The organism is Pseudoalteromonas haloplanktis ATCC 14393 (genome assembly GCF_000238355.1).
GTDB lineage: Bacteria > Pseudomonadota > Gammaproteobacteria > Enterobacterales > Alteromonadaceae > Pseudoalteromonas > Pseudoalteromonas haloplanktis.
Genome location: NZ_AHCA01000005.1, coordinates 173015 through 288357, shown reverse-complemented (window position 1 = coordinate 288357; position 115343 = coordinate 173015). Strand labels below are relative to the sequence as shown.

103 protein-coding genes and 4 pseudogenes (1 of these 107 cut by a window edge) are annotated in these 115343 nt (G+C 40.5%); 45 read left to right on the top strand and 62 right to left on the bottom strand.

Features of this window, described 5'->3' with window-relative positions; translation table 11 throughout:
- Positions 1-1091, bottom strand: the 5' portion of a protein-coding gene (gene guaA / locus PHAL_RS0111925; protein WP_016708642.1) for a glutamine-hydrolyzing GMP synthase. 487 nt of this gene lie to the left of the window's left edge; only the first 1091 of its 1578 coding nucleotides appear in the window; it begins with the start codon at positions 1089-1091; its stop codon lies beyond the left edge, outside the window.
- A gap of 104 nt (positions 1092-1195) precedes the next feature.
- Positions 1196-2665, bottom strand: a complete 1470-nt coding sequence (gene guaB / locus PHAL_RS0111920; protein WP_016708641.1) for an IMP dehydrogenase — start codon at positions 2663-2665, stop codon at positions 1196-1198.
- A 135-nt stretch (positions 2666-2800) separates the two neighbouring features.
- On the opposite strand from guaB, the gene xseA reads away from it, so the two are divergent.
- Positions 2801-4135 carry an exodeoxyribonuclease VII large subunit gene (gene xseA / locus PHAL_RS0111915; RefSeq protein ID WP_016708640.1) on the top strand — a complete coding sequence of 445 codons (1335 nt, stop codon included), beginning with the start codon at positions 2801-2803 and terminating at the stop codon, positions 4133-4135.
- Between the two features lie 21 nt (positions 4136-4156).
- Here the strand turns inward: xseA and PHAL_RS0111910 are convergent, their stop codons facing one another.
- Together PHAL_RS0111910 and cysE are read right to left on the bottom strand one after the other, a co-directional pair.
- Positions 4157-4843, bottom strand: a complete 687-nt coding sequence (locus PHAL_RS0111910) for a hypothetical protein (protein WP_016708639.1) — start codon at positions 4841-4843, stop codon at positions 4157-4159.
- Between the two features lie 82 nt (positions 4844-4925).
- Positions 4926-5744, bottom strand: a complete 819-nt coding sequence (cysE, locus tag PHAL_RS0111905) for a serine O-acetyltransferase (RefSeq protein WP_016708638.1) — start codon at positions 5742-5744, stop codon at positions 4926-4928.
- Between the two features lie 339 nt (positions 5745-6083).
- Here cysE and PHAL_RS0111900 point away from each other — a divergent pair, with 339 nt between their 5' ends.
- Both PHAL_RS0111900 and PHAL_RS0111895 read left to right on the top strand, forming a co-directional pair.
- Positions 6084-6476: a hypothetical protein gene (locus tag PHAL_RS0111900; protein ID WP_016708637.1), complete on the top strand. Its 393-nt coding sequence runs from the start codon at positions 6084-6086 to the stop codon at positions 6474-6476.
- A gap of 2 nt (positions 6477-6478) precedes the next feature.
- Positions 6479-6799, top strand: coding sequence for a helix-turn-helix domain-containing protein (locus PHAL_RS0111895; protein ID WP_016708636.1), 321 nt, complete (start codon positions 6479-6481; stop codon positions 6797-6799).
- 157 nt (positions 6800-6956) lie between these two features.
- On the opposite strand, the gene PHAL_RS0111885 is transcribed toward PHAL_RS0111895, so the two are convergent.
- Positions 6957-9842, bottom strand: coding sequence for a M16 family metallopeptidase (locus tag PHAL_RS0111885; protein WP_016708634.1), 2886 nt, complete (start codon positions 9840-9842; stop codon positions 6957-6959).
- Positions 9843-10100: 258 nt separating this feature from the next.
- On the opposite strand from PHAL_RS0111885, the gene PHAL_RS0111880 reads away from it, so the two are divergent.
- A complete protein-coding gene (locus tag PHAL_RS0111880; RefSeq protein ID WP_016708633.1) occupies positions 10101-11057 on the top strand; it encodes a methylenetetrahydrofolate reductase in 957 nt (318 codons plus the stop codon).
- A gap of 799 nt (positions 11058-11856) precedes the next feature.
- On the opposite strand, the gene brnA is transcribed toward PHAL_RS0111880, so the two are convergent.
- The 5 genes and pseudogenes from brnA to PHAL_RS24825 form a co-directional block, all read right to left on the bottom strand.
- Positions 11857-12102, bottom strand: a complete 246-nt coding sequence (gene brnA, locus PHAL_RS0111865) for a type II toxin-antitoxin system BrnA family antitoxin (RefSeq protein WP_016708631.1) — start codon at positions 12100-12102, stop codon at positions 11857-11859.
- Complete coding sequence (locus PHAL_RS0111860) at positions 12089-12355, bottom strand: BrnT family toxin (protein WP_016708630.1); 267 nt, start codon at positions 12353-12355, stop codon at positions 12089-12091. Before PHAL_RS0111860 ends, brnA begins: the two co-directional genes overlap by 14 nt.
- A gap of 587 nt (positions 12356-12942) precedes the next feature.
- A complete protein-coding gene (locus PHAL_RS0111855) occupies positions 12943-13614 on the bottom strand; it encodes a penicillin-insensitive murein endopeptidase (RefSeq protein WP_016708629.1) in 672 nt (223 codons plus the stop codon).
- Positions 13615-13727: 113 nt separating this feature from the next.
- Entirely contained in the window at positions 13728-14276 is a 549-nt protein-coding gene (locus PHAL_RS0111850) for a DUF998 domain-containing protein (protein WP_232321853.1), read from the bottom strand.
- Between the two features lie 237 nt (positions 14277-14513).
- Positions 14514-14647: pseudogene (locus PHAL_RS24825) on the bottom strand (transposase); the annotation flags it as partial.
- A gap of 118 nt (positions 14648-14765) precedes the next feature.
- Between PHAL_RS24825 and PHAL_RS23875 the strand changes: the two are divergent.
- Positions 14766-15039: pseudogene (locus tag PHAL_RS23875) on the top strand (group II intron reverse transcriptase/maturase); the annotation flags it as partial.
- Positions 15040-15099: 60 nt separating this feature from the next.
- On the opposite strand, the gene PHAL_RS0111840 reads toward PHAL_RS23875, so the two are convergent.
- The 3 genes and pseudogenes from PHAL_RS0111840 to PHAL_RS24820 all read right to left on the bottom strand — a co-directional run.
- Positions 15100-15597, bottom strand: coding sequence for a hypothetical protein (locus PHAL_RS0111840; protein WP_016708626.1), 498 nt, complete (start codon positions 15595-15597; stop codon positions 15100-15102).
- 251 nt (positions 15598-15848) lie between these two features.
- Positions 15849-16352, bottom strand: coding sequence for a DUF413 domain-containing protein (maoP, locus tag PHAL_RS23020; RefSeq protein ID WP_232321856.1), 504 nt, complete (start codon positions 16350-16352; stop codon positions 15849-15851).
- A gap of 212 nt (positions 16353-16564) precedes the next feature.
- A pseudogene (locus tag PHAL_RS24820) lies at positions 16565-16698 on the bottom strand (transposase); the annotation flags it as partial.
- Positions 16699-16733: 35 nt separating this feature from the next.
- Between PHAL_RS24820 and PHAL_RS24565 the strand changes: the two are divergent.
- Positions 16734-16823 carry a group II intron maturase-specific domain-containing protein gene (locus PHAL_RS24565; RefSeq protein ID WP_232321852.1) on the top strand — a complete coding sequence of 30 codons (90 nt, stop codon included), beginning with the start codon at positions 16734-16736 and terminating at the stop codon, positions 16821-16823.
- Positions 16824-17130: 307 nt separating this feature from the next.
- Here PHAL_RS24565 and PHAL_RS0111820 read toward each other — a convergent pair whose 3' ends face one another.
- From PHAL_RS0111820 to PHAL_RS0111785, 7 genes are all read right to left on the bottom strand, one after another.
- Positions 17131-17748, bottom strand: a complete 618-nt coding sequence (locus PHAL_RS0111820) for a DUF6630 family protein (RefSeq protein ID WP_016708622.1) — start codon at positions 17746-17748, stop codon at positions 17131-17133.
- A 134-nt stretch (positions 17749-17882) separates the two neighbouring features.
- Positions 17883-18131 carry a hypothetical protein gene (locus PHAL_RS23015; RefSeq protein WP_016708621.1) on the bottom strand — a complete coding sequence of 83 codons (249 nt, stop codon included), beginning with the start codon at positions 18129-18131 and terminating at the stop codon, positions 17883-17885.
- A 1180-nt stretch (positions 18132-19311) separates the two neighbouring features.
- A complete protein-coding gene (locus tag PHAL_RS0111805; protein ID WP_016708619.1) occupies positions 19312-19824 on the bottom strand; it encodes a hypothetical protein in 513 nt (170 codons plus the stop codon).
- A gap of 142 nt (positions 19825-19966) precedes the next feature.
- Complete coding sequence (locus PHAL_RS24125; protein ID WP_138973946.1) at positions 19967-20170, bottom strand: hypothetical protein; 204 nt, start codon at positions 20168-20170, stop codon at positions 19967-19969.
- Positions 20171-20469: 299 nt separating this feature from the next.
- The gene (locus PHAL_RS0111795) at positions 20470-21447 is read right to left on the bottom strand and encodes a sensor domain-containing diguanylate cyclase (RefSeq protein WP_016708617.1); all 978 of its coding nucleotides are present in this window, start codon (positions 21445-21447) and stop codon (positions 20470-20472) included.
- Between the two features lie 43 nt (positions 21448-21490).
- Complete coding sequence (locus tag PHAL_RS0111790; protein ID WP_016708616.1) at positions 21491-22735, bottom strand: DEAD/DEAH box helicase; 1245 nt, start codon at positions 22733-22735, stop codon at positions 21491-21493.
- 103 nt (positions 22736-22838) lie between these two features.
- Complete coding sequence (locus PHAL_RS0111785; protein WP_016708615.1) at positions 22839-23543, bottom strand: DUF3581 domain-containing protein; 705 nt, start codon at positions 23541-23543, stop codon at positions 22839-22841.
- A gap of 450 nt (positions 23544-23993) precedes the next feature.
- On the opposite strand from PHAL_RS0111785, the gene PHAL_RS0111780 reads away from it, so the two are divergent.
- The 3 genes from PHAL_RS0111780 to PHAL_RS0111770 are packed head-to-tail and all read left to right on the top strand — an operon-like array spanning position 23994 to position 26175.
- Entirely contained in the window at positions 23994-24266 is a 273-nt protein-coding gene (locus PHAL_RS0111780) for a hypothetical protein (RefSeq protein ID WP_138973945.1), read from the top strand.
- Positions 24266-24970: a response regulator transcription factor gene (locus PHAL_RS0111775; RefSeq protein WP_016708613.1), complete on the top strand. Its 705-nt coding sequence runs from the start codon at positions 24266-24268 to the stop codon at positions 24968-24970. Before PHAL_RS0111780 ends, PHAL_RS0111775 begins: the two co-directional genes overlap by 1 nt.
- An 8-nt stretch (positions 24971-24978) precedes the next feature.
- Positions 24979-26175, top strand: a complete 1197-nt coding sequence (locus PHAL_RS0111770; RefSeq protein WP_016708612.1) for a sensor histidine kinase — start codon at positions 24979-24981, stop codon at positions 26173-26175.
- An 88-nt stretch (positions 26176-26263) separates the two neighbouring features.
- Here the strand turns inward: PHAL_RS0111770 and PHAL_RS0111765 are convergent, their stop codons facing one another.
- From PHAL_RS0111765 to rplU, 5 genes are all read right to left on the bottom strand, one after another.
- The gene (locus PHAL_RS0111765) at positions 26264-26641 is read right to left on the bottom strand and encodes a DUF3718 domain-containing protein (protein WP_016708611.1); all 378 of its coding nucleotides are present in this window, start codon (positions 26639-26641) and stop codon (positions 26264-26266) included.
- 79 nt (positions 26642-26720) lie between these two features.
- Positions 26721-27212 carry a type 3 dihydrofolate reductase gene (folA, locus tag PHAL_RS0111760; protein ID WP_016708610.1) on the bottom strand — a complete coding sequence of 164 codons (492 nt, stop codon included), beginning with the start codon at positions 27210-27212 and terminating at the stop codon, positions 26721-26723.
- Between the two features lie 74 nt (positions 27213-27286).
- Positions 27287-28444, bottom strand: coding sequence for an Obg family GTPase CgtA (gene cgtA, locus PHAL_RS0111755; RefSeq protein WP_016708609.1), 1158 nt, complete (start codon positions 28442-28444; stop codon positions 27287-27289).
- 157 nt (positions 28445-28601) lie between these two features.
- Entirely contained in the window at positions 28602-28859 is a 258-nt protein-coding gene (gene rpmA, locus PHAL_RS0111750; protein WP_016708608.1) for a 50S ribosomal protein L27, read from the bottom strand.
- Between the two features lie 16 nt (positions 28860-28875).
- Positions 28876-29187, bottom strand: coding sequence for a 50S ribosomal protein L21 (gene rplU / locus PHAL_RS0111745; RefSeq protein WP_006794538.1), 312 nt, complete (start codon positions 29185-29187; stop codon positions 28876-28878).
- Positions 29188-29607: 420 nt separating this feature from the next.
- Here rplU and ispB point away from each other — a divergent pair, with 420 nt between their 5' ends.
- On the top strand, positions 29608-30579 hold the full coding sequence (gene ispB / locus PHAL_RS0111735) for an octaprenyl diphosphate synthase (protein ID WP_016708607.1): 972 nt from the start codon (positions 29608-29610) through the stop codon (positions 30577-30579).
- 98 nt (positions 30580-30677) lie between these two features.
- On the opposite strand, the gene mdh is transcribed toward ispB, so the two are convergent.
- Positions 30678-31613 carry a malate dehydrogenase gene (mdh, locus tag PHAL_RS0111730; protein WP_016708606.1) on the bottom strand — a complete coding sequence of 312 codons (936 nt, stop codon included), beginning with the start codon at positions 31611-31613 and terminating at the stop codon, positions 30678-30680.
- 225 nt (positions 31614-31838) lie between these two features.
- On the opposite strand from mdh, the gene argR reads away from it, so the two are divergent.
- The gene (argR, locus tag PHAL_RS0111725) at positions 31839-32306 is read left to right on the top strand and encodes a transcriptional regulator ArgR (RefSeq protein ID WP_016708605.1); all 468 of its coding nucleotides are present in this window, start codon (positions 31839-31841) and stop codon (positions 32304-32306) included.
- Here the strand turns inward: argR and PHAL_RS0111720 are convergent.
- Genes PHAL_RS0111720 through PHAL_RS0111705 form a run of 4 tightly spaced genes read right to left on the bottom strand, consistent with a single transcriptional unit; the run spans position 32303 to position 36948 of the window.
- On the bottom strand, positions 32303-33202 hold the full coding sequence (locus PHAL_RS0111720) for a Dyp-type peroxidase (protein ID WP_016708604.1): 900 nt from the start codon (positions 33200-33202) through the stop codon (positions 32303-32305). The two genes, argR and PHAL_RS0111720, sit on opposite strands and share 4 nt — an antisense overlap.
- Before the next feature lie 48 nt (positions 33203-33250).
- Complete coding sequence (locus PHAL_RS0111715) at positions 33251-34300, bottom strand: ABC transporter ATP-binding protein (protein WP_016708603.1); 1050 nt, start codon at positions 34298-34300, stop codon at positions 33251-33253.
- A gap of 12 nt (positions 34301-34312) precedes the next feature.
- Complete coding sequence (locus tag PHAL_RS0111710; RefSeq protein ID WP_016708602.1) at positions 34313-35944, bottom strand: ABC transporter permease; 1632 nt, start codon at positions 35942-35944, stop codon at positions 34313-34315.
- Positions 35944-36948 carry a Fe(3+) ABC transporter substrate-binding protein gene (locus tag PHAL_RS0111705; RefSeq protein WP_016708601.1) on the bottom strand — a complete coding sequence of 335 codons (1005 nt, stop codon included), beginning with the start codon at positions 36946-36948 and terminating at the stop codon, positions 35944-35946. The genes PHAL_RS0111710 and PHAL_RS0111705 overlap by 1 nt, the downstream gene beginning before the upstream one ends.
- An 849-nt stretch (positions 36949-37797) precedes the next feature.
- Between PHAL_RS0111705 and rluA the strand changes: the two genes are divergently transcribed.
- The gene (rluA, locus tag PHAL_RS0111695) at positions 37798-38451 is read left to right on the top strand and encodes a bifunctional tRNA pseudouridine(32) synthase/23S rRNA pseudouridine(746) synthase RluA (RefSeq protein WP_016708599.1); all 654 of its coding nucleotides are present in this window, start codon (positions 37798-37800) and stop codon (positions 38449-38451) included.
- 72 nt (positions 38452-38523) lie between these two features.
- On the top strand, positions 38524-39453 hold the full coding sequence (locus PHAL_RS0111690) for a DUF3530 family protein (protein WP_016708598.1): 930 nt from the start codon (positions 38524-38526) through the stop codon (positions 39451-39453).
- Here the strand turns inward: PHAL_RS0111690 and djlA are convergent.
- Genes djlA through PHAL_RS23010 form a run of 3 tightly spaced genes read right to left on the bottom strand, consistent with a single transcriptional unit; the run spans position 39436 to position 42000 of the window.
- Positions 39436-40308, bottom strand: coding sequence for a co-chaperone DjlA (gene djlA, locus PHAL_RS0111685; protein ID WP_016708597.1), 873 nt, complete (start codon positions 40306-40308; stop codon positions 39436-39438). The genes PHAL_RS0111690 and djlA overlap by 18 nt on opposite strands.
- Positions 40298-40996: an N-acetylmuramate alpha-1-phosphate uridylyltransferase MurU gene (gene murU / locus PHAL_RS0111680; RefSeq protein ID WP_016708596.1), complete on the bottom strand. Its 699-nt coding sequence runs from the start codon at positions 40994-40996 to the stop codon at positions 40298-40300. The genes djlA and murU overlap by 11 nt, the downstream gene beginning before the upstream one ends.
- On the bottom strand, positions 40996-42000 hold the full coding sequence (locus tag PHAL_RS23010) for an aminoglycoside phosphotransferase family protein (RefSeq protein WP_036980923.1): 1005 nt from the start codon (positions 41998-42000) through the stop codon (positions 40996-40998). Before PHAL_RS23010 ends, murU begins: the two co-directional genes overlap by 1 nt.
- Before the next feature lie 104 nt (positions 42001-42104).
- Here PHAL_RS23010 and lptD point away from each other — a divergent pair, with 104 nt between their 5' ends.
- The 8 genes from lptD to PHAL_RS0111635 all read left to right on the top strand — a co-directional run bounded on the left by lptD (position 42105) and on the right by PHAL_RS0111635 (position 51705).
- On the top strand, positions 42105-44348 hold the full coding sequence (gene lptD / locus PHAL_RS0111670; RefSeq protein WP_016708594.1) for an LPS assembly protein LptD: 2244 nt from the start codon (positions 42105-42107) through the stop codon (positions 44346-44348).
- Between the two features lie 36 nt (positions 44349-44384).
- The gene (gene surA, locus PHAL_RS0111665; protein ID WP_016708593.1) at positions 44385-45680 is read left to right on the top strand and encodes a peptidylprolyl isomerase SurA; all 1296 of its coding nucleotides are present in this window, start codon (positions 44385-44387) and stop codon (positions 45678-45680) included.
- Between the two features lie 3 nt (positions 45681-45683).
- A complete protein-coding gene (gene pdxA, locus PHAL_RS0111660) occupies positions 45684-46676 on the top strand; it encodes a 4-hydroxythreonine-4-phosphate dehydrogenase PdxA (RefSeq protein WP_016708592.1) in 993 nt (330 codons plus the stop codon).
- On the top strand, positions 46673-47479 hold the full coding sequence (rsmA, locus tag PHAL_RS0111655) for a 16S rRNA (adenine(1518)-N(6)/adenine(1519)-N(6))-dimethyltransferase RsmA (protein ID WP_016708591.1): 807 nt from the start codon (positions 46673-46675) through the stop codon (positions 47477-47479). The genes pdxA and rsmA overlap by 4 nt, the downstream gene beginning before the upstream one ends.
- On the top strand, positions 47463-47852 hold the full coding sequence (gene apaG / locus PHAL_RS0111650; protein ID WP_016708590.1) for a Co2+/Mg2+ efflux protein ApaG: 390 nt from the start codon (positions 47463-47465) through the stop codon (positions 47850-47852). Before rsmA ends, apaG begins: the two co-directional genes overlap by 17 nt.
- Positions 47853-48668 carry a symmetrical bis(5'-nucleosyl)-tetraphosphatase gene (locus PHAL_RS0111645; protein ID WP_016708589.1) on the top strand — a complete coding sequence of 272 codons (816 nt, stop codon included), beginning with the start codon at positions 47853-47855 and terminating at the stop codon, positions 48666-48668. It abuts the gene before it with no gap.
- Between the two features lie 130 nt (positions 48669-48798).
- Positions 48799-50814: a methyl-accepting chemotaxis protein gene (locus PHAL_RS0111640; protein ID WP_016708588.1), complete on the top strand. Its 2016-nt coding sequence runs from the start codon at positions 48799-48801 to the stop codon at positions 50812-50814.
- Between the two features lie 483 nt (positions 50815-51297).
- Positions 51298-51705 carry a DUF3019 domain-containing protein gene (locus PHAL_RS0111635; RefSeq protein ID WP_158217506.1) on the top strand — a complete coding sequence of 136 codons (408 nt, stop codon included), beginning with the start codon at positions 51298-51300 and terminating at the stop codon, positions 51703-51705.
- Between the two features lie 115 nt (positions 51706-51820).
- Here the strand turns inward: PHAL_RS0111635 and PHAL_RS23005 are convergent, their stop codons facing one another.
- The 6 genes from PHAL_RS23005 to proB form a co-directional block, all read right to left on the bottom strand.
- Positions 51821-52660 (bottom strand): MipA/OmpV family protein, encoded by an 840-nt coding sequence (locus PHAL_RS23005; protein WP_016708586.1) that lies wholly within the window; start codon positions 52658-52660, stop codon positions 51821-51823.
- 334 nt (positions 52661-52994) lie between these two features.
- On the bottom strand, positions 52995-58868 hold the full coding sequence (locus PHAL_RS24700) for a S8 family serine peptidase (protein WP_016708585.1): 5874 nt from the start codon (positions 58866-58868) through the stop codon (positions 52995-52997).
- A gap of 431 nt (positions 58869-59299) precedes the next feature.
- Positions 59300-60784 carry a glutamate--tRNA ligase gene (gene gltX, locus PHAL_RS0111620; protein WP_016708584.1) on the bottom strand — a complete coding sequence of 495 codons (1485 nt, stop codon included), beginning with the start codon at positions 60782-60784 and terminating at the stop codon, positions 59300-59302.
- Positions 60785-60867: 83 nt separating this feature from the next.
- Positions 60868-61227 (bottom strand): glutaredoxin family protein, encoded by a 360-nt coding sequence (locus tag PHAL_RS0111615; RefSeq protein ID WP_016708583.1) that lies wholly within the window; start codon positions 61225-61227, stop codon positions 60868-60870.
- Positions 61228-61295: 68 nt separating this feature from the next.
- Positions 61296-62270 carry a GGDEF domain-containing protein gene (locus tag PHAL_RS0111610; protein WP_016708582.1) on the bottom strand — a complete coding sequence of 325 codons (975 nt, stop codon included), beginning with the start codon at positions 62268-62270 and terminating at the stop codon, positions 61296-61298.
- A 68-nt stretch (positions 62271-62338) separates the two neighbouring features.
- Positions 62339-63442, bottom strand: coding sequence for a glutamate 5-kinase (gene proB / locus PHAL_RS0111605; protein ID WP_016708581.1), 1104 nt, complete (start codon positions 63440-63442; stop codon positions 62339-62341).
- A gap of 112 nt (positions 63443-63554) precedes the next feature.
- On the opposite strand from proB, the gene PHAL_RS0111600 reads away from it, so the two are divergent.
- On the top strand, positions 63555-64532 hold the full coding sequence (locus tag PHAL_RS0111600; RefSeq protein WP_016708580.1) for a DMT family transporter: 978 nt from the start codon (positions 63555-63557) through the stop codon (positions 64530-64532).
- Here the strand turns inward: PHAL_RS0111600 and PHAL_RS23860 are convergent.
- From PHAL_RS23860 to pdsO, 3 genes and pseudogenes are all read right to left on the bottom strand, one after another.
- A pseudogene (locus tag PHAL_RS23860) lies at positions 64532-64951 on the bottom strand (class GN sortase); the annotation flags it as partial. The gene PHAL_RS0111600 and the pseudogene PHAL_RS23860 sit on opposite strands and share 1 nt — an antisense overlap.
- A 62-nt stretch (positions 64952-65013) precedes the next feature.
- Positions 65014-67026: a marine proteobacterial sortase target protein gene (locus PHAL_RS0111590; protein ID WP_029216125.1), complete on the bottom strand. Its 2013-nt coding sequence runs from the start codon at positions 67024-67026 to the stop codon at positions 65014-65016.
- Between the two features lie 39 nt (positions 67027-67065).
- Positions 67066-67803, bottom strand: a complete 738-nt coding sequence (pdsO, locus tag PHAL_RS0111585; protein ID WP_016708577.1) for a sortase-associated OmpA-like protein PdsO — start codon at positions 67801-67803, stop codon at positions 67066-67068.
- Positions 67804-68030: 227 nt separating this feature from the next.
- Between pdsO and pdsR the strand changes: the two genes are divergently transcribed.
- The 4 genes from pdsR (at position 68031) to PHAL_RS0111565 (ending at position 71402) form a co-directional block, all read left to right on the top strand.
- Positions 68031-68720, top strand: coding sequence for a proteobacterial dedicated sortase system response regulator (gene pdsR / locus PHAL_RS0111580; RefSeq protein WP_016708576.1), 690 nt, complete (start codon positions 68031-68033; stop codon positions 68718-68720).
- Positions 68720-70852: a proteobacterial dedicated sortase system histidine kinase gene (gene pdsS / locus PHAL_RS0111575; RefSeq protein ID WP_016708575.1), complete on the top strand. Its 2133-nt coding sequence runs from the start codon at positions 68720-68722 to the stop codon at positions 70850-70852. Before pdsR ends, pdsS begins: the two co-directional genes overlap by 1 nt.
- Before the next feature lie 107 nt (positions 70853-70959).
- On the top strand, positions 70960-71118 hold the full coding sequence (locus PHAL_RS24250) for a hypothetical protein (protein WP_016708574.1): 159 nt from the start codon (positions 70960-70962) through the stop codon (positions 71116-71118).
- 50 nt (positions 71119-71168) lie between these two features.
- The gene (locus PHAL_RS0111565) at positions 71169-71402 is read left to right on the top strand and encodes a hypothetical protein (RefSeq protein WP_016708573.1); all 234 of its coding nucleotides are present in this window, start codon (positions 71169-71171) and stop codon (positions 71400-71402) included.
- 21 nt (positions 71403-71423) lie between these two features.
- Here the strand turns inward: PHAL_RS0111565 and PHAL_RS0111560 are convergent, their stop codons facing one another.
- The 4 genes from PHAL_RS0111560 to PHAL_RS0111545 are packed head-to-tail and all read right to left on the bottom strand — an operon-like array spanning position 71424 to position 75295.
- Entirely contained in the window at positions 71424-71924 is a 501-nt protein-coding gene (locus PHAL_RS0111560) for a DUF1543 domain-containing protein (protein ID WP_016708572.1), read from the bottom strand.
- An 8-nt stretch (positions 71925-71932) separates the two neighbouring features.
- Positions 71933-73282 carry a sigma 54-interacting transcriptional regulator gene (locus PHAL_RS0111555; protein WP_016708571.1) on the bottom strand — a complete coding sequence of 450 codons (1350 nt, stop codon included), beginning with the start codon at positions 73280-73282 and terminating at the stop codon, positions 71933-71935.
- A 2-nt stretch (positions 73283-73284) separates the two neighbouring features.
- The gene (locus tag PHAL_RS0111550; RefSeq protein ID WP_016708570.1) at positions 73285-73827 is read right to left on the bottom strand and encodes a hypothetical protein; all 543 of its coding nucleotides are present in this window, start codon (positions 73825-73827) and stop codon (positions 73285-73287) included.
- Position 73828: 1 nt separating this feature from the next.
- Entirely contained in the window at positions 73829-75295 is a 1467-nt protein-coding gene (locus PHAL_RS0111545) for a sensor histidine kinase (RefSeq protein ID WP_016708569.1), read from the bottom strand.
- Between the two features lie 318 nt (positions 75296-75613).
- Between PHAL_RS0111545 and PHAL_RS0111540 the strand changes: the two genes are divergently transcribed.
- The 4 genes from PHAL_RS0111540 to PHAL_RS0111525 all read left to right on the top strand — a co-directional run bounded on the left by PHAL_RS0111540 (position 75614) and on the right by PHAL_RS0111525 (position 76710).
- A complete protein-coding gene (locus tag PHAL_RS0111540) occupies positions 75614-75841 on the top strand; it encodes a cag pathogenicity island protein Cag25 (protein ID WP_016708568.1) in 228 nt (75 codons plus the stop codon).
- A 23-nt stretch (positions 75842-75864) separates the two neighbouring features.
- Positions 75865-76092 (top strand): hypothetical protein, encoded by a 228-nt coding sequence (locus PHAL_RS0111535; protein WP_016708567.1) that lies wholly within the window; start codon positions 75865-75867, stop codon positions 76090-76092.
- A 132-nt stretch (positions 76093-76224) separates the two neighbouring features.
- Positions 76225-76461 (top strand): EF-hand domain-containing protein, encoded by a 237-nt coding sequence (locus PHAL_RS0111530; protein ID WP_016708566.1) that lies wholly within the window; start codon positions 76225-76227, stop codon positions 76459-76461.
- A gap of 12 nt (positions 76462-76473) precedes the next feature.
- Positions 76474-76710, top strand: a complete 237-nt coding sequence (locus PHAL_RS0111525) for an EF-hand domain-containing protein (RefSeq protein WP_016708565.1) — start codon at positions 76474-76476, stop codon at positions 76708-76710.
- Between the two features lie 26 nt (positions 76711-76736).
- Here PHAL_RS0111525 and PHAL_RS0111520 read toward each other — a convergent pair whose 3' ends face one another.
- On the bottom strand, positions 76737-78368 hold the full coding sequence (locus PHAL_RS0111520; protein ID WP_016708564.1) for a methyl-accepting chemotaxis protein: 1632 nt from the start codon (positions 78366-78368) through the stop codon (positions 76737-76739).
- Positions 78369-78518: 150 nt separating this feature from the next.
- Between PHAL_RS0111520 and PHAL_RS0111515 the strand changes: the two genes are divergently transcribed.
- Positions 78519-80177, top strand: a complete 1659-nt coding sequence (locus tag PHAL_RS0111515) for an amidohydrolase (RefSeq protein ID WP_016708563.1) — start codon at positions 78519-78521, stop codon at positions 80175-80177.
- A gap of 19 nt (positions 80178-80196) precedes the next feature.
- Here PHAL_RS0111515 and PHAL_RS0111510 read toward each other — a convergent pair whose 3' ends face one another.
- Positions 80197-80421: a YgjV family protein gene (locus PHAL_RS0111510; protein WP_016708562.1), complete on the bottom strand. Its 225-nt coding sequence runs from the start codon at positions 80419-80421 to the stop codon at positions 80197-80199.
- Between the two features lie 269 nt (positions 80422-80690).
- Here PHAL_RS0111510 and PHAL_RS0111505 point away from each other — a divergent pair, with 269 nt between their 5' ends.
- The 3 genes from PHAL_RS0111505 (at position 80691) to PHAL_RS0111490 (ending at position 85915) form a co-directional block, all read left to right on the top strand.
- A complete protein-coding gene (locus PHAL_RS0111505; RefSeq protein ID WP_016708561.1) occupies positions 80691-81347 on the top strand; it encodes a Crp/Fnr family transcriptional regulator in 657 nt (218 codons plus the stop codon).
- 354 nt (positions 81348-81701) lie between these two features.
- Positions 81702-83615: a hypothetical protein gene (locus PHAL_RS0111495; protein WP_016708559.1), complete on the top strand. Its 1914-nt coding sequence runs from the start codon at positions 81702-81704 to the stop codon at positions 83613-83615.
- A gap of 155 nt (positions 83616-83770) precedes the next feature.
- A complete protein-coding gene (locus PHAL_RS0111490) occupies positions 83771-85915 on the top strand; it encodes a YjbH domain-containing protein (RefSeq protein ID WP_016708558.1) in 2145 nt (714 codons plus the stop codon).
- Positions 85916-86123: 208 nt separating this feature from the next.
- Here the strand turns inward: PHAL_RS0111490 and PHAL_RS0111485 are convergent, their stop codons facing one another.
- The gene (locus PHAL_RS0111485; RefSeq protein ID WP_016708557.1) at positions 86124-86690 is read right to left on the bottom strand and encodes a phosphoribosyltransferase; all 567 of its coding nucleotides are present in this window, start codon (positions 86688-86690) and stop codon (positions 86124-86126) included.
- A 192-nt stretch (positions 86691-86882) separates the two neighbouring features.
- Positions 86883-88178 (bottom strand): aminopeptidase PepB, encoded by a 1296-nt coding sequence (pepB, locus tag PHAL_RS0111480; RefSeq protein WP_016708556.1) that lies wholly within the window; start codon positions 88176-88178, stop codon positions 86883-86885.
- Positions 88179-88258: 80 nt separating this feature from the next.
- On the opposite strand from pepB, the gene sfsA reads away from it, so the two are divergent.
- Entirely contained in the window at positions 88259-88978 is a 720-nt protein-coding gene (gene sfsA / locus PHAL_RS0111475; protein WP_016708555.1) for a DNA/RNA nuclease SfsA, read from the top strand.
- Here sfsA and PHAL_RS0111470 read toward each other — a convergent pair.
- Positions 88968-91514: a penicillin acylase family protein gene (locus tag PHAL_RS0111470; RefSeq protein ID WP_016708554.1), complete on the bottom strand. Its 2547-nt coding sequence runs from the start codon at positions 91512-91514 to the stop codon at positions 88968-88970. The two genes, sfsA and PHAL_RS0111470, sit on opposite strands and share 11 nt — an antisense overlap.
- 144 nt (positions 91515-91658) lie before the next feature.
- Between PHAL_RS0111470 and PHAL_RS0111465 the strand changes: the two genes are divergently transcribed.
- The 10 genes from PHAL_RS0111465 (at position 91659) to mdoH (ending at position 102490) form a co-directional block, all read left to right on the top strand.
- Positions 91659-92660 carry an AraC family transcriptional regulator gene (locus PHAL_RS0111465; protein ID WP_016708553.1) on the top strand — a complete coding sequence of 334 codons (1002 nt, stop codon included), beginning with the start codon at positions 91659-91661 and terminating at the stop codon, positions 92658-92660.
- Between the two features lie 273 nt (positions 92661-92933).
- Complete coding sequence (gene dksA / locus PHAL_RS0111460) at positions 92934-93377, top strand: RNA polymerase-binding protein DksA (protein WP_016708552.1); 444 nt, start codon at positions 92934-92936, stop codon at positions 93375-93377.
- Positions 93378-93393: 16 nt separating this feature from the next.
- A complete protein-coding gene (gene gluQRS / locus PHAL_RS0111455) occupies positions 93394-94341 on the top strand; it encodes a tRNA glutamyl-Q(34) synthetase GluQRS (protein WP_016708551.1) in 948 nt (315 codons plus the stop codon).
- A 390-nt stretch (positions 94342-94731) separates the two neighbouring features.
- Positions 94732-96090: a polynucleotide adenylyltransferase PcnB gene (pcnB, locus tag PHAL_RS0111450; RefSeq protein ID WP_232321854.1), complete on the top strand. Its 1359-nt coding sequence runs from the start codon at positions 94732-94734 to the stop codon at positions 96088-96090.
- 2 nt (positions 96091-96092) lie between these two features.
- Entirely contained in the window at positions 96093-96578 is a 486-nt protein-coding gene (gene folK, locus PHAL_RS0111445) for a 2-amino-4-hydroxy-6-hydroxymethyldihydropteridine diphosphokinase (RefSeq protein ID WP_029216123.1), read from the top strand.
- Between the two features lie 31 nt (positions 96579-96609).
- Complete coding sequence (gene panB / locus PHAL_RS0111440; protein WP_016708547.1) at positions 96610-97404, top strand: 3-methyl-2-oxobutanoate hydroxymethyltransferase; 795 nt, start codon at positions 96610-96612, stop codon at positions 97402-97404.
- Positions 97404-98255 (top strand): pantoate--beta-alanine ligase, encoded by an 852-nt coding sequence (gene panC / locus PHAL_RS0111435; RefSeq protein WP_016708546.1) that lies wholly within the window; start codon positions 97404-97406, stop codon positions 98253-98255. Before panB ends, panC begins: the two co-directional genes overlap by 1 nt.
- A gap of 18 nt (positions 98256-98273) precedes the next feature.
- On the top strand, positions 98274-98513 hold the full coding sequence (locus tag PHAL_RS0111430) for a hypothetical protein (protein ID WP_016708545.1): 240 nt from the start codon (positions 98274-98276) through the stop codon (positions 98511-98513).
- A gap of 334 nt (positions 98514-98847) precedes the next feature.
- The gene (locus tag PHAL_RS0111425; protein ID WP_016708544.1) at positions 98848-100539 is read left to right on the top strand and encodes a glucan biosynthesis protein; all 1692 of its coding nucleotides are present in this window, start codon (positions 98848-98850) and stop codon (positions 100537-100539) included.
- Positions 100511-102490: a glucans biosynthesis glucosyltransferase MdoH gene (gene mdoH / locus PHAL_RS0111420; protein ID WP_016708543.1), complete on the top strand. Its 1980-nt coding sequence runs from the start codon at positions 100511-100513 to the stop codon at positions 102488-102490. The genes PHAL_RS0111425 and mdoH overlap by 29 nt, the downstream gene beginning before the upstream one ends.
- Positions 102491-102574: 84 nt before the next feature.
- Here the strand turns inward: mdoH and PHAL_RS0111415 are convergent, their stop codons facing one another.
- From PHAL_RS0111415 to PHAL_RS0111365, 11 genes are all read right to left on the bottom strand, one after another.
- On the bottom strand, positions 102575-103543 hold the full coding sequence (locus PHAL_RS0111415; RefSeq protein WP_016708542.1) for a PstS family phosphate ABC transporter substrate-binding protein: 969 nt from the start codon (positions 103541-103543) through the stop codon (positions 102575-102577).
- Positions 103544-103641: 98 nt separating this feature from the next.
- Positions 103642-104964: a phosphate regulon sensor histidine kinase PhoR gene (gene phoR, locus PHAL_RS0111410; RefSeq protein WP_016708541.1), complete on the bottom strand. Its 1323-nt coding sequence runs from the start codon at positions 104962-104964 to the stop codon at positions 103642-103644.
- Positions 104965-105008: 44 nt separating this feature from the next.
- Positions 105009-105698, bottom strand: coding sequence for a phosphate regulon transcriptional regulator PhoB (phoB, locus tag PHAL_RS0111405; RefSeq protein WP_016708540.1), 690 nt, complete (start codon positions 105696-105698; stop codon positions 105009-105011).
- Positions 105699-106362: 664 nt separating this feature from the next.
- The gene (fba, locus tag PHAL_RS0111400) at positions 106363-107427 is read right to left on the bottom strand and encodes a class II fructose-bisphosphate aldolase (RefSeq protein ID WP_016708539.1); all 1065 of its coding nucleotides are present in this window, start codon (positions 107425-107427) and stop codon (positions 106363-106365) included.
- Between the two features lie 213 nt (positions 107428-107640).
- Positions 107641-108816, bottom strand: a complete 1176-nt coding sequence (locus PHAL_RS0111395) for a phosphoglycerate kinase (protein WP_016708538.1) — start codon at positions 108814-108816, stop codon at positions 107641-107643.
- A gap of 68 nt (positions 108817-108884) precedes the next feature.
- Positions 108885-109901 carry an erythrose-4-phosphate dehydrogenase gene (epd, locus tag PHAL_RS0111390; RefSeq protein ID WP_016708537.1) on the bottom strand — a complete coding sequence of 339 codons (1017 nt, stop codon included), beginning with the start codon at positions 109899-109901 and terminating at the stop codon, positions 108885-108887.
- Positions 109902-110162: 261 nt separating this feature from the next.
- Complete coding sequence (locus PHAL_RS0111385) at positions 110163-110423, bottom strand: hypothetical protein (protein ID WP_016708536.1); 261 nt, start codon at positions 110421-110423, stop codon at positions 110163-110165.
- A gap of 186 nt (positions 110424-110609) precedes the next feature.
- The gene (locus PHAL_RS0111380) at positions 110610-111233 is read right to left on the bottom strand and encodes a 3'-5' exonuclease (RefSeq protein WP_016708534.1); all 624 of its coding nucleotides are present in this window, start codon (positions 111231-111233) and stop codon (positions 110610-110612) included.
- A 35-nt stretch (positions 111234-111268) separates the two neighbouring features.
- A complete protein-coding gene (locus PHAL_RS0111375) occupies positions 111269-113107 on the bottom strand; it encodes a DUF294 nucleotidyltransferase-like domain-containing protein (protein ID WP_016708532.1) in 1839 nt (612 codons plus the stop codon).
- Between the two features lie 119 nt (positions 113108-113226).
- The gene (locus PHAL_RS0111370) at positions 113227-114951 is read right to left on the bottom strand and encodes a sodium:solute symporter family protein (RefSeq protein WP_016708531.1); all 1725 of its coding nucleotides are present in this window, start codon (positions 114949-114951) and stop codon (positions 113227-113229) included.
- Positions 114952-114962: 11 nt separating this feature from the next.
- Positions 114963-115226 carry a DUF4212 domain-containing protein gene (locus tag PHAL_RS0111365; RefSeq protein ID WP_004586074.1) on the bottom strand — a complete coding sequence of 88 codons (264 nt, stop codon included), beginning with the start codon at positions 115224-115226 and terminating at the stop codon, positions 114963-114965.
- Between the last annotated feature and the right edge of the window lie 117 nt (positions 115227-115343).

Genomic DNA, 115343 nt, shown 5'->3' with positions numbered 1-115343 from the left:
AATCCACCTACATTGTGGTGAGATTTAATCACATGCGCTTTGCCTGTCGCTGATGCCGCTGATTCAATTACGTCTGGGTAGATAGTACCTTGACCTAACCACTTCGCATTTTTAAGCTTTTTAGCTTGCTCATCAAATACGTTGATAAAGGTGTGACCGATAGCTTTGCGCTTATCTTCTGGATCTGATTTACCAGCAAGATCAGCTAAAAATTGCTCTTCAGCATCGACTTTAACAATATTAAGGCCAAACTTGTTACCAAACATGTCCATCACTTGCTGACCTTCGTTTAAACGAAGTAAACCGTTATCAACAAATACACAAGTTAGACGCTCACCAATAGCACGGTGAATAAGCATAGCTACAACTGATGAATCAACACCACCTGATAAGCCTAAAATGACTTCGTCTTCACCTACAGTGTCTTTAATACGCTCAATCGCGTCATCAATGATTTTTGCAGGTGTCCATAACTTTTCACAACCACAAATATCAATTGCAAAACGCTCTAATAAGCGTTGACCTTGATGCGTGTGCGTTACTTCTGGGTGGAACTGTACGCCGTAAAAACGCTTTTCTTCGTTAGACATTGCCGCATGCGGGCAAGTAGACGTTTTAGCTGTGGTTTTAAACGTAGCTGGAATTTCCATTACTTTATCACCATGGCTCATCCATACATCAAGTACGCCATTGCCACCATCAGTAATATGATCTTCAATTGCATCAAATAATGCACAGTTGCCTACTTTTTCAACCTGCGCGTAACCAAACTCTTTTTTATCAGAGCTGTGAACGCTGCCGCCTAGTTGCGTTGCCATTGTTTGCATGCCGTAGCAAATACCAAGTACTGGTACGCCAGCATTAAATACATACTCAGGGGCACGTGGGCTGTTTTCTAAGGTTGTTGACTCTGGGCCACCAGATAGAATGATACCTTGTGGGTTGAACTCACGGATTTGTTCTTCCGTTACGTCCCATGCCCACAGCTCACAGTAAACACCAATTTCACGCACACGGCGGGCGATCAATTGCGTGTATTGCGAACCAAAGTCTAAAATAAGAATTCGTGAATCGTGAATGTCTTTGCTCATTGAGGATCTCGTTAGTCAAGAACTGGCACTCAGAGTATCTGAATGACTAAAAATAAATAAGGGCTAGCAAATGCTAGCCCAGTAATTTCAATACGTTATATTGATTAACCTAAACGGTAGTTAGGTGCTTCTTTAGTGATTTGTACATCGTGAACATGTGATTCACCCATACCAGCTGAAGTAACACGAACAAACTGAGGTTTGGTGTTTAATTCTTCAATCGTTGCACAACCAGTTAAGCCCATTGCGCTGCGTAGGCCGCCCACTTGTTGGTGAATGATAGTCGCGATTGGGCCTTTATAAGCCACACGACCTTCAATACCTTCTGGTACAAGTTTGTCTGCTTGGTTAGATTTTTGGAAGTAACGATCTGATGAACCTTCTTTTTGGTTCATCGCACCAAGGCTCCCCATACCACGGTATGATTTGTAGTAACGACCTTGATAAAGCTCAACTTCACCCGGCGCTTCTTCAGTACCTGCTAGCATTGAACCAACCATTACGCATGATGCACCAGCAACCAATGCTTTTACGATATCACCCGAGAAACGAATACCACCGTCGGCGATAACTGGAATGTCACGGCCTTTTAAGCCTTCAACAGCATCAGAAATAGCTGTAATTTGCGGTACGCCGCAACCAGTAACAATACGCGTAGTGCAGATTGAACCAGGACCGATACCTACTTTAACGGCATCAACACCGGCATCAGCAAGAGCAATCGCACCTTCAGCAGTTGCAACGTTACCCGCTACAATTTGTAAATCTGGGTATGCTTGGCGAGTTGCTGCAACACGGTCAATAACACCTTGTGAATGACCATGTGAAGTATCAATAAGTAACACATCAACGCCCGCTTCAACAAGTGCAGCGATACGTTCATCAGTACCTGGACCGACACCCACTGCCGCACCTACACGTAGACGACCTTGGTCATCTTTACAGGCGTGAGGTTTGTCTTGTGCTTTTTGGTAATCTTTTACCGTGATCATGCCTTTTAATTTAAATGCATCATCAACTACAAGAATTTTTTCAATGCGATGTTCGTGCATTAAGCCTAAGATTTCTTCACGTGCAGCACCTTCTTTCACAGTGACTAACTTTTCTTTTTTAGTCATGACTGTTGAAACAGGTTGCTCAAGTTTAGTTTCGAAACGCATATCACGGCTGGTAACAATACCAACCAGACCATTATCAGCATCCGTTACCGGAAAACCTGAAAAGCCTTTTTCTTCAGACAACGCAACCGCATCCGCAATAGTTAAATCCGCTGTCACAGTGACAGGAAAAGACACAATACCGGCTTCGTACGTTTTAACTTTACGTACGTTTTTAGCTTGTTCTTCAATTGTCATGTTTTTGTGGATAAAACCTAAACCGCCTTCTTGCGCTAGCGCAATCGCTAAGCGTGCTTCGGTTACAGTATCCATAGATGCTGAAACTAACGGCAAGTTAAGTTTGATACCACGCGTTAAGCGAGTTGAAATGTTTGCCGTGTGTGGCAAAACAGTAGAATGACCTGGTACTAAAAGTACGTCATCAAAGGTAAGAGCTTCTTTAGCAATTCTAAGCATTTTGGCAACTTCTCACATGTGGATCTTGTATAAGGAATTGCGGCCAAATTTTATCAGCGTTATCGACATGAGTAAATAAGATTTCACAATTATTTATGATAAAATACCACCATCATCGCTTTTTAGAGTCGTTTTATGGCCATAACATCCCAGCAGCAAACGGTTTATACCGTTTCTAGACTAAACAGAGAAATTAGATCTGTGCTTGAGCAAGGATTCGCATCGTTAATTTTAACCGGTGAGATCTCAAACTTCATAACCCCTGCGTCTGGGCATTGGTATTTTACGCTTAAAGATGATCGCGCCCAAGTAAAAGCGGCGATGTGGCGTGGTAACAATCGCGGCCAGCGTTATCGCCCTGAAAACGGCGCGCAAGTCACTGTCCGTGCACGAGTATCCTTGTATGAACCACGCGGCGATTATCAATTAATTGTCGAGCACATGGAAGCGGCCGGTGAAGGCCAATTAAAACAAGAGTTTGATGAACTGAAAATGCGCTTAGCAAGTGAAGGCTTGTTTAGTTCAGCCTATAAACAGCCATTACCGAGTGTAGTTCATCGTGTTGGGGTTATTACCTCTGCAACAGGCGCTGCTATTAAAGACATTTTAACGGTACTTAAACGCCGTGCACCACAACTAGAAGTGGTGATCTACCCTGCCATGGTGCAAGGTAAAGAGGCGCATTTGCAGTTAATTGATAAAATTAACCTCGCCAACGCTCGCAATGAAGTTGATGTGCTCATTTTAGGCCGTGGCGGTGGCTCTTTGGAAGATTTATGGTGCTTTAACCACGAACTACTGGCGCGAGCAATTTATGCCAGCAGACTCCCTATCATTAGTGCCGTCGGGCATGAAATTGATACCACCATTAGTGACTATGTGGCCGATATCCGCGCCGCCACACCATCCGCGGCCGCAGAGCTTGTTAGCCCTAATAGCAGTGAACTTTATAACCAAATTCAACAACAATTGCAGCGTTTAGCAAACGCGTTTAAACATCAGCTATCTGCCAAGCAAAGTACAGCCACCGCACTTGAACACCGGTTAACATTATGCCACCCGCGCAATCAATTAAATCAACAAGCACAGCGTTTAGATGAGCTATTTTTAGCACTGCAACAAGCAATGCAACAACGTATTTACCAGCATGAACGCCGCTTAAGTAATTTAGTGCCGCGTTTAATGCAGCGCTCACCGGATCGCATGCTTGCACAGGCGGGCCATCAGTTACAACAATTGCAAGCACGCTTACAGCAAAGTATGCAGCAACAACTACGTAGCAGCCAAAATACACTGGCTCTTCAAGCGAGTCGCTTAGAGTCGGTGAGTCCTCTCAATGTGCTGGCACGCGGCTATAGTATTACTAAAAACGAGCAAGGGCAGGTAATAAAATCAACGCAGCAAGTGAATCAAGGCGACTTACTGCTCACAGAATTAGCGGATGGGGTCATTCAATCGGTCGTTAGTTAACTATTTTGCAGCAGAGCCGGGTTAGTCCGATTCTATTGCAAGCAGTAAAGAAAAGTCGCGATCGCTGGATTTAGAAGTGGTGACGGTAAATTGTTGCCAAAATTCTTGTTTGACCAATTGATCATTTAGCTCACGCCACTGAGTGTGACCAAAGTCATCAATATCTTGTGGTGCTACAAGCTCAAATTTACAGACCGAACTTTTACATTGCGCACTTACTAACTCAGGGCTAATGCTAAGATCGGCCATTTGCAAAAAGTCTTTCATGGCTGTTTCTGTGCGGTAAGCCCACTCTTCGTTACGGTTTTGTTCGTCAAATTTAGTCAATAATGCTTGTTCAAGATCTGAAGGAGCTGTTAGACGTTTTTCATATGTTTTTACCAGCTTTCGCTGCGCTTCCAATTCAACTTGAAGCTGTGCTAACTGGGTTTCAAGTGCACGAGTATTTTCTACATCTGAAGAGGGGGTTGAAGATTCTAATACATCGACTTCTGCTGTTTGGCTGTGTTTACTTACTGCATGATCAGAAACAGATTCTAGGCTAATAGATTGTGCTTCTGTTACAAACTTTTGATAGGCTTGCTCTGATTGAGCATCATCTGCAATAGCTGCCAATTGAGAGAATAAAATGACACCAAAGAATATTGAAGCACAGGCAACACCCGCTATAAAAGCTAACAATAAAGCAGTAAAATTATTTTTCATCATATTTTGGCATTCCTTTACTGCTTTTGTTTATAACTTACAATCAATTTGTAATCAATACCTTGGCTGCATTGTCAAAGGTGGTTTATAACATAGCACTGGTATGTGATTCGTTTTGCGGCTCGTCAACGTCTAAAAAGTTTTGGTTCATGCTTTGCGCAGGACAAGGGCAATTTGGTTTACCAACAATTTTAGCCGGCACGCCCACAACTGTGGTGTGCGGCGGCACAGCACTTAGCACAACAGAGCCTGCGCCAATACGCGCGCCCTCGCCGACTTCAATATTTCCGAGCACTTTTGCACCCGCACCAATTAGGACACCTGCGCGAATTTTCGGATGACGATCACCTTTTTCATTACCAGTGCCCCCTAAAGTGACTGATTGTAAAATAGAGACGTTATCTTCTATTACCGCAGTTTCACCAATCACTATACCAGTGGCGTGGTCAAACATAATACCATGGCCGACTTTACAAGCAGGATGGATATCAACGCCAAATACTTCTGAGGTACGGCTTTGAATAAAGCGAGCGAGCTCTTTACGGTTTTGTAACCATAGGCAATGGGCGAGTCGATGAGCTTGAATTGCATGAAAACCTTTTAAGTTTAAGATCACAGTTAAATAAGTATCGGCAGCAGGGTCGCGATCTTTAACCGCTTTAATATCATGAGCAACGTGAGTAAGCATGCGATCGCACTCAACAAAGGCTTGGTCAAACAATTCACGAATAGTAAATGCGGATACCACAGCATCAGACAATTTATTCGCAACGATAAAACTCAACGCAGATCCTAAACACTCATGATTTAAAATGCATGAATACACATGACTTGCCAAAAGAGGTTCACGGGTAACGACTTCATTTGCTTCTGCGCGAAGCTGTTGCCAAATTTCATGACGCATAGGACGGCCTTTAATTAATACGAATATAAGCTTTTGTGCAGTTTAACGGATTTCATGGCGTATGTGTTAACACTGTAATTATTTGTTCTGGTTATTAGATATAACGAAACTTAAAAACCCTAAACAAGAATAATCGCCCCTATTTAAGAATCGTTGTAACGACAGTAAGCATAGTAGTAAAAAATTTATAAAGTTAAATTAAAAGCTTAAAATTCAAAAAGTAACAAACATGACAGCTTAACTGTCATATGACAAAATAACCACTGGCATAAAGCTGACGGCGAAAATAACAATTACAATCGCTAAATTAGCATCATCAACTTAACAAGGAATATGATGATGAAAAACGACATACTCAACACAAAAAAACTTGGCTATAAATTTTACTTTCAAGACGGTGACGATCAAATAGCCTGCTTTGGTAGTTACTTTACTGGCAAAGAAGAAGTCTATGTTAATGATGAATTGGTCAGTGAAAAGCGCAGTATTAATGTCACGAGTAAACACCAATTTGAACTCTCAGGTAATACTTTCAACGTTAAATTTGAAATGCACAATATTTTAACTGGGAGGCTTGAGTGCTCACTTTATAAAAATAAAAAGTTAGTTAAAAGCTTAGAGCAAACAACTATATTTAGTAATCCTAAAAAATCGGCTCTTTTTATTGCAGGGTGTTTTGTTGTTGGCTTTACTGTTGGGTATATTATTTCAACAGTAGCTTTGGGGAAATAACCATGCAACTTAACCCCAAAACTATAAAAGCATTAAGGCAAAAGCTTGATTGGACTCAACAACAACTTGCCGATGCCTGCGACGTGAGTTTACGCACCATCCAACGCGTTGAAAAAGAAGGTGCTGCATCGAAAGAAACCACCATGGCTTTATGTGCAGTGTTAGAAGTACGCCAAGGTGAGTTAATAAAACTTGAGGAAAATACAGTTTCAGTTGCTCAGACACACACTTTAAATACGCAAAGTATCACAACAATTTTAGCGCTGTCGTCCATTGCCAGCTTTGCGCTTGGTATGATCACTGTATTTTTGATTATGAAATAAGGGGTTTAAACGATGTCAAAAGAATCGCGAGGACACATCACGTTAGTGCTTATCGTCAGTGCAATTATACTTTTTGGATTAGGTGTAAAAATTGGCGCGATGTTATAAAAATGCCCCAATAAATGGGGCACTTTAATTAGCTTAATTTATATCGCTTTTATTGAAACACTTTATCTACTGCAACTACTTCGATGTTTTTCGCAGGAATTGCCAGTTTATAGTCAGCAATCACTTTATCTTCAGCTACTAACTCTACTGGCTTTTCTGCGTTATACACCATTGGCGATGTTTGCTCTGACGCTAAGCGTTTTTGCATATCTTTGCCATCACCGGTAATAAACACATACTGGATATCATCAGTTTGTAAATTATCTTTAATGACACGATTAACATCAGCTAAAGTCAGCTTTTCAAGCTTACTCGTTACATATTTCACAAACGATTCAGTGTTATAAAACTCGCTATCAAGTGCGTAACCTAATTGACGATTTTGACTAGCGACCATTTGCGGCACAAAGTTGATTAAGAAGTTACGCGTTGCGTCAAAGTCTTTTTCGGTCATGCCATTTTTGATCAGCTTATCAAGTTCAAATAAAGCCGTACGTGTTGCAAAGTGCGCATCATTATTTGAACGCAGTGGGCGCAACCACACTTGGAATATTTGTTCAGAGCGACCTAGGTTGGCGTCAGGTTTTGTTTGGAACATACCACGCGGGAAATACTCAATATAAGCATAATCGCCGTAGTTCATACCACGGGTTTGGCGAATACGATTATATAAATATGCATTTGAGCTACGGTGCTCACCAAAGTATGAACGCACTAACCAAAGTGCTGTCCAATCTTCACTGCTACGTATGGTATCAATAGGGAAACCAAATGATACCGCGGTAGACTGTGCTGACTTTTCAACAATTGTTGCATGGTGACCTTTAAGCACTGGTGCATCAGGAATTGATAAACGGCTTTGCTGACCTTTTGGCAACTGGCTTAAATCTGCAAACATGGTTGTTTTAAGTGAATCTGGCACAGCGCCAATTAGACCAACCGTTAACTTAGCCTGAGTAAACTCTTTTGCGTAAAACGCTTTTACATCATCCAACGTTAGCGCTTCTAGATCAGATAAATCACCATAGTTATAACTTTCATACGGGTGACCTTGGTACAGCTTATGGTAAAGCACTTCTTTACCTAGCTCTTCATCATTCGACGCTTTAAGTCCTGATTTTATGCCATCAATCAGCTCTTTCTTTAAACGCTTAAAGTCATCTTCTCTAAAGCCAGGGTTTAGTAACTGCTCACTAACCAATGCGTACCATTTAGCCGCATTATCTTTATGAACACGCCCTTGCAGAGAAATCATTTCTTTATCAATCTGATAACCAAAGCTACCTGCCAACGGATACAGTGCTTGTTTGATATCGTTATAGCTCTTAGATTCTGAGCCACCTTGCGCAAGCATGGCTGCGGTTAGTGCTGCAACCCCTTTTTTGCCTTTTGGATCAGCCGCAGCACCGGTGTGGAATAACCAGTTAACATCAATTAATGGTGAGCTATTGGTTTTATCAAGCACTTTAAAGTGACGCTCTTGTACTGTGTGCTTACTTGCAACAAGGGAGTTTAAGTCTACTTCTTGCTCAAAGCCTGCCACTGTATCAAGCGCCGACATAGTCACCGTAGTACGGCTACTATCAACAAAATACTGATTGGCAATATCTTGAATATCTTGCGCGCTGATACTGTCAGCCGTTGCATATAATTGATTTACGACTTCTGGGTCGCGCTCAAAATGCATGTAGCTTGCAAGGGTTGATGCAATTGCTTGTGATGAATCTAAGCCGTTAATAAAGCTGTATTTTAAGTTTGATTTTAAATCAGCTAGTTTTTGGCTATCAACTAACTCCGTACGCGCTTTAGCGTAAGTGTTATTGATCGCATCACGCGCTTTAACTAAGTCTTCTTCGTTTTCTACTTTGACAAATACATGTAACAAACCTGGATCTTTTGTATCTGGGTTGTAGGTAAACATTTGACTGGCAATTTGCTTATCAACCACTAACTCTTGATATAGTTCAGAGTTATTTGAGAAATAAAGCTGCGACAGTAAATCAAGGGCTGCGCGGTCTTTTTTCTCTGGCTGCCATGCAGCCCCTTTATACGACACTAATAACCAATGCCCAGGTAGGCCTTCATTCTGCTCATGTACATATTTTGCTGCTTGTTGTTTAGGCTCAGTTGGGATATCAGCAACGTAATTACCTTTTTGCCAGCCACCCCAGTGCTTTTTAACCATCGCCATCGTCTCTTGCGGATCGACATCACCCACAATCACTAGCGATACATATTCAGGCTTATAAAACTTTTCAAAAAACTCTTTACCGTAAGCCATTTGATCAGGCATCGCTTCGATATCTTCAAAAAAGCCCATAGTGGTGTGCTTATAGGTATGCTTGTCAAAAGCTTCATTACGCACAGCTGAAAGTAACTTGCGAATTGGGCTGGCGTTATTTTTAAGGTATTCACCTTTTACAGTTAATGCTTCCGTACGAAATTGCTCTTCTGAATACGTTAAGTTTTGGAAAATATCAGCTTCAATCTCAAGTACTTTATCAAGGTGCTGCTTTGAAAAGTTTAAGTGATAATTAGTATAGTCATTAGTGGTATAAGCCCGGTTATCAACTCCTGAGTTTTTTAAAATGTCTGAATACACATCTTGTGGGAATTTTTCAGAGCCTTTAAACATCATGTGTTCAAAAAAATGTGCAAAACCCGTTTTACCCGCTTCCACTTCGTTACGAGACCCCACGGAGACAGGTATTTGTAGTGATACCACATCAGGGTAATCAGTTTTCACCACCATAACCCGTAAACCATTCTCAAGCTCTTCCAATAGGTAATCTTGTGAAAACACACGGTCATTGCTACTGGCAACCGTTGACTGTTCAATCTCAACTTCTTTAACCATATTAGAGCCGCTGCTACTTGCACAGCCACTTAGTGCCAGCGTTACCGCCAAACTTGTTGCTAATAATTTAAATTTCATTGTTATCCCTTGTTAGTTGAATATTTTTTTAGTTATAAAATTTTTATACCTTTATGATTATGCAACAAAGTGAATCAATATAAGACCCCTAGGCCAATGAATTATGTAAACAGTTGTGTATTGCCTGTCCCCAAAAACCAATTGAACATGAGATAAATTCATATTCATTGAGAAAGTTTCATTAAAAAAATCTATCTAGACGTCTAAATGGCTGCTATATTACCAAACATAGAACGTTAATTGGCTGGAATGAGGATTATGGCTTTATCATTACAAGAGAAAATTGAAGATACCAATCAGGGTGTTTACTTAATTGGCACAACTCCACCGCGTATTGGTACCGATAAAGCCCAGCTTGAAACCATTGCCCAAAAGCTGTTAGGCCGTTTACATGAAATAGAGTATGACGGTGTTGTTATTTATGACATTCAAGACGAGAGCAGCCGTACTGATAAGCCACGCCCTTTTCCATTTAAGCAAACCGTTGATCCACGTGAATATAGCCATTTATTACGCAGCTTATCGCACCTAGATGTGATCACCTATAAAAGTGTTGCACAACGTGGCGAAGCAGAATTTAAAGCGTGGTTAAACGAAACAAAGAACGACTTTGATTTAAAAAACTTGGTATTAGTTGGCAGCCCATCATCTGATGGCGATATAAAGTTAAGCTTACCTAATGCTTATAAAGCACTCGCAGAGCAAGCTGATGATTTCTTTCTAGGCGGTGTAACCATTGCTGAGCGCCATGCAAGTAAACGTAACGAGCATGAGCGTTTACTTGAAAAAACCGCACAAGGTTGTCAGTTTTTTATCTCGCAAGCGGTTTACAACGCACAAGACACCATTGATTTGATCACCAGCTATGCTCGCAGCTGTAAAGCGCAAGGTATTAAGCCAAACCGTATCATTTTGACTTTCACCCCATGCGGTAGTGAGAAAACCTTAGACTTTATGCAATGGCTAGGTATTTCAGTGCCTGAAGCGACCAAATGGCGCATGCTTGATGCCGAAAACCCATTAAGCGAATCAGTACGCATTTGCCGCGAGAACCTAGATTCAATTCTAAAAAGTTGTGCCCATTTAGATGTACCACTAGGGCTAAATATTGAAAGTTTAACCAACCGTAAAGAAGAGATTGATGCGTCAATTAACCTTTATCGTTTGTTAAAAGCGACAATGGAATTAAATTTAGCTGAAAAGCAGATAGCTTAGGTTCGGGCTTCGGGCTTCGGGCTTCGGGCTTCGGGCTTCGGGCTTCGGGCTTCGGGCTTCGGGCTTCGGGCTTCGGGCTTCGGGCTTCGGGCTTCGGGCTTCGGGCTTCGGGCTTCGGGCTTCGGGCTTCGGGCTTCGGGCTTCGGGCTTCGGGCTTCGGGCTTCGGGCTTCGGGCTTCGGGCTTCGGGCTTCGGGCTTCGGGCTTCGGGCTTCGGGCTTCGGGCTTCGGGCTTCGGGCTTCGGGCTTCGGGCTTCGGGCTTCGGGCTTCGGGCTTCGGGCTTCGGGCTTCGGGCTTCGGGCTTCGGGCTTCGGGCTTCGGGCTTCGGGCTTCGGGCTTCGGGCTTCGGGCTTCGGGCTTCGGGCTTCGGGCTTCGGGCTTCGGGCTTCGGGCTTCGGGCTTCGGGCTTCGGGCTTCGGGCTTCGGGCTTCGGGCTTCGGGCTTCGGGCTTCGGGCTTCGGGCTTCGGGCTTCGGGCTTCGGGCTTCGGGCTTCGGGCTTCGGGCTTCGGGCTTCGGGCTTCGGGCTTCGGGCAATAATGATAAGCGACATAGAATAAGTCAGCTCAAGTATTTAGCTTCGTTTCCTTCTCATTGTGAAAAAAACTTAGTGAATTATTCACAAAGAGGTTAAGAGACGCTGCGCTTAAGAGTAATACAGATTCTAGTCCCGGCTTGCCATAGCATGTGATATCACCAGCCCCAAACTAGGCGCTTGGAGATGAACCGCCGATTGCGCTTCCTGTTAATCAAAAGTGCATGATGGGTGGTGTGGGCTGGAGGAGACCTCCGGCTACCCGATTAGCCGTGTTTAATATTATGGTGGCTCAAGTTCTCTATACGCTCAGCGAGCCAAACTTTGATAATTGACTGCCTTGTTACACCAACACGACTAGCTTCACGATCTAGCGAATCGAGCATCCATTCAGGAAAATCAACATTAACCCTTTTAGTTGTTTGTTTTGTTCGTTTAGCTTGAGATAAATCAAGATTAGCAAGAATGTCATTGCCATCATCAAATTCTTTATCGAAATCAGAAGCTTTCATAAAATTTAACCTCACTAGTTCTTGAACGTCTAACTGAAATTATACGGATATTACTATCTCTATAGGTTATTACAGCTGACCAATGTTTTCCGTTGTGAAATGCGATTATCACAAAGCGAGCTTCATCGCTGGTATTCGCAGGGATCTCGAGTAAGTCAGGATCATTCCACAGTAATTTAGCTTCCTCAAAATCGATACCATGTTTATCGAGATTAATTTGGCTTTTATTAGGATCATATTCAAAAATATACATAGAGTAAAAAGTATACCTTTTTGATGATAAACGCAAGTTTTGTGAAAAATGGCTAACGGGCCTGTAGCATAACTCGTTTAAAATTAATTTTTATTGATGGTTTAACCATGCCAATACTAAGCGCTAAGTTTCCCTCATTTACTTCTCATTCCCTTCTCTTTGTGTAAAAGATCTTTAATTGAATTATTCACAAAGAGGTTCAGAGACGCTGCGCTTTAGAGTAATACAGATTCTAGACCCACGAAGTATTTACGTGGTAATGACGCTATTTATAAGGTACAGCACGCACTAAAGTACGCAGTTTAATGAAATTGGGTGTTAGCGAACGACTCACCATTGCATGTGGTATCACCAGTACCAAAAGTAGGCGCTTGCAAGCGAGGGTCCTTGTCGAAGCTCAAAAACAAAAGGAATTAACATTGCGCTAGGCAATGACTACTTAGCGCCACAAGGTTTAGTGTCATTAAGAGTTATTTGGATCAATATTCATTACGGGAAATGAACCGCCCATTTCACTTCCTGCAAATAAAAAGCGCATGATAGGTGGTGTGGGGGCTGGGGGAGACCTCCGGCTACCCGATTAGCATTCATCTACACGGAACTTCGAAATCAACATGATAGTGTTCATCATGGCGTACCCAAGACCGTTTTTTAGAAAACTGAATGTTCGTTTTAAGGTATTCAGAATGCTTAGTTTTAAACAAATGTGGTTGTAATTCTGGATCAAATATCACCCGCCACAAACCAACACCTTGCTTTTTAGACTCTTTGTCCAACTCGACAATATGAGCTGCTAATGCATCATAATCGATTGTAAACTCTTCGTATTTACCTGAAGAATCAAATTCAATATTGTAGCCGAACTTATTAAAAGGGTTTGTAGGCAAATGATCTGATTGACCTTTCTCATTTTTCACTGGTGTCATAAAGTCTACAGACAAACCATTTTGATGCGTTTTATGAGGGCGGAATTTCCCACCGCTTTCGTATCCAGTTTCTGCATATTTATATACAGTATTTGGCATAGTTTCTTCTAAGTTTTTATAAGAGTTTATAATGATAGATTTGACGGTAGAATGCACATAAGTTCTGCCTGCTAGTCTTGCAACAGTACTATAACTGACGAAATTATTTCCATCACTTGGTAATTCAACACCATTCTCTAAACTTCCATTTGAAGTAGTGCCATGACAAACGCTAGTACTGGAATAAGCAACTTGACTGAACAATACGAAAGTAATTAATACTAATCTACTCATTAAATATGTGACTCATATGATTTGAATGCTAACGCTAAGCTAACGAGCAATAATACTGCGATAAAGTGCGCAGCACCGCAGTGTTATTGTCCCAGCGACCGAAGGGAGCGAGTTTAGCGCCTTGTTAGCTGCCATGCCGCGTAACCGAACCATCCCATTGTTGGTACGGCCCAAATTCTTTGTATTAGGCCATTATAAGGTTGAGGAATAAACCCCGCATAAATTAACCAAAACATTAAGACATGAAATAAAGATAACAGAACACAAAATGCTTCAAATTTTGACGATTTGACAATGTTCTTAAATTCTAGCGCCGTACAAACAGGTATAAGAATCATAAAGATTGATAAGTTGTACAATAAATGAAGTGGTGACTCCAAAGTCCAAATCCCTGCACTGACCATGCTACAACCAAGGAGCAAAGTAGTGAGTGAGGCTGCGGAGAACTTGTGTGGGCTTATTTTGAAAAGACCGACTGCAAACAGTGACATCGAAAGGCCAATCACTATATCCATTGCTCTGTGTATAAAAGCGAATATCGGTGCTTCAAGGGCCACGTGGCTGATACTTTTTGAAAGAACATCAAAGCCAGGAATAATAATGCCAATACCGATATTTACGATAGATGCTATCCAGATGATATGAGCTTGTTTAATCGTCAATTTATTGTCCAACTTCAAATTTACCTATTGGCAGCTAACGAGCCTGTAGATTAACTCGTTTTTAATTTATTTTTATTGATGCATTTACCATAGCCGAGTTCCTATTTTGATTCAATCGACATCTAACTTTCACGTCAAAAATATAAAAAGTGCATTTACTGTTGCTCTAATGGGCGTTTTGGAATGTATGACAGGTGTTTAAGTGGCTTATTTGTCAGAGGTAGCAGCTTACCTTTATTAATGCATCTTGTTTTGCAGCGTTTCTATATTATGAACTAAGCAATACAGTTGCCGCAGAATGAAGTGAAGGCATTCACTTTCGTTTGTCCGCGTAAGGTTAACTTGCTCATGCCTTTATTAGCGGTAATATTCAGCTGTTTATTTAAATGAGAGCAGGCTCTATAAAGCCTAGACGTTTGCCATTGCTTCAATAAATGCTGCCGTCCCATTGGGCTGTCTATTTTTTACCTTTATTTTAATTACTTAATGGTGGATTTAGATCACTGGATACGCCGTAGGATAAGAATGTGCTACTGGCGGCAATGGCGCTCTTTACAAAGGAATAGTCCGCACCAAAGTACGCAGTTTAATGAAATTGGGTGTTAGCGAACGACTCGCCATTGCATGTGGCATCACCAGTAAAGGTCCTTGTAGAAGCTCAAAAACAAAAGGAATTAACATTGCGCTAGGCAATGACTACTTAGCGTCACAAGGTTTAGCGTCATTAAGAGATATTTGGATCAATATTCATTTCAGGAGATGAACCGCCCATTGCACTTCCTGCAAATAAAAAGCGCATGATGGGTGGTGTGGAGGCTGGAGATTAGAGACCTCCGGCTACCCGATTAGATGCAACATTGTGCGAATCTGCTTTACTTTTATTTTTAAAGTATTTCTTTACAGTATTACAAACCTGTCCTAACTTAGCCTTATGATTTTTATAATGATATTCAGTGCTATGTTCACCTTCGGGGATAAGCATATCTACGAATAGCTCATTTTTATTTAAAGTTAAAATCTTATCCTCAACTTTTGTACCATACTCTAAAAAACTAGTTGTATTGTGCATGGTAGAGTGGATTACGCCATCTATGATCTCCCACTTATTCCAATACATAGTAACGTCTAAGGAATAAACTAATGAAAATGCTATTTCACATTTATCACCACTCTCTTGATATTCAATTACGCTATAATCCACGTGTTCATCATTATGATTAATAATCCAAGTTCCTAAAACATTCTGATTATTTATATTTTTTGCAATCACGAAATTAGAAAAAATGATAAATATTACAAATAATGTGAAGTTTTTAAGCATAATCTGAGTTGCACCTAACGAGGCTGTAGAAAAAGTCGATTTTGACAGACCATTTCCTCACCTTTCTTTAATTTTTATATTCTATCAACTGTGCCTTGGATGATTTGATTTTGCAAAGTTTTCTCTCTCTCCCCTTTGAATTTCTAGATATTTGCTTTTGTCCAACCGAAGTAAGGTGAAAAAGGACAGGCACATATTTTATATCATTTTTGCAAAAAAATTGTGCCTGTCCTATTTTCTTTACTTTTGACTTATAAACCAAAGTCATGCAGCCCTCCCCAATTGGTAATATTAAAACGCGTTTGACTTTTGCCTTTATTCTGAATATTTCGTATCTTGATGATCGTTTTTTGAATTTTTAGTCTTGATGGTGAATCAGAACAAACATTCTCTTTTTTACGAAGGTATTTAATTAGCGTATCAAAGACTAAATCTGGCAACTCCTGAGATAGCACCTGAATGATTTCAAAATTACCTTGATCGATCTTTTTGCTCATAAGAAAAGCAATATTTAGAGATTGGTACTTCATCCAAGCTTTTTCGTATTCTGATTCAGGCTCACGATTACCATTACAAACTTCAATAAAATTGGCTTGAGCTTCTGTTTCTGGCTTCAAGTCTCCTGAAGCGAGCGCTTTTAACCAATACCCCTTAGAATTAATTATTTTGTACTCTTTAGGAGTAAACCCTTCGATATCTCTGCCAACGAGATATTCTTTTCTCCTTGCTTGAATAATATGCTCGCTCTCTATCATATCACCCACATAACGAGCCTGTAGATTAACTCGTTTTTAATTTATTTTTATTGATGCATTTACCATAGCCGAGTTCCTATTTTGATTCAATCGACAACTGACTTTCACGTAAAAAATATAAAAAGTGGATTTACTGTTGCTTTAATGGGCGTTTTGGAATGTATGACAGGTGTTTAAGTGGCTTATTTGTCAGAGGTAGCAGCTTACCTTTATTAATGCATCGTGTTTTGCAGCTTTTCTATATTATGAACTAAGCAATACAGTTGCCGCAGAATGAAGTGAAGGCATTCACTTTCGTTTGTCCGCGTAAGGTTAACTTGCTCATGCCTTTATTAGCGGTAATATTCAGCTGTCTATATTTACCTTTATTTTAATTACTTAATGGTGGATTTAGATCACTGGATACACCGTAGGATAAGAATGTGCTACTGGCGGCAATGGCGCTCTTTACAAAGGAATAGCACGTACTAAAGTACGCAGTTTAATGAAATTGGGTGTTAGCGAACGACTCGCCATAGCTTGTGGTACACCTGCACCAAAAGTAGGCGCTTGCAAGCGAAGGCCCTTGCCACAGCTCAAAACAAAAGGAATTAACATTGCGCTAGGCAATGACTACTTAGCGCCACAAGGTTTAGTGTCATTGAGAGATATTTGGATCAATATTCATTACGGGAGATGAACCGCCCATTGCACTTCCTGCAAATAAAAAGCGCATGATGGGTGGTGTGGGGGCTGGAGGATAGAGACCTCCGGCTACCCGATTATGTTGCTGGTTTCCCTATCCAAGAACCTTTAACTTTAAGTTAGAACTTCCAGAAAGTTCAATAACACAATTTGTAATATTATTTTTTATAAGTATTAAAGCTAATGCGTCTGAACCTTCGTCAATGTTAGCAAGAGAATATCCTGACTTTTTCAAGAACTCATAGGGCATTGGTCCTATTTTTGAGTTATATAAAAAGTTTCCAATCGCATTATGTAGCCCCGCGGAAGAATATGCGGAAATTAAATCATCGAAACCTTTATTAGCTGAAAGAACGTTACCACTTAGTGAATCTAAGTATTTAATAGTTCGATCAGCTTCCTCTGAATGGTCTATGTATGCAATATAGTTACGGCATCTTAATTCGTTAATTAATACAACTTCACTGGTTAATTCCGTACCTGATTCAATACAGCGTTCGCTCAATTCTTCCTCATTATCAATGAAGTATTTATTATTGTCATTTATATAAAGCGATACTCTTTCGTGAACTTCAGGGTCGTTATCAGATAATACTTTTGCAAGCTCAATTAAAGGATTAGTTTCTACAGGTGTTTCAGTAAATGTTTCAACATTCTTATCTGTTGAATAAGTTGATTTAAACTTAAGTGATTTGAAAATCTTTTTAATCAATTTGAACTCCTTTAGTATGATTCAACGCCGCAAATAAACGGCTAAAAATAGTTGGCTATAATTTGTGAGGTACAAACAAAGCCAACTGTTTTTTGTCCGCACTTTTTAATTTGCCTTGTTATACTGCCGTAAACTTACTCAAGCTGACTGACTTTTTCATTTGCACCACCTCCTCGTGAAGAAGGGGGTAATTTGGTGTCATTGTCGGTTAGGATGAAAATTAAAATACCAATGGATGCTATAAACGGTATTACCCAAATAATAACAATTTGAGCAATCTTTTGTGCTTTCTCAAAGGATTCAGATTTGGCGACTAAAAACGTTACAATGACATTTAAAACAACTGCAACGATCAGAGCTATTTCTAAGTAATTATCTTCCACGAATCACTCCAATATCAGGGGCAGTATAACGCTTAATATAACTGGAAAATACGGAGCGACAGCGAGTAATTTTCCAGTTTATGTTTTTTTATATGCGTGCAATTTACACCTTATTATTTTAATTTTGCTCTATTTGGTTTTACGTTTAAGTTTGAATAAGTAAAAAGTAGAACCAACAAAAATGGCTAGAGATGCTAACCCAAGCCAGAAAGATAGCAAATAATAAAAGACTGTTGCGCCCCCACTATGGAGTGTAAATATACCGCAGTCATAACCACACGTTTCCATCCGATAAAATGACCACAGAAATACTACGAACCAGAAAATAAATGCGTAAATTGTAAATCTTCTAAGCTTTATAATGTTCATCTAGATTTGGCTGCAACCGTTTAGCATATAACGAGCCTGTAGATTAACTCGTTTTTAATTTATTTTTATTGATGCATTAACCATAGCCGAGTTCCTATTTTGATTCAATCGGTTACTTCAGTTTTACATAAAATATAAAAAGAAGATTTGCTGTTGCTTTAATTGGTGTTTTGGAAGGTATGACAGGTGTTTGATTGGCTTATTTGAGGTGATATGGGCTTACCTTTATTAATGCATCGTGTTTTCACATATCAATATTAGCCTTCAAGTTCATCCTCATTTACTTCTCATTCCCTTCTCTTTGTGCAAAAAATCTTTAGTTGAATTATTCACAAAGAGGGTATGAGGCGCTGCGCTTTAGAGTGATACAGATTCTAGACCCAAAAAATTTACGCGGCTGGGTATACAACCAACGCTTATCAGCTAACGGTGAATTTAGATCACTGGATACGCCGTAGGATAAAATGTGCTACTGGCGGCAATGACGTTCTTTACAAAGGAATAGCACGCACAAAAGTACGCAGTTTAATGAAATTGGGTGTTAGCGAACGACTCGCCATAGCTTGTGGTACACCTGCACCAAAAGTAGGCGCTTGCAAGCGAAGACTCTTGTCACAGCTCAAAACAAAAGGAATTAACATTGCGCTAGGCAATGACTACTTAGCGTCACAAGGTTTAGCGTCATTAAGCGATATTTGGATCAATATTCATTACGGGAGATGAACCGCCCATTGCACTTCCTGCAAATAAAAAGCGCATGATGGGTGGTGTGGGGGCTGGAGGTTAGAGACCTCCGGCTACCCGATTAGGGCTAAATTTCCAATGCTGGAAGTTCAACATTATTAATTAGCGCTCTTAGCCTCAGAAAGTGCTTTTTGTTTACCCTTCCAACTAACTTTCGACTTCTATATAAATCTCCCGTGCCTAGGTGCATAACCACATTCTCATCGTAATTATGTGCATGTGGCGAGGAAGGGAAAGGGTCAACGTCATCTTGGTGTACGTCCCAAACTTCACCCTTAATTTTATACTTCTTCTTGGTGAGTTCACTTTCAATCCCACCAGGTAAAACACTATCTTCATCGCGTAGAACTATACGTTCTAATATTGGGGTGCAAGTATCTAAGTAACTAGACGATGAAATAAAGCTGTGAATTATATTTTCATCCAAAGGTGGCTCGATACCTTCCTTATCAAGTGCATCGACTAACTCTCCGACCTCAATTACACATTTGTATTTGGCTTCCAAATGGAAAATGAAATCTTCGCCAATGCCCATGAAATCGACTAGCAACATGACTTTGTTCATATTCATACTTTCCATAAAAACTATCCTTTTTAGCCCTAACGCCGCAAATAAACGGCTAAAAATAGTTGGCTAAAATTTGTGAGGTACGAACAAAGCCAACTGTTTTTTGTCCGCATTTTTTAATTTGCCTTGTTAACTGGCTTTAGGTCAATGCATTTTATTTAAATGGATTTTTACCGTAACTTTCCCTGTGCTTATAAAATATATAAAAATGAACGATAAACATAAACATGAAGTAAATAACACCGAACAATAGCCCTTTATCTAAACCTTCTGCCCAACCGATAATGCTTCCAGAAAATAATGCAATACCGAAGTGAGCAAATAACATTTGAAAATGTATTCTCAAAAATGCTGACAAATAATCACTCCCAATTAATTATATGCACAATGCTAAAGAGCCAGTTAACGCTTATTGAACACCATTTTGGTGGTTTATAACGCACCAAAACGGCGTATATTACATACCCTGATAATTTCACCAATAATTACCTTTGTAAACAAATAATTAAAACAGCTAGGGTTAAGCCTGTTATTTTGCCCCAATACGGCGTTTAATAATGTTATTGGACAAAATTAGATTTCTACTTAAAACACAGGAATAAATTTAATTTCTTTAGTGACTGGTTATCGCTCTTAGCTGGCTGTCCGGTGAGGTCTTTAAGGTTTTTTGGCTAACTTAAACGCTTGTTTTACGCTATACATATCTTTATCTGCCATATCTAGTAATGCCTCGAACGACTCTTTTTCTGAAGAGTTAAAACTACGTCCTATGCTCAAGGTTAAATTTGGTAGGTTTTTATCTGCAAGCTCTGCTTGGTAAGCATTAATTATTTTATCTATCACATGACTAATTAATCGTTTGTCAGAAATCTGAATCAACGCAACAAATTCATCCCCGCCTAAACGACCAATAATATCAGCATCACGCAAATGAGACTTTAGTGTTTTGGCGAGTGTCATTAAGGCTTGATCACCAATTTCATGGCCATAGTTGTCATTTAATTTTTTAAAATCATTTATATCAATGAATAAACAACACACATCAAAGCCTAATCGGCCTGATAAACTGAGCTTTTGTTGGGCGAGTAAGTTCAGAGCGCGGCGGTTATAAATATGAGTGAGTGGATCTAACATTGCAATTTCGCGCATTTGCACAAAACTGTTTATTAATGCTAAATCATCTTCAACCATGTCTCTGAGTTGCTTGATTAATTCCAAGTAATTGCGCTGATAATCCGTTTGTTCAAAGTCCATGACACAAAAAGTGCCAAACACTTCACCATCAGGCCAATGTATCGGCAAACCTAGGTATGACTCAAACCCGTCTTGCGTAACCTCAGGGTTGTCTAGCCACATATCATCTTTACTTGCATGATTCACATATAAAGCTTGGTTGTCTTGCACCACTTTTTTACAGAAAATATTTGTATCAAGTGGCACGACCTCCCCTGCTTTATACGGGTTTTCTCGCTGTTCGCTGGCAACTACAATTCGGTAACCAGCGTCAGTAGCTTGAACAACAAAACCTGCAGGGGCTGAAAATAATTCAGTCATTAAATCGACTGTCTTTTGCCACTTTTGTAAAGATATTTGACTGTCTTTTCCTGAGAACACCCACTGATTAGTTTTAAACATACTACTTACTCAAGCTAGTTGCAGAGCTTTAAGTATAAGAAACTTATCGGCGTCGGTTTGAACTTTTTTTACCTAAAATTCGCTTTTTATCCCGTTCTTTTCGCGATTTATTCGTATTTTTTCGATTATCTTTAGGCTTTTTGTTTGGGTCGGGCTCATAGCCGGTCAACCACTGCGGAGTAAGACGAGTATCTAATAATACTTCAATTTCTTCTAGTAGCCACTGTTCATCAAGACTCACCAGTGACATAGCTAAACCTTGTTCACCTGCACGGCCAGTACGGCCAATGCGGTGTACGTAGTCTTCTGCTATATATGGTAGTTCAAAGTTAATCACATACTTTAATGAGCTAATATCTAAGCCGCGAGCAGCGACATCGGTAGCAACGAGTACACGGGTCGTACCTTCTTTAAAGTTCTGTAATGCTCTATCACGTGCGCCTTGTGATTTATCACCATGGATAGATTCTGTTTTCAGGCCATCTTTGCACATTTCTTTAGCAAGTTTGTCGGCCATTTGTTTAGTACGTGTGAAAATAAGCACTTGGCGCCAATTTTTCATACCAATCATGTGTGATACAAGTTCACGTTTGCGATCTTCATCAACCGCGTAAATCACTTGTTCAACTTCGACAGCAGCCGAGTTACGCTTATCAACTTCAATTAATTTAGGATCTTTAAGTAACTTTTTACTCAGTTCAAACACGCTGTCATCAAAAGTCGCTGAGAATAATAAGGTTTGCCGATCACTTGGTACATGGCGCAAAATTCGCTTAATTTCATCAATAAAGCCCATGTCTAGCATACGATCAGCTTCATCAAATACCAAAGAATCTACGCTTGAGAGTTTAATACTGCCTTTGATGATGTGATCAAGTAATCGTCCTGGCGTTGCAACCACCACTTGCGCGTCTTTCATTGCTTTAACTTGCGGGCCAATGCTTGCGCCACCATAGGCTAATGCCCCTTTAATATCAGACCCTTGCGCGTACTTTTCAAAGCTGGCAAATACTTGCTGAGCAAGCTCTCGGGTAGGCGTTAAAATGAGCACTCGCGCAATACCTTGCTCGTCTTTTTTCTCGCTTGTTAATAGCTTGTGTAGTAAAGGAAGTACAAACGCAGCTGTTTTACCTGTGCCCGTTTGTGCACTGCCCATCACATCGTGACCGGCTAAAATTAATGGAATGGCTTGTAGTTGAATAGCCGTAGGCGTTTGATATTCATTGAGCTCAAGTGCTTTAAGCAGTAAAGGGTCGAGATGAAGATCCGTAAAGGTTGCAGCAGACATAGCATTGACTTGAAATAACTAATAATGGCGCTATTGTACGCACAAAATAAGTAACAAAAAAGGCGCTTGCGCGCCTTCATTTAAATCTTCAAGTTCGTGTTGCTTATGCAACGGGCTTAAGCGTTTCTTTACGCTGATTATAAAACGAAATAAGATCATCAACAGTATCTTGGCAATATTCACGAATACCAGACACTAGCATGTGTTTTTCACCATTCCCTACTTTTTTACCTTCTTCAAGTAAGTTGAAACGTAAGGTAATTTTTCCGCGTTTACCGGTATATTCAAAACTCGGCTCGGCAAACTCTAACGTAGGTGCATGAATGTCTAATGTATCAAGGTTAATTAACATTGATTCATAGATAACCATAGGGCGAGCTGGGTTAATCATTACATCTTGCTTACCCATAAGTGGAATAATCACATGCGGGAAAGTGGTGCCGGAAAACTCAACGTAATTCTTTATTAGGCTATCGGTGAGTGTTTGACACTGACTGGTTTTACCGTCACGCTTTACCTTTAACATGACTTTTTCGCCGCTGGTAATATCAAACTCATCGGCGCCTTCAGGGAAGCTGAGTTTGGTAGTCTCATCAACCATGCCTGCGAAGGTAAATTCCATTTTTTCACTGATACCATACTGATTTAATACCAATGAAAAAAGTAAATCTCCAGGAACACAAAACTTCTTTGCGTCTTTATCGTGTAGCGGGTTGTAATCATCGGCTACACATTTTGCGAAACGACAGCCTTGCTCACGCGATATAGAGATATGATCAGCATGTTGCTGATAAAAAGGACTTAACATAGTTGTTCACTGCTTAAACTGCTTATAACCTGCCTATTCTACCAGATAAAAATGTAATAGAGGTCGAATCTGTTAAACTTTTGTTTCAAAAAAAGCAAATCGATAAAAATACTTTCATTACCCACTTACTAACTCTTCCTCGGTTAACGAAAACTCAAAACTGTATCATTATGTAGCATAGGTTAACTCCTGCTGGATAATAGTGAATAATAGAGTTAGCGATAATGAGCTCACGATGGTAACAACAATCATCATTGTACTTTTCCTGAACAGGTCTCTTCTTATAATATACGATTAAACTATATAATTATGAGAAAACCGTGTCAGGTGATGTTGTATAGCAAACAAACTATACCCCATATAATTTAAGCTGTGCCACCGCTTATTCGACTATGTAATAATTCCTCTGATACTTAGGTTTTGAAAGTGTATACGTTAAAGTTTTTAATAATGATTTTATGCCCTGATACAAGCAGTAAGCCTCTTGCTGCGATGCAATCGCAACTGAAATTTAAAGCAACAGCGCAAATCAATAAAACTAACTACATTAACACACAAGAAAGTATCGATGAACCTCTGCAAATTAGAGTAAACTATGGCATTATAGTGCGGCTCAGTAACCCTATTTTTATTGAACAACGAGTTGTAACAGAGCAAAAAACAACCATCTATAACCCAAAAAACTCTCACAGTTCGAAACGTCAATTTGGCTGGAGCTTGTAATGCATATCTATTTAATTGAAGATGATTTAAAACTCGCAAAATTAATACAATTGTTCTTATTAAAGCAAGGGTTTACTATCGATGTATTTAACAGTGTAGCTGACTACAAACAACATAAAGCAACCTTTATACCCGCTTTAATTATTTGTGATGTTATGCTACCTGACGGCAATGGCTTTGAATTATTTCAACAGTTAAGTACTGAACATACATGCCCAATCATTTTTCTAACTGCACTTGACTCAGATCAATCTCACATTAAAGGCCTAAATTTAGGTGCCTATGATTATTTGATCAAACCACTCAAACCAGAACTCTTGCTTGCAAAAATTAATGCAATTTTACGACAAAATGATCCGACCCAACAACGTGACAGCATTGAGCAACCACTTACTCTCAATCAGACCAAACGTGAAGCCTATTTTGCCGGACTTCCATTAAACTTAAATGACAGTGAGTTCGAGATTATTGCTTTTTTAATAAAAAATGCGCCGCACCCTGTATCACGGGAAATACTTTTTAAACAGGTTATTGGTCGTAACTATAACGGTTTAGACCGTGCTATTGACTTAAAAATAAGTCGATTAAGAAAAAAACTAACTACGCTATTTAGTAACCAAAAAAGCAGCATCACTCTAGATATAAAATCTGTACGTAGTAAAGGTTATTGCCTAGACATTATTAACACTAAAGAGAATAAATAGAACAACATATGACTCAGCAATTTTTGCGACTTTATATTTTTATTACGGCAAGTTTAATTGTTTTAGTCGTTATTTTTGGTCAGTTATATAACTACTTTTTTGAGCAAGACACGCCCAGCATACCGTTTACCGTACAAAATTTTCAGCAATTAATTGCAAATAAGGAGCAACAGATCGCTGAAATTCCACATGCTGATTTAGCATTGCCGCAATCGCTACATAAACAGTTAGTAACTGAAGGGATCATTACAGTTAACAATCAAAATAACCAACGCGTTATTTACCTACCCAGTGAGCGAACGGGCTTTGTATATCGAGTTGGCCCTCTCCCGCAAAATCACCATGAAAATAATAATCTAATTGTTTTTTTTGCATTCTATATTTTGCTTGGTAGCATTATTCTTATTTTAATAAGACCCGTATTTAGAGATTTAAGCATCTTACAAACAGCTGCAGACCAATTTAGCCAGCAACCAGTAATGATGCAACCCGCAATAAAACCCAACTCTTCAATTGCGCCACTAGCCAATACATTTTCACAGATGTCACAACGCATAGAGCAATTCATTCATTTACACCGTGATCTATCGCGTATTATTTCACATGAAATACGTACGCCATTAACGCGGATGCGGTTTGCCCTATCATTAACTGAGGATGACCTAATAAACGAGCAAATCCAGCAGGATATTGATGAAATAGAACAACGGTTAGACCAATACTTACACTTTGCTCGCATTGAACATCAACAGCAGTACTTTGAACAAGAAACAACCAATATTGAAGAATTAATTCAGGCTGAAATAGAAAAATATGTCTTGTATGAAAATTTAACAATAGTACAAAACAGCCAAGTTAAAACACTCTGCTGTGAAGCTAATTACATAGCTATTGCTGTACAGAACTTATTGGTAAATGCGTCAAAATACGCAAAAAAGCTTATCAATATTAGTGTTACAGAAGATAACACACACTATTATTTAAGTGTCGAAGATGATGGCCAAGGTCTTCCTGTCAATGCTACATCTTTAATCGACCCCTTCCAACAAGGTGAAAATGATAACCTTGCCAGCGGTTATGGACTAGGCCTGTATATCGTAAAACGCATTGCTAGTTGGCACAGTGGAGATGTTATTATGGCCAACAGTAATGTAACAGGTGGTGCAAAGGTAACACTTAGTTGGCCTAAACAATCAACACTTTAATCCAGCTAGCGGGCTAAATAGAGCGTATCAAACAGGTATAAAAAAACCGCGATATGAACGCGGTTTTTTATAATTAAATTTGCTTCTTTTATAAGCCTGCACGATCTTTAATTACAGGGATTAATGCAGATCCTGCGTGGCCGTTTGATTCAGCCCATGTGATATCAGCACCATCTTCTAAAGAGCTTTTAGATAAGTTTTTCACAACGTACTCACCAGCATCAGCAGCATTACTAGCAATTGCATGGCGCAGTAAATTAAGGCCATTACACTGTACAGCATCGTATATGTTACGAATTTTAACACGTGAACTTTTTAGCTTATCACGTAGACGATTTTTATCATCCGCAGCTATGTATTCACAGATTGAAACAGCTAACTGATCATCCGCTTTAACAGGCGCACTGAAAGCTATAGAGCCAGAAACAACAGCCGAAACAACTAGTAATGTTGATAATTTAATCATTGTATACCCTTGTGTAATACTTTATAACTACCTTAGTTGGCTAATATTGTACCAACCTATCAGCCTATTCGCAATAATGTTACTTAATTTTATCCAATGTAACGAAGGTATATGCGTGTAAATTCTTATCACTAGGTTGATTATGTTGCTCATCTACAACTTGCCAATTGGCGGCGCCCTCATAATCAGGGAATTGAGTATCCCCTTTAACATCAAGATCTATAAACGTTAAATAAAGCGTATCCGCACGCTCTAAGAACTGTTGATATATGTTACCACCGCCAATCACCATCACTTCATCACATTCGCAAACCAATGAAATTGCGGCCTCTGGCGATGACACCACATCAACACCTGTGGCTTCAAAGTCGCTATTACGGCTTATCACTATATTATGTCTACCAGGCAACGGACGGCCAATTGACTCAAATGTTTTACGTCCCATGATCACCGGCTTACTCATGGTAACCGCTTTAAAATGCTGTAAATCAGCTGGCAAATGCCATGGCATATTATTATCTTGACCAATTACGCGATTGTTTGCCATGGCTGCAATCATTGAAATTTTCACATCAATACCCTAGTACTTTTTCATTAAACAAGAAAAAAGGAGCACAAGCTCCTTTTATAACATTCTAATTTTTACTAACGTTCATAAATAACTTCAACGTCATAGTCGTCATCATCCCAACTATCCCAATCGTCGTCGTCATTACTCTTCTTCGTAGCATCTCTATGATAAGTATCCCATTTGAATTCAACTTCTTCATCTTCAACTGGCACAAACTTTTCTTTTGGCATGCTCTCAAGCAGTGTCATTATGTTATGAATTAACGGTTGAGTATTCAATTTGTTAATTGCTGAGATATGATAAATATTCTCTGTCTCACCTAACTCTTCTGCAATTTGATCACATAATGCTTGGGCTTCATCTTCCGGTAATAAGTCTATTTTATTAAAAACTAGCCAACGTGGTTTTTCTGCTAGCTTAGGACTATATTGATGTAATTCATTAATGATCGCAAATGCATTATCAACTGGATTTGAGCCATCCACAGGCATCACATCAATAATATGTAATAGCACACGACAACGTTCTAAATGCTTCAAAAAGCGAATACCTAAACCAGCACCTTCCGAGGCACCCTCAATCAAACCTGGAATATCAGCAATCACAAATGATTTATTTGCTTCTGGGCGCACCACGCCTAAATTAGGAATAAGCGTAGTAAACGGATAGTCAGCCACTTTAGGGCGTGCTGCCGACACACTTCGAATGAAAGTCGATTTACCTGCGTTAGGTAAGCCTAATAAACCGACATCAGCTAATAACAATAACTCAAGCTTAAGATTACGTACTTCACCTGGCGTACCTAATGTTTTTTGTCTCGGAGCGCGGTTAGTACTTGATTTGAAACGCGCATTCCCCAAGCCATGGAAACCGCCTTTTGCAACCAAAATTCTTTGGCCATGCTGAGTTAAATCACCAAGCCCTTCTTGAGTATCCACATCAGTAATGCGCGTACCAACAGGCACCATGACATATAAGTCATCAGCCTTTTTGCCGGTACAGTTACGACTGCGACCATTTGTACCACGTTCAGCTCTATGAAAACGTTCAAACTGATAATCAATAAGGGTATTTAAGTTTTCATCAGCTTGTAGATAAACACTACCACCATCACCACCGTCACCCCCATCAGGTCCACCATCTGGGACATATTTTTCACGGCGGAAAGATACAATGCCGCTACCACCGTCTCCAGCTTCTGCGCGAATTTCTACTTCATCTACAAACTTCATGATTACTCACTTTAGGGATTGGCTTGTTAATTTCACTATTATATACCTAAGTGGCCTATAGAGCACACTCTGCATAAAAAACACTTGGGTATAGATTAGTAACAGACTTAAAACAAAAAACCCCGCAAAGGCGGGGTTTTTTAAGAACCGGCTCTGATTACTCAGATACGATGCTTACGTATTTACGGTTTAAAGGACCTTTTTGTTCAAATTGAACTTTACCATCCGCTTTTGCGAAGATAGTGTGGTCTTTACCGATACCTACGTTTACGCCTGCGTGAAATTTAGTTCCACGTTGACGAACAATGATGCTTCCCGCTAGAACTGATTCGCCACCAAAACGCTTAACACCTAGGCGTTTGCTTTCTGAATCGCGACCGTTACGAGTACTACCAGCTGCTTTTTTATGTGCCATTTCTAAGTACCTCTAATTAAGCGCTAATGCCAGTGATTTTAACTTCTGTGAACCATTGACGATGGCCCATTTGCTTACGAGAATGCTTACGGCGTCTAAATTTAACAACCTTAATCTTCTCACCGCGACCATGTGAAACAACCTCAGCTGTTATTTTACCACCGTTTACGAACGGTACACCGATCTCGATTTTCTCACCATCAGCAACTAAAAGTACTGAATCAAATTCAACTGCTGCACCAGTCTCAACGTCTAATTTCTCAAGACGAATTGTTTGACCTTCAGTCACACGGTGCTGTTTACCACCACTTTGGAAAACCGCGTACATAATTAACTCCGTCTGTGCGCCCTCAAATCGACGCAACTAAAATATTATTCAATAGGGCGCGAAGTTTACGCTAATGTGCAAAAACTAGCAAGCCTGTTTTATTAATTAAATGAATAAAAAATAGCTGCATTGAGAGCGATTCAATATTTTCCTCCATTTTATATTAAATTGGCATTATGCCAAGCCTTTTTAGCGTTTGATGACAAATAAATTACACCATGCGCAAACTACCTCAAGGAATAAAAATAAGCATGTTGAATTGGCGTTAATTTCTTAAATAAAAAAGTTATCTTTACTAATTAAGGTTAAATTAAGCTGCATAACCGTGTTTTTTCAGCGAATCGTCACAAACTGTCGAGCAAAGCCGTTTTTTGTTGTACAATCAGCCCCGTATACCCATTAAATTTGGCTCGGAGATCAATGGATATAAAAGCTATCCAGGCGTTAATCGAAAACGATATGAATGACGTCAATCAACTAATTTACGCACAAATGCGCTCTGATGTAGCACTCGTCAATCAGCTCGGCTTATATATAGTGAACAGTGGCGGCAAGCGTGTTCGCCCTATGTTAGCTATTTTGGCGGCTAAGGCGCTTGGCTATGAAGGCAAAGATCATATCACTTTAGCAACTATTGTTGAATTTATTCACACGGCGACATTATTACATGATGATGTTGTTGATGAATCAAATTTACGTCGCGGTACACCAACAGCCAATGCTGAGTTTGGTAATGCTGCAAGCGTGTTGGTTGGTGACTTTATTTACACCCGCTCATTTCAGCTGATGGTAGGACTTGGCAAAATGCAAGTGATGCAAATACTTGCCGATGCCACCAATGTCATTGCCGAAGGCGAAGTATTACAACTAATGAATTGTAATGACCCTGATACCACTGAAGACAGTTATATGCAGGTTATTTACTCTAAGACTGCAAAGTTATTTGAAGCAGCCACAGGCCTTGCAGCTATTATTACCGAGCAGGATGCAGCAACATTAAAAGCACTCAATTTATACGGCATGCATTTGGGCACCGCTTTTCAACTCGTTGATGATGTACTTGATTACAATGCAGATGCAGAGCAACTAGGGAAGAATATCGGTGACGATTTAGCTGAAGGTAAGCCAACACTGCCTTTGCTTTACGCCATGCGTCACGGTAATGAAGAACAAGTACAGTTAATTCGCGATGCCATTGAACACAATAACGGTATGGATCATTTAGAGGCGATTTTAACAGCCCTAACCCAGACCAAAGCCCTAGAGTTCACAATGGATAAAGCAAACGAAGAAGCTGATAAGGCAATTGCCTGTTTAGCTGTATTAGATGAATCGCCATATAAAGAGGCTTTAATTAGCCTTGCCCGAATAGCGGTCGATCGCAGTCATTAATAACCGGTATTAAATACACAATATTTCGAGCATAAAAAAGCCTGCAATTGCAGGCTTTTTTAATCTTTACCTCAACTAACAGCCGAGGTAAATCAAGCTTATGCGTTGATGAAATCAACACCTTCTTGAATGTCTTTTTTCAGCGTATCTAGCATGTCGTTTTTAGCTTGCTCTTCAAATGCGCTTAGTTCGCCGTAAGCAAGAATTTCTTCTACGCCGTTTTTACCTAAACGTACTGGGTGTGCAAAGTATGCAGCATCGCCGCCTTCAACAGCAACATAAGCGTAATCAACAACGTCTTCGCCTTGTAGACCTTTAACTAAAGACATACAAAAACGAGCAGCTGCTGCGCCCATTGATAATGTAGCTGAACCACCGCCCGCTTTAGCGTTAACTACTTCAGTACCTGCATTTTGGATACGTGGAGTAAGTGCAGCAACTTCTTCATCTGTGAAAGTAACACCTTCAACTTGAGAAAGTAGAGGTAGAATCGTTGTGCCTGAGTGACCACCAATAACTGGTACTTTAACAGTAGCCACATCAACACCTTTAAGCTCAGCAACAAATGCTTCTGAACGGATCACATCTAAAGTAGTGATACCGAAAACGCGCTTAGCGTCGTAAGTACCCGCTTTTTTAAATACTTCAGCAACAATTGGCACAGTACCGTTTACTGGGTTAGTGATAATACCCACTAATGCTTTAGGGCAGTTAGCAACAATGCCTTCAGCTAGCGTTTTAATAATACCGGCATTTACGTTGAATAAATCAGCACGGTCCATACCAGGCTTACGTGGCATGCCAGCTGGGATAAGAACGATATCACAACCAGTTAATGCTTGATCAAGTGCGTCAGCACCAAAACCAGCTACTTTAACGTCAGTTGGGATGTGAGAAAGATCAACAGCAACACCAGGAACAACTGGAGCAACATCATAAAGTGATAATTCAGAACCAGCTGGTAAGCCTGTTTTTAATAATAAAGACAACGCTTGGCCGATACCGCCAGCAGCACCTAATACAGCAACTTTCATTGGAATTCTCCGTAATTTGAGGTAGGAAATATTTGTGGCTCTAAAGATAATGAAATTAACGCCTAAAGACAAATTTATCCTGCTTATTTTGCATATAATTTCGACCATAGTTGTAAATTTTTTTATTTACAACGGCGAAAGAGTACGCAAAGCTAAACAACTACTGCATAAATATTCATTTTTGTGTAGAATTTAGGTCATCAAATAACAGAGCAGAACAACCACATGCAACCACAAGATAAACAAGAAGCGTTAGTTAAAGCCTTTAAATCACTTTTAAAAGAAGAGAATTTTGGTTCTCAAGGCGAGATCGTCGATGCTTTAAAAGAACAAGGCTTTGATAATATCAGCCAAAGTAAAGTTTCACGCATGTTGAGCAAGTTTGGCGCCGTTCGTACCCGCAATGCCAAACAAGAAATGGTTTACTGCTTACCCGCTGAAATGGGGGTGCCTACCGCAAAAAGCCCGTTACGTCAGTTGGTAATTGATATTATGCATAACGAAATGATGATCATCATTCGCACCAGCCCAGGTGCGGCACAACTGATCGCCCGTTTATTAGATTCATTAGGTAAAGCAGATGGTGTGCTGGGAACAATTGCCGGTGATGATACTATTTTTATCGCCCCCGCAAAAATCTCCGAAATTGATGTAACGTTAGAGCGCGTACGCACTCTATTTGATACAGTTTAAAGCTGCTTTAAGAAATTAATTGATGGGGCGAAAAATGCAGAGCCCATATCGGCTTGCGTAAAATCAAGCCAGTGGTCATAGCAATCACCCTGCCCCAACCGACTTAATAGCATTTGCTCAAATGCATTGCCTAGTGCCGCATAGCTGATCGCTAATATCCCCTGCTCATAAACATCACCATACGGCATGTTTTGATTTAGCTGCAGTGGCTGCCCTTGCTCATTTTTAAGTTCAGTGCGGGTAGCATGACTGTTGTCCTGTGCCGGCTCTATTAACTTATTGTCTAAGCGCGTACGGCCCATAATTTGTTCTTGTTCACTCAGCGGCAGATTTTGCCATACACTCAAGTCATGTTTATAACGTTGCACATGCACATAACTCCCTTGATCTTCAAAGTGTTCGGGTTTATGAATGAGTGCAGTTAGGCGCTTTTGACGGCCATGCGGAGTATCACCACCGAGGATAAAACCGTTAAAATCACGCCCATCAAGAAACCGAAAATTTCTTACTTGCTCAACAAGTTCAACATCAGGGGCGAATAACTTAAGCACTTGTAATGCAAACAGGTGATTCACATCTTCTCTGTCAGAACGAATTTGTATAAATAAATCAAATGGCTGTGCACCCATAACATGATCGTTATGGGTGATGTTAGGAAAACTCTGTAGTTGACTCGGCAGGAATTCTGGCAATATATGTGGCCAATACTGCGCCCCTACCGCAACCACGCTAGAGAGCATAGATTCAGAAAACTGATCCGCAAACTCATCTTGAATAGCGCTAACATATTTTAATTTTTTGCGTAATGACTCATCGTGACCATCAAGTACATTAAAAAATAAATGTAAACCGTGCAAGTTTGCTTCAGCACAAATCCCTGACTGCGCTTGCGCCATGATATTTCCTTAACTCAAAAAGTCCTACACGGCGTAACGCGAATGTAGTTATTCAGCGAAAAAATTAACCGTGTGCGGTGTTATTCTTATAGTGACATCTTCATTTACTAAAAATGATTGACCCGACTGAGCAGCAACATCAATTTCTTGCCCTTCAATCATGACTTTATAGACAAAGTGCGAGCCAACGAAACGACGGTTTAATACAGTCACCGTGTTTACACTACTGTGTTTTGATTGCAAAGGCGTTAGTTCTAAATGATGCGGGCGAACATAGAGTTGCCCAACGCGCTTTGCATGACTGTGTGCAAGCAGTGACTCAACTCGCCCAAAAGCAGTACTGTATTCAGTTGCTGTTAATGCTTCAGCGTCTAAGTATATGCCCTGACCAAGAAATTCTGCAACCACCTTTGAGTTTGGCGTGTTAAAAAGCTGCTCAGGCGTGCCTTGTTGCGCAATTTTACCGCAGTCCATAATCGCGAGTGTATCGGCGAAGGCAAAGGCCTCTTCTTTTGAATGAGTGACAAATACAGCGGATACTTGCTGATTTTTAATAATGCGCCGAATATCTGCAATAAGTTCAAAACGCACTTGAGTATCAATATTTGAAAACGGCTCGTCTAATAACAATAAACTGGGCTTATAAGCCAGCGCTCTGGCAATAGCTACCCGCTGCTGTTGGCCACCCGAGAGTTGATGGGGAAAACGTTTTTCACAGCCAACTAAGTGCACAAGCTCAAGCATTTCATTAACCCGTTGCTGTTTTTGTATTTTGCTCATTTTTGTTAAGCCAAAAGCAATATTATCAGCTACTGTTAAGTGCGGGAACAACGCATAATCTTGAAACATCATGCCAATATTACGGTATTCAGGCGCTAAAAATGTGCGTTCATCGCTAACAAGCTTACCACCAATAAATACCTTTCCTTGCTTGGTTGCTAGCAACCCTGCAATCGCTTTTAAGGTGGTGGTTTTACCGCAGCCACTGGCGCCAAGCAAACAGACAATCTCATCTTGAGCGACGACCAAATCCAACCCTGTTATTACTGGCGTGCCGTTATACTGATACGATAAATTTTCTAACACTAAACTGCTCATTTAACTTCTCATTTAGCTACGTTGCTCCATCGAGCGATTAACAAAATACAAAGGTACTAACCCAACCAATACAATTGCTAACGCCGAAATGGAGGCTAATTCTAATTGTTCATCACTAACATATTGAAAAACATGGGTAGCGAGTGTTTCAAAATTAAACGGCCTGAGTAATAAAGCGGCTGGTAACTCTTTCATACATTCTATGAACACCAACAGCGCAGCCGTTAAGATACCCCGCCGTAACAACGGGATATGTACCTTACGTAATGTTTGAGCTTGGCTTTTTCCCATTGATTGGCTTGCCATATCTAGGGAGGGGCTAATACGCATAAAGCTTGCCTCAACAGCGCCATGAGCAATCGCATAAAAACGCACCACATAAGCAAAAATGATAGCAAATAAAGTACCGCTCAATAATAAGCCGGGTGAAAAACCCGCGGGTTCTAACCACGTGTTTAATTTATCATCGAGTAAGGTTAAAGGTAGCAATACAGCTATTGCTAATACTGTACCGGGCAATGCGTAGCCAATACTGGCTAAGCGCCCAGGAATAAGCGGATACGCTTGCTTAGCAATACGCTGATAAAACACCACAAGTAAGCTCAGCGCAATTGTTACTACACTCACAATAATTGCGACTTTAAAGCTTTGCCATGCATAAAGGAAAAAGGCACTATTCCACGCTTGCTCAGCATATGAAATTGCATAACCCACCAATACTGCAACAGGTAGTACAAAGGCAAAAAACAGCACCACAAAACAAAATGCGGTTGCTAACCATGCGCTTTTGCCCGTTAAGGTATATAACGTATCACTATTAACCCCTGATTGACGTTCGAATACCGCTTGATTACGACGACTGTAACGCTCCATTGTCAGCGCTAAGAATAAAATAAGCAGCATAATTGCTGATATTTTTGCAGCTGCCGTTAAGGAGTAATAGCCTAACCACGTATCGTATACCGCTGTTGTTAACGTGCTTACTGCAAAGTAATTTACCGTTGCAAAATCAGCCATTGCTTCCATACTAATAAGCGCAAGCCCTGCCACAATAGCACCACGCGACAGCGGTAAACTAACCTTATAAAAGCTATGTCTAGGTGAATGTCCCATTAACTGGCTAGCCTGTACTAACTTAAATGATTGCTCGCGTAACGCAGTTTTAAAAATCAAATAAAGGTACGGATACAACACTAACGCAATCATCATAATTGCACCAGGTAAAGTGCGGATATCAAAAAACCAATAATCGGAGGGGGCTTGCCAACCAAACCAATTTCTCAGTGCTATTTGCACCGGGCCAGCATAATCAAACAAGTCTGTGTAAACGTAGGCGATAATATACGTGGGCATTGCTAACGGCAACATTAACGCCCACTCAAACTGCCTGCGGCCAGGGAAATCACAATAAGCAGTGAGCCACCCCAATGGTAAAGCAATGAGGCAGCTGACAACGCCAACCCCTAAAATCAATAATAGTGTATTGCGAGTATAATCCCACAATACTGTATCCCAGAGGTGACTAAATACCTCGGAATCACCTTGCAGAGATTCAAACAACAAAAAGCATAACGGGGTTATTAACAGTAAGCCAATAACCCACGCAAAAAACTGCCATCGTGACAGCGAAAATTTAAAGCGCATTAAAGATCGAACTTCACCTCATCAATTAGCTTAAGTGCTAAAGGACGATATTTGCTAATTTCATCAAGCGCTAAACTGTCTTCCTTGAAGCTGCCCCACGATGCTACTAAGCTTGATAATTCAACGCCAGGCTTAACCGGATATTCCATATTGACCGAGGCGTACATGTTTTGTGCCTTATTGTCGGTCATATACTCAATAAGTTTCAAGGCATTTTCTGGGTTTTTCGCGTACTTGGTCATAACCACGCCTGAAACATTAATGTGCGAACCTCTGTTATCTTGATTAGGGAAGTTGATATATACAGCATCGGCCCATGCTTTTTGCTCAGGATCTTCAATCATCTTCCCAAGGTAATAACTATTGCCCAATGCTAAGTCACACAACCCCTCTTTAACTGCTTTCACTTGCCCACGGTCATTGCCCTGCGGTTTACGAACTAAATTTGCTTTCACCCCTTCAAGCCAAGTTTTTGTTTTAGCTTCGCCATGATGAGCAATCATTGATGCTACAAGCCCTAAATTATAAGGGTGCTTACCTGAGCGAGTACAAATTTTACCTTTGTATTTAGGTAAAGCCAGCTCTTCATAGCTTAAATGTGGTAATGCTCCCACGCGCTCTTTTGATGAATAAACATTACGCACCCGTTTAGTTAAGGCAACCCACTGCCCTTCACTATCACGAAACTTAGCAGGCACATTATTATTAACCGTTTCGCTGCTAATTGTTTGAGTTAAATTAAGCTCATCAAGCTGAACTAAATCACTAAAGTTTGAAGTCAGCACTAAATCCGCTTGGCTGTGTTTCCCTTCACGTTTAACTCGCTCAATTAGCCCTTTTTTAGCAAACACAACATTAGTTTTAATCCCTGTTTGCGCTGTGAAATCATCTAAAATTGGCTGAATTAAAAACGGTTGGCGAAAAGAGTAAATATTGACTACTTCGTTTGCAAACGCGGGGGCGGCTACCACTAAGCCAACTAAAACTGCTAATGTTTTTTTCATAAGTCGCTTCCATATAAATAATAACAATTATCATAACTTGTCCCTTGAATCTGTGCACCCATTAAATCGTAATCAAAGGTGACTACACCCATAATGGAAATCACTTGTGCGATATATCTCACGGTTATGACAGCTATTGAGTATAAAACACGATAAAAAACTGAAGCATACAAGGTAACTATTTAAAAAATAACAACTTTAACATCATTACAAAATAATGACCTAATTTTCGTTGTTGTTTTTAGCCTATTTTGTTTGCAGATTCTCTCTATACTTACTTCATCGGTTAAGCAGTGACGCTTAAATGAGTAAACGGACAAGGATTGCTTACTCATAAACCTCGTATTTTAGGTTACGTTAGGAAAAAATGGACTCATGGACAGGCTCAGGAAGAGTAACACTATGGATAGTAAATAAACGGACAGCGTCAAGATGATGCGAAAAGGATAAACAACAGGGCTCGCAAGAGAGTTGTTAGACAGGAAGTTAAAAAAGCGGACGAATGGACAGGCCTTGAGGGCAACGCAATGGAACTGTTAATAAATGGATAGCATCAGGACGGTGCGTAAGGGATCGGTAATAGACATTACCAATAGGGATGACAAGGAAGCACACAGGAGATAGGCTCGGAGCGCCTTCATCACGCAGAACGAACAAGTAACAGCGTGATCACATGGATTTGTAAAGATTAGGAGTTGATTAAGTTCAATTGCAGGATGCAGAAAATTAGAAGATTCCGCAAGCGCGACTAGCGATAGTTCGCGCTTTTCTTTTGTCTGAAAAACAACTCATTGTATATAAGCGCTGACTTCTCTAAAATAGCGCGCTGATAAACCACTGAGGCCCGCCGTGTTAATTAACTACAACCCCCCACTAGATCCGTATTTGAGCATTATCTTTCAAGATGATGACTTACTGATTGTTAATAAGCCCAGTGAACTACTCACCGTACCAGGCAAAGATCCTAAACACGCTGACTGCTTAATTGCTCGCGTTAATCGCGTATTTCCTACCGCTAGAATTGTGCACCGCTTAGATATGGCAACCTCTGGTATTATTTGTTTAGCGATGAATAAAGCTGCGCATCGTAATTTAAGTATGCAATTTCAAGAACGCCAAACAGCTAAACGCTACATAGCGCGGGTTTATGGAAAACTAGAACCACAGTCAGGATCGGTTGATTTACCGCTGATCTGCGATTGGCCTAATCGACCAAAACAAATGGTTGATCATGATAATGGTAAGCCATCATTAACTCACTACAATGTGATTGAATATGAAGCACATGCGACACGGGTAGAGCTTACCCCAATCACTGGCCGCTCTCATCAGTTACGCGTACATATGTTATCACTAGGACACCCAATTTTAGCCGATCGCCTCTATGCTCATGCCGATGCATTAGCTGGTGCAAAACGACTTCAATTACATGCACAAATGTTGCAACTAGCGCACCCGTTAACAGGACAAATCATGACATTTACGGCAGAGCCTGATTTTTAAGTCCTAAAATCAAGGCTAAACTTTTTATCATTCAAGCCGATAACGACTTATTGACTCATCGTGGTGGCTGATATGATTACTGGTAAACAATTTAAAATACCGCAATTAATAGGCTTAGCTATAGGTATTACGCTATTGACACCTGTACTAGCTGCCGACTTTATTACACCCACTCCTTGGTCAACCGTTGTCAGTAGCGATTTATCACGCTTAATGCCACAAGACGAGTTAAAGCCGCTGCTTGCTGGTGACACTGAGTTTTTGAGCTTATATCGTCAGCACATGAGTGCTCAGCAGCGTGGTGTGGTATTGATCATTCCTGACTGGCAGCACTTACCGACCGATAACGATGGAATTAATTTTTTACGCACCCAACTAAATGATTTAGGTTATGCCACATTAGCAATGACAGTACCTGATATTGACTGGCAAGCCGTACCAACTGAAGCTGAAAATCCTCAAAGCAAGCCAGCTAATAGCAACCAAACTGAAAGCGATAACAATGATGATTCGCCTACGACTCCACCGGCTAAACCAGTGCATGTTGAGGCGATTGCGCAAATAAGTAATGCAATAATCGATAATTATAAACTCAACTTAATCGCACGTTTTAATGCGCTATATCAAAGTGCATTGAATGAAGATGGCAAAATAGTGGTCATTGCCCAAGGTGCGAGTGCAGCAGTGTTACTCGAGCATTATGCCCAATACCCAAGCACTAATATTGATGCGTTTATCAGTCTCAGCAGTTACTTACCAAATAGTCAACGAAATCAGCAACTCAACGCAACAATCTCAACGATTAGTCCACCATTGTTAGATATTTACTACAGTGTTGATAACCCTGATTTACTATTAAGTGTGGCGGATAGAAAACGTTGGGTAAAACGCCATAGCAAGTATGACTACCGTCAACGTGAACTATTTGGCTTGCGCTCAGAGCCACAGCAACATGAGCGCCTCACCAAAGAAGTAGACGGCTTTTTACGCCGCCTTTTTTAAGAACTCATACGCAGCTTGAATGTCTTGGCTCTTCTTTACCGCCAATTCCATCATGTGCTTAGGCAACCCTTGAGAAACCAATTTATCAGGGTGATGTTGCGCCATGAGTTTACGGTACGCGACTTTTATGTCTCGCGCACTCGCTTCATTATTTAAACCCAACAAAGCTAACGCTTGAGTACGACTCATACCAGTATTAGGTGGCACGTGATGACCTGAGCCTTCTCGATAACTGCTACTTTGCCCATTTTGGCGCTGTTGCTGTTGTTGGTAACGCTGTTGTTGCTGGCGAAAAGAAAACTCAGCTTGGTAGCGCTTAAGCACAAATGCAAAGTGAGTTTTAGAGATCCCCAATAATTTACTGACCTCTTGCAATAGCTCTTTTTCTTGCGTTGCAAGCACCCCATCAGAAAACGCCATTTGAATTTGAATTTCTAAAAACAACTGCAGTAGATCATGACGGCGTGCAAAACGTTCTTTAAAATCAAACACGGTTTCTTTGAGTGAAAAGTCGCTGTCTTTTCCCGCTTTAAAAGCATCCTGCGCTTCTTTTCGATCATCTCCCGTCAAGCCCATTTCATCCATAAATAAGCTAGCAGCACGAATATGGGTTTCGCTTACCCGGCCATTTGACTTAGCAATGTGCCCCATGACGCCAAAGCAACTGGTGAAAAATAGCGCTTGGCGTTGATGAATGTCGTCATCACCTTTAAATAAACTTGCAAAGCCACCTGCTTTATCAAAATTTTGCTTTAAGCTTTTATCAAACATATGGCCTAAATATAAGCCTATAAATAAGCCTATAATGCGCCCAAACATAAAGCCAAAACAGGCACCTAAAATTTTACCCCACATGTGGCGCTCCTAGATTGTGAAAATTATTCTGCTGCGCTATCAGTGACTCATTCAATTGCGCCAATCGCTCCGGCGTACCAATATCATCCCAACGACCAATATACAGCTCAGTAGAGACAAGCTGCTCAGCCAATTTTTCTTTTAATAACGGCCCTAAGCGATGAGACCCTGCAGTGATCCCAGCAAAAAATTGTTGATGGAAACGGCTAATACCAGAGAAAGTGTACTTCGGACTGGCGTCATCTAAATGGCGCAAAGTAAAGTCACCATGTGGGTTATGCGGCGGGTTTTCAACTAATACTATGTGCCCTTCCCCATCATCTAGATGAATATGCAGCAATGAACTTACGTCATAATCGGTAAATATATCACCGTTAATAACAATAAATTGCTCTCCCAGTAAAGGCAGAGCTTGAATAATACCGCCTGCGGTTTCAAGCCCCTGTTCAGGCTCTTGGCTATACTCAATCTGCACACCGAGTTGGCTGCCATCAGCAAAGTAATCACGAATTTTATCACCTTGCCATGCTAGGTTGATTACAAAGTCAGTAATCCCGGCACTTTTGAGTCGTTCAATATGATGTTCTATTAATGGCTTACCTTGTACCTTTAACATTGGTTTAGGTAAATTTGCAGTTAATGGCATCATACGTTGACCGCGACCCGCGGCTAGTATCATCGCTTTCATTATTTATCAGGTGCTTTATCAAGTGCCACTATTGTAGCCGGTATAATGGTATTTTTAATCCAAAGACCTAACTCCATTAATGGCGGATGATCTTGAGCAACATCACTAATATAGCGCAAGGTTGGCAATACATTGTCCATATACCCTGGTTTACCATCACGTAAATTCAGCCGACAAAAAATACCAGCGGCTTTTAAATGACGCTGAATGCCCGTTAGATCAAACCATTGTTTAAAGGTTGTAAAACTAATATTGCTGATCAATCCCTGTTGTTCAAACTCGCTAAATGCATGCTCAAGTAAATACTCAAGTTCATCGTGAGGAAGTTTAAAATAGCAGTCCCGCAATAGCGAAACTAAATCATAACAAACCGGACCTTGCACAGCATCTTGATAGTCAATAATTGCCCATTGTTGTTCACTGCGCATAATATTGCGACTATGGAAATCACGATGCACTGTCACACTTGGCTGAGCAAGTACGTTAGCAATCAGTAACTCGCAGCTAGTTTGCCAAAGTAAGCGCTCAGCAGGAGTGATTTTTAATTGTAAAAACGCTTCGACCAGCCACTGTAAAAAAATACCTAGCTCTAATTCTAAGAACGCACGGTCGAAATCTTTCATATGTTCAACTGCAGGCATTTTTGCCCATTGCGCACTGAGCTTTATTAAATGCTTATAATGATTGATGCGCTCTTTATCATCGAGCATATCAGCAAGGTGCACATTACCTAAATCACTTAATAAAAAGAAACCTTGTTTTTCATCAGCGTGTAATATTTTCGGTAATTTAAATCCATGCTCAGAAAAAACCTTATTCAGTTCTATATAAGGTGTGTTATCCAGCTTAGTTGGATCTGAGTCCATGACTATATAGCTCTCTTGACCACTGTTTAAGCGGAAGTAGCGACGAAAACTCGCATCTCCAGTGATCGCAGCAAGTTGATATACTTCATCTTCAAAATGCGGACTTAAAAACTGCTGTAAACTTTTATAACGGTTCATTTCGTAATGATATCTATTTTTCACTAAGTCAATTACTGTATTTGCCATTGTTTTCCTTTATTATGTCACTCTTATATTCAACGACAGCGTATTAAGGTTAATAAATGAGCAAAACCTGGGGCATAATGATGCTAAGTGTGATCAGCGCACCATCGCTTGCCGAAACTGAACTTGCACACAACTTTTGTGGCAATTCAATGCAAACCAGAGCTTGGCAACCGCTTGCTGGCCTTGATTTAGGCATGGTCGATATCCAATCAAATGATATTGAATTACTTGGTACCCAAAGCGCAGAATTTACCGGTAATGTTGATATTAACACCCTTACTATGAGTTTGTCCGCACAAAGCGCGCTAATTGACAAACAGCGTGGGTTACTTAATGCAACGGGCCCTATTACTTATCGTGATGCAATCAGTGAAGTAAATAGTGCTGGTCTCAATGCTGATTTAAATAACTCTGAAATCAGTTTGCTCGGTGCCGATTATAAACTAACCGATCAACAAGGCCACGGCGGTGCAGAAAAGCTCACAGTGAACCAGTCTGGCTTAGCACTACTGAACGCAAGCTTTACTACCTGCCCAAATGAAACGCCATTGTGGGCAATTCAAGCTGAAGAAATCTTACTCTCTCGTGAAGAGGGCTGGGGTGAAACCCATGATATGGTACTGCGTATTATGGACACACCAGTGCTGTACTTACCGTATTTTACTTTTCCGATTGATGATCGCAGAAAATCAGGCTTACTGACCCCTAACATTTCCAGTTCAGATCGTTATGGCATTGAAAGCATCACACCATATTATTGGAATATTGCACCTAATTACGATGCCACTATAACGCCACGCTATATGTCTAAAAAAGGCTTACAATTACAAGGCGAGTTTAGATATTTAAGTGATAGTAACGAAGGTTTAGTTGCGCTTGAGTATCTAGATAAAGATGACTCTGAGCCTGAGCTTGATGAGCGATTTCTGTTTCATTGGCAACAACAAAGCTATTTTGATGAAAACTGGCGAGCAGCGATAGATATAACTAATGTCAGTGATGACAACTACCTCACTGATTTAGATTCAAATTACGCGACTCGAACTGATACGCAGCTTTATCGTACTGGTTCACTCTCTTACTTAGGCGAAACTTGGCGCACGGATATCAAAGTACAAAACTTTGAAGTATTAGGTGATCATATTGAGTCTTATGCTGCATTACCGCAAATTAGTTTTTCGCAAACGACACCGTTTCTCTTTAACGATATTGAGTTAACACTCAATGGCGAATTAAGCCATTTTACCAACGATACGGCAATTATAGAAAAAGCCACTCGGGTACATATTGAGCCTAAAGCTAGTTATGGTTATCAAGAACATGCGTGGTCGTTTCTGTCGGAATTTAGTGTACTACACACTAATTATAAACAAGAGGGCGACTTAGCTAACACCGATTATGCTGAAACAGTATCACGGACCTTGCCAAAAGTACGTTTATATAGCCAGCTAAACTTTGAACGTGATACCAGTATGATCGACAATGGTATTCAAACTTTAGAGCCGCAAGTTCAGTACCTTTACACACCAGACAAAGATCAATCTGATATTGGCTTATATGATACAACAAAGTTACAAGATGACTTTTTTGGTTTATTCCGCGATAGCCGCTTCTCAAGCGTTGACCGCATCGCCGCTGCAAATCAATTTACACTCGGTGCTACTACACGATTATTTAATGATAATAGTGAGGAGCTGTTTAACTTTAGTGCTGGGCAAATCTTCTATTTAAGCGATTCAGCTAAACCAACTGCACAAAATCTGGATTCAGATACTAACTATAATGCCTTGTTTGCCGCGCAAACCATGTTACATTGGCACCGTCGTTGGTATTTATCCGGTGGGATTCAATATGACACTGATGGAAAACAAATCATTCAGTCAAATGTAACCCTAGATTATAAAGGTGACGATAATCAACTCGTCCAATTGAACCATCGCTATGCAAATGATGTCTCAGGCAATACAATCGAGCAAGTTGGCTTCTTTACTAGCTTCCCGCTTAGTGAACAATGGCAATTTGTAAGTAGCTATCACCGCGATTTAGAAAGCGGCCGTAGCGTCGAGGTATTCAGTGGATTGCAATATGAATCTTGCTGTTGGGCCTTTCAAGTTACTGCCCGTCGTCAAATTGAAACTGATTTAAATCAAGCGATAGGCCAAGAACAAGCCACTTTTGATTCAAGTATTGGCTTTAATATTGTCTTAAAAGGGTTAGGTAGTAAAAGCCGTTATGATGCACAAAAATTATTACAACAAGGTATTTTTGGCTATCGTAGACCGTATTTTCTTAATAACTAGTATTACCGTACTATTAGCAAGAGTATTAGAAAAAGTATGAATTTAAAAAAATTATTAGCATCCGCAGTATTAACGCTTGGTCTATGCCAAAGCGCTTTCGCAGCCCCTGTTGAAATCGACAAAGTAGTGGGTATTGTCAACCAAGGGGTCATTTTACAAAGTGAAGTTGACACTATTGTTAACCGAGTTAAAGCCCAAGCCAAAGAGCAAGGCCAAGAATTGCCTTCTGATGGCACTTTACGTATCCAAGCAATGGAACGTTTAGTAAACCAAACACTGATGATGCAATTAGCCGAACGTATGGGCTTAGAGATTTCTGATAGCCAACTTGATCAAACCTTGATTGGCATGGCCAAAGAGCAAGGCGGTTCAATCGCAGATTTACGCCGTACAATTGAAGCATCCGGTGAAAGCTTCCAAGCTTACCGTGAAGAAATTCGTAAAGAAATTACCACCCAGCAAGTCATGCGTGCAAACGTTGACCGTCGTATTTATATCAGCCCACAAGAAGTTGATAACTTATTAAAAATTATGGAAAGCCAAGGTCAAAATACTGAAGAATACGATATTGGCCATATTTTAATCGACATTCCTAACAACGCCACGGCGGACGAAATTGCAAGTGCAAAAACTCGTGCTGATAAAGTGATCGAATTTTTACAAGAAGGCAAAGAATTTAAACGCATCGCGATTTCATCATCAAGTGGCTCGAAAGCACTTGAAGGTGGACAATTAGGCTGGATGAGCATTAATGAAATGCCATCACTCTTTGCCGAAGCCGTTAAAGGCACCAAAAAAGATGCCATCATCGGCCCACTTCGTTCGGGCGCTGGTTTTCATATCATTAAAGTTCAAGATATTCGTGGCCGCCAAGTTGTTGAAACAACGGAAGTTAAATCTCGCCATATCTTAATCAAACCATCTATTATTTTAAGCGAAGAAAAAGCCCGTAATATGCTCAATGGCTTTGCTAAAGATTTACGTGCCGGAACTGCGGATTTTGCTGAACTTGCTAAAGAGTATTCAGAAGATCCTGGCTCAGCACTAAAAGGGGGTGAGTACGATTGGACAGACCCTACAACCTATGTGCCACAGTTTAGAGACACTCTGTTATCACTTGATAAAAATGAAATAAGTGACCCATTTAGAACCACATTTGGCTGGCATATTGTGCAATTATTAGATAAACGCGTGGCTGATAAAACAGAGATTGCAAAACGAAATCGCGCTCACGGTATGCTATTTAATCGTAAATTTAAAGAAGAAAGCTTTAACTGGCAGCAAGAAATGCGCGAACAAGCCCATGTTGAAATTTTCCCAATTGATGAATAACCAATGACACTACGTATTGCTATTACTCCCGGCGAACCTGCCGGGATAGGCCCGGATCTATTGTTACAACTTGCTCAGCATGACTGGCCAGCACAACTGGTTGTGATTGCTGATAAACAGTTATTACTACAGCGAGCCAAACAACTGGGGTTAACAATTAAGGTGATCCCATTTGATGAAAATACCCCTGCAACACCTGCTCCCGCAGGCAGCATCTATCTACACCAAGTAGATTTAGGTGCTGAGGTTGAAATGGGTGTATTAAATGATGCCAACGGTCAGTATGTACTCGATACTTTGCGCATCGCCTGTGAAATGAATATGAATGGTACTTTTGCAGCGGTCGTCACTGGCCCGGTTCATAAAGGCATTATTAATAAAGCAGGGATTTCTTTTAGTGGCCACACTGAGTATTTTGCTCAGCAATCTAACACGCCTGATGTAGTCATGCTGTTAGCTACGGAAGGTCTTCGCGTTGCATTAGTAACGACTCACATACCACTGGCTTATGTATCTCGTGCTATTACAAGTGAGCGCCTTACTAAAGTAACCCGTATTTTACATCATGATTTACAAACAAAATTTGGTATTGAGAAGCCACGGATTTTAGTTTGTGGGCTTAATCCACATGCGGGAGAAGATGGCCATTTAGGTCGTGAAGAAATCGATACAATTACACCAACGCTTGAACAACTCAATAGTGAAGGAATGAATCTTATCGGTCCACTGCCTGCAGATACTTTGTTTCAAGATAAATACCTGTCACAAGCTGATGCGGTGCTCGCAATGTATCACGATCAAGGCCTACCTGTGCTAAAATACAAAGGTTTTGGTAAATCAGTTAATGTAACGCTAGGTTTGCCGTTTATACGCACTTCAGTTGATCACGGTACGGCGCTCGATTTAGCCGGCAGCGGTGATGCTGACGTTGGTAGTTTTGAATTAGCGATCCGCGAAGCAATTAAGCTCGCCCATGAAAAAGCACAAAATCAATGACAGATAAAGTACATTTAGGACACCGCGCCCGTAAACGTTTTGGGCAAAACTTTTTATGCGATGAAATGATCATCGATAAAATTGTCAACGCAATTGATCCTAAACCGCAGGATAATTTAGTTGAAATCGGCCCAGGTCTTGGCGCTATCACTGAGCCTGTAAGTGAATTAAGCGGCCATTTAACGGTTGTTGAACTCGATAAAGATTTAGCCCAACGCTTAACAGAACATCCTTTTTTAGGACCAAAACTGAGCGTTCATCAAGGCGATGCCATGCAGTTTGATTTTTCAAGCTTGATGAAAGATGAACGTAAATTAAAAGTCTTTGGTAACTTGCCTTACAACATTTCAACACCTCTACTTTTCCACTTGTTTGAGTTTGCTGACAGTATTGAACATATGCACTTTATGCTGCAAAAAGAAGTAGTAAAACGCATGGTAGCAGGCCCAGGTAGCAAAACATTCGGTCGTTTGAGTGTTATGACTCAATATTACTGTAATGCAATACCAGTTATTGAAGTACCGCCTGAATGCTTCAAGCCTGCCCCTAAAGTCGACTCTGCCGTTATTCGTTTAATACCGAAAAAACCAGAGCAACGTACAGCAAAAAGTACTAAAATCCTGAACACTGTGTGCTTAGAGGCCTTTAACCAACGCCGTAAAACACTACGTAATAGTTTAGCCAACTTGGTCACTGCGGATGAATTAACAAGTATCGGTATTGATATTACCTTACGCGCAGAAAGCCTTTCGTTACAACAATTCATTGATATAGCAAATTGGATTTATGACAACAAGCAGTAAATTGGGCTCGCCCATTAAAGTCTCGGTAGAAACATTTTATGTTGAAGGTCAATCACAACCTGAGCTCGATAAATATGTCTTTGCCTATTCAATTACCATTAAAAATCACAGCTTATGCAGTGCTAAATTAATTAGCCGTTATTGGTTGATCACTGATGCAAATGGTAAAGAAGTTGAAGTACAGGGTGAAGGTGTGGTCGGTGAAAAGCCAACGATAGGCCCTGGTGAAAGCTATAAATATACCAGTGGTGCAGTGCTCGACACGCCAGTCGGCACGATGCAAGGTTACTATACCTTGAAGAATGAGTTCGGCACTGAGTTTGATGCACCCATTAACGTTTTTCGTTTAGCACAACCTAATATTTTGCATTAAATGGCTAACTATGCAATTGGTGATCTACAAGGCTGTTATCAAGAATTTCAAGCTTTGTTGCTGCACGTTGATTTCAACCCAAGTAAAGATCACCTTTATTTAGTGGGCGACATTGTTGCCCGCGGCCCCGACTCCCTAGCCTGCTTAGATTACTTATACACACACCAAGATAGTATCACTGTAACCTTAGGCAATCATGATTTACACCTTATTGCCAACTACTTGCTGAACAAACCAGCTAACCCCAAAGATAAACTCGCCGCCCTATTGAGATCAGAAAAGCTGCCCGCTTATATTGCCATGTTACAGCAACAACCGCTCGCGCTATGGCTTAAGCAAGAGCAAGTGTTTATAAGTCACGCAGGTCTCAATCCGGCCTGGTCTATTAAGCAAGCCCTACAGTACGCACAATTTGCACAAAACTGTTATCAAGGTGCTGATGCGAGTAACTATTTCAAACATATGTATGAGCAGCACCCAGCTGTTTGGAATGACCAGCTTACTGAGTTTGAGCAATTTCGCTATATTGTGAATTACTTTACACGAATGCGTTTTTTAACCCTTGATGAACAATTAGAATTAACCTTTAAAGGTGGTATTGCTGACTCAAATGCAATGATCCCTTGGTTTAAACACCCTCGATTTAACACATTTAAAAAGCACATTGTCTTTGGTCATTGGGCGGCTCTTGAGGGCATTACTAATCATGCAAATATTCACGCTTTAGATACCGGCTGTGTATGGGGAGGCGCTATGACCTTACTAGAATTAAAAAATAAACAGCGATTCAGCATTAATTCAGCTAATTCTATCTAAATAAACTGAAAAAAAATTCATCTTCTGTTAGATTTATTGTAATGAATGTTAAAAGTAATTAAATTTAATTACTTAACTTATCTGCAACAAAGCCGATAAAGTCTAATTGCTACTCTTTATGGAATTTTATATGAACTTAACTGTCAGTCAGCGTATTTGGGGTGGATTTATTTGTATCACCTTATTACTTCTTTTAATTGGAGGTAATTCACTGTTCAGAATCGCAAATATTAATAATTCAGCGCAGCAAGTGAATCAATTATCACTGCCAGCCTTAGAGCAAAGCTCAGACTTACAAGTTGAATTTATTTTAATGAGCAAAGCTGCACAAGCAAGTTTTTACACAACCTCGGCGGCAGAACTTGCACCAATCCAACAGTCAGTCTTAGAGCAAAAGCAACGCTTTGATAAATCTTATTCACAATTACAAGACGTTGTTCGTGATAACCCACAACTTAATCAAAGTAGTCAAAACGTAGAACGTACTTACAAAGGTTTCATCAAGTCAGTAGAAAACTTATTAAAAGATAAAAGTAATCAATTAGAACTCAACAAGTCACTACGTGCTCAATTAGAAGCCATTGAACTGGCAGCTGAAGATGCCAATTCTGTGGTATTAGATATCATTGATATAGATGGCTTAGAAAACAATGATAGCAGAGCGTACCAAGCTGCTAATAAATTAGAGAATAATTTTTTATCACTAGTAACAAACAGCACTGATATGCTGACAGTGAAAACTCAAAATACATTAGATATCGTTAAAAATGAGCAACTTTATTATCTAGAAGAAATTGAACGTAGTTTAAATTTACTTAAACCTGCGGTAGAAGCTGCAGATCCTGGTTTATACAATGACCTCAATAATTATTTTGTTTCTATTCGCGATAACATTCTTGGAAATAATAGTATTTCTGCGAATAAAAAGCGTTTAATTGATGTTATTGCCACAACTGAAGCTGAACTCGCACAAGCAGAGCAAGCCACAACAACGGCTTTAAAACAACTCAATGAACTCGTTGAGCAAGCAAGTAATGTCGCTTTTGAATTACAAAAAGAAGTTAGTAGCGATGTTGCTGCCGCCAACCTTTGGACTTGGATTGGCATGATCAGCGCTACACTTTTAGCTATCATTGTGGCTTATATTACGGTGAATCGTATAATAAGACCATTAGCAGAAGTTAACCGAATTCTAGATATCGTTGCCAGTGGCGATATGACTCAGCGTCTTGATGATAGCGCTAAAGATGAGTTTGGTGAGCTATCACGAAGCTGCAATACATTAATTACAAGCTTACGTAGCTTGATCCAAGGGATTATATCTCGCTCCACACAGCTGGCCGCTGCATCGGAAGAAACTTCCGCTATCACCGGTGAATCAAGCCAAGCTATTCGTAATCAGCAAGCGCAAGTGGAGCAAGCTGCAACAGCAACAACTGAAATGAGTAGCACGTCACAAACGGTCAGTAATAGCGCTCAACAAGCTCTTAAAGAAATTAAAAATGCGGACAAAGAAGCTGACCGCGTTAAAGGAATTTCAAACCAAAATAAATCAACAATTGAGCAGCTTGCCCGTGAAGTGGAGTCTGCATCTAAAGTTATCAATAAGCTGCATCAAGATAGCGCTTCTATCGGTAGTATCTTGGACGTTATTCGTGGTATTGCTGATCAAACCAACTTACTTGCACTTAATGCGGCTATAGAAGCTGCCCGCGCTGGTGAGCAAGGTCGTGGTTTTGCTGTAGTTGCTGATGAAGTACGTTCATTAGCAAGTAAAACACAAGCCTCAACACAAGAAATTCAGGCTATGATCGAGTCGTTACAAACTGGCGCTGAAGCCGCTGTAACGGCAATGTCTAAAGGCAAACAGCAAGCGGACTCTTGTGTGGAGCAATCTGATTTAGCCAATACGGCGCTTGATTCAATTACTGCCGCTGTTGCTCTAGCCCATGATGTAAGTGAAGAGATCTCAACAGCAGCACAAGAGCAACAACAAGTATCCCAAGAGATCAGTGAACGTCTTGAATCAATTGTCGCAATTGCAGAGCAAACAGCAGAAGGAGCAAATCAAACTAATATATCTAGCTCTGAAGTTGCTAAACTTGCAGAAGAGCTACGCTTATCTGTAGATGAATTTAAAGTCTAAAGTAAAAAGCCGTACTCATTGTTGAGTACGGCTTCTACCATAACTCAGCTCAACAGTTCACACTTTTCAGTCCCCAGAATAGAATATAACGTGAGAAATAATCGTTATATCTCGCTATATTTAAATATATTTATTACTCAATTTTTTAATATAAGAAGTAAATTAGTTGCTAGCTAGGATTTACTCTCCGCTTAATAATGTGTATTATTTTATGTTAATAAACAGTAGCTATGAGCTTGTTAAGCTTAAATTTATTCTTTATAACTAAAAATTTACTGAATACGATTTATTGCTGTTTAAAGAAATTAAAAATAACAAGTTAATAGTAGCTACAATATAAAAATCACTTTATTTGTAAAGCTTAGAATATCCATAAAAAATTATCACTCTAAGCGTGCAGCTAAAAGTTTTAAACATTGCTAAAACCCGCTATTATAAATAGGTCTTTCGTTGTGTAACACTCTCAGGATTCTAAAAGTTGATGTGAAAAACATACACAAAACAATAACATCTTTAGCTTTTCTTTGCTGCACAGCATTGTGCTTCAATTGCTTTGCAACCTCGGAGGACAAACCTTTTTTTAAAGTTTCACCAACAGTATGTATTACTGAAACCAAACAAGCAGTCTGTGAATTTAATATTCAAGTGAACTTTATCTTAACCCCATTTAAAGAATTATGTATCGAGATCTCAAACCGTCCTCAATATACTCAGTGCTATACCCAAAATGGGCTCATTGAAGAAAGATTTAAAATTGCTGCAAGTAAAGAGTTTAAAGTGCAACTAATTGATCCTCTAAGCAATCTAGTAATCAAAGAACAAATGCTCTCTGTCGCTAATTATGAAGCTAGTGACTACCGTTTACGACGACGCTTTGGCTGGAGCTTATGATAAATGATGTAGTGATTGGTATAGTCTAATTACAAAAAACTGACGGTAACTGTAACTACTGTGGATTTTGAACTATTCGATAAGTATATGCAGTTGCGCACCAAATTCCTGACTTCTAAAAATGATAAGTCACACCCATAAATCCTGAGAAGTAACCATTTTCATTAATTATTGGGTTATTCGCTAACTCACTATCTAACCATGTATATTTAAGCTTCATATCAAAACTCAATTGCTCACTAATAGGATACTCATATGCCATCTTTAAATGATAGTTGAGTGCGCTTTGTAATTCGTACTTAGTTAGCCGTGATAAGGCTTCTGTTGGTGCAATGGTATAATAATATTTAATCAATTCACTACTTTTATAATTTACACCAGCTTCAACTCCGAGTACTCCACCTAAAACTGAAAATGACTGATAGCCATTAAGTTGTACTTCATGACCATTGTGCACGCCAGTAATATCTTGTAGCACGGCTAACTCTAACCACGAATCGGCAAATAACTTTAAGCCTGATGAGAGTCCAGCTAAGTAAGACAGATCACGCTCTATTGGAGTCAGTGAAGTCGTTGGAGCTGAGGGACGGGTTGGAACTTTTGGATTATCAGAGACAATGCTTGTAGCAAATAGCTTATCGATACCGTCTAATTTAAAGAAGAAACCATCATCATTAAAGCGCCCTGCTATATCGATATAATAACGCTCACTTTCAATAAGACTATAGCCAAGAGCAAAATTATCGACATACCAACGGTCACCATAATATGCAAAGTTAGGTAATATTACTGACGTAATATTTTTAGAGCTAGCTACTGGGTTTTGAATACCACCATAACCGAGTGTAATACTCGCATGTAATGTTGATTTTTTTATTAATTGCTGTTGTTTTAAGTCATTTTGTGCGCTTGCACTTACGCATACAAAACACAACAACCCTAATAACCTCATCATTGTATTCAAACCACCTTAATTTTATTATTTTACTGCATAGAATCAATTTTGAGACGAATAGCAGTAATAGCTACAGTTTAACGATCATATCCTCTGCGAGTAAAATTGTATAATAATTTAAACAGATATATTAAAACCAATTTCAATGTAACACAAAGCACAGAAAATTAAATAAAAGGTACATTTTGCTACATTAGCTAATCATTGGTACTAATCGTTACTCTCTTGATATATCAATAAAATATCAAAACTACTCACTAGCATTAATTTTTCTATATATACGAAAAAAGGGCCCTTCAGGGCCCTTTGTTACATAACACACTTAGGGAAGTGATTAATTACGTTTTACAGTACGACGTCTTAATCCTGCAAAACCTGCCATTAACAACGTTAACCATGCTAGTGAACCACTGTCGTTGTCATCTTCATCATCTGAGTCGTCAACCTCTGGTGCTGCGGTAACTGACACTTGCATACTTTGAGTAACATTTTCACTGCCATCACTTACCGTCACTGTGTACACATAATCACCTGGGACTAAACCTGAGATTTGTGTACTGGCGGCATTGGCTGTTGCGATGTTGCCTGGACCTTCCCACGAGAAGCTTAGCTCATCCCCATCAAGGTCTGTCGCTGAAGCGGTTAATGTTGCTACTTGATCTTCACGAACAAAGATATGTGTCTGTGCAAGCTCTACAACCGGTGCATCATTCACTGCATTTACCGTTAATGTAAATGTCGTTTGAGCAACCGCTGATGGTTCATCTGCATAAGCAACCATGACCGTTACTTCAATGTCGCCATTAAAGTTCGCGTTTGGTGTTAGTTTTAACAGTGAGCCTGACTCATGCCCCATAACTTCAACACTTGCGTTACTCGCCATTGCTGAAACAACTGTTTCTTTACCTAACTGATTATCAAAGTTAACCGCTACTTCTGTCGTGTTATCTTCGTCAACTGACAGGTTTGCTATTGCATCAACCACTAAACGCTCTGCAACTGTCACTACTTTTACCATAACTGTGGCTGTTGATTCATTTGCACCATCAGATACTGTTACTGTAAACGTATGCTCACCGGCTGTTAAGCCTGTTACCGTTGTTTTTGCTGCACTGCTATCTGCAATAACACCATTGCCTGACCACATGAAAGTAATTTCATCACCATCTGCATCCATTGAGTTTGATGCATCTAAGGTAATAACCTCGCCTTCGGTGATAATCATTTCAGTTGTTGCAACGTTAACTGTTGGTGCATCGCTTTCATTAACCACTGTTAGTGTAAATGTGGTGCTTGCTGCATCAGTTGGGTTTTCAATATCCGAGACCACAACTTGAACTTCGATCTCACCAAAGAAATCTTCCGCTGGAGTTAACGTCACTGTATCGCCATTAACTACATAACTGACATTATCAGCCACAATCGATACTTGGTTTTTCGAGTTAACTTCATCAATGTAGTTAACATCAAAGGTGATCGCTGTTTCTTCTGTGGTGGTCATATCTGCAAGTGGCGCTACGGTAATGTTACCTGGAACCACAATGTCTTTAGTAATCACTTTATCAGCCATTCCAGACATAGATGTTGTGGCTGTAACGGCTAGGGTCTGTCCTGCTGCTGCTGGTAATACCTCAGCCCATGCTGTTACTTCAAACTGCGATGATTCAGGACCTACGTAATCCATACATACAATGTAGCCATCTTTGACAACTTCGTCGATGTTGTTATAAGCAAGATCAACACCTAATGGACCATTTAAAGCTCCAAATGTACCAACCAGACCTTTATAACCTTGTAATCCAATACTGCCATGGTTACCTGTACTACCGAAGTCAACATTATCGTAAGCGTAATAAATTTCGTGTTCATTTTTACCAAAACGAGTATTTACATTAAATACAACTTCGAAGTCAAAACTATTATCGCGTTTGGTGTAAACATTCTTTCTAAGGTCATAGTCATAAGTTTTATCACCATAGTCAGACGCATTATCCCACTCGATAATAGCCCAACCAGACGATGTACTTGCTAATGAGATACCTTCAGAAGCAGATAAACCTACATTCAACTCATCTTTAAGTATTGATTCTTGAGTTACATCATAGCCACGCCATAATGGTGCCAGTAACTCTGGCGGATAAGATTCTAACGGGAACTGCATATGTTGCGGCTGTAAGAAGCGCGCTGGAACAGGGCCAACTGTACCCATGCCTTTGATTTGCAAATGACCTGTTGACACATTTGATACATCGCCATTGTTATAGAGAGCGTAAGAATCATATTGCCCATTAAATAACGCATTGATAGATATTGAGTAGCCGAACCGATAGTTAGTCTCACCATTTTCTTCAAAGCCAGATAACAGCGGTAAAATACCAAACTCAGAAAGGTTAATATAACCACCTGGGTTACTATTGCCAAGGTTTGGTAATCGACACATTTCGTCCGTAATGTTATTAGTTACAATGTAATCAGGTGTTACTAAGCTAGTATCTTTTTGCGTACCAGAAATAATAACTTTACCATCTTGCACATCAATATTTACCCCTTCATCAGTTGAAGCTAGCACTGTATCTGGACGAATACTTAGACCTTCAGGGATAGCTAATTCAAATGAATAATCACGGTCATAACCTGAGTTATTCGCTAACACTTCAAATGTTAATGGCACAACTTCGCCAATTTTTGTTTTTGAGACCGGAATATCCACATTGATGCTATCAACACCACGATCTAAACGCAGTGGGATAGAACCGATATTGTCAGGATTTACACTTGAAGTTCCTAAGTCTATCAATGAATAATAAACCTCATCTTGCTTCATCGCCATATCCCAATTAAGGGTCATGTCAACAGGATCTCCGCCATTACTCGTAGGTAAAGATACACTTATATCACTTGCTGCTTCGTCTGTTACTACTGCAAATGCCACATCAAATGTTTCTTCCAAGCCTAAATGACCAGATACTCGCGCGTTATACACTATAGCCCAGTAGTCACCCTCTTCTGGATTGTTAATATTACAGAAGTTATTTGCAACAGGATGACTTGACGCACATAAAATTTCATCTTGAGGCTGAATAATGCCATCATTATTATAATCTTTACCTATATATAGATAAGGGTTACCTTTATTTGAAGTACCTTCAAGTTCCGATTCTGCATCTAAGACTTCAACAGTAAAGCGTTTAGCATTTGCAGGCACATGAGTGAACTTTGTAAATACAGCTTCATCTAACACTTCACCCGCAGTCAAATCACCTTCAGATGCACCAAGCATCCATGGGTAAGTACGATCATCATCTTTCGGAATTACAACTGTTTTAACGTCTGCTTTTACTGGTTTGTAAACTTTACCTACTGGCGCTGTGGTGTTCGGCAGCTGTAAACCTTTTGCAATATAGGTATCTTGATCAGAGTGGGCAATAACTGTCATTGATGAAGGTAAATCGGCACGTTCATATTTAAACACAACTGGCCAATGTGCTTCAGGTAGCTGACCGCCTTCTGGTGTGAAAATCAAATTACTGTGTAGCTCAACCTCTGAATTACTAGCATGGTCTTGCGTATCCATAATTGATGCTTTAACAATGATGGTTTGCGTCTCACCTTTTTTCAGGCTGAACGTGCTTGGCGTAACTTCAATATTAACGCCATTTTGTGCTGACTGGTTATTTACATCGTAATTCCAATTTACAACATCACCATGACTAACTGTCCAAGTACCATCTTCGGTTGCTTTGATAGTACGGATCCACTGACATTCTGGCTTACATGAAAAGTTAACTAAGTTCGGTAAATTTAACTTATGCGGTGTACCACCGTTGTCAGGGTTAGCAGCTAAGAAGTTTTCTGCTGTTTCATCCATTACAAAACCGATTTTAGCAGCATTTTCTACGTTGATACGACCTGTCCCAGCGCGATATATTTCTGCCGTATCAAGTGTATCAGATTCATTATTTTGACGATGATATTTAACAACATTATCAGCCGTCATTAGCAATGCTGATTGTATTTCTGCTGGTGTCCAAGTTGGGTGAATTTGACGCAACAACGCCATTGAGCCAGCAACATGTGGAGACGCCATTGAAGTACCACTGATAGACGCAAAATCTTGGCCATTTGGTACAGCGGCAAATACCTGCTCATCAGAGTACGCTGCTAGAATATTTACACCCGGAGCAGCCACTGCTGGCGCAAGTATTTCAACATTTGAAAATGACGGACCACGCGATGAAAAAGCAGCTAACCAGTCAGCATCTTCGCTATTTACACGACGCTCAATTAGTGTTGGCTTAATGGTGATCATATGACCTTTTTCACTTGAGCTATCAACCCAATCTTCTAAGCCTTGCGTAGTAGAAACACCGTTCCACTGTGCAGCAGTAAAATGAACACCTGGTAAAGAGTAGCTTTCAGGTACAGTCGCTTGCGCTGTATCTTTGTTATACATGATGAAACCATCAGCCCCACCTGCTTTAACATTATCAACTTTTGCAGTACGTGCATTCGCCGCCGGATCTGTTGCAGTGTGACGCTGACAAACAACGATTACATTAGTCGTGCCTTCTGCAGCACCAGGAATTTCAGTACCGTCTTTAAAGAAATCAAATGTCGCCGTAGGAAATTCTGCTGTACAGTAGCCATTGCTATCTTTTAGGCCATTAACATCTTCATAGTCTTTCGCCCAAACAACTACACCAGTAATTTCGTCAGTATTAATTGAACCGCCTATAAGACCCGTCTCTGCCCATTGTGGTACTTCTGAACCAAATGATGGGTCTATAAAGCCAGCATATTCAACTGCGGTTTCAACTGCAACCGTACGTCCATGTGTAGTCGCAGCAACTTGAGCAAGCCAAGGTGACGAGTTATCTAAATAACCAAAGCACTCTGCTGCACCACACGCTTGGCCACTGTTACCTGCAGCCGCAGCAACATTGATACCCGCTTCACGAGCAGCCAAGAAAGCTAACTGAACCGGATCAGCCCAGATATTTGAGTCAGCACCGCCGATTGAGAAGTTGATTACATCAACGCCATCTGAAATTGCATCTTCGATACCTGCAATAAGTGCTTCACCAGGACAGCCAGCATATTGTTCGCTATTTGGGTAACAAACTTGATACGCAATAATGTTGGCATGCGGAGCCACACCAGAAATTTGTGGAAATAGTGCTTCTTTTAAGACCACACCATCCATTTGATCGCCAGTTCCAGCAACCATGTAAGGAACATCATAAAGTACGTTACCAGCAGCAGTCGATGCAACATGAGAGCCGTGCCCCTGGTAATCTTCACCAATCGCAGGCCAACCTGGGATCATTGCAGAGTATGAATCAGTGATCACATCATACGAACGTACACCGATTAATTTATTATTACATTGGATATAATCAGCATCCTCAACACAATCCCCCACATAGTTACCATCTCCAAATGGGTTTACATGTGCGTAGCCGTCATCACCAACAGCGGCAAACGATGGGTGATCTGAGTTAATACCGGTATCAATTATACCAACGATTTGCCCTTCACCTTTACCTTTAATACCGCTTGGTACACTGCTACCATCCCAGATTTTATCTGCGCCAATATGTGTTGGGCCTTCGTCTGAGAGTAGATCGTAATTTTTTGAACGCATTACAGATGTAACTGTACCAAGCGCAGCAACTCGTTCAGCTTCTGCTTCAGTCATTTTTACAGAGAAACCATTTAATGCTTTAGTAAATTGGTGGCGCATCTCTGTACGGCCCGTTACATTTGTAACTGACTGCATTACTGTATTTTGTTTAGTTAATAATTTATTTTGATATGCAACAACCTCAGCTGTCGCAGCTTGACCTTTTTCAAAAATTTTGTTTACACCTTGGCTACGAAGTGTACGCGCTAACGGTGAATCAAAACTTTGTGCTTCTAACGCTACAGAATTATCATTTAATTTGACGATGTAGACATGTTCACCATCAAGTCCTTCAGCTTTAAATTTATTATTTTGAGAATTTAGCTGCACGTTCAAGCCATCATTTTGCATCATAGTTGATGAACTAGACTCTTGAATTTTTTTAGTTAATGCTTTTACTTCTGCAAAAGTCGTATTAGCAGCTTGCGGTGTATCAGCCGTATTCACCTTAACATTTGCTGCATGTAATGCACTTGCACTGTACAAGGCTGCAACGACTGCAACCGATATTGTTTTCATTTTCATAACTTTCCCCAAGGATGTTTTTGCGAATTATAAATATTCAATAAATGTGAATATCCATTTCAACACTTAGGGGAATTCAACCACAATTTAAGTTAAATAAAACCCACAAACGTGTAGCATTTTGTACACCCCAACAACATTAAAGTAACAGTTTAAACATAACAAACTCTAAAGTTATCGTAAGTTATTGAAGAAATTAAAAATCACTACCGAACAACAGATACGAAATAAAAAATTCCATAAAGTAAAATTACAATCAAGAAATGAATACGAAGGACATTAATAGTAAGAATTACAAAAACGAAGAATTAGATAATGAAAACCTGATCGCGAAGATAAATAGTGTGTTACTTAAAGCAATAATAAATAAAAAACCGAACGTTACGTTAGTAAGGTTCGGTTTTTTCTGTAAGTAACAGAGAATAGTTTAACTATGCAGCTGGGTACTCGCGATAAGCACGCTCAATATTTTTGGCTTGCTTTTTAGACATACCTAAATGTGCAAGCGCAACACGTAAGCGAGCGCGTGATAGGTCAGATCCTAGAATTTCCATAGCATCAAGTACAGATGTAGAAGACGTTTTGCCAGTAATAGCGACAAAAATCGGCTCTAAAAAGTCTTTTATCTTCAACTCATGGAAGGTTGCAACGGCTTTAGCAATAGCAAATATTTCTGGTTTCTCCCAGCTACGTAAACCTTCAAGCTGCCAGATAAAGAATTGTAATGCCTGACGAATAACATCTTCATCCGCCTTACCCGCAGTTAATAGTGCAGGATCGTAAGTTGGAATACCACCAACAAAGTGTCCTGCTAAATCAACCATATCTGATAGTGTGTTTATACGCGTTTTTGCTTCAGGTAACACTTTAGCAAGCATTTCACCGTTAAACTTCCAATCAACAAAGCGCTGGATTAACTCTGCATCAGTTAAGTTTTCACGGATCCACATGCCGTTTAACCAGCTTAGTTTATCTACGTCAAAGACCGGGCCACCCAGTGATACACGTTTCATATCAAAGTGTTCAATCATTTCAGCAAGGGTGAATTTTTCACGTTCATCAGGCATTGACCATCCCATGCGACCAAGGTAGTTAAGTACCGCTTCTGGTAGGTACCCCATTTCTTTATAGTAATTAATTGACGTTGGATTTTTACGCTTTGATAGCTTAGATTTATCAGGGTTACGTAACAATGGTAAGTGACCAAGTACTGGAGCTTGCCAACCAAAGTCTTCATAAAGCTTTAATAACTTAGGTGCTGAGTTGATCCACTCTTCACCACGGAAAATATGGCTAATTTCCATGTGGTGATCATCAACTACGTTAGCTAAAAAGTAAGTCGGGAAACCATCGGCTTTAAGAAGCACTTGCATGTCAACGTTTTCCCACGGGATCTCAATTTCACCACGTAAGTAATCGTTAAACTTAAATGTGCCTTCAGCTGGAATATTCATACGAATAACATAAGGCTTGCCAGCGGCTAAGTTTGCTTTAACTTCGTCATCGCTCAGTTTTAAACCGCGGCCATCGTACTTAGGGCGCAGACCTTGTGCCATTTGCTCTTCACGCATTTGATCCAGCTCTTCACTGGTCGCGAAACAGTAAAATGCTTTACCATCGTCAACAAGTTGGTGGGCATATTTTTTATATAAGTCGCTGCGTTCTGACTGACGGTAAGGGCCAAACTCACCACCTACATCTGGACCATGATCCCATTCAAGTCCTAACCAGCGTAAGCTATCCATGATCGCTTGCTCTGATTCTGAAGTGCTACGCACTTGGTCAGTATCTTCAATACGAAGTACAAATTCACCACCTTGTTGCTTAGCAAAGCAATAGTTGAACAGGGCAATGTAAGCGGTGCCAAGATGCGGGTCACCAGTGGGTGACGGAGCAACACGAGTACGGATTGTCATGGGTATATTCTCTTTAAAAAAGGACTATAAAAGTTGCCCAAATGCTAGCACAGCATGGGCTATTTTCGAAATGGTTGCGCGCTTTATACCGCGACTTTATCTAAGTAAGCAATAATATCGTTTGATTCGTATAACCAAGTAACTTGGTTATCTTTTTCAATACGTAAGCATGGGACTTTTATTTTGCCACCTTGCTCTAACAATTCTTGGCGGTACTGCGGGTTATTTTTAGCGTCGCGAGTTTCAACTTTTAAGCCTTCACGTTTAATTGCACGGCGAACTTTTACGCAAAAAGGGCACGCTTTGAATTGATACAATTTAAATTGAGCTGTGAGTAGATCTAGCTGTTGTTGCTCATCCACAGGACGTTTTTTACTGCGAGGGGTAAACACAAAATCAAAAAAAAGTATTAAAGAACCTAATAACCAACGAACTAATTTCATTAACTGAGCCCTGTTTACAACGATTTAAGGGCGTGGATTTTAGCACAGTTAAAGCAACTGCAAAAGATTCAAAAAAGCTCAATATCATCATCATTAGCGATATCATCAACGAGACCAAGATCACTATAAGCAGTCACTAGATTACGACCATTATTTTTCGATTCATACAATGCTAAATCGGCTTTATGTACTAAAGATGCAACCATATCAACATAGCTGAGTTCTAAAAATCCCGCACTAACAGTTAAGTTGCCTACTTGTGGAAAAGGGTATTCAGCGATATTCGCACGTAAACAATTTAACTTCTGTCGAGCCGCTACTTTATCGTAACTTTGAAACAATACGGCAAACTCTTCACCACCATAGCGAAATACATAGTCCTTAAAGCGGAAGTTATCTTTTAATAATCGTGATACCAACAAAATAACTTCGTCACCAATAACGTGACCAAAATTATCATTCACCCGTTTAAAATGATCAATATCGATAATCGCTAAATACCAACTTTGATTTTCAGTGGAGATCTCACCTTTGCCAGAAAAGTCCTCTTCGGAAAGTATTTCAATCACTTTTTTATCAAATGTTTGTCGATTAAGTAACTCTGTTAATGGGTCTAGTCGTGATTTATGGATCAAGGCGAGCTGATTAGCATAAACATTTAAAATATGTCGTGCTAACATCCCCACGTCTTCAGGTAATTCATCCTTTGATTCAACTATTAACAAGCCAATGACGGTGCCTAAATAATACATAGGGACATAGGTAGTCACACCAGCGAAAGCACAGCTTACACGTATTTTATTTTTGCTTACTTTCTCTAGTAGATGCATCAGTTCAACAGATGAAAGCGGTGCTATTTGGCTATCGGCATTCAATAACGTGGGAGAAATTTGTGGATCAAAATGTTTATTAATATAGAGCGCAAAAACGTTGATCTCAGGCAGACCCGAAACAGCTGTGATAAGCGCGGTATCTAAAGACTGTTCTTCCACTTGTTGCGTTAAGAATACGATCCATTCATGTCCGCAAGGGGTTGTTATCATCTAAGCCAACCTAAACAAATACATATCACTAGTTTAGGTTAGCTTTGCAATTTTACTAAATTATTAGTTTAGAACAACACCAAATCATCGCGATGGATCACCTCACTACCGCAATCAAAGGCTAATAGCTTAGCAATTTCACTTGAGTGACAACCCTTTATAAGGTTGGTTTCAGCTTTACTAAAACGCACTAAACCACGGGCAACTAATTGCTGCTCACAAGTCACAAGTTCAATAAGGTCACCGCGCTCAAACTGACCATGTACTGCGCACACCCCTTTTGCTAATAAACTGGCACCTTGTTGTTGTAAAGCATTCACCGCGCCATCATCAATTACCACCTGGCCACTACTTTTAGGTCCTGCTAATAACCACTTTTTACGACCATCTCTGGGGGCTGTTAATTTTACAAAGCGCGTACCAGGCAACTGTTCGCTCATACAATTAAGAATAACATTTTCCCCGGCTCCTTTAGCAATGATCACTTCAACCCCTGCACGGCGAGCGATATCTGCTGCTTGTAGTTTTGTTGCCATGCCTCCTGTGCCTAGATTAGTACCACTGCCACCAGCAAGTTGGCGTAACTCATCATCTATATGATTTACTTCATCAATAAGTTGAGCATTAATGTTTGTGCGTGGATCGCTGGTGAATAAACCTTCTTGATCGGTTAATAGCAACAGTTTGTCGGCATTGGCTAATATGGCCACCAGCGCAGAAAGGTTATCGTTATCACCGACTTTAATTTCCGCCGTGGCAACCGCGTCATTTTCATTAATAATCGGCACCACGTCATAATTTAATAACGCAGTTAATGTATCACGGGCATTTAGGTAGCGTTCTCTGTCGTCCACGTCAGCACGGGTCAGCAACATTTGCCCTACATTAACACCATATAAAGCGAATAAACTTTGCCATGTATGAATAAGTTGGCCTTGGCCAATAGCTGCCAGCATCTGCTTATCAATTAATGAACGACCACAGGGCTTTAATAGTTGTTCGCGACCCGCTGCCACCGCACCGCTTGATACCAATACGACTTGATGACCTAACTTTTTTAACTCACAACATTGGCGAACTAACTCTACCATGTGTGCTTTGTCGAGTTTATCGGTGCCGCCGGTGAGTACACTCGTTCCCAGCTTAACCACTATTACCTGTGCCCTTTGCATGCTTTTTACTACGGTTCAAAAATGAAGGATTTATTTATACCATTTATCGATTTTTGAACAAGTAAAAAATATTCATGCTAGGATTGCCTTTTACTACAATCATACGACGTTTATGCCAGCTAGCCTTTGTTTGATCATTGCCACCTTTTTATGGGGGAGTTCTTTTATCGCGTTAAAATATGCTATTGCGATTTATGACCCTGCTTTAGTAATTTTTTTACGCATGCTCACCACCTTGATGTTAGCACTGTGTTTATGGCGCTATGTGATCCGATTTGACTACCATAAAGGTGACTGGAAATACCTTGTTGGCATGTCACTAGCAGAACCCTGCTTATATTTCTTGTTTGAAGGTCACGCAATGGAATACACCTCTGCCTCGCAGGCAGGTGTTATTGTTTCTTGTTTGCCAATTATTGTGGCGCTTTTAGCTTATTTCATGCTTAAAGAGTACATCAGCAAAGCCATTGTGATAGGGTTTACCTTCTGTATTGGCGGCAGTATTTTACTTACTTTATTATCGCCGACTTCCGAGCAAGCCCCCAATCCATTACTCGGTAATTTTTTAGAACTAATGGCCATGGTATGTGCTGCATTTTACACCGTATCAGTAAAGCATTTAGCCGCCCGTTATTCACCGCTAACACTTATTGCATTACAAGGCTTTAGTGGCAGCCTATTCTTTGCGCCTTTTTTGCTGTTTATTGATTTACCCAGCGAAAATCAACACGATTTAACCGCCTTATTAAGCATTCTATATTTAGGCTCGTGTGTCACACTCGGTGGCTACGGCATGTATAACTATGCGATTAGCAAAGTGTCGGTATTAACCGCTGCTGCCTTTTCAAATTTAATTCCTATTTTTACACTTATTTTGTCGGCAATTATTTTGGGAGAAGTCCTCACCTTAGGGCAATGGTTAAGTATTTTCGTGGTGTTTATTGGCGTGATGATAAGCCAACGCCATCAAGAGTTAGTTATTGATGTCAGTGACGAGGCTATATCGGATGAAACTTCATCAACAGATACCTTACTAGCTGAAACTAACAAGCGTAATTCAGTACCTGATGCCAGTGAGTTAAAAGGATAACAGGTCAGTAAGTACAAACCAGTTTGTGCTAAAAAGTCAAATTGGGATTGGTGAATCACATCAATCCCACGTACTCGGTATTGTTCAATCACACCATTTTGAGTTTGCAAACTAAATTGCTCGCCTACCTTCACGTTTTGTAAAAATGCAAAATGTGTATCATTATGCCCTGCGATCAATACACCACGCTCTGAGCCCAGTTCACCACTTGGTAAAAAGTGACTTGGCGCAAACGCTAAGTTACGCCCGCTGGCTCCCGCTAATAGTGTTAATGTTTGTTGTTGGCTTGGCCAATTAAGCTGCCCAGTTACATAGCTATCAGCATAAAACCATGGTTTTACCTGCTGCTTTGGCGTTGTTAGTGCTTTTTGCCAAGCCTGCTCTATAAGGCGTTGTGCCAACCATGCTTTGCCTTGCATATAACTTCCATGGCCAAACAAGCCCACGCCTGCAATTAATAAAACGATGCCAAACACTGTTTTCATTTTTTAAACCTAAGCACAGCAACCCCTGATAGCAGCAACAATCCCAACACAATAGATAGCCTGCTTTGTCCATCAGTTTGCGGTAATCGCATCGTTAATCCCTGTGGTAACTGATTTGCAACCTGTACATTATGCTCAGCAACTGTACTCAACGGTGTTTGCTCAATTGCAATAAAAGCAGTAAAAGGACTGAGTAATTGATGCTCAAGCGCCAAGCTCTCAACCTGTGCTTTTACTTGCTGTTGTTGATTATAAAGCAATAAAGATTTAATTTTTTGGCGTGCCCAAAGTCGTGCAACACCCTGCGCTGATTGCCCTTGTTGGGTGCTTAATTTTATTGCCAGTGGTCCTTGCGCCGTTTGCCCGGTTAATGTAATCGCAGCTTGGCTGTCAAGCTTAACGGCCACCATAACGGGCTCTGAAAAATACAAGTCAGGCAAAGGCGATGGCCAATATTCAAGTTGCTGATCAATGCCATCATTTATCAACGCAAGCTGTGTAATTGCCGGGTGTGCTAACTTATCAAACAGCTGCTGCATTTTGGGCTGTACTTGAGCTGTACTACCGATATGAGTAAATGTGCCACGTCCAACATCTGCGGCGCGGCGCATAAAATAACTATTTGGTGCACTGCCTATCCCCACAGTAAACAAACGGCTATCACCAAGTTCCGCGCTTATATGTTTAAACAAGGCGTCTTCATTACTAACACTGCCATCAGTTAAAAACACCACTTGGCGTACATAGCCGGTATGCGCTTGACCATCGAGCACACTATCCAACGCACCTTTAATATCAGTGCCGCCATCGGCTTGTAAGTCGTAAACAAAACGCTCTGCGCGACGTAGATTAAAATCGTTTGCTGGCACTGGTTGAGTACTCATCGGCATTACTTGGTCATCAAAGCCAATAATATTAAAGCTGTCGTTACTATCGAGTAATGATAGCGCATAATATAGCGCACTTTTGGCTTGTTCCATTGACTGCCCATGCATAGAACCCGAAGTATCAACGACAAAAATAAGCTCTCTTGCTAAACGCTGGGTTTGGGTAAAATGATCATCTGGCGGCAATAACATTAGCAAACCATAGCGCTCACCATTGTCAAGCTGCTCTGTAAAAAATGCCGCTTGCGCTTGCTCTTTTTGCAGTGGTTTAAACTCTAGTAAAAAGTCACGATTCATCGCATTAGATTCATTCAAAGCAACTCGATATCGACCAAAAGCAGGGTTCTCGATTGCAACCTTATGGTATTTTGACTGAATATCGACCAGCTCTAAGCCAACATCAATATTAATTGTTAAACTAAACTCACTTTGCGGGGCATCACCATGACGCGAGGTTGAGTAAATCGGCGCAATCCATGCTGACGGTGTAAACGAGGGCTGCTCATTACTGCTTGGATGATCACTTTGCTCTTGTGCTTGCAAAACACCATTAATAGGATGGTAACGCGGGGTTATTGTGGTTGGAAAGCGCAATGCAAATGTACCACTGCGATAATCAATCACTTCTTGATATTGCAGCTGTATTTGCACTTCCTCACCGGGGCCAATATTTGCAACATTACTTACAAACATATTCGCTCGTTGTTGGCGAACCAATGCAGCCTGTTGACCTGCTTGCTTAGCCTCTTGATAACGAGATTCAGCCACTGCTTTTTTATCAATTTCACCTTTGATCACCCGTTCGCCAATACGCATCGTCATGGCATGGACCGCACTTTCATCGGCCAGTGGAAATACATAACGCGCATTAACAGCAAACGGATTTTCGTTGCGATAATGTTGAGTGACCACAACATGGTTTATCAATCCTGTAAGTGTCATAGTGGCATCACTTTTTAGGATAACGCCAGGTGCAGCCATTGCACCACTGCTGTCAAACATTGTTAGTTCTGGCGATGTGTTGGCATTACTCATCCCACTCACAAGCACAATAAAGGTAAAAAGGGTTCCCCGTAGCCATAAACGGCTACGGGTTAACACCTTGCTTGGTTTACTCAACATAAAAATCACTCCCTTGGCGGCTACTTGGCAAAATGGCAATTAATTACTCGCAGTTTGACTATACGGCTGAGTGCTTGGGCGAGTGGTTAAGGTCACACGGCGGTCAAACATGTTTTCTTCATAATTATCGCTATCAGCCACGGTCTGTTGCTCACCAAAAGCCGTTGCCGTCAAACGGGTATGTGCAATACCTTGCTTGATTAAGTAGCTTTGTACCGCTGCGACTCGTTGTTTTGAGAGAGCTAAATTAGCCAGTTCATCACCTCGCTGGTCAGCAAAGCCGTTTAAATCCAACTGCAAGTCAGGTTGGCTTTGTAGCAAATTCACCAACTGGTCGAGTTGACTGGCAAAGTGCGGCGCGATTTCACTTGAACCGGTTTTAAATTGAATCGTCATGGCCATTAGGTTATGCATTTGAGCCAGTGCCAGCCGTTCATTATTTTCTTCTAATAAGCCAAGCTGATCACTCAGTTGTGCGTTATGAGCAAGGACATCTTGATAATCTGCGGTTTTATCTTGCATCACCAATAAAGCACGTTGTTGCTCGGCAATTTTATCTTCAGCGACTTCTTGCTCGCCAATCAAGCCACCAGCAAATGCACCAACAAACGCACCAATTGGCCCGCCAACAATACCGCCTAAAATTGCGCCAGTACTGAGTCCGATAACGGTTTCTTTATGCGTTTCCTTTGCTTTAACTACAGCTGCGTCAGCGTGCGCTAAGTTTGGTGCTGCAAAAATAGTTGCGAGGGTGCAAGCGATAATAATTTTCTTCATGATGTAATCCTTTTTTGCTTAGTAACTTAATAGTTGGCAACTCATGGGTTGGTAGCTGCCCGATTTGGAATAACGCTATTAAAACAAGCTGAAGTGGCAATAAAGGGGAGCAAAAAGGGCAAACTGCTGAGCAATTGTGGCAAAAAAATGGCAATTGCCTTTTTAACCTTACTTAGGTTAAAAACTTCGTTATAGTGCACAGCATAGACGATAGGATAATGATTAAGATGAAAAAAATAGCCATCATTGAAGACGAACCCGCTATTCGTGAAAATTACATGGAAATGCTCAGCGCGCAAGGTTATCAAGTCAGTGGTTATAGTGACCGCCAAAGTGCAGAGCGAGCCTTTAATGATGCCTTGCCCGATTTAGCCATTGTTGATATTGGTTTAGGCCATGAAATTGATGGTGGTTTTTTACTGTGCCAAACCCTGCGTTCACTTTCTAAAACGCTACCAATTATTTTTTTAACGGCTCGCGATAGCGAAATAGATACTGTGTGCGGCCTGCGCATGGGCGCTGATGACTACCTTACTAAAGACATCAGTATGGCGCATTTAGCTGCCAGAATTGGTGCACTATTTAGACGCATGGAAGCGCTGGAGCAACCAGCCGATATCAATGCCTTACTCAATCGCGGCCCATTGACACTGGATACTCAGCGTATGCAAGTGTTTTGGCAGCAACAAATAGTGGATTTAACTGTCACAGAGTTTTGGATGGTGCACTCGCTAGCGCAGCGTCCAGGCCATGTAAAAAGCCGTAATGAATTAATGAGTGATGCCAAAATTTATGTCGACGACAGCACCATCACCTCACATGTAAAACGCATTCGTAAGAAGTTTATCGTCTTAGATGCGCAGTTTGATTGTATTGATACCGTGTATGGTATGGGCTACCGCTGGGAGCAGGTGTAATGCTGCGTTTTGGTTTGCGCAGTAAATTTATATTGCTGTCATGCTTTTTGTTTTTATTACCTTGGCTTGGTTATGAATATGTGTGGGAAATGGAAAAATTCCTCCGTCAAGGGCAAGAAAAAACGCTCGTTGGCACCACTCGCGCCCTTGCAACTGCATTACATGAACGCCCGGCTTTATTTGACTCACAAACCAATTTTTTAGATCAAGTCGTCAAAGGCCGTGATCTATATGCCTACAACCTCAGCAACCCTATTCAACTTGATGGTAAATTATCTGACTGGCAGCCATACCAAAGCTTGATCTGGCACTATGATGAGCGATATTTGCAAGGTGATAAAGCAGATCATCAACGTACTGATCTATCGTTTGATCACATGGTTGGCAAGTATGAGTCGTTTTTATATGCAGTATTTAAAGTAACCGATGACTCACTCGTTTACCGCGCTAAGAATAGTTTGAGCTTAACCCGAAACGATCATTTACAGATCATGTTAAAAACGCCCCAAGGGGAATTTAAACACTACATCGTTGCCGCTCGCCAAGATGGCTGGGTGAATGCTTTTGACGCCGAAACTAAACTACCTGTTACTAAAATTCAGGGTTACTTTGTTAGTACAGCCACAGGCTACAACATCGAACTGCGCTTTCCTCTCACTATGTTAGGCAATAAGCTAGGTTTTGCCATAGAAGACTGGGACATTGATAAAGTTGAGCCACAATTAATGTCAACGTCAAATATACTCAACCCTAATGATATTGGCTCAGTACTCGTGCCCTCCCCTGAAATAAACCGTATTTTAAAAGGCATGGGACACAGCGGTAGTCGAATTTGGGTGGTTGATAATCATCACCGCGTACTTGCGCAATCAGGTTCGATTCATCATGCCGATGGTGTTTGGGCTGATGGTTTGAATGAGCAGCCCGCAAAAACCTGGTGGCAGCGCTTTGAAAAAAACTATTTACACCCACTGTACTATAAAGTACTTACCCGCCCTGAAAATGAATTTTTAGATACCTTGCACGATGTAGCCGCCATGCAAGGCACACACATAGGTAAAGCACTGCATGGTACGCCAGCCTCTGCATGGCGACTCACTCCCGACAATAAAGCAGTTATTTTATCGGCCGCTTATCCAATTTGGATCCAAGATCAAGTAATTGGTGCAGTAATTGCCGAAGAAACAACCAACGGTGTTCGCACATTGCGTAATAAATCGTTGGAGAAATTATTTAATGTCATTTTAGCTGTTATGCTGATTGGCACGGTAACGTTATTCTTTTTTGCCTCAAGAATTTCAAGTCGTATTCGCCGACTGCGTGATACCGCAGAGCAAGCTATTGATGCCCAAGGGCGTGTAACGGGTACTATTAATTATTCTGACTCAAACGATGAAATAGGCGATTTATCTCGCAGCTTTGCAAATATTGTTAGTCGCTTAGGAGGTTATACTAACTATTTAGAAACCATGTCGTCGCGATTATCTCATGAACTAAGAACCCCAGTTGCGGTAGTACGAAGTTCGCTTGAGAATTTACAAATGCAACCGCAAAGTGAACTTAGCCAAAAGTACCTCGATCGAGCCAGTGAAGGGGTAGAACGTTTAGGTAAAATTATTACCACCATGAGTGAAGCAACTCGTCTTGAGCAAAGTATTCAAAACGCTGAAGCTGAACCATTTGATTTACGAAAAGTGATAACGGGCTGTATGCAAGGCTACCAACTTACCTACCCGCAACAGGCTTTTACTATCGATATCTGCGACTCTCCTTTAACTGTGATGGGGGCGCCTGAATTTGTCGCTCAGCTACTCGATAAACTCATTAATAATGCTTTAGAATTTAATCTTTACGATAGTGCAATTAGTATCAGCTTAACTAAAAGCGACAACGAGGCCGTTTTAACGGTTAAAAATAAAGGACCATTATTACCTGAAGGGCTGGCCGAACATATTTTTGACTCAATGGTTTCTGTGCGCAGCCAACAACTACAACAGCAACCTCATTTAGGCTTAGGCTTATACATTGTACGTTTAGTCTGTGAATACCATAAAGGCAGTGTCATTGCGGTCAATAATCAACAAGGTGACGGTGTTGAGTTTATTGTTAAGATGCCATTATTTAAATGTTGAGGGTTACATTTCTACACAATTTGACCAATAAACGTTCACCTATAATTCAGGCTCACAGGCATATTCTTATTATCAGCAAGTTTTAGACTGATTATTAGGAGGTTAAAATGCAAACTGTATTAAAGCGCGAAGAAATCGATTTTATATTCGACCTGTATCATCATGCTGAGTGTGATGAGGCCACCACTGAAGACTTAGAGCCTGAAACTGAAAAACTTGATACAGCGCAATCAGCCACTATTTATAAAACAAGTTATTTGACCTAAAAGCGCTTTGCTCATTACAATGGCGCACCTTGTAAAAGCACCGCCTAATAATGAAAACTCACTCAGCCAAAAAAGAACTTATTCTATTACCTATTCTCTTCATTGTGATCATACTCTGCGTTGCAGGGCATTTTTTATTACAAGCCAGCTTTGCTGACAGTAACCTGACAGAATACTTACTTGCTGCCCTCCCTTTTGCTATGTTTGGCTTAGTAATTATTGCATTTAAAATTGCCAGTAAAAGCGAAGATAAAGAGCGCGCGGAACACAGCGACCACGATTAGCCGCTTAGTCAGGTAACAGTGTTATAAAATATGATAACCAAACCAGTCAGGCTTGATAACTTGAGATTGGCCACTTGGGGTGAGCTTGATGTGCAGTTGGCTGTCGAGTAAATCAACAGCAAAGCAATCATCTACGTCGTATAAGTCATCTTTATGAATATGGCTTAGGCCAGCCAGTAAATCCTGTTTTGCTCTTTGTTTAGCCTCATCACTACTACTCGCTACATACAGTGCAAAATCATGTTGTTCCGCTAAACTGTCTGCTCGGTAAGCGCCTAAATTTACGAAGTATAACTGCTCAGCTTGTTCAACAGGCTCATCAACCACACTAACGGCAAAACCATCGATATAATTGACCGCCATGTAACTATCCATATGCACACTATTTTTATCGCCAACCCACTGCGCTTTTAACTTTGTGTACGTTTGCTCGATTGATTCCCCTACCACAAAACGAACATCATGCATTTCAATATGGCATCCCTGAACTCGCCCACCTAAATACACCATAAATAATTGCATGTTTTCTCCTAGCAAATGCTATCAACGTCTATGTTGTGTTTTTTTATTAGCTTATAAAAATCTGAACGGTTACGTTTAGCCAGTTTTGCCCCTTCGGCCACATTACCACCCGCCATTTTCAAGGTGTTAATAACATAATCACGCTCAAACTCTTTTTTAGCATCATTTAGCGAAAGCGGCTCAACATTACTGTCATTACTATTAAGCGCACTCTCCACCAGTTGTACCGATATTACCTCACCTGGAGTGAGTGCAACAACCTGCTCAACCACATTTTGTAATTGGCGAATGTTACCAGGCCAATCATGGCGCACCAATGCATGCATAGCCTCGCTGGCAAAGCGCTTCTCTTTTTGTCCCATTCGCTTGGCAATGGTGGCGCTAAAGTACTGTGCTAATAGACTGACATCTTCTCTACGCTCAGATAAAGGCGGTAATTTAAGATTCACCACATTTAAGCGATAGTATAAATCTTCACGGAATTGTTGATTTGCAATCGCATCCGGTAAATTTTTATGGGTTGCTGAAACAATTCGTACATCTATCGGGATCTCTTCTTGAAAGCCCACTGGACGAATAGTTTTCTCTTGCAGAACACGTAGTAACTTAACTTGTAAATTAAGCGGCATATCACCAATTTCATCTAAAAATAAAGTACCACCTTGGGCTTGTTGAAATAACCCTTGATGATCTTTAACGGCGCCTGTAAACGCCCCTTTTTTATGGCCGAATAATTCAGACTCGAGCAACTCCCCTGGCACCGCACCACAGTTAATGGCTACAAACGGGCCATCACTGACATGACTGTGTTGATGAATTGCATTTGCTAATAACTCTTTACCTGTACCACTGGCACCTGAAATTAATACATTTACGTGTGTAGGGCCTAGCAATTTAACTTGTTCAAGCAAATGCAGCATAGCGCCACTGCGGGTTACAATATTACTACTTGCTGTGTTTTCATCAGCGCTTAAGCCATGAATTTCAATCGCTTTAGCTAAGCTATCGAATAATTCATCTTTATCTACCGGTTTAGTAATAAACGCGAAAATCCCTTGCTTCGTGGCCTCAACCGCATCGGGAATTGACCCATGCGCTGTCATCATGATCACCGGCAGTGCTGGGTAACGCTGCTGCAACTGACGGTGTAATGCCATACCATCCATTTCATCCATACGTAGATCAGTTACTACCGCATCATACACATGGTTTTTTAATAACTGCAAAGCCGCTATACCACTTTCACAGGTCGTTACTTGATAGCCTTTAGATTCAATACGAATAGCCAGTAACTTTAATAAACTTGCATCATCATCAACCAGTAAAATTCGTGCGCCTTGATTTTGCTCTATCGACATGATTACTGCTCCTTAGTTTCTTCGCGTAGTAATAATTGCTGCTCAATAGTTGCCAACGATGACAGGGTCTCTTGCATTTTATTATTCAGTGCTTGCTGCTCTTTCTTGGCGTCTATTTGTTGTTTTATTTGCTGTTTTTGTAACCATAAATACTGTTTTATATCATCAGGCCAATAATACGCCTGATCAAGCTTTAATAATTGCGTTAATACCTTTTCCGGCGCTAATACATTATTTTTGCAACTAAAATCAAAGTAGTTCTGGATCTCTTTGGTGCCAATATAAGAAACCTTACTCGCCACCACTTTAAAGCCTCCACAGGCCTTCGCATGCCAGCCAATGACGATTTCTGCCGGCGGATACATAGGATCGGTTTTTGGCCGAGGTTTTGGATTTGGTAGGCCATCACCTTGTGGCTCAACCACTTTAACAACCTGCTCTGCTTCGGTATTATCTTCTTTTACTGGTTGTTCAGTTAACTCACACCCAGCGAGCCCTAAAGTGGTGAAACACACCACTAAAATGGTATTTAAACGCACGCCCATGCTAATTAACTCCTTGGTTTTTATTGGTTGGATTGATGATTGGGATTTGAATTATAAAACGACAACCTTGTGGTTCATTCTGCTCAAGCAGCAAAGTTCCCATTAATTGCTCAACAGATTCTTTAACAATTGTCAGCCCTAAGCCGCTACCTTGCGCAGTCACATCTTTAGCATTTTTACCTTGATAAAAAGCACTGAAAATATGTGACTTTTCTTGCTCTTGAATACCTGTGCCCTGATCACTGACGATCATTTTTAAGGTAGAGCCCGCTAACGATAAATGGATATCAACTGCTTGCTGTTGCGCTGAAAACTTCAAGCCATTAGAAATTAGCTGTATTAAAATCATTTCAACAAGCTCTGCTGCTATTTCCAGCGGCTGCTCAGGTAAATCACAATGCCAACATAAACTTTGTTTGCGTGCCACTAAACGGTGCTCAAAGTGATTGTTTATTTTGGTTATTAATTGCGAAAAAACCAACTCACTTAAGTCCTCTTTACTGCTGCGAATTGCATTATAGCTGAGCAAACTGTCTATCATTGCTCGCAAGCGCACCATACTTTGGGTGATAAGCTCCAGTACGGCTTGCTGCTCTTTGTTAATTGGCCCAACGATTTCATCGGTTAATAAGTCGGTCCCTTCCACCATTGATGCTAAAGGAGTTTTCAATTCATGGGTAACATGGCGTAAAAAGGTATCTTTTTGTTGCTCTAATTGATGCAATTGCTCTTGCACCCATTGTAATTTATTACCCAGTTCAACCAGTTCAGCAGAACCCTGTACAGATATTTTTTGCTGCCAATGACCTTGTCCGAGTTTATCAATAACTGAGGTTAAGCCTTTCAATCGACCACTTATACGCCACAAAAAACCACCACCTACGAGTAACGTTAACGGAGTAAGGGCTATCAGCCAATTAATAAAAGAATTTTGTAATGCTTTTAACTGTTGCTGGTTTTTAGTTATTTGTAGTTCGTTTTGATCTCTTAGCCATAAGGTTTGACGAGCGATTAATTCACTCACCGGAATAAATAATTGCGCATCTTGTAGCCCTTCGCTAACAAGCTGTGTATGCGCTAGCTGCAATTCCTTGGCAAGTTGCTGCCATTGGTTAATATAATCCCCTGTAGGACTAATAAAAGTCAGTTCATCAATACTTTGCAACGACGATTGCCATTTATCAACTATCAATTCATCAAGCGATTCACTTTTTAGCACCCAGTTTTGTCGCGTTGCCCGCTCTAAACTATTAAGGTCTTGTTTTAGGTTATTAAATGACTTGGTTATTTGATAGTTATCACTGACGATTTGTTGAGTTACGGCAAGCTGTTTGTTCAACGCATTTAAAAACACAATCACTACCAATGACAATGGCAGTAAAGATAACAAAGTACTAAATAAAAACTGGCCAATTAAATTAGGTCGCCAACGAAGTAAAGCGCTGTACTTTTTAGCGAGTGAGGCCACTGTCGCTACTCCTTTAGTTTAAATATTGAATTATGAAAGGTGTTACTTATACACTAGCTGAATCAATAAGAATAATGAATAAGATGAACTTTATAGCCTCTGTAAAACTACTGACGCTAAATTGAAACAACTTAACCATTTGTTTTTAAGTAATTTTATTAAAAAGCACAAAAAACTGTTGCAAAAAAGACACAGTATTGAGTCATTATTTCACACTGAACTTCACCAAAAAACCATAAACTATTGATATTTAAATAAAAATATTATTGGCATCATTTTTGTAATACCTGAAGCAACAACTGTTTATAAGGTAATTATATGAAAGTATTAGCTCCACTATGTTTATGTTGCTACGCCCTATTTAGCATTAATAGCTTTGCAATGGATGTTGAGGCTACCTTCGCAGAGCTTGATAAAGACAGCAATGGCACATTAAGTGAAGCCGAAGCTTCGGAAGATGCAGTCTTGCATGAAAGCTTTGAGCAAATTGATAAAGACCAGAATGGTCAAATATCAATGACTGAATTTAAGCAGTTTTTACAATAACTTACCCATAAGGAAATACAGTTATGAGACAACTTATCGCCGCCTTTTCATTAATGTTTTTAATCATTAGCGCCACCGTTTTAGCATCGCAGCTAAACGTTAAATTTGCACAACTAGATACTAACGCTGACGGACAAATATCATTACTTGAAGCGAAGCAAAATGATGCTTTATTGAAGCAGTTTACTGATCTAGATGATAACAACGACGAGGTGTTATCAGAGCAAGAGTTTGCTAATTTTAAAATTTAAAAGACTTTAAAGTATTTGCCATAATCCCGGAGGGAATGTGTAAACGGATTTAATGTTGGGATTTAAATTATGGCAAATACTTTATCTTTTTACTCGCTAACCTGACTCAAGTTAACTAAAAGGACCTTAACAATGAAAAGCATATTAGTACCATTAACTGTAATGTTAGCTAGCAGCTTTAATGCTATGGCGCTGGATGTAAAACAACGTTTTGATCATTTAGATAACAATAGAGATGGTTACTTAACCGAAAATGAGTTAGATGCCCAGCCACAGCTTATAAAACAGTTTCAGCGTTGGGATACTGACCGAGATAACAAGATTTCACTCGTCGAATTTAAGAACTTTTTAACTAATAACCTGCATTAATGAGTTTCACCAATGAAATACACCATACAATTAGGGTATGCTTTACTCCTTATTGTCAGCTGTAGCAGTTTTGCAACAACTGATAGCATTGCCGAACAATTCAAAAACTTAGACCGTAATCAAGACGGGTTGCTCACTCGCTCAGAGTCAGCGAAAGATCCTGCACTATGGTCACGCTTTAAAAATTACGACAGCGATAAAGATAACAAGTTATCGCTGGCAGAATTTAGCATGTACGCTAATAAGTAAGTGTAGATTATACCACTGTCGCAAAGTTAATTTAATTTAAAGAATGCAACTTGCTTTAAAACCAATTGACTTTGTTCGGCCATACTATTGCTGGTATTCGCAGTTTGTTGCGAAATATCAGCGGTGGTATCGGTTAGAGTGTGGATGGTATGCATATTTTGGCTAATATCAGCAGCAACCGCTGATTGCTCCTCTGCTGCTGTTGCTATTTGCTGTGTTTGGTCGTTTACTTGATTGATCATTTCCATAATCTCTTTTAATAAGCGATTACTTTCATCCATTTTATCTTCAGCTTGTGCTGCAACTCTTGTGCTATCAGCCATCATAGTCACTGCATTTTGACTTGCAGAACGAAGCTGCCCAAGCATTGTTTCAATCTCGTTTACTGAACTATGAGAACGCTGAGCTAAGGTGCGTACTTCATCAGCCACCACAGCAAAACCGCGCCCTTGCTCACCCGCTCTGGCAGCCTCAATTGCAGCGTTGAGTGCTAGTAAATTAGTTTGTTCGGAAATATTACGGATCACATCAAGGATCGTCTCAATTTTACTGGATTCACTTTGCAGTTGATCAACAACGTCTGATGTTTCGTTTAATGTGCCTAGTAAATGGCTCACCGCCTCTTTGGTTTGCTCAGACGCCTCTAATCCACTATTGGCAAGTTGCATCATGCTATCTGAAGCTGTCGCTGACTCAGCAGTATTTACTGCAATACTCTTACTGGTGACAGATAACTCTTCAATTGCAGTGACAGCTTGTGTTGTATGATCAGAGACCTCAGAGGTAGCCGTTTGAATTTGAGTGTTTGAACTGAGTAACTCATCACTATGATTATTAACTTGTGCTACAGAGTTATGAATAGTGGCCAGTGTGGTATTTAAGTGACGAATTGTAGCATCTAAGGTACGACTTAAATCAGCAACTTCATCTTCACCTTCTACTTGAGAGTAGTGATCTAATTCGCCGCGCTGTAGAGCATGGGCACTTTCGCTCACAATCGTTAATCCCATCACCACTTTTTGCGACAACATATGGCTAAATAACACAGCTAAACCAAGCGCAATTAAAATTGATAAATAAAATACTGTATTTGCAAAATCAATGGATTGCTGCGCCGCGGCTTGCGCTTTTGCAACTTGTGCGACATTGATTTTTTCAAACTCGTCAAAAAAATCGGTTAACGCATTGTGAGAGTCCACAAATTCACGATAGATAGCATAATCCGCTTTATTATCAGCTGCGCTTTCCATTGCCTGCTTAAATTGAATTGCTGCTTGCTCGTAGCGCTGCGAGTTATTTTTTAATCTGATAAGTAAATTAGCTTCACCTTTATACGCTTGGCTAATTTGTTGAATGAGTGGCATTGTTAGTGCAACATTTTTATCAATACTATTGAGTAACTCAGGTGCTTGTTCTTTTAAGCCGAGTAAGTAAACAACTTGCAATCCCCTTACCCCAGATAAAATGCCATCTTGAGCTTGCTTTAGATCTGCACTGAGCTTAGTTACCATAAAATTATGTTGATAGAAGCGCTCAAAACCTGCTGCTATTTGATTATTAGCAACTTTAATAAATGCCATCGCAACAATAAAAATGATGCATATTAAAGCTGATAAGAGTATGAATTTGCTACGCATAGCCAGTTGGTTAAGCTTCATTTATGTTCCGATTAAAATAAATTAATAATAACTAATTCATAAGCATAGCTTAAAATATTAAACTATAAATATTTTTAGGCTATTTAATTTGCAGGCTCGTCATTCTCTGTTACTGTTTAACTACCAAGGGCACTTAAAAGAATACTAACAATGAAATGCTTATTGAGCTGTTTGCTCTTTTTATCATTCTTTACTATCGCTGATACTAAAGTGGTTTATAACGCGAATGGCTACACACCAACTTATAGCGGCCAATTACAACAATTTTCTACCTTGGTTATTAAAGACGGTAAAGTTGTTAAAGTCGGTGACGATAAACTAAAAAGCAGCTTTCCTGATGCAGAGTCTTTTGATGCTGAGCAACAGACCCTGTTACCTGGTTTAATAGACGCCCATGGCCATGTTATAGGATTGGGTAATAATTTAACCCAGCTCGATTTACGCGGCACGACCTCGATTGCACAAATCCAGCAGCAGCTAGCACTATTTGCCAAGAATAAAAATGGCTGGATAATTGGCCGCGGCTGGAATCAAGAGTTATGGACTGACAAGCAATTTCCTACGGCAGCTGATTTAGATAAAGTTGTAAAAGATATTCCGATAGTGCTTTCACGGATAGATGGTCACGCGATTTGGGTTAACAGTAAAGCGATAGAACTGGCAAAGTTAACCGCCGCAACACAAGCCCCCACGGGCGGTGAAATTATTCGTGACCAAACGGGTAAACTAAGTGGTATTTTCATCGATAAGGCCGAGCGCTTGATCACTGCACATATTCCAGCTCCATCCGATCAAGACGTAAGCAATGCATTAACTCAAGCAGGCCAACACCTTGTAAGTTTAGGAATAACTTCAACTCATGATGCCGGTATTGATAAACAAACCTGGCAAATTTATAAGCAAAGAGCGGAGCAAGGCACACTACCACTGCGTATAGTTGCCATGCTCAGTGCAACGGATCCTGCACTTGAAAGTATGCTCAGGGCTGGGCGCTACAAAGATCTTAACGACTTTATGTCAATACGCAGTGTAAAAATATACGCTGATGGTGCCTTGGGAAGTCGCGGTGCTGCGTTGCTAAATGATTACGCCGATAGAAAAAACCACCAAGGTTTAATGCTAGAGACTCAGCAAAAACTAGAGCAACTTTTCACATTAAGCTTTAGCCATGGTTTTAGTGCGAATACCCATGCTATTGGTGATAAGGCAAACCATATTGTATTGGATGCTTATCAAAACGTGTTTAAAAAAACGGGCGGTATTTTATTGCGTAACCGCATAGAGCACGCACAAATAGTTACCCCGGCTGATATTCCTCGTTTCAAAACACTTAAAATTATTCCATCAATGCAGCCTGTGCACGCCACATCTGATATGCATATGGCTGAGCAACGCCTTGCCGACACCCAGTTGCAAGGCGCTTATGCTTGGCAGACTTTTTTAAAGCAAGGCTCAGTTGTAGCCGCCGGTTCTGACTACCCTGTTGAACTGGCTAATCCATTTGATGGTTTGTATTCAGCAATAACTCGCCAAGATCACAATCAGTTACCAGCTGAGGGGTGGCGTGTTAGCGAAGCGCTCAGCAGAGAAGATGCGCTAAGAGCATTCACATTAGGTGCAGCCTATGCCGCACATCAAGAGTTTAAATTAGGCAGTTTAGAGCAAGGTAAATGGGCTGACTTTATTTTAATTGATAAAGATTATTTTAAAGTCCAAGTCGAAGACATTTTTACTATTACAGTTAACCAAACATGGATTGGGGGCGAGCTGCGCTATCAAAAAGCGCAAGAACAACCATCGGAGTCATAACAACTCGATTGGCGAGTTGTTATGACGTTTTTTGCTGACGATTAAGTTTTAATAAATGATATATATTCACAAATGTCAGTAAACCATTGGTAATAGCTACAGGCCAAGCAGCTATCGCAACCCCGTATGCTGTAAATGCAATACAACCGGCAAGGTTGAACCAGCGAAGTTTGCTCACATCACTCATGGTTAGAGAGACAATTAGTAAAGCCGAGGCTAAATAGCCCAAATATTCCCAACTCATTTGTTCTCTCCGATACTTTAGGTTAGCATTGCAAATGTTGTAGTTTACACAAAGATATTCCACAATATAGCAACAGTATAAAAAGGCTAACTTACTAAAAACCCAAAGCAGCTTTAAAGCACACTTTTTATAATCATTACACGGGATATAGGTATTAAGTTTAATTAATCTCGTTAACTAAACTAGTAAGTTAGCGTAAATTCTCAGAATCTTAATGCTAGCGTCATTAAGGTGTAATAAATAGGACAATTGTCCGAAGGGCATTGTTGATGTTTCAATATCATTTTTCCAGCTATCTCGTCGACCAGCTACTTACGTTTGCTGGCAGTCGTTATCAACACTCAAAAAAAGAAGTCTTGCTCCACCAAGATCAACCTCTGAGCAAATTAGTATTGGTCAGAAGTGGGACTATATCGTTTAGCTATGATGTAGGTAATGGTCGTCGCTTGCTACTAGGCCAGCTAGATTGCAACAATACCCTAATTGGCGAAATTGAAGCGCTTAACAATAACCCTTGCATTTATACTGTTACTTGCTTTAGTGATGTTAGCTACAACTTAATAGAGCTAAAACACTGGCGTGCTTTATTACTTGAAAAACCAGAGCTCAGTTTATACACAGCGCAAACTATTGCCGCTAAGTTTCAAGAAAACCAAAAAATTAACTTAGACAAATTACTATTACCATTAGGTTATAATATTGCTAAAGATTGCTTATTACGCGCAGAAAAAAACAACCCAACACTATTGCGTGCATACCCAACAGTTAATGCTGAAGCAGAACGCTTTGCCACCACAGAGCGGGCTTATCGTCGCGTAGTTTCTGAATTAGTAGAAAAAGGTTTAGTTGCTCGCTCAAATAATGGTCTAAAAGCGGTCGACTTGGATAGACTTAGCGATTACGTAGATAGTTTTTCACAATTATAGATGACTGAGCGCCAAAATTTAGCAGAAAAAAACAACGTTTCACTAACTATGATACAACTATTTACATTTACAAGCGCAGCCCACTACTTTAGCATAGCAACCTAACAACTGGATTACGCAAAACGCTCAAAAATTAAACAGTGAATTTTTACATTCCGCTGGTAACAATTTTCTTATTTAATTAATGAAAGTATATATAATGTTCACTTGACGTATATATAATGTGCGCTTATCCTTGATTAACCAATTATTGTATTATAGGTGCAAGCCTGATCTGGTACGTGCTTCGATACATTTATAGAACTGCAATTAAGTCTGTTTACTTTAAAGAGAAAGGAAAGAAAGGTAACGATTATGGGAAATAATAAATTCAAGCTCACCAAGCTAGCTCTTGCACTTGGTCTAACGGCAACACTAAGTGGCTGTTTTAGTGACAATGACAACAACGATTATGTTAAGCCTCCAGTCCCACCTGAAGAAACTGTTGATGTTGCTGTTCCACCAGTAGCGATAGAAGCTCAAGCTGGTTCAGTAACTGTTAATATCGTGGATGTAACAGGTGCTCCTTTAGCTGACACGGTAACAGCTATGATTAGCTTCACTTCATCTGAAGACGGCCTTTTAACAGCAGCAGGTAACGCTTTAGCTGAGACTGACAAGTCATCAACTGCTAGCTCGTTCGCATTTACTGTGGGCTCTATCCCTGCTCAAGGTGTTAGCTATGACTATGTTATTTCTGCTGATGGTTTTTTAAACAACTCAGGAACACTAACGCTGTCAACTACTGATAACGTTGTTGCCCAAGAGATTCGTTTAACACCTCGCACTCTTGCGAATTCTGATGTAGCCATTGTTGCTGATACTAAAACATTAGAAGAACTTGTACCTGCTGGGGAAAATACCACAGTATCGTACGACCCTGCATCGGGTTTATCAGTTTCTGGCGATAAAACAGAAATCGCTCTACCACAAGCAATTAACAAAGCGGGTGTTGCAGTTGGTGGCTCAACAGTTAAAATTAAAAGTGGCACGCAATTCCTAGCTAAAGATGGTACAGCATTAGCGACCGTTCCAAAAATGACAGTTGCCTACTTTGCGAATGAAGCAACACGTAATGATGAAGAAGCTGATTCAGCTGCTGCCACTTCATCATCGTTAGATGCATTTCCTGGTGGTCTAGCTCTATCTGTAGCATCTGATCCTAACAGTACTGAGCAAGTTGAAGGTTCATTCACTTCTGGTGGCTTTGTTGCTATTGAACTGGTTGATGATGCTGGTAACAAAGTAAGTACCTTTGGTAAAGATGCTAACGGTAATGACAATACAATTACTGTGGCTATGCAGGTAGATAAGAAAACATCGAACCCTTGTCCTGTAACTTTACCAGCTGGTACAGCTGATATTAAAGCTTATGCTGAAGCAAATGGCTTTAAAAATGGCGTATGTACAGTTTCAGCTCCTGTAGCTCGTAAAATTGCCGCTGGTGATATTTTCCCAGTTTGGAGCTATGATGAAGATGCTGGTAAATGGGGATTCGAAAGCTACGGTGAAGTAACTGATAGCGGCAATGCGTCAACATTTGATGTTTCAGTTGATGTAAATCACTTATCTTACTGGAATCTTGATTACTTTAACAACAGCAAGTGTTCAAGTGTGAAATTCAATATTTTAGATAATAATGGTGACGCTAATAAAGCTGAAACGACTATTTTACTTGAAGTTAATGGCTATAGAAGCTCTTATACTAGCCGTGACGGTAATTATGCATCAGCAACGTTTAGAAGACCGCCAGGTTTCCCTGTGAAAGTTAAAGTGTTACGCAATGGTCAAAACGTATTAGATGGCTTATCAACTAACACTGATGGCGCTCCATCTGCACTATCTGTAAGCAATATCTGTGATTTACAAGATAAAGATCTAACTCTTACAATTGCTCCACCAACAATTGTAACTAAGCAAATCAAAACTCAGTTAGTATGTAGTAACACGGGTGATTTTGAAGTCAATACTCCGCCTGTTGCAACACCTGCACTGGTTAGATTGTTTAAAGATGGTTCTTTCAAACAAACTATTTACTCTACAGGTACTTTCAACCTGAACTTAGAGCAAGGCGGAACTTACTCTGCTAGTTACCTTGATTACAACACGAATGTATGGACATCAACTCCTGTAGCGGCAAACACAACTGCAGCTACATTTGATATCCCTGTAGTGTGTGAAGTTGAAACCGTGCCAGTTTCTGGCTCAGGTTCTGGTTCAGGCTCTTAATCAAGGGTAGAACGATTTTTTATTAAAGCCGCGCATTTGCGCGGCTTTTGTTTATCTCGTTATTAGGTTATTTTTGGTTTATAGTATTTATAACTAAAATAATTACCGGGTTTTAAGGATTTAAAACCTAACTCTAATCTAAATTGGTTAATCACGTGACTTATAAGAAAACAACCCTCGCAACGCTTTGCGCACTTAGTGCCAGTACCTCCGTTTTTGCCGATCAAAACATTAATCATGGTATTGCATATAATGGATTTACAGGTATTTTTCATACCCCTACAGCTGAAGTAATTAATAAAGGTGATGTTGATATTGGTTATAGTAACCAGCTAGAAATTAGAGGAAAATACACCGACGGTCATAACTTTACCTTTTCTGCTGGGCTTTTTGATGGCTTAGAAGTAAGCGGACGAATTACTTCATCAACAATGCACGACATTACATTTAGCTATGAAAACAAAGATCAAATACGCGATCTATCATTTAATGCCAAATATCAAGTTCCTTTTATTCCAAAGGATTGGTTTAGTATTGCTATTGGAGCTAAAGATGTCGGTGGTGCCGCTAATCAATATGAAGCATTTTATGCTGTAGCTTCGAAACAATTATGGGACTTCCGCTTTAGTGCCGGTGTAGGCGCATCAGACACACTCACAGGGCAATTAGACGGTGTATTTGCAGGTATTGAATACCAACCTTTTAGTTGGCTCTCAGTGCTCGCAGAACATGATGCTGAAGCATTCAATTTAGGCGCACGTGTTACCGTACCTAAAGAGTGGCTATACGACATTGCGACTGTTTCATTTAATAGCCGCTTTTATTCAAATACTGAACTTGCTGACAATGATACTTATTGGGGCGTCAATATCAGCATGCCACTTAGTGATGAAGCGCAAGCGAATTACACAAAACCAAAGCCTGCGCCAGAACCTGTAGTTCACACAGCAGCTCCTGCAAATACAACTTCTGAGCTCACTGTAACCACCCATTCTAATCCAGGTTTACCCACTACTGTAAAAGAACCATCAACAAACCAAGCTGAAACGACAAATAGTGCTACAACAACTATTACGACTGAGCAAAATAACAACCATCAAATCCATAACCTTAAAAATAGCTTAGTCAACGATGGATTTGAGAATATTCGTGTTGGTATCAGTGACAATGCGAAAATCATAGTTGAGTTTGAAAACTCGGTATTTAATCGCAATGAAATTGATGCCTTAGGACTCGTATTAGGGCGTATTACCGAGAATTTTACTGACTCTAATAATGAGTTTATTGTTCGCTTATCAAAATTAGATATTCCGTTGCTACAAGTTAGTGGACGTTTAAACAATTATCGTCGTTTTATCGATGAGAATATTACCCCTGATTTAATGATCAGTACTCAATTTAGTGATGACAACACGACAGCAGTTAAGTGGGCAGGTAGTGCTGCAAACACCAGCCCTTACTTTGTGCCGCGAGTTACATTTTCACCATCGCTTTCATCTAGGTATGCAACCGAGCTGGGGGTATTTGACTACTCATTAGCCCTACAAGCTGATTTAAACGTGCCTCTATGGCAAGGTGCTGGAATTAATATCACTGGTCAAGTCAATGTAGCTAACTCCGATCATTTTGAAGAAGGTTCGGCTTTTTCAAACTCTCGTCAGGAAACCGGAATTAAACGCGCTGTGGCCTATCAAACATTCTCTCTCCCGTTCAATATTTATAATCAAACTCAAGTTGGCTTATTCCAAGACTATTATGACTTTATGGGGATCACCAATGAAACCGCTTGGCAAAGTCCTGCTGGAGCCCATAAATTAAAAGCTGAAATTGGCTATTTCGAATATAAAGATTACAACACCGACAAACGTGATTATTCATTACTTTCATATCGTTACTTATGGGCTGAAAAAGATGTGTCTTTCCATTTAACAGGGGGGCAGTTCTGGAATGAAGATAGCGGCTATAAATTCGAGACCAAGTTTTGGTTTGGTGATGCTAACTTAGCAATAATCTACAGCGATACAGACGTCCAAAAAGTAGGCATTGGTTTTAGTATTCCATTATCACCTCGCAAAGATATGGATGCTGGAAATTGGCAAGTTAAAGGCACGCAAAGTTGGACTCATAGTGTGAATACTATTATTAACCAAGATGTTAATTTGATTAATACTGCAAGTGCTATAACGCCTGCATCATCTATAGACCTCGATAAAACTTTCCTAAACCAAGATCGTATGTCGAGTAGCTATGTTTATGCTCACTTAGCACGATTAAAAGAAGCATACGAAACGTATAAATAATAACACATATTAAAAAAGGCCTATTCAGGCCTTTTTCCAAGAGTGTTAAGTTGCGGCTCATTCACAGTGGCAGATAAGCCAAGTGATAACCAAGCTGAATTTTAGCATGTAACTATGCGACTCAAAAATCACTAATGTTGTTTACGCTTTGCTCAGCCACTAGAATGGATAAGCACTTAATTCGCTTAACATTCCCCTGTATGAAGAGTTATTTTTCTAACAGTATATCGTGTATTTTTACTAAATCCGTTTTGCCAGCGATGATCTCATCAGGAGTTAAACCCGAGAGCTCATGTGGGAATACTAGCCACTCATCTGATTCATGAATATAGTAATCAGGCTTCATGTCTACTTTTGAATTTTTCGGCTTATAGTATGGGCAAGCAACGCGAATATCTTGTGGTAAATTTAAACGCATCAACTCTGATAGCTTTTCTTTTAGTGCAAAAATACTGCGACCTGAGTCAAAAACATCATCAACGATCAATAATGAATCACCGGCATTGGCATTCTCAATAATATAATGTAAACCATGTACTTTTATTTCTTTAGATTGCTGGTTGATACCATAATAAGATGACGTACGCACTGCAATATGGTCTGTTTCTATTCCTTTATAATCATAGTATTCTTGCACTGCAATACCAATTGGAGCACCACCTCGCCAAATGCCAATTATAAAATCAGGACGAAAACCATCTTGGTAAACTTGTGCTGCAACACGAAAAGAATCTTCAAGTAGTTGCTGCGCTGTGATGTAAGTCTTATCAGACATAATAGAAACCCCAGTGTAAGTAGATCATTCAAGTGTAGTGTAAAGCAACCTTGAACAACAAAGTGGGGCGTGATTTTACAGTAAAAAAATAAGAAAAGCTTGTTTGAGTTTGTAATTACTATTTTTCAGATAATAAAAAAGCGCCTAAGTGAAGTAACTCACACACGTAGGCGCTTTATTCGCATATTAAATTTATGCTTTTTCTAACAAGGTACGTGCTACGGTTCGCATACCTACCGTTGTAGCGCCTGCCGCCCACTGGCTAGTACTGCCCATATTAAACGCCGCAGCTAAATCAATATGTACCCAACCTTTGCCATCATTGGGTACAAAGCGCGATAAGAAGCCCGCAGCATTTGATGCACCACCATATCCGCCACCTTTTTGCGCACGACTATTTGCAGTATCAGCATACGGCGAAGGACAGTTTTGTTGATGCCACTTTTCAAGCGGTAATGGCCATGCAGCTTCCATTTCTTGCTCTGCAAAACCTTCCACTTCACGTACAAACTCTTTATCAAGGCCAAATAAAGCATTGTACTCTTGACCAACAGCAACCAGTGCTGCACCAGTCAGTGTTGCCGCATCAATAATAAGTGGCGCACCAGTTTCCCCTGCAGCCATAAGGCCATCAGCAAGTACTAAACGGCCTTCTGCGTCCGTATTTACAATCTCAACAGTTGTGCCATTTTTATAAGTAAGAATATCACCTAGCTTATAAGCGTGACCTGAGATCAAGTTTTCAGCACAGCATAAAAATAATTTAATACGCTTATTAATTCCACGGCTAATGGCTAATGCAAGGCCAGCAGTCACTGTTGCTGCGCCCCCCATATCGCACTTCATGCCTAGCATACCTTCGCTGGCCTTAATTGAGTATCCACCCGAATCAAAAGTGATCCCTTTACCCACTAAAGCGGCATCTACCGGTGCGTTGTCATTACCTGTTGGGTTGTAATCAAGCGCTAGTAATACTGGCGGGCGCTCACTTCCACGACCAACCGCATGAATACCAATCCATTGCTGTTCAAGTAGCGCATCACCTTTAATAATTTGATAACTGACATGCTCAGGCGCCAATGATTGAATAAATTCAGCCGCCTTACCAGCTAAGCTCTCAGGAAAAATATCATCAGCCGTGCCATTGATCATTTCACGCGCCCAGGTAGCAGAGCGTAATAATGACTCAAGTTCTTTACTGTCGGTTTTTGCATTTTCTACAAACTCAACACCAGCTAATGTTTTAGGTGATACAAAACCTTGATAAAATGCCCATTGCGTTTCAGTACACCAACAATCACCCGCAAGTACTACATTCTTAACACCTTGATTGGCAATACTGCGCGCGGCTTTTTGCACTTTCATCAATGTGTCTTGCTCAGCTAAATGAACGGTTGCACCTTGCTCATTGAAAGATAATATGGCGGTTTCGCCCCAATGCGATGCAGCACCCTGCTCGCTTAATTGAACAACAAATTTTTCAGACATGTTAGAATACTCTTTGCGCTATATAGTGACACTGAGTCTACTATAGCTGGCACAACTTCCCAACCGAATGAGACTAAATAATGAAATTTGCTAAGCCATTACAACAAGCCACATTACTTAAGCGCTACAAACGGTTTTTAGCCGATTTACGCCTACAGGACGGCTCTGAATTTACAGCTCATTGTGCTAATACAGGAAAAATGACCGGCTGCGCTGAGCCTGACTTTGCCGCATTTTATTCAACAAGTGATAACTCCAAACGTAAGTACCCTCATTCACTCGAGTTGACCCAGAATCAATTTGAACAATTAATTTGTGTAAACACGGCGGTAGCCAATAAAGTGGTCGAAGAAGCCCTACACGCTAATCTGGTTACTGAGTTAAGTGGTTATGAGCAACTACAAAGTGAAGTGAAATACGGCCAAGAGAACAGTCGTATTGATTTTTTACTCAGTGATTCTAAACGCCCGAATTGCTATATTGAAGTAAAGTCTGTCACTTTACTGAGTCAAGACTCTCCTTTGAGTGGCCAAGGCTATTTTCCTGATGCGCAGACCTTACGCGGACAAAAACATATTCGCGAATTAATCGACATGGTTGCACAAGGCCAACGTGCTGTTTTATTTTTTGCTGTTTTACATGAAGGCATTAGCCAAGTTAGTGCGGCAAAACATATCGATGAAAAATACGCGCAACTATTAACCCAAGCAATTGCTGTCGGTGTTGAAGTACTGGCTTATAAAGCGAAAATTTCGGCCAAAGAGGTAACTCTGGCCGAAAGAATTCCATTTATTCCTTAGTTAGTGACACGTCCATCTCACCAATCAAATTAAGGTTTATATCTTCATCCTTGAACAGTAGTGGTCTAAGCGTCGCATTTTCAGAATAAAAACGTGATTGATCATCAAAGTGATCAGAGGTTGAGTCTGAACTTTGTGACATCGTCAATATCCCTTTAGCAACCGGACCATCATCGGTAAAGTTCATAACAAACATCCAACTTGAGCCATAATTCACTGGATAACCTGACGCTGTTAAATTAGAGCGCAAAGGCTGGCCAGTAATCGCATCATTTAGTGCTTGGTGATCAATATACGGGATCAAGGTTGAGCGCGTGGTACCGCTGCGATCATAACGATATACATTAAAACCACCTTCAACATGCATTGGCCCACTCCACGGTAATTTTTCGCCACTCGCGTTACCACCAGCCAATGTTTTCTCTACAAATTGCATTTGCGCAAGCGTTGCATCGAGTGCAATACCATTACTTTGCAATGTAGCAACAGCATGTGCCAACGTAACCAGTGCCGAGCCGTCAATACGTAAGGTGTTTGGTGTATTAGCAGGATCAGTTACATCAAAGTTATCACCAAGGTGGGTTTTAGGATCGAATAAATGTGCAAACTCCCTAATAAGCGCTGCACCTTTCGTGTCTAGATTCATAGCACCATTCCATTGCGCTAAAACGTCACATGCTTGAGTTAAATCAATACTATCACCGTTACTTAGCATGACTGGCGTATCGCCTTGTGCCTTACATTGTGTAATAAGCTGCTCAAACACCAGCTCACCAAGATAAATACGATCGCCTACCAGTGCGGTTTCGAGTTCATCTAAAGTAAATAAACCATCCTCACCAGCACCGTCTTTTAATAACTGTAATCCCATGCGAGTACGCAATGATAGCGGCTGATGTACATCACCATATTGCGCAGCAAAACCCAATAATGGCCGCTCAGGGTTAGTAACCCAGTAGCTGTCGTTGGAGTTTTGTACATAGTCGGTACGGTGCAATTGCGGGGCCTTTTCAAAAGGAACATTACCGTTACTTTCAAATATTTTTAAATTGCCGGGTACTAAATCAAACCCTGTTGATTCTCGCAGTGCAACAAGCTCAGGTTGGATACGAATAGCCATGTTAGCAGTATCACTCACATTTAATACCGTACTGTCATCAACATAAAATACATTGCCTGCTTTATCTGTTGCCATGGTGTTGTTAAACGCCACACCATCAAACTGAGCAAATGAGGCTTTCATATCATCAAGGCTGCGAGCTTGGTTTAAAGCCGACCACTGAGCAACTACATCCATATTAAATTCATTAGCATCTTTAATAGTAAATGCTTGGCTATCATCCCAACCTAAACCATTTGCAGCTGGCGTTTCGATCATCAAACCATGGTGGCTGTAATAAAACTCCTTCTCTAAATTAATGGTCATGCCTGGTGCAACAGCCACTTCCACGGTAACTTTTTTGCTCGTAATTGTGTGGTTATCACCTTCAACGCTGTAACTCATTCGGTCATTCTCATTCAACGCTAATTGATAAATTAAAAAGTGTCGCGCTGTAGAAAATGTATGAGTCCATGCAACGTGCTCATTAAAACCAATATTGATAACCCCTGGCATGCCTTGCAAACTGCCCCCCATTACATTCATAGCGCCAGGAATGGTTAAATGTGATTGCCAAAACCGTAAATTACCTTCATGTGGGAAATGTGGGTTAGCTAATAATCCTCCTTTGCCATTGGCCATTTTATCTTTACCAAGCCCCCAACCGTTTGAGCCAAGATGCTGGTACTTTTTCTCTAATTTAAAGCTTTTTGCTTGCTGGTTAAGATTTTTGACAACACTGGAGACCGCACTTGCAGCCGATGCAACTGGGGTTGGTAAATACTCATCGCCATCACCTGGGCTTGCTAAAAACGCTAAATCTAGAAAATTTGCAGAACTGGCTAATTGTACCGTTGCCATAGCGTAAGCCAACATGTCTTCTGGCGTTAATGCGAACACCCAAGGTTGCGATGCACACTCTGGAGCTAAGTTATCTACTCCTGTATCGCTTACGTATTTATTAAAGCCTTGCACAAACCCCTCATAATGCGCACGACTGTCTTCATTAAGTTCACTATAGTGCGCTTTGGCATACTCATTGACGCCCAATGCTTTGTAACCAAAGTCAGAAATTAAATGCGCAGAATCGCCACTACCCGGTACTTTATCGGGGCCATAAAACTTAGCTCGTTCACCACGTGTTTTAACAATTTGATCGAGTAACAAACACGCATGATCTTTTGCATAAGCATAACCACTGCCAAAAGCTAAGCTTTCAAGGTTATCCGCTGTAATATGCGGCACACCAAATGTAGTCCAACGAATATTAGCATCGAGCTTATTGTCGTCGTCAAAAGCGGTAATGGTTGGGGCTGGTTCTGGCGTTGGTTCCACAACCACAGGTGGTGGCGTAATAACGTTTTTATCGTCATCAGAGCTACATGCGCTGAGCAATAATGCCGCAGCAATACTAATTGAAAGTGTGTGAAGTTTCATTGGGGTTCCTATCCATTATTGTTTGTTCCATTGGCTACCTTGCCTTATTAAATGAACTAAATCTTGACCTTTCACGCAAAAAATTGACTTTGCGCGCCAACTAATGCAGCTTACTCTGTTATTCACTCTACAAAATAGCTCGCTATGTACGTTGTTAGTAGTCAAATTATTCGCGCACTCGTGCACTTTTTAATAGCACAAGGCATTGCACCGGCCAAACTTACAGCCGTACTGACAACACGTGCTCGTTATTTAGATGAAAGCAATTATCGATTTCCAGTCCAAGATTATGAGCAACTAATGAGTTACGCAGAGCAGTCATTACAGTGTGATCATATCGGTTTAAAATTTGGGCAATCATTAAAAACACAAAGTTGGGGACTGCTAGGCCATATAGCATTGGTCAGTGAGTCATTAGCAAAGGTCTTATTACACGCTCAAAAACTCAACACTCTTGTTCGCAATATTGGCACCATTACCTTGCGTAGTGAAGGATCGCTAAGTTATTTAACTTGGCAACCCAACGTCGACATTCAACATCACATGGTCGATGAACTATTTAGCAGTTGGTTATCGTTTGCTAAGCATTGCTGCTACAACACAGCTGAGTTAGCACTAGAGAAAGTACAGCTTAGGCGCTTGGAACCAAGCTCGACGAGCTTGCGAGCTTATAAAGCTGTATTTAATTGCCCTATTGAATTTTCCGCGAACCATAACTGCTTATGTTTCAAAAGTAGCTTATTAACTAGCCCATTACATAATGCCAATAAAGACCTTGAGTATTTACTTGCCGTTCAGGCAAGTACATTAGTAAGCGAACACGACGAAATTAATCAACTCAAAGCATTTATTACCGCTCACTTTCCACACGTGCCTACCGTCGATCAAGCCGCTTATCACTTAGGGTTCAAAAAACGCAGTTTTCAACGCTACTTACACTCACAAAACTGTAGTTACTCACAATTGGTTGATGAACTGCGTAAGTACCATGCCAAACTAATGTTGCAACAAAAAATAAGTGTTCTGGAGATTACGAGTCGTCTAGGTTTTTGTGAGCAAAGTGCTTTTCAACGTGCCTTTAAACGCTGGTATGGCTGTACCCCTAAAAAGTTTTTAACCTATAAACCATGCCAGCGGCAGAATTAACCTTAAGATATTCGTCATCCAGAACTAGGTAATTACAAGAGATGTAAAAAAATTGAGTTGCTTTTCATTTTTTTGCCCATATAACTAGGCCAGTTAGAAAATAGCTAACTGGTTAAACAGCCATTATAATTTTTTCAAATTGTGTTTTTAACCAGTGAAAATTATTTAACCGCAGCCAATAAATTAAAAATAAATTTGCCTAGGCCATAGGATTCTGTTATTTATAGCCGCCGGCTAAAGCTGGGCATTATATTAAGGATTTAGGAGAAAGTTATGCCAGACCAAAAAAAATTAGGGTTATTGGCTCAGGCCGGATTAGAACCGTATCAGGAAAAGCCGGGCGAAGAGTATATGAATGAGGCACAACGCGCTCATTTTAGAACTATTTTGGAAGCATGGCGCAACGATTTACGCAATGAAGTTGACCGTACTAAATCGCATATGCAAGACGAAGCAGCTAACTTCCCTGATCCAGTTGACCGTGCCGCACAAGAAGAAGAGTTCTCTTTAGAACTGCGTACTCGTGACCGTGAACGTAAACTGATCAAAAAAATTGAAAAAACAATTATCCTCATTAAAGAAGATGATTTTGGTTTTTGTGACTCGTGCGGGATTGAAATTGGTATTCGTCGTTTAGAAGCACGTCCTACAGCGGATTTATGCGTAGACTGTAAAACACTTGCGGAAATCAAAGAAAAACAATCTGGACGCGGTTAATTTTTGTAATTAATCAATGTCTACCACAGCCGTTATTACTGCGCCTACGCGCAACTACCGCGGTCGATTTGCACCGTCACCTTCTGGGCCACTTCACTTTGGTTCACTTGTGGCGGCTGTGGGCAGTTACCTTGACGCTAAAAGCAACCAGGGAACTTGGTTAGTTCGAATAGAAGACATTGACACCACACGTGTCGCACAAGGGGCAGCCAAAGATATTCTAACAACCCTTGAAGCCTATGGCTTACATTGGGATGAAGAGGTTGTCTATCAAACCCAGCGTCACGATTTATACGCACACACCATTGAGCAATTAAATAAGCAGCAACTTATTTACGCTTGCCACTGCTCACGCAAACAGATCAAAGCGCTCGGTGGAATATACCAAGGCCATTGCCGTCACCTAAACCACTCGCAACGCCACAGCGCCTTACGCTTAATACAGCAGCACCCCATCAGCCAGTATCATGACCTTATCCAAGGTGCAGTAACAATAAACCAAGAATTAGCCCGTGAAGATTACTTAATAAAACGCAGCGATGGTTTATTTGCTTATCAATTGGTGGTGGTTGCAGATGATATTGATCAAGGCATAACTCATATTGTGCGTGGCGCTGATTTACTTGAACCGACTGCTCGACAACTCAGCTTATTTAAACAGTTAAATCATACAGCCCCACATTACGCACATTTACCATTAGCAGTTGCACAACCTGGTTTTAAATTATCGAAACAAAATTATGCCCCAGCGATTGCCAAAGACAACCCAAAACCGGCACTGTTCAACGCATTTGAATTTTTAGGTTTGACCCCACAAGCTGAACTAATTGAACTAAGTATTGAAAAAATGCTGTGCTGGGCTATCACTCATTACAGCTTGCAAAGCGTGCCTAAAGTGGCCGAAATTCAAGTTTCACAAAACCCACACAGCCAAGCAACCCTATTTACGCATATAAACAAATAAAAATTCGCTAAAAATGGTGAATTTTAAAGCCTTCAACTTAATTTTTGAGCTGTGCTGGTATATGATAGCCAACCTTAAATGTGCAATTCATTTAGTAATACCCATTGCGATAAATGAGCAAGCAATACTAGCACCACTAAAACGGTTCAATAACAAAATAAAATCTACAACATTAGCCTGTTGTAACGTTTTAATGCTGTTAATGGTAACTTTAACTCGCTAGATTAAGCGAAACTCTAATACAATAGGTATCACCAAGTAATTACATAGCATAGCGATCACTCTCGTAGTGCGACTATACTTGGTTTAATTTTTGATGGCGTCCATCAAATAACCAGATTCTGTAGGAGACAGATTATTATTTCCAAGCTTTTTCAATTTTGTCGGCAAATCATAGGCCCAACCGCCTCAACAACAGCCGAACATACTCAAGTCTCTGCGCAGCCTTTAATAATTGGACGCAATGAGCATGGTATTTCTCGCAAACAATTTAGCCCAAATGCAATCAAGGTATTATATCGCCTTAAAGATGGTGGCTTTGATGCCTACCTCGTTGGTGGTTGCATTCGTGATATTTTGTTAGGTCAACAACCAAAAGATTTTGATGTAGTCACCAATGCCACCCCAGATCAGGTTAAAAAGCTGTTTCGTAATTGCCGCTTAATTGGTCGTCGTTTTCGCTTAGCGCATATTGTCTTTGGTCGTGAGATCATCGAAGTTGCCACCATGCGTGGTCATCACGAAGCTGCCGATGATAAAAACCAAATCAGCCAATCAAATGAGCAAGGTCAACTACTACGAGACAACGTATTTGGTAGTATTGAAGAAGATGCGGAACGTCGTGATTTTTCAATCAATGCTTTATATTACTCAATTAATGACTTTTCAATTCATGATTATGCTAACGGGCTAGCTGCTATCAATGCTAGACAAATCGAAATGATTGGTGATCCGCAAACGCGTTACCGCGAAGATCCGGTACGTATGCTACGCGCAGTGCGTTTTGCCACCAAGTTGGACATGTCAATTGCACCAGCAACGGAGCAACCATTAACAAAATTAGCAAACCTACTCGATAATATACCGCCAGCACGTTTATTTGAAGAAACATTAAAACTGTTTTTAAATGGTAAAGCTGAAGCTAACTTTTTAATGCTACGCAAATATGGACTTTTCAAGGCATTATTCCCAGCGCTTGATCGTATTTTAGATAGCAACCCTGATGGCTTAGAATTTGCTTTTATTCGTCAAATGTTCCGCAATACTGATGCACGCATAAATGCAGAAAAGAAAGTAACACCAGCCTTTATTTTTGCCGCCTTGCTTTGGTTTCCATTATTAAAGATCACTAAAACCTTGCAAGCACAAGAGCAACTATCTGAATACGATGCATTTGCGCAAGCAATGAACAAAGTACTCAGTGAAAATGCCCAGCACATCGCAGTGCCGAAGCGATTTACTTTGGGTGCCCGCGATATTTGGCATATCCAACATCGTTTAGATAAACGCTCAGGACAACGTGCATACCGCTTAACTCAGCAACCACGCTTTAAAGCCGCCTACGACTTTTTATTACTCCGTGTAGAAGCCGGAGAAAAACAACATCAGGAATTAGCAAACTGGTGGACTGACTATTTAAAACAAGACATTAATGGTCAAAAAGACATGGTGAAAGCGTTAGGTAATCAAGGGGCAAGCAAAGGCCGTCGCCGTACTCGCCGACGCAGCCCAAAGCCAGCATCTGAATGAAAATGCAAACAGTCTATCTAGGTTTAGGGGCTAATTTAAATAGCCCACGTACGCAACTCGATCATGCGGTAGCTGCATTGCGCGCATTAGCTGATTGTGAATTTATTGCTGTTTCGCATTATTACGCAAGCAAACCGATGGGCCCGCAAGATCAGCCTGATTACGTAAATGCCGTGGCGGCCTTAAAAACAACACTACAGCCTGAGCAACTACTTGATTTAACACAACAAATAGAACTTCAACACGGCAGAGTTCGAAAAGCCGAGCGCTGGGGGCCGCGCACCTTAGATATTGATATTTTATTATTTGGCGATCAAGTCATAAAGAGTGAGCGCTTAATTGTGCCCCATTATGGCTTGACCGAACGAGAGTTTGTGGTTTACCCACTGCTTGAGATCGCCCCAAATATTACGCTGCCAAATGGAACAGCACTGCACAGTGTTACTGCTACTTTGGCATTAAACGAATTACACCAATTACCTCTGTAATTAATTTCAGGCCATTGCCTACGAGGATATTATGTCTAAAATAACCGTTTCTACGCTCAATAAAATGAAAGCAGAACAGCAAAAAATCACTGCTTTAACTGCTTACGACGCAAGCTTTGCTAAGTTATTTCACGATAACGGCGTTGATGTCATTTTAGTTGGTGATTCATTAGGCATGGTGTTACAAGGTGGTGACGATACACTAGCAGTGACAAATCAAGATATTGCATATCATACGCGCAGTGTACGCGCTGGTAGCCGCGAGTTATTCGTTATAGCTGATATGCCATTTATGACCTACTCAAACCCAGCAGAAAGTTGTAAAAATGCGGCTGAGTTAATGCGTGCAGGCGCTAATATGGTCAAGCTTGAAGGTGGTGAATGGTTATATGACTCAATTGTCGCGCTTACTCAACAAGGTATTCCTGTATGTGGTCACTTAGGTTTAACACCACAATCTGTGCATGTTTTTGGCGGCTTTAAAATCCAAGGCCGTGGTGCAGAGCAAGCTCAGAAAATGATTAGCGATGCCAAAGCATTGGAAGCTGCTGGCGCACAAATGATTGTCCTTGAATGTATTCCAACAGAGCTTGCAAAATTAATCACCGAAGCTGTATCAATCCCAACGATTGGTATTGGTGCTGGTAATCAAACCGACGGGCAAATTCTCGTTATGCATGACTTAGTGGGTATCTCTGCAGGTTATATTCCTAAATTTTCTAAAAACTTTTTACTCGAGACAGGCAACATGCCAGATGCAGTTAAAAAGTATTGTAACGATGTTAAAAGCGGTGCTTTTCCAAGCACAGAACATGAGTTTAAATAATGCAGTCGATCACTGAAATAAAATCCTTACGCAGCCAAATTAAAGCATGGCGTCAAGCCGGTCTAAGCGTCGCCTTAGTGCCGACCATGGGTAACTTACATCAAGGCCACTTCTCGTTAGTTGAAAAAGCTAAGAACATGGCCGATAAAGTTGTCGTGAGTATTTTCGTAAACCCAATGCAGTTTGGCGCAAACGAAGATTTAGATAACTACCCTCGCACCCTAATTGCTGATAAACAAGGGCTCGCTGAGCTAGGTACTGATATTGTATTTACACCGACCGTGGAAACCATTTATCCAAATGGTTTAGATGCCCAAAGCTTTGTGGACGTACCGGGAATTTCCATGGGATACTGTGGAGGCTCTCGCCCAGGTCATTTTCGTGGTGTTGCCACAGTTGTAACTAAGTTATTTAACTTAGTTCAACCTGATTACGCTTGCTTTGGTGAGAAAGACTTCCAGCAATTACAAGTGATTAAAACCATGGCTCACGACTTATCAATTCCTGTTGAGATCATTGGTGTTGCTACCAGCCGTGAAGTCTCAGGTTTAGCAATGAGTTCTCGTAATGGCTACTTATCAGACATTCAAAAAGAAACCGCCACAGAACTATTTAGAACGCTAAATTGGAGTGTTGAGCAACTAAATGCAGGACAGCGCGACTTTACTGAGATATGCCAGCAAGCTAAACAACGATTACAGCAGGCGGGGCTAAAACCAGATTACTTTGAAATAGCGCAGCGCGATACACTAAAAAAAGCTACACTCAATGATAGCCATCTAGTGATATTGGCCGCAGCATTTTTAGGCCCTGTTAGGCTTATAGATAATCTGCAAGTTGATATTACATAACAATAATTAGGGATAAACATGAATTCATTACTAAAATTATCAAGCATAGCGCTTTGTGTTGGGGTACTTGCGGGATGCCAAAGCCAGATAGAAAACCCTGAAATGCAGCAATGTGCGCAGCAAAACTATCAATGCGAAGTAAATTGTGAACAACAAAGTACCGGTGAAGGTATGGTTCATAAAGTGTGTAGCACAAAATGTATTGAAGCGTATAACCAATGTAAAGCAAATGCTGAAGCATTAGGTAATGTTCAATAATCAATTAAAACTTACTTGCCAATTATTAAAGTGATTGGCAAGTTCCCCCTCTCTTCCCCTTCGCTAATTACCCGTAAAACAAAGTCTGTAAAATGCCTTTTCATTCACTTTAGAGCAAGGTTGCATCTAGTAACATCTACTTACATTAGTAAGAAGTAGTCATACATTCCATGTAATTATTTCCCGCTTATACAAAGAAAGTACATCATCCTCACGATAAGCGAAACTAAAGCCATTGAAATATAAGTAATTATTTCAGGATCGCTTCTTGCAAAAATGAATGTAACTTATTGCAAAATTTAAAATTAATTAGGTAACAGCTAAAGGAAGCCTCATGGAAACGAAAATGCGAGCAGCTCTGTCTTCATCATTTAAAAAAAAGAGTGTGTTAAGTGCCCTCTTAGCTTTGTCTGTTTTTAATGCAGGCGCAGCCGAAGAGCCAACTAAAAAGCCAGAAGCAGCCGCACCTGTAGCAGCTAAAAAGCCAGATACTGCTGCGCCAGTCTCTGTAAAACAACCAACGCTGCTTACCATTCCTTCAGAAAGATTATTTGAAGTGATCACAGCAAGAGCGAAACAGTTAGCAGCAAACGACTACGTCGCAGCACCTGAAATAGCAATAGATACGTTAAATAACATTAACTATCAAGATTATAGAGCAATTCGTTTTCGCCAAGATCATGCCATTTGGAAGGATCAAAGCTTGTATGAAGTGCAGCTTTTCCATCCTGGTTTTCTTTATAAAAACCCTATCGCTATCAACACCGTGGATACCGATGGTAAGGTACAAAAGCTGCCTTTTAAAACAGATTACTACCGCTATGATAGTACTGCAGCTCCACTTGAGCAGGAAATTAGCGCAGCCTTAGGCAACACTCAATTAGGTCACGCAGGCTTTCGACTTCATTTCCCGCTCAATAATAACGAGTACAAAGATGAAGTCGCAGTATTCCAAGGTGCTTCTTACTTTCGTTTAGTAGGCCCACAGCAAGTGTACGGCATTTCAGCTCGTGGCCTTGCCGTTGATACTGCACTTAGCTCTGGTGAAGAATTCCCCGTGTTTAAAGAGTTTTGGTTAGTTAAACCAACAGCAGAAGACACAAATATTGTGCTTTATGCATTGCTAGACAGCCCGTCTGTAACAGGCGCCTATCGTTTTGAGATAAGTCCATCGACTAACACTGAAATCACAACGCAGATGCAAATATTTGCCCGTAAAGATATTAAAAAGCTTGGCATTGCTCCACTTACAAGCATGTTTTATCACGGTGAAAATAGCACTAAATTCTTTGATGATTACCGACCAGAAGTACATGATTCTGACGGTTTATTAATGCAATCTCAGGATGATAAATGGGTATGGCGAGCGCTTAATAATCCTAGGCAACTTAGCGTAACTTCATTCAGTTATGATAACCCGAAAGGTTTTGGCCTCGCGCAACGTGACCGTGAATTTAATAACTACCTTGATACCGAAGCGCATTACCATGCTCGTCCAAGCTTGTGGATTGAACCAAAAGGTGAATGGGGTAAAGGCCGGGTTGAGTTAGTGGAAATCCCCACGGATACAGAGACTAACGACAATATCGTTAGTTACTGGGTACCAGAGCAGCCACTTAAAGCGGGTGAGACACTAAGTTACAGCTATAAGTTGTCAACTTTTAATACTGCACTTGCGAGCCAAAATAAAGCGCGCGTTTTACGCACACGTATTGGCAGTGCAGCCTTGCCAGGTGAAAAAAATCCACCACCAAAAAGCCACCGTCAATTTACGGTCGATTTTACAGGTGACACAATTAATAGTTTATCAGCCAATATTAAACTACTCGCTAATTTAACTCTCAATTCAGGAAAGATAAGCGATAAAACAGTACAACAATTACCAAATAATCAAGGATGGCGTGTTGCTTTTAAAATCGCGCCTGAGGGAGATAAGCCTGTCGATATGCGCTTATCATTAACACTACGTGACAAAGAAGTAAGCGAGGTATGGAGTTATGTCTGGTATCCAAATGACGTCGAATAGCAACAGCACACACAACACTGCAATGCCTTTTAAAAAGGCCAGAGTATGGTTATTTTCACTGTTAGTGTTAGCCATCTCGGCCTACGGCATGTGGATCATGTTTGATATTTTAAATTCAAATGGCATGACCCCACTTGAGTATGCATTACTGGCACTGTTTTCAATCACCTTTACGTGGATTGTCACCGCGTTTTGCAGTGGCTGCATGGGATTTATTTTACAATTGTTTAGAATCGATCCCTTAACGCTCAAGCGCCAAAAGGCAATTAAAATTGATGAACAAGCACTGAGTAAAACCAGAACAGCGGTTGTCATGCCTATCTACAATGAAGATACCCAGCGTGTTATCGCAGGTTTTGAAGTAAGCATGCGTTCACTGATAAAAACAGGTCAATTTGCTCATTATGACTTTTATTTGCTCAGTGACACTCAAGATCCAGAAATAGCCAATAACGAGCTAAAAGCGTGGCATGCCCTAAGCGAGCGATTAGGCGATGATGTTGCGAAACAAACTTTTTATCGTCGCCGTGAAGATAACAAACACCGTAAAGTAGGTAATCTAACTGATTTTTGTGAACGTTGGGGCAGTAAATATGAGCACATGATTGTGCTTGATGCTGACAGTATTATGACTGGCCAATGCATGCTTGAACTCACCTCAAGTATGATCAACAATCCACAAACAGGGCTTATTCAAACCATTCCTATTCCAGTAAGACAAGATACTTTCTTTGGCCGTTTTTTACAGTTTGCCTCTGTGTTGTACAGCCCGATGCTGGCGACTGGTTCTGCTTTTTGGCAAACCAATCAGGCTAATTACTGGGGCCATAATGCCATTATTCGTGTTGAAGCGTTTATTGATTGCTGCGGTTTACCTGTACTTGAAGGTAATGCCCCATTCGGCGGTGAAATTTTAAGCCATGACTTTGTCGAAGCCTCATTATTACATCGTGCTGGCTGGGATGTGTTATTGCTTAGCGATATTCAAGGTAGCTACGAAGAAGTACCAAGTAATATTTTAGACTATGCCATTCGGGATAGACGCTGGGTGCAAGGTAATATTCAGCATTTAGGTTTATTACCTTCATCAGGTTTAAAAATGATGAGTAAACTGCACTTTTTACTTGGTGCAACGGCTTATATTTCGTCATTAATTTGGTTATCAATGTTAGTGCTTAGTACCATTGACGCCGTTACTCGTGCAATGAATAGTAATGTCTATTTTAATCAGGCATATCAATTATTTCCGACTTGGCAAATTGCTAAAACAGATTTAATTAATTCTCTGCTGTTTGTCACCATCGTATTGTTATTATTACCAAAATTAATGGGGATCATAGTTACCTTGATCCATCGTAATAAGCAATTTGGAGGCTCATTCAAACTAATTTTGGGCTCAATTATTGAGACCGTGTTTGCAATCATCATCGCACCACTCATGATGGTATTTCATAGTTACTTTGTGGTGTGTGTATTTTTAGGTAAAAAAGTAACCTGGGATGCGCAACCAAGAACGGGTCGAATGGTGCCTTGGAAAGAAGCAATTGGCTATACGTTAATAGCGACTTTAGTTGCCATTGCTTGGGGTAGCGTTGCTTATTACTATACACCCACTTTCTTTTGGTGGTTGTCACCGATTTTAGTCGGATTAATTTTAGCAGCGCCTATTGTTCGTTATTCAAGTAGCATTGGCTTTGGGGTTAAGTTACGGAAAATGGGGATATTCATTTGCCCAAGTGAAGTAGATAATGACGACACACTTGCCGCCTTACGTGTTCATGAGCAAGAAATTACATTACCTAGTGATGAGGTCGCCAATTTCTCAATCCCTGAATTGCCACCAGAGCATGCGAGTGTAATGCCAATCCAAAGCTTTAAGCGCCAAGGGTTAAGTAAACGAAAACGCGTTTTAAATGCCCACCAACAAATCAAGAAGAAACTATTTAACTAGTTTAAACTTGACTCGTAAACATAAAAAACCGCGCAATTTGCATTGCGCGGTTTTTTATTAACTCATTATTAGGATGAGTTGAGTTTAAAGCAGACCTAACTTCTTAAGTTCGCTCATCGCCATTTTGCCAGAAAGCGGCACATAACCATCTTTCTCTACAATTTTTTGGCCATCTTGTGATAACACCATTTTTAAGAACTCAGCTTCAATTGGTGCAAGTGGTTTGTTCGGGTGTTTATTCACATACACATATAAAAAGCGCGACAGTGGATATTTACCTGTAGCAACGTTTTCAAGTGTTGCATCAACAAAGTTATCACCTTTTTTCGCCAGCGGCACTGTACGTACACCAGAAGTCTTATAACCAATACCTGAGTAACCAATTGCGTTCACTGATGATGAAATTGACTGCACCACAGAAGCAGAGCCTGGTTGCTCATTTACATTGTTGCGGAAGTCACCTTTACAAAGTGCTTTACTTTTAAAGTAACCATATGTACCCGACACAGAGTTACGACCGTAAAGCTGAATATCTTTAGCAGCCCAATCACCCGTTAAACCAACGTCACTCCAGCGTGTTACATCAGCATTTGCGCCACATTTACGTGTTGACGAGAAAATCGCATCAACTTGATCAATTCGCAGCCCTTCAATTGGGTTATCTTTATGTACAAACACTGCTAATGCATCGATAGCTACACGCACTTCAGTAGGCTTATAACCGTAACGTTTCTCAAACGCTTCAATTTCTTTTGATTTCATTTTTCGGCTCATAGGGCCAAAATTAGACGTGCCTTCTGTTAATGCCGGCGGCGCTGTTGATGAACCTGCAGCCTGAATTTGAATATTTACATTTGGGTAAATACGCTTATATTCTTCTGCCCAAAAAGTCATCATGTTGGCTAACGTATCAGAGCCCACAGATGAAAAATTACCTGAAATACCACTGACTTTTTGATATTCAGGAATGCTTGCATCCGTTGCCATTGCTTGTGCAGACACAAATGTTGTTACTGCCACACCCATTGCGGCGACTAGATTTTTAAATTTCATTGGGTTACTCCAATTTGGTTCGTCCATTTCTTAACTGCGCTCTACTGTAAAGAGAATAGATGACAGTTAGATTACTCTAAAATGACAGTTTTATGACTTTATACTTTCTCAGCTAAATTAGTTAGTAATAGCGTTTTATCGCTATTGAAGGCAAACGAAAATGTTGAGCCTTCACCTAATTTACTGGTTATTTGTAACTTACTTTCGTGACGAGTTAATACATGTTTAGTGATCGCCAAACCTAGCCCTGAACCACCAGTAGTACGACTACGCGCTTTATCCACTCGGTAAAAGCGCTCTGTTAAACGATTTATATGCTCAGGCGCAATACCATCACCATTATCAACCACCGAGAAATGTGCTTGTTTATTTTTTAACTGCCAACTTACGGTAATTCTACCGCCGGCTTTAGTGTAGTGAATGGCGTTAAACACTAAGTTAGAAAACGCACTGCGCAACTCTTCTTCCGAACCTTTAATATCAAGCCCTGCATCAATATCGAAAATCAACTCATGGCCTTTATCTTGGTTCAAAGACTGTGCCTCAGTTTTTACATAAGTGAGTAATTGCGGTACGTTAACCGCTTTATCGTTGTCTTGACGCCGAGCGCCTTCAATACGTGATAACGACAACAGCTGGTTTACGAGGCTATCCATACGCTTACATTGCTCAAGCATAGTGCCCTGGGCTTTATTCCACATCGCTGGCGGCGGCATCATGTCACCATCAAACATTTCTAGATAACCCGTAACGACCGTCAGTGGCGTGCGTAATTCATGTGACACATTGGCTACAAAATCTTTGCGCATTTGCTCTAGTTGCTTCAACCGTGTCACATCCCTGACTACTACCATTAATTGTGAACTGGCGTAAGGCATTACCCGAAACTCTAAAACGTGTTCAACACTGTGACCACTTTCCAGTTCAAGTGCCTCATCAAACAATCCCATTTGCATATACTTTGCAAACTTAGGATCCCTCACAAGATTATCAAGGCGTTGACCATGATCCGTCGGCCACTGTAAACCCAACACCTTTAGCGCTAATTGGTTGCACCAAACAATACTTAAGTCACGTTGCAATACCACAACAGCATCAGGAACCGCTTCGGCACCATCACGAAAGCGGCGGATCAGATCCGCTAACTCATTGCGCTTTTTTCGGTTGCGGTGCTGCAAATGATAGATCCCCTCAAACACCTGCTCCCATGCTCCCTCACCTTCAGGAGGATTGAAACTGCGTTGATTCAATAACCAATCACTAAGCCGATATAACTGATGATAATGCCAAATAAGCAGTGAAAATGAACCTAAAAACAAAAGCAAAAATGGTGCGCCAATCAACACACCCACTAATAATAAAGGTAGGAAATAGATAAGCAGACGCTTAGCTAACGCCTGCTTATTGACAACTCGATACATACACTCACTTTACCTTAGAGCAAGACCGACCTTGGCCTGAATGTTTATAGTTTACTCGAAAAACGATAACCTGCACCACGTACAGTTTGTACTAAACGGTCATGACCAAGCGGAGCAATCGCTTTACGTAAGCGACGAATATGCACGTCTACGGTTCTATCTTCAACATAGACATTAGTCCCCCACACGTTATCTAGCAATTGTTCACGGCTATACACTCGCTCAGGGTGAGTCATAAAGAAATGCAATAAACGAAACTCAGTTGGTCCCATATCCAGCTCGCTACCTTGTGAAGTAACACGGTGTGAAATAGGATCAAGGCGTAAACCATGTACATCAATCGCTTCTTCCAATGACGTTGGTGAAACACGACGAATTACGGCTTTAATACGCGCCATCAATTCTTTAGGTGAAAATGGCTTAGTAACATAATCATCTGCACCGACTTCAAGTCCACGAACTTTATCTTCTTCTTCTCCGCGGGCCGTCAGCATGATAATCGGGATCTGCCTAGTATATTCGCTTTGCTTAAACTTTTTGGCTATTTGAATTCCGCTACCACCTGGCAGCATCCAATCGAGTAGCACCATATCAGGATAAGGTTCTACCATAGCAGCAATTGCTGAATCATAGTCTTCAGCTTCAATTGCTTGAAAACCATTTTGCTCTAATACAAAAACCAGCATCTCTCTGATCGGTGCTTCGTCATCGACGACAAGTACTTTACGTGACATTCCAATTTATCTCTTTCGTTATCGAACTAGTTTTCATTATTATGACTAAGTATGACATTTTTATGAAAGTGTAACGTGTAAATCAAAATGCAGGGAAAAAAACAGCAATTAACCGATATCAGGAACTAAATAAGCGTAAATAAGCTCAGTACAAGCAATTAAACCAACCCTTTTTTACTAGTTGAAATATTTTAGCTCGTATCAACTTTAACTAAAGGCACTCTTATTTTATTTCTCTGACGAGGGGTGATTCTGCTTCCATAGCCATTGTTCATCATTATGGCGGGATCGAACTTTGCATAATTATGAATATAACACGGGTTGCTTTGATCATTTATAGAGATCAAAATTCTACTAAGCATTGAGTTTGGGATCACGCTTTTACTAACCAAGCTCGATCTGGGATCACTGTTTTACCTAGCAAAATCTGTAAGTTGTTGATCATTTAAACAAGCAAGCTGTGAAGTGGTTATTTATACAACAAAAACTCTCACAACAAAGCTGATCCTTAGTAAAAATCTGATCCCAATTATATCAAGTTAGTAAGTCAGTGATCCCAAATTCAATGCTTGGTAAAATAATGATCTCTGTTGATCAACGACAAAAAAAGCCAGTAACATAACGCTACTGGCTGTTTATTTATTAAATAACTTAATGAGTTAACTTATTTAATCTGTGGATCTAATTCACCAGTTAAATACTTAAGGTGCATATCATCCAATGAAATTGGCTTGATCTTACCAGCTTGACCTGCAGTACCAAATGACTCATAACGTGCAACACAGATCTCTGTCATTGCTTTTGTCGCTTCGGCTAAATATTTACGTGGATCAAAGTTGGCTGGGTTCAACGCCATATGACGGCGAATAGCCCCAGTTGATGCTAAACGTAAGTCAGTATCGATATTCACTTTACGTACACCAAACTTAATACCTTCGATGATCTGCTCAACTGGTACACCGTAAGTTTCAGGGATCTCACCACCGTATTGGTTAATGATCTCAAGCCATTCTTGCGGTACCGATGACGAACCATGCATTACTAGGTGAGTATTAGGGATACGCGCATGAATCGCTTTAATACGATCAATTGCTAAAATATCATCTGTCGGTGGACGGGTAAATTTGTACGCACCATGTGATGTGCCGCAAGCAATTGCCAGTGCATCCACGTGAGTTTTACTGACAAAGTCAGCTGCTTCTTCAGGATCGGTAAGCATCTGATCTGTGGTTAATTTGCCTTCTGCGCCAACCCCATCTTCTTCGCCAGCTTCACCTGTTTCAAGTGAGCCAAGTACACCTAATTCACCTTCAACAGACACACCACATGAGTGCGCAAGTTCAACAGTTTTACGTGTAACATCAACGTTATAGTCGTAGCTTGATGGTGTTTTACCATCAGTCATTAATGAACCATCCATCATCACTGATGAAAAGCCTAATTGAATTGAACGTTGGCAAACGCCAGGTGAAGTGCCGTGATCTTGGTGCATAACCACAGGAATATGTGGCCACTCTTCAATGGCAGCTAAAATCATGTGACGAATAAATGGGGCACCAGCATAGGCACGAGCGCCAGCTGAACCTTGTACTATCACAGGGCTGTTAGTTTTATCAGCCGCCATCATAATAGCGCGGATTTGCTCTTGGTTATTAACGTTAAAAGCAGGTACGCCATAACCGTGTTCAGCTGCATGATCAAGAAGTTGTCGCATACTGATTAAAGCCATTTGGTATTCTCCAAATTGTCGATAGCAGTGCACGCACCACTACCTAGTTCGAACGGAATAGTTGAGTTCGGTGCAATCACTGCACCTCGATAGCCTCGGCTTATGCCAAATTTACCGTTATACAAAACCAGTAATTAAATAAGGGTGAGAGGTATTTAATAACTGGTCGTACTCAGTGTGCTTACTTAAATAAGCACACTAAGCAAACGCTAATCACTTAGCGCGTTGTTCAAGCATAGCAACTGCTGGTAATTTTTTCCCTTCTAAAAACTCAAGGAAAGCACCGCCACCAGTTGAAATATACGAGATTTTATCGGCAATGCCATATTTATCAATGGCTGCTAACGTATCACCGCCACCGGCAATTGAAAATGCGTTAGAATTAGCAATTGCTTGTGCAATAGCACGCGTGCCATTACCAAATTGATCAAATTCAAATACACCAACTGGGCCATTCCAGACGACAGTTCCCGCATTTGCAATAATTTTTGCAAGTTGGTTAGCCGTATCTGGGCCAATATCAAAAATCATATCTGTGTCTGTTACATCGCTAACATCTTTTAATGTTGCCACTGCAGATTCAGAAAACTCATTAGCAACAACAACATCTGTTGGTACTGGGATTTCGCCATTATTGCTTTTCGCCGCTGCACTTAACTTATTTGCTTCGTCAATTAAGTCAGCTTCGTATAATGATTTACCTACAGGGTAACCCGCTGCAGCAATAAAAGTATTCGCGATACCGCCGCCAGTTACAAGTTGATCAACTATCGTTGACAATGAATCAAGTACCGTTAATTTAGTTGATACTTTTGAACCACCAACAATTGCCACAAGTGGACGTGCAGGGTTATCAAGTGCTTTGCCTAACGCTTCTAATTCTGCGGCTAAAAGTGGTCCCGCACACGCAACATCTGCATATAAGCCAACGCCATGGGTAGATGCTTGCGCACGGTGAGCCGTACCAAATGCATCCATTACATAGACATCACATAATGCCGCTAGTTTTTTAGCTAGCGTTTCATCGTCTTTCTTTTCACCAACGTTAAAGCGTACGTTTTCAAAAACCACCACTTCATTATCAGCAATTTCAACGCCATTTAAGTAATCTTTTTCAAGACGTACATTTTGCTCAAGTGCTTCATTTAAATAATCAACAACCGGAGCTAAAGAAAACTCTTCGTTGTATTCCCCTTCCGTAGGGCGGCCTAAATGTGACATCACCATTACTTTAGCGCCTTTTTCAAGAGCAAGCTTAATACTTGGTAATGCAGCACGAATACGTGCATCTGAGGTCACTTTACCTGCTTTTACTGGTACATTTAAATCTTCACGAATTAACACGCGTTTGCCGTTTAAATCTAAATCTGCCATATTTATGACCGACATGGACTTCTCCTTAGTTAACGATACTGACTTGAAATATATAGGTTTTATTTTATGGTATAACTTTTATATTAATTACTTGCTGCCATCATTACTCGTGCTGTATCGAGCATCCGATTAGCGAAACCCCATTCATTATCACACCAGACTAACAACTTTATCAGCCGTTTATGACTGACTCGTGTCTGTGTGCCATCTATAATACAAGAATGTGGGTCATGATTAAAATCAACGGATACCAATGGCTCTTCGGTATAACTTAAAATACCTTCTAAACGATCTTTCGCTGCAGCTTTTAATACTTTATTCACCGCGTTTAAATCAACATCTGCGTTGACTGTTACACTTAAATCCATCGCTGTCACATTGATAGTAGGCACGCGTACCGCAATGGCTTCAAAACGGCCATGAAACTTAGGTAAAATCCGTTCAATCCCACGAGCTAACTTAGTATCAACAGGAATAATAGACTGACTTGCTGCACGGGTACGACGTAAATCATGGTGATAAGCATCAATCACTTGTTGATCATTCATTGACGCATGAATAGTGGTAATCGCCCCTGACTCAATAGCAAACGCATCATCAAGTACCTTGATAACTGGCACGATACAGTTAGTCGTACATGAACCATTAGACACAATCGTATGCTCAGCAAGCAGCTCATCGTCGTTGATACCATACACTATCGTGGCATCCACATCTGCATCAGCTGGCTGAGAAAATAAAACTTTTTTGGCCCCTGCATCTAAATGCAATTGCGCGTGTTCACGAGAATGATAAACACCGGTACACTCTAAAACCACATCAATATCAAGTAACTGCCATGGCAGCTCAATTGGATTTTGCTCAGAAAATAATGCAATGGTATCGCCTGCAACATTTAGGGAGTCTTCCCCCAACGTAACTGGATACTTAAAACGACCATGAGAGGTGTCATATTTCAGTAAGTGAGCAATCCCTTGAGGATCGGCGAGTTCATTAATCGCAACAATTTTAATATTGTCACTAAGTCCCGATTCATAAAGCGCGCGGACAATATTTCGACCAATTCGACCAAAACCATTAATTGCAAGTTTGATTGCCATTAGAAAGAAAATCCACTCTAGTTGCTTGCAGATAAAGGCAACCTGCCTTTGAGATGGCGGTATTGTAATCGACCTTGAGTTTGAATATAAGAGGTTAACAGCAGAAACTTAAAATTAACCTGCTAAGATGGCGCAATTTTGGTAATCGACCTTAAGTTTGAATATAAGTGGTAAGGTTAAATAAATGTTTGCAATACAACCTAGATGGCCCACTTAGGTAACCAACCATACCCTAGCAACTAACTCCTAACCCTATATCCGCTAACGTTTAAATAGCTTACGTATCAGGCTACTGGTTATTAAGGAAACGATCATAATAACAAGACAATATATCACTAGCATGCTTGACGATGTAGCCAGCTCGATCACTTGATCGTTTTTGCTCAAACACAGGTTAGTCTCATAATCAATTGCACCACCGGCGTCTAAACATTGATCAGCCATTAAAAATCCATGTAGCCACCATACAGCAAATAAGCTTGCTAAAACACCCGCTAAAGATGGCAGTAAATTATTTTTCATAGAGTAAAAAACCAACAGATAAAGTAAAATAACAGCGCCCTATAATAGCAAGCACCGTACCGAATAACCGCACTGCAAAAGCCTGTTATTGAAAATAAAAATTAATACTTATGACTTGATTTAGATGCTAATTATAGCAGCCATTCAGTGACGATAAATTGTGACAATACTCAAACCAGCATTACCTTAGAGCAACGCAGCGAGTTTTAATTGCTGGCCACGACTTATTTGATGACATTGTGCCAACAACAACTCTGCAGTGGCCATGGCATCTGTCAACGCATGATGGCAACCATAATGCGGCAACCCATATCGCGCACGACAGGCAGAAAGCGTTAAATCATCCAGGCCAATTTCGTGCCCTTGTTGGTGCAGACGTTTTTTTTCAATATGAAAGGTATCGAGTATCAATTTAGGGTGTGCAGCTACTCCCTTCGCTTGAAATGCTTGCTTTAAAAATCCCCAGTCTAATGTGGCATTATGAAACACCAAAATAGCATCCGCAAAGTGGCTGCTTAGGGCCGCTAAAATAGCCGTCAAGTTTTGCCCTGTAGCCACGTCTTGCTGGGCAATACCATGATATACAGGGCTTTGCTCAAGATGCCGCACATCCTTATTAATCGCATGTTGCGCTTGACTTAACTTAATACATTGATTGTCTATCAACACCCAGGCTATCGAGACAATTTCATGCTGTTTTGGATCAAGCCCAGTTAGCTCTAAGTCAATCACCAAGTAGCGCTGCGTTAATGCGTTTTCGCCAAGCAATTGCTTACGCGCAAAATAACGATTCAACCAACGTTTAACCACTTAGCTTGTCACCTTATTCACTGCAAAACACATAGTTATAAACTCCCACGGGCAAACTTAAATGCCGCAGCTTGTTGCGCCAGCTTAAGCAGATAAAACGCTTCTTTTAATTGGTGGCGTTCAAGAGAATTTAATTTATCTGGGTTAATGCAATTACTGGGTAAGCCTTCCTCGTTGATTTGTGTGCGCAAACGTAACTGAGTTAAAAATCGCCAACAATCCTTTAAGTTATACACATCGTGATTATTTAATAAATCATGTTTCAGCAATGCATCTAAGCGCTCTTGAGTGTTTGCTCGGCGTATTCCCGCTTTTAACGCATATAAACGCACAATGTCGTTAATGATCACTACACCACGTTTTTTCAAATCAATGTATTTATGCTGTTTAGCGTCTTTTTCGAGTTTAAACTGGTTAAATAAACCAATTGGCACTGAGTTTGACTTAATATCCGTTGCCATTGCTGCATAAAATAATTCGTTGCGAGAAATACGGGTTAATTGCTCACAAAATGCTGTGTAAAGTGCTGTTGAACCTTCAATAAAACGTAAATCAAAAAATATTTTACAATTAAGCATAGCCTGCGGCGTTGGGCTTTTTATCCACGTAAAAAACTTATCACACCAATCCGATATACTCATTCGGCACAATTCGCTGCTGGCCATTATATTACCAGGGCAACGCCTAATACCGCACTCAACCAATTGCTCACAGACAAATTCCCCCATGCGACGGAAATAATCTTGGTGTTGTTCAGATAAATCATCCGGCAGTAATAAACCGTTATCTTGATCTGAATGCAAGGTTTGCTCTTCCCGTGCTTGTGATCCAAAACAAATAAAACTAAAACTGGTCGGCGCTGCGCCATGTTCTTCTTGAAATAGATAAATTAATCGAGACGTTAGCGCATCAGTCAAGCCACTGAGTAACTTACCAATTAACGAAATATCATCAATATTATGCGAAAAGCTGCGCAATAACTCGGGAACTTCAGCCGCATAACGTTTTAAATCTGTCACACTATGTGCTTTATAAATACGGCCAATAAGTTGCACCGGATCGCTCTTTTGTTGGCGTAACAAATCGGTACTGGTGATCATTCCTAACGCTTTGTGATGCTCGTCCAATACAGGTAAGTGATGAATATTATGTTTGAGCATTAAATGCAGCGCAGAAAACACCCTGTTATTTTCAAAAATAAACTTCGGTTTAGCACTCATTATTGAGCTTACAGCCTGCAGTGGGTCGACTTCATCAGCTAATACGCGATTTCGCAAATCGCGGTCAGTCACCACCCCAACTAAGCGCTCATATTCAGTAACCATAATTGATGATACGCCGTGCTCTTTCATTTTTTTTGCGGCTTGACGAATGCTCGCATCCGGTGACAAGGTCACAGCTTTACGAGACATTAGCTCTGATATTTTTCGCTCAGACCAACTGTCATTTTGGCTTTTATAGTGTGACGACAACAACCGGTTAGCATGTGCACGAACAAAATACTGTTCAAATGGTTTATATTCACGGCGCAGATAGTCAAACGCATCTTGATTGAGCATATGAACAATGCCCTCTTTTTGTACTTCTAGACGGTTTTTAATTGCCTCGCCGGTTAATAATGACGGAAAACCAAAATAGTCGCCTTGCGCTAAACGGGTTATTACATCGCCTTTTGCATCCACTAAATCATATAAACCAGAGCGAATTAAAAACAGTTTAGGGGAAGCTGATTGTAGCCATTGCGTTTGGTTTTCACGGGTCAGATAAATAACATCGAGGTGTTTTACAAAGTAATCGGTTGCGCTACTATCAAGGTCGCTAAATGGCATTTGTGCTAGTACAAACTGGGCGACTTCCTGTTGCTCATTATTCATTTATCTACTCGCAAAAAACAATCGTACAATCACTGTACTGCTATCAGCGATAAATAAAAAGCCCGACTTAAGTCGGGCTTTTGGGTCTATCAATATAAATTAATAGAGTATCAGAGTTGTTAGTGTGCGTGTGCAGCACTAGAACCTTTAGGATTACGAATCCCCTCAACCATTTCTTGGATTTCAAGCGGGGTTTCTGCGGTAAACTTAGCTACAATTGCAGCAACTGCAAAGTTAATAACCATACCAACTAAACCAATACCTTCCGGTGAAATACCCAACAACCAATGCTCAGGGTTATTTAGCTCTGGGCTGATAAACTTGAAGAAGATAATGTAAGCCGCAGTAAAGGTAATACCGGTTATCATACCTAGGACTGCGCCTTCTTTATTCATCTTCTTAGAGAAGATACCCATAATGATCGCCGGGAAGAAACTTGCAGCAGCTAAGCCGAATGCAAATGCCACCACCGACGCCACAAATCCAGGCGGGTTAATACCAAAGTAAGCGGAGATAACAATCGCAATCATGGCAGCCAACCTCGCGGCGAGTAACTCTTGCTTATCGCTAATATCAGGTTTAAGTGTTCGCTTAAGTAAATCGTGCGATACGGAGGTCGAAATAACCAGTAGTAAGCCCGCTGTTGTGGAAAGTGCCGCAGCAATACCACCGGCCGCCACCAGTGCCACTACCCATGCAGGTAAGTTAGCGATTTCTGGGTTAGCAAGTACCATGATGTCGCGGTCAACGTTAACTTCGTTAGCGCTATTTGGATCATCAATTTTACCCGCTGTGTAGAACATTTTGCCATCACCGTTTTTATCATTAAAGGTGATTAAGCCTGTTCTTTCCCAGTTTTTAACCCAAGCTGGTGCTTCTGCGTATTCTGTACCGCTACCATCTTTACCGTTAATCGTATCAATCATGTTAACACGGGCAAATGCCGCAACTGCAGGTGCTGTGGTGTAAACAATCGCGATGAATACTAAAGTCCATGCTGCAGAGATACGGGTATCTTTAACACGTGGTACAGTGAAAAAGCGTACAATGACATGAGGAAGACCAGCAGTACCCACCATTAAAGCACCAGTGATGGCAAACACATCAATCATGCTCTTAGAGCCTTCAGTGTATTGTGCAAAACCAAGCTCAGCGCTTAAGCCATCGAGTTTATCAAGAACATACGCTCCATCGCCGCCAATTAATGTTGCGCCAAAGCCCGTTTGCGGGAAGAAGTGACCTGTCATCATCATAGAGATAAAGATAGCAGGAACAAGATAAGCAAATACCAATACACAGTACTGTGCTACTTGGGTGTAAGTAATACCTTTCATACCACCTAGAACAGCATAAAAGAATACGATAACCATACCAATGTAAACACCAGTTTCAATTTCAACTTCTAAGAAACGAGAGAATACAACGCCTACACCGCGCATTTGGCCTGCAATATAAGTAAAGCAGATAAAAATGGCACATAAAATTGCCACAACGCGGGCCGTTTGTGAGTAATAACGGTCACCGATAAAATCTGGCACTGTAAACTTGCCAAATTTACGTAAATAAGGTGCTAAACACATGGCAAGTAATACATAACCACCTGTCCAACCCATTAAGTAAACACCGCCATCGTAACCAGCGAAAGAGATAATACCCGCCATTGAGATAAATGACGCCGCACTCATCCAGTCAGCAGCTGTAGCCATACCATTTGCAAGAGGTGGAACGCCACCGCCCGCTACATAAAATTCATTTGTAGACCCAGCTCGAGCCCAGATTGCAATGCCGATATAAAGCGCGAAGCTTAAACCGACAATAATAAACGTGAGTGTTTGAACATCCATTGCTTAGCTCCTTATTCGTCTACGCCGTATTTTTTATCTAACGTATTCATTTTGAAAACGTACACAAAAATCAAAGCCACAAAGGTATAAATCGCGCCTTGCTGGGAGAACCAGAAGCCAAGTTTAAACCCAAAAAAACGCACTTCATTAAGTACATCAACCAGTAATATGCCAAACCCGAATGACACGACAAACCAAACTGCTAATAATTTAAACAGCAGTGAAATGTTTTCCGCCCAATAAGCTTTTGCTTGTTCTTCATCTTTAAAAGCCATTTTTTATTTCCTCTTTAACACCGCAAAAAGTGATGTGTGTGTTTTGTTGTCTTCGTTAACCAATTTAGCAACGCCGTCTTAATATTGAATTGAGACCATAGTCGTAACATCAAATTA

Excerpts from the sequence above, each read along its gene's own strand:
- ispB (WP_016708607.1), top strand. The coding sequence starts at position 29,608 with ATGGATATAAAAGCTATCCAGGCGTTAATCGAAAACGATATGAATGAC.
- PHAL_RS0111780 (WP_138973945.1), top strand. The coding sequence starts at position 23,994 with ATGATTTTATGCCCTGATACAAGCAGTAAGCCTCTTGCTGCGATGCAA.
- apaG (WP_016708590.1), top strand. The coding sequence starts at position 47,463 with ATGACAACAAGCAGTAAATTGGGCTCGCCCATTAAAGTCTCGGTAGAA.
- PHAL_RS0111470 (WP_016708554.1), bottom strand. The coding sequence starts at position 91,514 with ATGAAACTTCACACACTTTCAATTAGTATTGCTGCGGCATTATTGCTC.
- mdh (WP_016708606.1), bottom strand. The coding sequence starts at position 31,613 with ATGAAAGTTGCTGTATTAGGTGCTGCTGGCGGTATCGGCCAAGCGTTG.
- fba (WP_016708539.1), bottom strand. The coding sequence starts at position 107,427 with ATGGCTTTAATCAGTATGCGACAACTTCTTGATCATGCAGCTGAACAC.
- gluQRS (WP_016708551.1), top strand. The coding sequence starts at position 93,394 with ATGTCTACCACAGCCGTTATTACTGCGCCTACGCGCAACTACCGCGGT.
- PHAL_RS0111530 (WP_016708566.1), top strand. The coding sequence starts at position 76,225 with ATGAAAAGCATATTAGTACCATTAACTGTAATGTTAGCTAGCAGCTTT.
- rsmA (WP_016708591.1), top strand. The coding sequence starts at position 46,673 with ATGACAGATAAAGTACATTTAGGACACCGCGCCCGTAAACGTTTTGGG.
- PHAL_RS0111645 (WP_016708589.1), top strand. The coding sequence starts at position 47,853 with ATGGCTAACTATGCAATTGGTGATCTACAAGGCTGTTATCAAGAATTT.
- pdsR (WP_016708576.1), top strand. The coding sequence starts at position 68,031 with ATGAAAAAAATAGCCATCATTGAAGACGAACCCGCTATTCGTGAAAAT.
- PHAL_RS0111375 (WP_016708532.1), bottom strand. The coding sequence starts at position 113,107 with ATGAATAATGAGCAACAGGAAGTCGCCCAGTTTGTACTAGCACAAATG.
- pdsS (WP_016708575.1), top strand. The coding sequence starts at position 68,720 with ATGCTGCGTTTTGGTTTGCGCAGTAAATTTATATTGCTGTCATGCTTT.
- PHAL_RS24565 (WP_232321852.1), top strand. The coding sequence starts at position 16,734 with ATGGTGGATTTAGATCACTGGATACACCGTAGGATAAGAATGTGCTAC.
- mdoH (WP_016708543.1), top strand. The coding sequence starts at position 100,511 with ATGTCTGGTATCCAAATGACGTCGAATAGCAACAGCACACACAACACT.
- PHAL_RS0111765 (WP_016708611.1), bottom strand. The coding sequence starts at position 26,641 with ATGATTAAATTATCAACATTACTAGTTGTTTCGGCTGTTGTTTCTGGC.
- PHAL_RS0111515 (WP_016708563.1), top strand. The coding sequence starts at position 78,519 with ATGAAATGCTTATTGAGCTGTTTGCTCTTTTTATCATTCTTTACTATC.
- panC (WP_016708546.1), top strand. The coding sequence starts at position 97,404 with ATGCAGTCGATCACTGAAATAAAATCCTTACGCAGCCAAATTAAAGCA.
- surA (WP_016708593.1), top strand. The coding sequence starts at position 44,385 with ATGAATTTAAAAAAATTATTAGCATCCGCAGTATTAACGCTTGGTCTA.
- brnA (WP_016708631.1), bottom strand. The coding sequence starts at position 12,102 with ATGAAAGCTTCTGATTTCGATAAAGAATTTGATGATGGCAATGACATT.
- panB (WP_016708547.1), top strand. The coding sequence starts at position 96,610 with ATGTCTAAAATAACCGTTTCTACGCTCAATAAAATGAAAGCAGAACAG.
- PHAL_RS0111795 (WP_016708617.1), bottom strand. The coding sequence starts at position 21,447 with ATGTTTAAAACTAATCAGTGGGTGTTCTCAGGAAAAGACAGTCAAATA.
- PHAL_RS0111805 (WP_016708619.1), bottom strand. The coding sequence starts at position 19,824 with ATGGAAAGTATGAATATGAACAAAGTCATGTTGCTAGTCGATTTCATG.
- PHAL_RS0111430 (WP_016708545.1), top strand. The coding sequence starts at position 98,274 with ATGAATTCATTACTAAAATTATCAAGCATAGCGCTTTGTGTTGGGGTA.
- PHAL_RS0111385 (WP_016708536.1), bottom strand. The coding sequence starts at position 110,423 with ATGAAAAATAATTTACTGCCATCTTTAGCGGGTGTTTTAGCAAGCTTA.
- rplU (WP_006794538.1), bottom strand. The coding sequence starts at position 29,187 with ATGTACGCGGTTTTCCAAAGTGGTGGTAAACAGCACCGTGTGACTGAA.
- cgtA (WP_016708609.1), bottom strand. The coding sequence starts at position 28,444 with ATGAAGTTTGTAGATGAAGTAGAAATTCGCGCAGAAGCTGGAGACGGT.
- gltX (WP_016708584.1), bottom strand. The coding sequence starts at position 60,784 with ATGACAATCCGTACTCGTGTTGCTCCGTCACCCACTGGTGACCCGCAT.
- PHAL_RS0111425 (WP_016708544.1), top strand. The coding sequence starts at position 98,848 with ATGGAAACGAAAATGCGAGCAGCTCTGTCTTCATCATTTAAAAAAAAG.
- PHAL_RS0111690 (WP_016708598.1), top strand. The coding sequence starts at position 38,524 with ATGATTACTGGTAAACAATTTAAAATACCGCAATTAATAGGCTTAGCT.
- PHAL_RS0111600 (WP_016708580.1), top strand. The coding sequence starts at position 63,555 with ATGCCAGCTAGCCTTTGTTTGATCATTGCCACCTTTTTATGGGGGAGT.
- phoB (WP_016708540.1), bottom strand. The coding sequence starts at position 105,698 with ATGTCACGTAAAGTACTTGTCGTCGATGACGAAGCACCGATCAGAGAG.
- murU (WP_016708596.1), bottom strand. The coding sequence starts at position 40,996 with ATGAAAGCGATGATACTAGCCGCGGGTCGCGGTCAACGTATGATGCCA.
- PHAL_RS0111855 (WP_016708629.1), bottom strand. The coding sequence starts at position 13,614 with ATGAGTAGATTAGTATTAATTACTTTCGTATTGTTCAGTCAAGTTGCT.
- PHAL_RS0111715 (WP_016708603.1), bottom strand. The coding sequence starts at position 34,300 with ATGAGCAGTTTAGTGTTAGAAAATTTATCGTATCAGTATAACGGCACG.
- argR (WP_016708605.1), top strand. The coding sequence starts at position 31,839 with ATGCAACCACAAGATAAACAAGAAGCGTTAGTTAAAGCCTTTAAATCA.
- rpmA (WP_016708608.1), bottom strand. The coding sequence starts at position 28,859 with ATGGCACATAAAAAAGCAGCTGGTAGTACTCGTAACGGTCGCGATTCA.
- maoP (WP_232321856.1), bottom strand. The coding sequence starts at position 16,352 with ATGATAGAGAGCGAGCATATTATTCAAGCAAGGAGAAAAGAATATCTC.
- lptD (WP_016708594.1), top strand. The coding sequence starts at position 42,105 with ATGAGCAAAACCTGGGGCATAATGATGCTAAGTGTGATCAGCGCACCA.
- PHAL_RS0111555 (WP_016708571.1), bottom strand. The coding sequence starts at position 73,282 with ATGTCGATAGAGCAAAATCAAGGCGCACGAATTTTACTGGTTGATGAT.
- PHAL_RS23010 (WP_036980923.1), bottom strand. The coding sequence starts at position 42,000 with ATGAACCGTTATAAAAGTTTACAGCAGTTTTTAAGTCCGCATTTTGAA.
- proB (WP_016708581.1), bottom strand. The coding sequence starts at position 63,442 with ATGCAAAGGGCACAGGTAATAGTGGTTAAGCTGGGAACGAGTGTACTC.
- PHAL_RS0111895 (WP_016708636.1), top strand. The coding sequence starts at position 6,479 with ATGCAACTTAACCCCAAAACTATAAAAGCATTAAGGCAAAAGCTTGAT.
- PHAL_RS24250 (WP_016708574.1), top strand. The coding sequence starts at position 70,960 with ATGCAAACTGTATTAAAGCGCGAAGAAATCGATTTTATATTCGACCTG.
- guaB (WP_016708641.1), bottom strand. The coding sequence starts at position 2,665 with ATGCTTAGAATTGCTAAAGAAGCTCTTACCTTTGATGACGTACTTTTA.
- PHAL_RS0111415 (WP_016708542.1), bottom strand. The coding sequence starts at position 103,543 with ATGAAATTTAAAAATCTAGTCGCCGCAATGGGTGTGGCAGTAACAACA.
- PHAL_RS0111900 (WP_016708637.1), top strand. The coding sequence starts at position 6,084 with ATGAAAAACGACATACTCAACACAAAAAAACTTGGCTATAAATTTTAC.
- dksA (WP_016708552.1), top strand. The coding sequence starts at position 92,934 with ATGCCAGACCAAAAAAAATTAGGGTTATTGGCTCAGGCCGGATTAGAA.
- xseA (WP_016708640.1), top strand. The coding sequence starts at position 2,801 with ATGGCCATAACATCCCAGCAGCAAACGGTTTATACCGTTTCTAGACTA.
- PHAL_RS0111550 (WP_016708570.1), bottom strand. The coding sequence starts at position 73,827 with ATGGGCGTGCGTTTAAATACCATTTTAGTGGTGTGTTTCACCACTTTA.
- PHAL_RS0111840 (WP_016708626.1), bottom strand. The coding sequence starts at position 15,597 with ATGCTTAAAAACTTCACATTATTTGTAATATTTATCATTTTTTCTAAT.
- PHAL_RS0111510 (WP_016708562.1), bottom strand. The coding sequence starts at position 80,421 with ATGAGTTGGGAATATTTGGGCTATTTAGCCTCGGCTTTACTAATTGTC.
- pdxA (WP_016708592.1), top strand. The coding sequence starts at position 45,684 with ATGACACTACGTATTGCTATTACTCCCGGCGAACCTGCCGGGATAGGC.
- PHAL_RS0111495 (WP_016708559.1), top strand. The coding sequence starts at position 81,702 with ATGGGAAATAATAAATTCAAGCTCACCAAGCTAGCTCTTGCACTTGGT.
- PHAL_RS24700 (WP_016708585.1), bottom strand. The coding sequence starts at position 58,868 with ATGAAAATGAAAACAATATCGGTTGCAGTCGTTGCAGCCTTGTACAGT.
- PHAL_RS0111540 (WP_016708568.1), top strand. The coding sequence starts at position 75,614 with ATGAAAGTATTAGCTCCACTATGTTTATGTTGCTACGCCCTATTTAGC.
- PHAL_RS0111370 (WP_016708531.1), bottom strand. The coding sequence starts at position 114,951 with ATGGATGTTCAAACACTCACGTTTATTATTGTCGGTTTAAGCTTCGCG.
- pepB (WP_016708556.1), bottom strand. The coding sequence starts at position 88,178 with ATGTCTGAAAAATTTGTTGTTCAATTAAGCGAGCAGGGTGCTGCATCG.
- sfsA (WP_016708555.1), top strand. The coding sequence starts at position 88,259 with ATGAAATTTGCTAAGCCATTACAACAAGCCACATTACTTAAGCGCTAC.
- PHAL_RS0111615 (WP_016708583.1), bottom strand. The coding sequence starts at position 61,227 with ATGAAATTAGTTCGTTGGTTATTAGGTTCTTTAATACTTTTTTTTGAT.
- PHAL_RS0111640 (WP_016708588.1), top strand. The coding sequence starts at position 48,799 with ATGAACTTAACTGTCAGTCAGCGTATTTGGGGTGGATTTATTTGTATC.
- PHAL_RS0111610 (WP_016708582.1), bottom strand. The coding sequence starts at position 62,270 with ATGATAACAACCCCTTGCGGACATGAATGGATCGTATTCTTAACGCAA.
- djlA (WP_016708597.1), bottom strand. The coding sequence starts at position 40,308 with ATGTGGGGTAAAATTTTAGGTGCCTGTTTTGGCTTTATGTTTGGGCGC.
- PHAL_RS0111395 (WP_016708538.1), bottom strand. The coding sequence starts at position 108,816 with ATGTCGGTCATAAATATGGCAGATTTAGATTTAAACGGCAAACGCGTG.
- PHAL_RS0111525 (WP_016708565.1), top strand. The coding sequence starts at position 76,474 with ATGAAATACACCATACAATTAGGGTATGCTTTACTCCTTATTGTCAGC.
- PHAL_RS0111365 (WP_004586074.1), bottom strand. The coding sequence starts at position 115,226 with ATGGCTTTTAAAGATGAAGAACAAGCAAAAGCTTATTGGGCGGAAAAC.
- PHAL_RS0111880 (WP_016708633.1), top strand. The coding sequence starts at position 10,101 with ATGGCTTTATCATTACAAGAGAAAATTGAAGATACCAATCAGGGTGTT.
- phoR (WP_016708541.1), bottom strand. The coding sequence starts at position 104,964 with ATGTATCGAGTTGTCAATAAGCAGGCGTTAGCTAAGCGTCTGCTTATC.
- PHAL_RS0111705 (WP_016708601.1), bottom strand. The coding sequence starts at position 36,948 with ATGAAAAAAACATTAGCAGTTTTAGTTGGCTTAGTGGTAGCCGCCCCC.
- PHAL_RS0111710 (WP_016708602.1), bottom strand. The coding sequence starts at position 35,944 with ATGCGCTTTAAATTTTCGCTGTCACGATGGCAGTTTTTTGCGTGGGTT.
- epd (WP_016708537.1), bottom strand. The coding sequence starts at position 109,901 with ATGGCAATCAAACTTGCAATTAATGGTTTTGGTCGAATTGGTCGAAAT.
- PHAL_RS0111565 (WP_016708573.1), top strand. The coding sequence starts at position 71,169 with ATGAAAACTCACTCAGCCAAAAAAGAACTTATTCTATTACCTATTCTC.
- folK (WP_029216123.1), top strand. The coding sequence starts at position 96,093 with ATGCAAACAGTCTATCTAGGTTTAGGGGCTAATTTAAATAGCCCACGT.
- PHAL_RS0111535 (WP_016708567.1), top strand. The coding sequence starts at position 75,865 with ATGAGACAACTTATCGCCGCCTTTTCATTAATGTTTTTAATCATTAGC.
- PHAL_RS0111590 (WP_029216125.1), bottom strand. The coding sequence starts at position 67,026 with ATGTTGAGTAAACCAAGCAAGGTGTTAACCCGTAGCCGTTTATGGCTA.
- PHAL_RS0111770 (WP_016708612.1), top strand. The coding sequence starts at position 24,979 with ATGACTCAGCAATTTTTGCGACTTTATATTTTTATTACGGCAAGTTTA.
- PHAL_RS0111560 (WP_016708572.1), bottom strand. The coding sequence starts at position 71,924 with ATGCAATTATTTATGGTGTATTTAGGTGGGCGAGTTCAGGGATGCCAT.
- PHAL_RS0111885 (WP_016708634.1), bottom strand. The coding sequence starts at position 9,842 with ATGAAATTTAAATTATTAGCAACAAGTTTGGCGGTAACGCTGGCACTA.
- PHAL_RS0111790 (WP_016708616.1), bottom strand. The coding sequence starts at position 22,735 with ATGTCTGCTGCAACCTTTACGGATCTTCATCTCGACCCTTTACTGCTT.
- PHAL_RS0111465 (WP_016708553.1), top strand. The coding sequence starts at position 91,659 with ATGTACGTTGTTAGTAGTCAAATTATTCGCGCACTCGTGCACTTTTTA.
- PHAL_RS0111520 (WP_016708564.1), bottom strand. The coding sequence starts at position 78,368 with ATGAAGCTTAACCAACTGGCTATGCGTAGCAAATTCATACTCTTATCA.
- PHAL_RS0111505 (WP_016708561.1), top strand. The coding sequence starts at position 80,691 with ATGTTTCAATATCATTTTTCCAGCTATCTCGTCGACCAGCTACTTACG.
- pdsO (WP_016708577.1), bottom strand. The coding sequence starts at position 67,803 with ATGAAGAAAATTATTATCGCTTGCACCCTCGCAACTATTTTTGCAGCA.
- PHAL_RS0111860 (WP_016708630.1), bottom strand. The coding sequence starts at position 12,355 with ATGTATATTTTTGAATATGATCCTAATAAAAGCCAAATTAATCTCGAT.
- PHAL_RS0111720 (WP_016708604.1), bottom strand. The coding sequence starts at position 33,202 with ATGGCGCAAGCGCAGTCAGGGATTTGTGCTGAAGCAAACTTGCACGGT.
- cysE (WP_016708638.1), bottom strand. The coding sequence starts at position 5,744 with ATGCGTCATGAAATTTGGCAACAGCTTCGCGCAGAAGCAAATGAAGTC.
- PHAL_RS0111910 (WP_016708639.1), bottom strand. The coding sequence starts at position 4,843 with ATGATGAAAAATAATTTTACTGCTTTATTGTTAGCTTTTATAGCGGGT.
- PHAL_RS0111775 (WP_016708613.1), top strand. The coding sequence starts at position 24,266 with ATGCATATCTATTTAATTGAAGATGATTTAAAACTCGCAAAATTAATA.
- PHAL_RS23005 (WP_016708586.1), bottom strand. The coding sequence starts at position 52,660 with ATGATGAGGTTATTAGGGTTGTTGTGTTTTGTATGCGTAAGTGCAAGC.
- PHAL_RS0111785 (WP_016708615.1), bottom strand. The coding sequence starts at position 23,543 with ATGTTAAGTCCTTTTTATCAGCAACATGCTGATCATATCTCTATATCG.
- PHAL_RS0111485 (WP_016708557.1), bottom strand. The coding sequence starts at position 86,690 with ATGTCTGATAAGACTTACATCACAGCGCAGCAACTACTTGAAGATTCT.